101 protein-coding genes, 2 tRNA genes, 2 pseudogenes and 1 other annotated feature (2 of these 106 running past the window's edge) are annotated in these 114318 nt (G+C 64.1%); of the genes and pseudogenes, 49 read left to right on the top strand and 56 right to left on the bottom strand.

Features of this window, described 5'->3' with window-relative positions; genetic code table 11:
• A protein-coding gene (locus VHN57_RS04690) for a rhamnogalacturonan lyase (protein WP_459115394.1) crosses the window boundary here: on the bottom strand, positions 1-1297 show its 5' portion. The gene continues 617 nt to the left of window position 1, outside the view; the window shows 1297 of its 1914 coding nt (coding positions 1-1297); the start codon lies at positions 1295-1297; its stop codon lies off the left edge, out of view.
• Positions 1298-1497: 200 nt separating this feature from the next.
• On the opposite strand from VHN57_RS04690, the gene VHN57_RS04695 reads away from it, so the two are divergent.
• Both VHN57_RS04695 and VHN57_RS04700 read left to right on the top strand, forming a co-directional pair.
• Positions 1498-4578: a TonB-dependent receptor gene (locus VHN57_RS04695; RefSeq protein WP_278987225.1), complete on the top strand. Its 3081-nt coding sequence runs from the start codon at positions 1498-1500 to the stop codon at positions 4576-4578.
• 495 nt (positions 4579-5073) lie between these two features.
• Positions 5074-5493 carry a hypothetical protein gene (locus tag VHN57_RS04700; protein ID WP_423282927.1) on the top strand — a complete coding sequence of 140 codons (420 nt, stop codon included), beginning with the start codon at positions 5074-5076 and terminating at the stop codon, positions 5491-5493.
• Positions 5494-5712: 219 nt separating this feature from the next.
• Here VHN57_RS04700 and VHN57_RS04705 read toward each other — a convergent pair.
• A protein-coding gene (locus tag VHN57_RS04705) for an IS3 family transposase (protein WP_423282422.1) occupies positions 5713-6941 on the bottom strand; the annotation gives its coding sequence in 2 pieces (ribosomal slippage) (positions 5713-6653 and positions 6653-6941; 1230 coding nt in all).
• Positions 6544-6660 (bottom strand) — a sequence feature (AL1L pseudoknot). It overlaps the preceding gene by 117 nt.
• An 82-nt stretch (positions 6942-7023) precedes the next feature.
• Here VHN57_RS04705 and VHN57_RS04710 point away from each other — a divergent pair.
• Positions 7024-7848, top strand: coding sequence for an IS5 family transposase (locus VHN57_RS04710; protein WP_125990377.1), 825 nt, complete (start codon positions 7024-7026; stop codon positions 7846-7848).
• The gene (locus tag VHN57_RS04715; protein WP_423282929.1) at positions 7814-8620 is read left to right on the top strand and encodes a hypothetical protein; all 807 of its coding nucleotides are present in this window, start codon (positions 7814-7816) and stop codon (positions 8618-8620) included. The genes VHN57_RS04710 and VHN57_RS04715 overlap by 35 nt, the downstream gene beginning before the upstream one ends.
• Here VHN57_RS04715 and VHN57_RS04720 read toward each other — a convergent pair.
• The 3 genes from VHN57_RS04720 to folK form a co-directional block, all read right to left on the bottom strand.
• Positions 8617-9729, bottom strand: coding sequence for a DNA cytosine methyltransferase (locus VHN57_RS04720; RefSeq protein WP_423282931.1), 1113 nt, complete (start codon positions 9727-9729; stop codon positions 8617-8619). The genes VHN57_RS04715 and VHN57_RS04720 overlap by 4 nt on opposite strands.
• A gap of 221 nt (positions 9730-9950) precedes the next feature.
• A tRNA-Lys gene (locus VHN57_RS04725) sits at positions 9951-10026 on the bottom strand.
• A 41-nt stretch (positions 10027-10067) separates the two neighbouring features.
• Positions 10068-10577 (bottom strand): 2-amino-4-hydroxy-6-hydroxymethyldihydropteridine diphosphokinase, encoded by a 510-nt coding sequence (folK, locus tag VHN57_RS04730; RefSeq protein WP_278988096.1) that lies wholly within the window; start codon positions 10575-10577, stop codon positions 10068-10070.
• A gap of 23 nt (positions 10578-10600) precedes the next feature.
• Here folK and VHN57_RS04735 point away from each other — a divergent pair, with 23 nt between their 5' ends.
• Positions 10601-11266: a uracil-DNA glycosylase gene (locus tag VHN57_RS04735; protein ID WP_278988099.1), complete on the top strand. Its 666-nt coding sequence runs from the start codon at positions 10601-10603 to the stop codon at positions 11264-11266.
• Here the strand turns inward: VHN57_RS04735 and VHN57_RS04740 are convergent.
• From VHN57_RS04740 to VHN57_RS04755, 4 genes are all read right to left on the bottom strand, one after another.
• Positions 11263-11589: a YnfA family protein gene (locus tag VHN57_RS04740; RefSeq protein WP_037507824.1), complete on the bottom strand. Its 327-nt coding sequence runs from the start codon at positions 11587-11589 to the stop codon at positions 11263-11265. The two genes, VHN57_RS04735 and VHN57_RS04740, sit on opposite strands and share 4 nt — an antisense overlap.
• Before the next feature lie 31 nt (positions 11590-11620).
• Positions 11621-12469 (bottom strand): N-carbamoylputrescine amidase, encoded by an 849-nt coding sequence (gene aguB, locus VHN57_RS04745; protein ID WP_278988103.1) that lies wholly within the window; start codon positions 12467-12469, stop codon positions 11621-11623.
• A 68-nt stretch (positions 12470-12537) separates the two neighbouring features.
• Complete coding sequence (locus VHN57_RS04750; protein ID WP_278988105.1) at positions 12538-12870, bottom strand: DUF2501 domain-containing protein; 333 nt, start codon at positions 12868-12870, stop codon at positions 12538-12540.
• An 89-nt stretch (positions 12871-12959) separates the two neighbouring features.
• Positions 12960-13952, bottom strand: a complete 993-nt coding sequence (locus tag VHN57_RS04755; RefSeq protein WP_278988107.1) for an agmatine deiminase family protein — start codon at positions 13950-13952, stop codon at positions 12960-12962.
• Between the two features lie 101 nt (positions 13953-14053).
• Between VHN57_RS04755 and VHN57_RS04760 the strand changes: the two genes are divergently transcribed.
• Complete coding sequence (locus VHN57_RS04760; RefSeq protein WP_097382683.1) at positions 14054-14506, top strand: DUF6265 family protein; 453 nt, start codon at positions 14054-14056, stop codon at positions 14504-14506.
• Between the two features lie 170 nt (positions 14507-14676).
• On the opposite strand, the gene VHN57_RS04765 is transcribed toward VHN57_RS04760, so the two are convergent.
• The 4 genes from VHN57_RS04765 to VHN57_RS04780 form a co-directional block, all read right to left on the bottom strand.
• Positions 14677-15057 carry a hypothetical protein gene (locus tag VHN57_RS04765; RefSeq protein ID WP_423282935.1) on the bottom strand — a complete coding sequence of 127 codons (381 nt, stop codon included), beginning with the start codon at positions 15055-15057 and terminating at the stop codon, positions 14677-14679.
• Positions 15058-15118: 61 nt separating this feature from the next.
• Positions 15119-16255 carry a glutathionylspermidine synthase family protein gene (locus VHN57_RS04770; protein ID WP_278985461.1) on the bottom strand — a complete coding sequence of 379 codons (1137 nt, stop codon included), beginning with the start codon at positions 16253-16255 and terminating at the stop codon, positions 15119-15121.
• Entirely contained in the window at positions 16255-16599 is a 345-nt protein-coding gene (locus VHN57_RS04775; protein WP_125986650.1) for a hypothetical protein, read from the bottom strand. Before VHN57_RS04775 ends, VHN57_RS04770 begins: the two co-directional genes overlap by 1 nt.
• 72 nt (positions 16600-16671) lie before the next feature.
• On the bottom strand, positions 16672-18345 hold the full coding sequence (locus VHN57_RS04780) for a M28 family peptidase (protein WP_423282937.1): 1674 nt from the start codon (positions 18343-18345) through the stop codon (positions 16672-16674).
• A 133-nt stretch (positions 18346-18478) separates the two neighbouring features.
• Between VHN57_RS04780 and VHN57_RS04785 the strand changes: the two genes are divergently transcribed.
• On the top strand, positions 18479-20458 hold the full coding sequence (locus VHN57_RS04785) for an alpha/beta hydrolase family protein (RefSeq protein ID WP_278985459.1): 1980 nt from the start codon (positions 18479-18481) through the stop codon (positions 20456-20458).
• Positions 20459-20621: 163 nt separating this feature from the next.
• Here the strand turns inward: VHN57_RS04785 and rpsD are convergent, their stop codons facing one another.
• Positions 20622-21236, bottom strand: coding sequence for a 30S ribosomal protein S4 (gene rpsD, locus VHN57_RS04790; protein WP_004211980.1), 615 nt, complete (start codon positions 21234-21236; stop codon positions 20622-20624).
• A 256-nt stretch (positions 21237-21492) separates the two neighbouring features.
• Here rpsD and VHN57_RS04795 point away from each other — a divergent pair, with 256 nt between their 5' ends.
• On the top strand, positions 21493-21789 hold the full coding sequence (locus VHN57_RS04795) for a chorismate mutase (protein WP_017501829.1): 297 nt from the start codon (positions 21493-21495) through the stop codon (positions 21787-21789).
• Here VHN57_RS04795 and VHN57_RS04800 read toward each other — a convergent pair.
• From VHN57_RS04800 to rpiB, 4 genes are all read right to left on the bottom strand, one after another.
• A complete protein-coding gene (locus VHN57_RS04800) occupies positions 21786-22871 on the bottom strand; it encodes a TrmJ/YjtD family RNA methyltransferase (protein ID WP_278985458.1) in 1086 nt (361 codons plus the stop codon). The two genes, VHN57_RS04795 and VHN57_RS04800, sit on opposite strands and share 4 nt — an antisense overlap.
• 81 nt (positions 22872-22952) lie before the next feature.
• Positions 22953-23414, bottom strand: a complete 462-nt coding sequence (gene nrdR, locus VHN57_RS04805) for a transcriptional regulator NrdR (protein WP_010337343.1) — start codon at positions 23412-23414, stop codon at positions 22953-22955.
• A 6-nt stretch (positions 23415-23420) separates the two neighbouring features.
• Positions 23421-24740 (bottom strand): serine hydroxymethyltransferase, encoded by a 1320-nt coding sequence (gene glyA, locus VHN57_RS04810; protein WP_278985457.1) that lies wholly within the window; start codon positions 24738-24740, stop codon positions 23421-23423.
• An 11-nt stretch (positions 24741-24751) separates the two neighbouring features.
• On the bottom strand, positions 24752-25189 hold the full coding sequence (gene rpiB / locus VHN57_RS04815) for a ribose 5-phosphate isomerase B (RefSeq protein ID WP_004211989.1): 438 nt from the start codon (positions 25187-25189) through the stop codon (positions 24752-24754).
• A gap of 102 nt (positions 25190-25291) precedes the next feature.
• Between rpiB and VHN57_RS04820 the strand changes: the two genes are divergently transcribed.
• Positions 25292-25477 carry a hypothetical protein gene (locus VHN57_RS04820; protein ID WP_270092757.1) on the top strand — a complete coding sequence of 62 codons (186 nt, stop codon included), beginning with the start codon at positions 25292-25294 and terminating at the stop codon, positions 25475-25477.
• A 64-nt stretch (positions 25478-25541) separates the two neighbouring features.
• On the opposite strand, the gene VHN57_RS04825 is transcribed toward VHN57_RS04820, so the two are convergent.
• A complete protein-coding gene (locus VHN57_RS04825) occupies positions 25542-26009 on the bottom strand; it encodes an Hsp20 family protein (protein ID WP_010337347.1) in 468 nt (155 codons plus the stop codon).
• A 617-nt stretch (positions 26010-26626) separates the two neighbouring features.
• On the opposite strand from VHN57_RS04825, the gene VHN57_RS04830 reads away from it, so the two are divergent.
• Entirely contained in the window at positions 26627-27877 is a 1251-nt protein-coding gene (locus tag VHN57_RS04830) for a lipoprotein-releasing ABC transporter permease subunit (protein ID WP_037516701.1), read from the top strand.
• Positions 27870-28556: an ABC transporter ATP-binding protein gene (locus VHN57_RS04835; RefSeq protein WP_278985456.1), complete on the top strand. Its 687-nt coding sequence runs from the start codon at positions 27870-27872 to the stop codon at positions 28554-28556. The genes VHN57_RS04830 and VHN57_RS04835 overlap by 8 nt, the downstream gene beginning before the upstream one ends.
• Here the strand turns inward: VHN57_RS04835 and VHN57_RS04840 are convergent.
• The gene (locus VHN57_RS04840; protein WP_278985455.1) at positions 28545-30350 is read right to left on the bottom strand and encodes a diguanylate cyclase; all 1806 of its coding nucleotides are present in this window, start codon (positions 30348-30350) and stop codon (positions 28545-28547) included. The two genes, VHN57_RS04835 and VHN57_RS04840, sit on opposite strands and share 12 nt — an antisense overlap.
• 64 nt (positions 30351-30414) lie before the next feature.
• Positions 30415-31587 (bottom strand): Yip1 family protein, encoded by a 1173-nt coding sequence (locus VHN57_RS04845; protein ID WP_278985454.1) that lies wholly within the window; start codon positions 31585-31587, stop codon positions 30415-30417.
• A 135-nt stretch (positions 31588-31722) separates the two neighbouring features.
• On the opposite strand from VHN57_RS04845, the gene dnaE reads away from it, so the two are divergent.
• The 5 genes from dnaE (at position 31723) to VHN57_RS04870 (ending at position 37637) form a co-directional block, all read left to right on the top strand.
• The gene (dnaE, locus tag VHN57_RS04850) at positions 31723-35265 is read left to right on the top strand and encodes a DNA polymerase III subunit alpha (RefSeq protein ID WP_423282944.1); all 3543 of its coding nucleotides are present in this window, start codon (positions 31723-31725) and stop codon (positions 35263-35265) included.
• Between the two features lie 33 nt (positions 35266-35298).
• Positions 35299-35709, top strand: a complete 411-nt coding sequence (locus tag VHN57_RS04855) for a ketosteroid isomerase-related protein (RefSeq protein WP_278985453.1) — start codon at positions 35299-35301, stop codon at positions 35707-35709.
• A 42-nt stretch (positions 35710-35751) separates the two neighbouring features.
• A complete protein-coding gene (locus tag VHN57_RS04860) occupies positions 35752-36726 on the top strand; it encodes a carbon-nitrogen hydrolase family protein (protein ID WP_278985452.1) in 975 nt (324 codons plus the stop codon).
• Positions 36723-37313 carry a GNAT family N-acetyltransferase gene (locus tag VHN57_RS04865; RefSeq protein ID WP_278985451.1) on the top strand — a complete coding sequence of 197 codons (591 nt, stop codon included), beginning with the start codon at positions 36723-36725 and terminating at the stop codon, positions 37311-37313. The genes VHN57_RS04860 and VHN57_RS04865 overlap by 4 nt, the downstream gene beginning before the upstream one ends.
• Positions 37314-37391: 78 nt before the next feature.
• The gene (locus tag VHN57_RS04870; RefSeq protein ID WP_010337356.1) at positions 37392-37637 is read left to right on the top strand and encodes a hypothetical protein; all 246 of its coding nucleotides are present in this window, start codon (positions 37392-37394) and stop codon (positions 37635-37637) included.
• A 1-nt stretch (position 37638) separates the two neighbouring features.
• Here the strand turns inward: VHN57_RS04870 and VHN57_RS04875 are convergent, their stop codons facing one another.
• From VHN57_RS04875 to VHN57_RS04930, 12 genes are all read right to left on the bottom strand, one after another.
• Complete coding sequence (locus VHN57_RS04875) at positions 37639-37815, bottom strand: hypothetical protein (protein ID WP_004212003.1); 177 nt, start codon at positions 37813-37815, stop codon at positions 37639-37641.
• Between the two features lies 1 nt (position 37816).
• Positions 37817-39139 carry a chloride channel protein gene (locus VHN57_RS04880; protein WP_278985450.1) on the bottom strand — a complete coding sequence of 441 codons (1323 nt, stop codon included), beginning with the start codon at positions 39137-39139 and terminating at the stop codon, positions 37817-37819.
• Between the two features lie 170 nt (positions 39140-39309).
• Complete coding sequence (locus tag VHN57_RS04885; RefSeq protein WP_278985449.1) at positions 39310-39774, bottom strand: outer membrane beta-barrel protein; 465 nt, start codon at positions 39772-39774, stop codon at positions 39310-39312.
• 88 nt (positions 39775-39862) lie between these two features.
• The gene (locus tag VHN57_RS04890) at positions 39863-41632 is read right to left on the bottom strand and encodes a tetratricopeptide repeat protein (RefSeq protein ID WP_423282948.1); all 1770 of its coding nucleotides are present in this window, start codon (positions 41630-41632) and stop codon (positions 39863-39865) included.
• 79 nt (positions 41633-41711) lie between these two features.
• Complete coding sequence (locus VHN57_RS04895) at positions 41712-42728, bottom strand: adenosine deaminase (protein ID WP_278988507.1); 1017 nt, start codon at positions 42726-42728, stop codon at positions 41712-41714.
• 63 nt (positions 42729-42791) lie between these two features.
• On the bottom strand, positions 42792-43487 hold the full coding sequence (gene trmB, locus VHN57_RS04900) for a tRNA (guanine(46)-N(7))-methyltransferase TrmB (protein WP_423282951.1): 696 nt from the start codon (positions 43485-43487) through the stop codon (positions 42792-42794).
• Positions 43488-43539: 52 nt separating this feature from the next.
• Positions 43540-44625 carry a hypothetical protein gene (locus VHN57_RS04905; RefSeq protein WP_423282953.1) on the bottom strand — a complete coding sequence of 362 codons (1086 nt, stop codon included), beginning with the start codon at positions 44623-44625 and terminating at the stop codon, positions 43540-43542.
• Positions 44626-45104: 479 nt separating this feature from the next.
• Complete coding sequence (locus tag VHN57_RS04910; protein WP_423282955.1) at positions 45105-47306, bottom strand: DUF3141 domain-containing protein; 2202 nt, start codon at positions 47304-47306, stop codon at positions 45105-45107.
• A gap of 201 nt (positions 47307-47507) precedes the next feature.
• Positions 47508-48707 carry a methionine adenosyltransferase gene (gene metK / locus VHN57_RS04915; protein ID WP_278986237.1) on the bottom strand — a complete coding sequence of 400 codons (1200 nt, stop codon included), beginning with the start codon at positions 48705-48707 and terminating at the stop codon, positions 47508-47510.
• A gap of 57 nt (positions 48708-48764) precedes the next feature.
• The gene (gene lnt / locus VHN57_RS04920) at positions 48765-50306 is read right to left on the bottom strand and encodes an apolipoprotein N-acyltransferase (protein ID WP_278986235.1); all 1542 of its coding nucleotides are present in this window, start codon (positions 50304-50306) and stop codon (positions 48765-48767) included.
• Positions 50307-50316: 10 nt separating this feature from the next.
• The gene (locus tag VHN57_RS04925; protein ID WP_004212017.1) at positions 50317-50952 is read right to left on the bottom strand and encodes a YqaA family protein; all 636 of its coding nucleotides are present in this window, start codon (positions 50950-50952) and stop codon (positions 50317-50319) included.
• A gap of 11 nt (positions 50953-50963) precedes the next feature.
• Positions 50964-51485 (bottom strand): GNAT family N-acetyltransferase, encoded by a 522-nt coding sequence (locus tag VHN57_RS04930; RefSeq protein WP_278986234.1) that lies wholly within the window; start codon positions 51483-51485, stop codon positions 50964-50966.
• Positions 51486-51599: 114 nt separating this feature from the next.
• Between VHN57_RS04930 and VHN57_RS04935 the strand changes: the two genes are divergently transcribed.
• The 7 genes from VHN57_RS04935 to VHN57_RS04965 all read left to right on the top strand — a co-directional run bounded on the left by VHN57_RS04935 (position 51600) and on the right by VHN57_RS04965 (position 57667).
• The gene (locus VHN57_RS04935; protein WP_004212020.1) at positions 51600-51842 is read left to right on the top strand and encodes a hypothetical protein; all 243 of its coding nucleotides are present in this window, start codon (positions 51600-51602) and stop codon (positions 51840-51842) included.
• A 117-nt stretch (positions 51843-51959) separates the two neighbouring features.
• The gene (locus VHN57_RS04940) at positions 51960-52736 is read left to right on the top strand and encodes a hypothetical protein (RefSeq protein WP_125987040.1); all 777 of its coding nucleotides are present in this window, start codon (positions 51960-51962) and stop codon (positions 52734-52736) included.
• Positions 52737-52989: 253 nt separating this feature from the next.
• Complete coding sequence (hemB, locus tag VHN57_RS04945) at positions 52990-53985, top strand: porphobilinogen synthase (RefSeq protein ID WP_423282959.1); 996 nt, start codon at positions 52990-52992, stop codon at positions 53983-53985.
• A gap of 7 nt (positions 53986-53992) precedes the next feature.
• Complete coding sequence (locus VHN57_RS04950) at positions 53993-54580, top strand: gamma carbonic anhydrase family protein (protein ID WP_278986231.1); 588 nt, start codon at positions 53993-53995, stop codon at positions 54578-54580.
• 140 nt (positions 54581-54720) lie between these two features.
• On the top strand, positions 54721-56739 hold the full coding sequence (locus tag VHN57_RS04955; RefSeq protein WP_423282961.1) for a pilus assembly protein TadG-related protein: 2019 nt from the start codon (positions 54721-54723) through the stop codon (positions 56737-56739).
• Positions 56736-57251 carry a TadE/TadG family type IV pilus assembly protein gene (locus VHN57_RS04960; RefSeq protein WP_037518960.1) on the top strand — a complete coding sequence of 172 codons (516 nt, stop codon included), beginning with the start codon at positions 56736-56738 and terminating at the stop codon, positions 57249-57251. The genes VHN57_RS04955 and VHN57_RS04960 overlap by 4 nt, the downstream gene beginning before the upstream one ends.
• Positions 57248-57667 carry a TadE/TadG family type IV pilus assembly protein gene (locus VHN57_RS04965; protein WP_423282964.1) on the top strand — a complete coding sequence of 140 codons (420 nt, stop codon included), beginning with the start codon at positions 57248-57250 and terminating at the stop codon, positions 57665-57667. The genes VHN57_RS04960 and VHN57_RS04965 overlap by 4 nt, the downstream gene beginning before the upstream one ends.
• A gap of 27 nt (positions 57668-57694) precedes the next feature.
• Here VHN57_RS04965 and VHN57_RS04970 read toward each other — a convergent pair whose 3' ends face one another.
• The 6 genes from VHN57_RS04970 to VHN57_RS04995 all read right to left on the bottom strand — a co-directional run bounded on the left by VHN57_RS04970 (position 57695) and on the right by VHN57_RS04995 (position 63776).
• Positions 57695-58216, bottom strand: coding sequence for a hypothetical protein (locus VHN57_RS04970; RefSeq protein WP_161733645.1), 522 nt, complete (start codon positions 58214-58216; stop codon positions 57695-57697).
• A 55-nt stretch (positions 58217-58271) separates the two neighbouring features.
• Positions 58272-58889, bottom strand: a complete 618-nt coding sequence (gene eda, locus VHN57_RS04975) for a bifunctional 4-hydroxy-2-oxoglutarate aldolase/2-dehydro-3-deoxy-phosphogluconate aldolase (RefSeq protein WP_270092777.1) — start codon at positions 58887-58889, stop codon at positions 58272-58274.
• Positions 58886-59866 (bottom strand): glucokinase, encoded by a 981-nt coding sequence (glk, locus tag VHN57_RS04980; protein WP_125987052.1) that lies wholly within the window; start codon positions 59864-59866, stop codon positions 58886-58888. The genes eda and glk overlap by 4 nt, the downstream gene beginning before the upstream one ends.
• Positions 59867-59928: 62 nt before the next feature.
• Positions 59929-61761, bottom strand: a complete 1833-nt coding sequence (gene edd, locus VHN57_RS04985) for a phosphogluconate dehydratase (RefSeq protein WP_214866705.1) — start codon at positions 61759-61761, stop codon at positions 59929-59931.
• A complete protein-coding gene (gene zwf / locus VHN57_RS04990; RefSeq protein ID WP_423282967.1) occupies positions 61754-63217 on the bottom strand; it encodes a glucose-6-phosphate dehydrogenase in 1464 nt (487 codons plus the stop codon). The genes edd and zwf overlap by 8 nt, the downstream gene beginning before the upstream one ends.
• Before the next feature lie 148 nt (positions 63218-63365).
• Positions 63366-63776: a MerC domain-containing protein gene (locus VHN57_RS04995; RefSeq protein WP_278987381.1), complete on the bottom strand. Its 411-nt coding sequence runs from the start codon at positions 63774-63776 to the stop codon at positions 63366-63368.
• A gap of 196 nt (positions 63777-63972) precedes the next feature.
• Here VHN57_RS04995 and VHN57_RS05000 point away from each other — a divergent pair, with 196 nt between their 5' ends.
• Entirely contained in the window at positions 63973-65421 is a 1449-nt protein-coding gene (locus tag VHN57_RS05000) for a S41 family peptidase (RefSeq protein ID WP_278987382.1), read from the top strand.
• 35 nt (positions 65422-65456) lie between these two features.
• Here VHN57_RS05000 and VHN57_RS05005 read toward each other — a convergent pair whose 3' ends face one another.
• Positions 65457-65795: a hypothetical protein gene (locus VHN57_RS05005; protein WP_017503721.1), complete on the bottom strand. Its 339-nt coding sequence runs from the start codon at positions 65793-65795 to the stop codon at positions 65457-65459.
• A 116-nt stretch (positions 65796-65911) separates the two neighbouring features.
• Here VHN57_RS05005 and VHN57_RS05010 point away from each other — a divergent pair, with 116 nt between their 5' ends.
• The 3 genes from VHN57_RS05010 to VHN57_RS05020 all read left to right on the top strand — a co-directional run bounded on the left by VHN57_RS05010 (position 65912) and on the right by VHN57_RS05020 (position 66766).
• The gene (locus VHN57_RS05010; protein ID WP_004212039.1) at positions 65912-66220 is read left to right on the top strand and encodes an autorepressor SdpR family transcription factor; all 309 of its coding nucleotides are present in this window, start codon (positions 65912-65914) and stop codon (positions 66218-66220) included.
• On the top strand, positions 66205-66582 hold the full coding sequence (locus VHN57_RS05015; protein ID WP_278987384.1) for an ammonium transporter: 378 nt from the start codon (positions 66205-66207) through the stop codon (positions 66580-66582). Before VHN57_RS05010 ends, VHN57_RS05015 begins: the two co-directional genes overlap by 16 nt.
• 99 nt (positions 66583-66681) lie before the next feature.
• Positions 66682-66766 (top strand) — tRNA-Leu (locus VHN57_RS05020).
• A gap of 11 nt (positions 66767-66777) precedes the next feature.
• On the opposite strand, the gene VHN57_RS05025 is transcribed toward VHN57_RS05020, so the two are convergent.
• From VHN57_RS05025 to VHN57_RS05040, 4 genes are all read right to left on the bottom strand, one after another.
• Positions 66778-67248, bottom strand: coding sequence for a TonB-dependent receptor domain-containing protein (locus VHN57_RS05025; protein ID WP_423285979.1), 471 nt, complete (start codon positions 67246-67248; stop codon positions 66778-66780).
• Positions 67230-67511 carry a hypothetical protein gene (locus tag VHN57_RS05030; protein WP_423282971.1) on the bottom strand — a complete coding sequence of 94 codons (282 nt, stop codon included), beginning with the start codon at positions 67509-67511 and terminating at the stop codon, positions 67230-67232. The genes VHN57_RS05025 and VHN57_RS05030 overlap by 19 nt, the downstream gene beginning before the upstream one ends.
• A gap of 24 nt (positions 67512-67535) precedes the next feature.
• The gene (locus tag VHN57_RS05035) at positions 67536-68726 is read right to left on the bottom strand and encodes a TonB-dependent siderophore receptor (RefSeq protein WP_287430925.1); all 1191 of its coding nucleotides are present in this window, start codon (positions 68724-68726) and stop codon (positions 67536-67538) included.
• Positions 68727-68983: 257 nt separating this feature from the next.
• The gene (locus VHN57_RS05040; protein WP_287430926.1) at positions 68984-69736 is read right to left on the bottom strand and encodes a FecR family protein; all 753 of its coding nucleotides are present in this window, start codon (positions 69734-69736) and stop codon (positions 68984-68986) included.
• A 99-nt stretch (positions 69737-69835) separates the two neighbouring features.
• On the opposite strand from VHN57_RS05040, the gene VHN57_RS05045 reads away from it, so the two are divergent.
• The 3 genes from VHN57_RS05045 (at position 69836) to VHN57_RS05055 (ending at position 72033) form a co-directional block, all read left to right on the top strand.
• Positions 69836-70519, top strand: coding sequence for an IS3 family transposase (locus VHN57_RS05045; RefSeq protein WP_423282973.1), 684 nt, complete (start codon positions 69836-69838; stop codon positions 70517-70519).
• 108 nt (positions 70520-70627) lie between these two features.
• A complete protein-coding gene (locus tag VHN57_RS05050; protein WP_353844029.1) occupies positions 70628-70822 on the top strand; it encodes a hypothetical protein in 195 nt (64 codons plus the stop codon).
• A 17-nt stretch (positions 70823-70839) separates the two neighbouring features.
• Positions 70840-72033 (top strand): aminotransferase class V-fold PLP-dependent enzyme, encoded by a 1194-nt coding sequence (locus VHN57_RS05055; protein ID WP_423282975.1) that lies wholly within the window; start codon positions 70840-70842, stop codon positions 72031-72033.
• A 170-nt stretch (positions 72034-72203) separates the two neighbouring features.
• Here VHN57_RS05055 and VHN57_RS05060 read toward each other — a convergent pair whose 3' ends face one another.
• Positions 72204-74945 carry an ATP-binding protein gene (locus tag VHN57_RS05060; protein WP_278986498.1) on the bottom strand — a complete coding sequence of 914 codons (2742 nt, stop codon included), beginning with the start codon at positions 74943-74945 and terminating at the stop codon, positions 72204-72206.
• Positions 74946-75052: 107 nt separating this feature from the next.
• A complete protein-coding gene (locus tag VHN57_RS05065) occupies positions 75053-76138 on the bottom strand; it encodes a redoxin family protein (protein ID WP_278986500.1) in 1086 nt (361 codons plus the stop codon).
• A gap of 214 nt (positions 76139-76352) precedes the next feature.
• Here VHN57_RS05065 and VHN57_RS05070 point away from each other — a divergent pair, with 214 nt between their 5' ends.
• The 5 genes from VHN57_RS05070 to VHN57_RS05090 all read left to right on the top strand — a co-directional run bounded on the left by VHN57_RS05070 (position 76353) and on the right by VHN57_RS05090 (position 80577).
• The gene (locus VHN57_RS05070; RefSeq protein ID WP_278986501.1) at positions 76353-77624 is read left to right on the top strand and encodes an epoxide hydrolase family protein; all 1272 of its coding nucleotides are present in this window, start codon (positions 76353-76355) and stop codon (positions 77622-77624) included.
• Positions 77625-77650: 26 nt separating this feature from the next.
• The gene (locus VHN57_RS05075; protein WP_278986502.1) at positions 77651-78064 is read left to right on the top strand and encodes an organic hydroperoxide resistance protein; all 414 of its coding nucleotides are present in this window, start codon (positions 77651-77653) and stop codon (positions 78062-78064) included.
• Positions 78065-78089: 25 nt separating this feature from the next.
• Positions 78090-78860, top strand: a complete 771-nt coding sequence (locus VHN57_RS05080; RefSeq protein ID WP_278986505.1) for an alpha/beta fold hydrolase — start codon at positions 78090-78092, stop codon at positions 78858-78860.
• A gap of 136 nt (positions 78861-78996) precedes the next feature.
• Complete coding sequence (locus VHN57_RS05085; RefSeq protein ID WP_278986513.1) at positions 78997-80031, top strand: alpha/beta fold hydrolase; 1035 nt, start codon at positions 78997-78999, stop codon at positions 80029-80031.
• Between the two features lie 12 nt (positions 80032-80043).
• Positions 80044-80577, top strand: coding sequence for a cytochrome P460 family protein (locus VHN57_RS05090; RefSeq protein ID WP_278986506.1), 534 nt, complete (start codon positions 80044-80046; stop codon positions 80575-80577).
• Between the two features lie 14 nt (positions 80578-80591).
• Here the strand turns inward: VHN57_RS05090 and VHN57_RS05095 are convergent, their stop codons facing one another.
• Both VHN57_RS05095 and VHN57_RS05100 read right to left on the bottom strand, forming a co-directional pair.
• Positions 80592-81323, bottom strand: a complete 732-nt coding sequence (locus VHN57_RS05095) for an SDR family NAD(P)-dependent oxidoreductase (RefSeq protein WP_278986507.1) — start codon at positions 81321-81323, stop codon at positions 80592-80594.
• A complete protein-coding gene (locus VHN57_RS05100; RefSeq protein ID WP_278986508.1) occupies positions 81320-82735 on the bottom strand; it encodes an aldehyde dehydrogenase family protein in 1416 nt (471 codons plus the stop codon). The genes VHN57_RS05095 and VHN57_RS05100 overlap by 4 nt, the downstream gene beginning before the upstream one ends.
• Before the next feature lie 100 nt (positions 82736-82835).
• Between VHN57_RS05100 and VHN57_RS05105 the strand changes: the two genes are divergently transcribed.
• Positions 82836-83759: a LysR family transcriptional regulator gene (locus VHN57_RS05105; RefSeq protein ID WP_278986509.1), complete on the top strand. Its 924-nt coding sequence runs from the start codon at positions 82836-82838 to the stop codon at positions 83757-83759.
• Positions 83760-84012: 253 nt separating this feature from the next.
• Here the strand turns inward: VHN57_RS05105 and VHN57_RS05110 are convergent, their stop codons facing one another.
• The 6 genes from VHN57_RS05110 to VHN57_RS05135 form a co-directional block, all read right to left on the bottom strand.
• On the bottom strand, positions 84013-87246 hold the full coding sequence (locus VHN57_RS05110) for a glycoside hydrolase family 2 TIM barrel-domain containing protein (protein WP_423282980.1): 3234 nt from the start codon (positions 87244-87246) through the stop codon (positions 84013-84015).
• Between the two features lie 10 nt (positions 87247-87256).
• The gene (gene kduI, locus VHN57_RS05115; protein WP_278986703.1) at positions 87257-88093 is read right to left on the bottom strand and encodes a 5-dehydro-4-deoxy-D-glucuronate isomerase; all 837 of its coding nucleotides are present in this window, start codon (positions 88091-88093) and stop codon (positions 87257-87259) included.
• A 20-nt stretch (positions 88094-88113) separates the two neighbouring features.
• Positions 88114-89253 (bottom strand): glycoside hydrolase family 88/105 protein, encoded by a 1140-nt coding sequence (locus tag VHN57_RS05120; RefSeq protein ID WP_278986702.1) that lies wholly within the window; start codon positions 89251-89253, stop codon positions 88114-88116.
• Complete coding sequence (locus tag VHN57_RS05125) at positions 89250-90560, bottom strand: MFS transporter (protein WP_423282983.1); 1311 nt, start codon at positions 90558-90560, stop codon at positions 89250-89252. Before VHN57_RS05125 ends, VHN57_RS05120 begins: the two co-directional genes overlap by 4 nt.
• 62 nt (positions 90561-90622) lie before the next feature.
• Positions 90623-93484: a TonB-dependent receptor gene (locus VHN57_RS05130; RefSeq protein WP_423282985.1), complete on the bottom strand. Its 2862-nt coding sequence runs from the start codon at positions 93482-93484 to the stop codon at positions 90623-90625.
• A gap of 92 nt (positions 93485-93576) precedes the next feature.
• Complete coding sequence (locus VHN57_RS05135) at positions 93577-94290, bottom strand: FadR/GntR family transcriptional regulator (protein WP_037520836.1); 714 nt, start codon at positions 94288-94290, stop codon at positions 93577-93579.
• Between the two features lie 123 nt (positions 94291-94413).
• Here VHN57_RS05135 and VHN57_RS05140 point away from each other — a divergent pair, with 123 nt between their 5' ends.
• The 3 genes and pseudogenes from VHN57_RS05140 to VHN57_RS05150 all read left to right on the top strand — a co-directional run bounded on the left by VHN57_RS05140 (position 94414) and on the right by VHN57_RS05150 (position 97508).
• Positions 94414-95388 (top strand): DUF4861 family protein, encoded by a 975-nt coding sequence (locus VHN57_RS05140; RefSeq protein WP_278986696.1) that lies wholly within the window; start codon positions 94414-94416, stop codon positions 95386-95388.
• Between the two features lie 2 nt (positions 95389-95390).
• A complete protein-coding gene (locus tag VHN57_RS05145) occupies positions 95391-96668 on the top strand; it encodes a DUF2264 domain-containing protein (protein ID WP_423282988.1) in 1278 nt (425 codons plus the stop codon).
• 72 nt (positions 96669-96740) lie between these two features.
• Positions 96741-97508 (top strand): annotated as a pseudogene (locus tag VHN57_RS05150) (IS5 family transposase).
• Here the strand turns inward: VHN57_RS05150 and VHN57_RS05155 are convergent.
• A pseudogene (locus VHN57_RS05155) lies at positions 97505-98678 on the bottom strand (IS3 family transposase). The pseudogenes VHN57_RS05150 and VHN57_RS05155 overlap by 4 nt on opposite strands.
• Positions 98679-99171: 493 nt before the next feature.
• On the opposite strand from VHN57_RS05155, the gene VHN57_RS05160 reads away from it, so the two are divergent.
• The 9 genes from VHN57_RS05160 to VHN57_RS05200 all read left to right on the top strand — a co-directional run bounded on the left by VHN57_RS05160 (position 99172) and on the right by VHN57_RS05200 (position 110584).
• Positions 99172-101376, top strand: a complete 2205-nt coding sequence (locus VHN57_RS05160) for a TonB-dependent siderophore receptor (protein ID WP_278987415.1) — start codon at positions 99172-99174, stop codon at positions 101374-101376.
• Positions 101373-102215: an alpha/beta hydrolase gene (locus tag VHN57_RS05165; protein ID WP_051886650.1), complete on the top strand. Its 843-nt coding sequence runs from the start codon at positions 101373-101375 to the stop codon at positions 102213-102215. The genes VHN57_RS05160 and VHN57_RS05165 overlap by 4 nt, the downstream gene beginning before the upstream one ends.
• Positions 102212-102487 carry a hypothetical protein gene (locus VHN57_RS05170; RefSeq protein ID WP_037518153.1) on the top strand — a complete coding sequence of 92 codons (276 nt, stop codon included), beginning with the start codon at positions 102212-102214 and terminating at the stop codon, positions 102485-102487. Before VHN57_RS05165 ends, VHN57_RS05170 begins: the two co-directional genes overlap by 4 nt.
• Positions 102484-102792 (top strand): hypothetical protein, encoded by a 309-nt coding sequence (locus VHN57_RS05175; RefSeq protein ID WP_278987419.1) that lies wholly within the window; start codon positions 102484-102486, stop codon positions 102790-102792. The genes VHN57_RS05170 and VHN57_RS05175 overlap by 4 nt, the downstream gene beginning before the upstream one ends.
• The gene (locus VHN57_RS05180; RefSeq protein ID WP_278987420.1) at positions 102789-104372 is read left to right on the top strand and encodes a PepSY-associated TM helix domain-containing protein; all 1584 of its coding nucleotides are present in this window, start codon (positions 102789-102791) and stop codon (positions 104370-104372) included. Before VHN57_RS05175 ends, VHN57_RS05180 begins: the two co-directional genes overlap by 4 nt.
• A gap of 850 nt (positions 104373-105222) precedes the next feature.
• Positions 105223-106053, top strand: a complete 831-nt coding sequence (locus VHN57_RS05185) for a 23S rRNA (adenine(2030)-N(6))-methyltransferase RlmJ (protein ID WP_004207625.1) — start codon at positions 105223-105225, stop codon at positions 106051-106053.
• Positions 106054-106368: 315 nt separating this feature from the next.
• Complete coding sequence (locus VHN57_RS05190; RefSeq protein ID WP_423282992.1) at positions 106369-107460, top strand: glycoside hydrolase family 68 protein; 1092 nt, start codon at positions 106369-106371, stop codon at positions 107458-107460.
• The gene (locus tag VHN57_RS05195; RefSeq protein WP_423282994.1) at positions 107457-108371 is read left to right on the top strand and encodes an ROK family protein; all 915 of its coding nucleotides are present in this window, start codon (positions 107457-107459) and stop codon (positions 108369-108371) included. Before VHN57_RS05190 ends, VHN57_RS05195 begins: the two co-directional genes overlap by 4 nt.
• 5 nt (positions 108372-108376) lie before the next feature.
• On the top strand, positions 108377-110584 hold the full coding sequence (locus VHN57_RS05200; protein WP_423282996.1) for an alpha-galactosidase: 2208 nt from the start codon (positions 108377-108379) through the stop codon (positions 110582-110584).
• A gap of 4 nt (positions 110585-110588) precedes the next feature.
• Here VHN57_RS05200 and VHN57_RS05205 read toward each other — a convergent pair whose 3' ends face one another.
• Positions 110589-112133, bottom strand: a complete 1545-nt coding sequence (locus tag VHN57_RS05205) for a putative 2OG-Fe(II) oxygenase (RefSeq protein ID WP_423282998.1) — start codon at positions 112131-112133, stop codon at positions 110589-110591.
• A gap of 189 nt (positions 112134-112322) precedes the next feature.
• Here VHN57_RS05205 and VHN57_RS05210 point away from each other — a divergent pair, with 189 nt between their 5' ends.
• Positions 112323-114318, top strand: the 5' portion of a protein-coding gene (locus VHN57_RS05210; protein WP_278987548.1) for a TonB-dependent receptor domain-containing protein. 515 nt of this gene lie beyond the right edge of the window; only the first 1996 of its 2511 coding nucleotides appear in the window; its start codon is at positions 112323-112325; its stop codon lies beyond the right edge, outside the window.

The raw sequence follows: 114318 nt of genomic DNA on the forward strand, positions 1-114318 counted from the left end.
GGGCGGGGTCAAGATCGCTGACATGCATGGTGTCGCCATGGAAGAGCGGCTGGGTCCACAGCCCCTTGCCATCGTCATCCACCGCCATCGATCCGTAGATCACCTCGTCGCGGCCGTCGCCATCGACATCGGCGATCGAAAGCTGGTGATTGCCGCGTCCGGCATAGTCGCCTTTGCCCGGCTGGCTGCTGTCGAACAGCCAGCGCTGGGTCAACTTGCCGTCGCGCCAGTCCCAGGCGGCGATCGCGGTGCGGGCATAATAGCCGCGGCCAAAGACCATCGAGGGCAGATGTCCGTCGAGATAGGCGACGCCGGCCAGGAACCGGTCGGATCGGTTGGCATAGCCATCGCCCCAGCTTTCGGCCAGCTGCTGCGTCGTGGGATTGCCGCCGGGATAGCGCGGCGGATCATAGGGGGCGGTGGCGAGTGCCTTGCCGGTGAGGCCGTCGAAGACGGTCAGATATTCCGGCCCCTTAACGATGCGGCCCTGCATCGGCGCGACCTTCGTGCCATCGGGCAGTATCTTGGCGCCGGTGCGGTCGCGCTGCGGCACTTCGCCATCATGGCCGCGCCAGTCGGCCCTGGCGTCGCCGATCACCGTGCCGGTGCCGTCGACCGTGCCGTCGGCGGTCTTCATCGCCACTTCGGCGCGGCCGTCGCCGTCGAAGTCGAAGGCCAGGAACTGGGTATAATGGGCGCCGGCGCGGATGTTGCGGCCAAGGTCGATGCGCCACAGCCGTGTGCCATCGAGCCGATAGGCGTCGAGCAGCACCGATCCGCTATAGCCGCCCTGGCTGTTGTCATGGCTGTTGGTCGGATCCCATTTCAGGATGATCTCGTAACGGCCGTCACCGTCCAGATCGGCCGCGCTCGCATCATTGGCGGTGTAGCTGAACGACTCGCCGGCCGGGGTGACGCCGTCGGCGGGGGGCGTGAGGGGGATGGAGAGATAGGATTTGTCCCACATCATGGCGGGAGAGGGGGCGCGTTTGTCGCCGATCGGCTGCACCGCATAGCGGCTGGTCGTGCTGCCCTTCTTGTCGACGAAGGCGGTGGCTTCGCCGACGCGGCTGTCATGGATCGGCTTGCCGTCGCGCAACAGGCGGAAGCGGATGGTGGCGGGATCATCGGCCAGTAGACGCCATGTAATGAGCATGCCGCCGCCCTGCGCTGGTAGCGCTACCGCGCCGCGATCAAGCCGTTCGGCCGCTATTCGGGCGGTGGGGCCAGTTGCCAATGCCATGGTCGAAGTCGCCAGCCCGAGCGTCATGGTAAAGGCCCGAATAGTGGTGCGCATTTGCATCAAGCTCCCCTCCGGATCACTACTGATCCAAATATTAGAATTGCATCCCACATATAGGTTCAGTAACTCTCCGTCTAGAAACTGATTCGACGACCGTGGGGAAACGGAGTCGGTCATGGGGTGTTCTGGGAGAGAGGGGATCGGCTATGCGCGAGCATACCACTGAAAGTGCACGCAATTTTTCAAACATCGCAATGGTTCGCCGGACGCTGAAGGGCGCTTCCGCCCTCGCCATGGCCGGCGTCATGCTGGTGTCGGCTTCGGCCATTGCTCAGACAAATGACGAAGGCGAAAAGAAGCAGGGCGCCGCTTCGGCCGCCGATATCGTTGTCGTCGGTACCCGCGCCTCGCTCCAGTCGGCGATCAACCGTAAGAAGATCGCCAACACCGTCGTCGACTCGATCGTCGCCGACGATATCGCCAGCTTCCCCGACAAGAATATCGGTGACTCGCTCGCCCGCATCACCGGCGTCCAGCTGAGCCGCGACTTTGGCGAGGGCACGCAGATCTCGATCCGCGGCGTCGAGCCCGACCTCAACCGCGTCGAGATCAACGGCGTCAGCCAGGTCAGCGCTACCGGCACCCGCGCCGGCGACTTCCGTGAAATCGCGGCCGAACTGGTCAAGTCGATCGACGTCTACAAGGGCTATGCCGTCGACCTGACCGAAGGCGGCATTGGCGGCACCGTGCGCGTCGAAACGCGCAAGCCGCTGGAGCTGAAGGATCCGCTCTTTTCGCTGACGGCGGCGGGGCAGAATCAGGAACTGACCGAAACCTGGAAGCCGCGCCTGACCTTCTTTGCCGGCGCGCCCAAATTCCTGATCGATGGCCTGGGTATCCTGGTCAACGCCACCTATAGCGACGTCGACACGCGCCAGGATTATATCAGCAATACCAACTGGTCGCGCCTCGCTGATTTCGATCATTCTACCGAAAAGACGGTCGCCGATCCGCTCTATGCCAATTACAACACATATGAGAGCTGCGCCGGCGTCGGCGGCACCTCGACGGCCAACGCGACCGCACGCCGACTGGCCTGCGAAACCCAGTTCTTCGACTGGGCGCCGACCGTGCCGCGCTATCGCCAGTGGGTCCGCAACGACAAGCGCATTTCGGGCGATGTGACGCTGCAGTATCAGGTTGCTCCCAGTTTCCGGGCCTATGCCAATGCGCAGATCAACCTGCGCAACCAGCGTCTGCAGGACACCAATTATTCGATCGACCTGGGTCGTATCGAGCGCTTCAATCTCGATCCCGCTCTGGCGGCTGGCACCAATGGCGGTACGTCGCGCCCGCGCGTGCAACTGGGCACGTCGACGGTGAATGAAAATCATGTCGTCACCAGCCTGACCACGGCGGTCAATGCGGTGAATGTCGGCACGGCTGCTGCTCCCAACTGGAATGGCGCGGCCAATATCGTGGGCGTCCAGCGCCGCGACTTCAGCTATGACCAGAACAGCAAATATTTCTCGGGTGGCTTCACCTGGGACGTGGGCAGCCGGCTGAAGATCGACGCGATGGGGTCGCATGCGACCGCGCATACCGAGCAGGAAACCAACCTGATCTCGATCGGCACCAGCGTTGCTGGCATCAGCATCGACCGCAGCAATGATCAGGGGGTGCCGGTCTTCACCTTCCCGTCAAGCTTCGATCCGGCGGATCCCAACGTCTATACCGATTATTCGCGTGTGGGCGCCAATGGCCAGCCGCTGCCCGTTTATGGGCCGGCGCTGCAATATCGTCCGGGCCAGCTGAACAACACCGAAGACCAGCTGAAGTTCGATGCGGATTGGGAAATCGACCATCCGATCGTCAGCAAGATCGAGTTCGGTGGCCAGTGGCGCCGGCAAAAGTTCCTCAACTATGCTGGCGGCGGCTCGCGCCTGCTCGATCCTACGACGATGACCTATCAGTCGAGCGCCAACGTGTCCTACACGACCAATATCGTCGAGAACCCGACGCAGACCCGCAACGGCAATACCTGGTACATGACCCCCGGCCAATATCAGGCGATGGTGAGCGCGCTGGGTGGCGTTACCGGCGGCGCACCGCTCTTTTCGGGCCTGAAGGGCGCGCCTTCGGGCATTCCGAGCGCGATCGCCTTCCCGAATTTCGATGCCAGCGTGCTGTCGCAATTCTATGACCTGTCGGGCTTCGACCAGGATCTGGTGCTGGAGGCCAATGGCCTGCCGCAGATTCCGAGCGCGCGCATCGACGAGAAAATCTATGCCGGCTATGTCATGGCCGATATTGATACCGAGATCTTCGGTATGCGCCTTACCGGCAATGCCGGCCTGCGCTGGACCCATACCAAGGATACCGGCGTCGGTACGAACATCAGCCGTGTGACGCGGGTCAATGCGACCGGCGGCACCGAGACGGTGACGATTGCTGCGCAGGAAGCCCTGATTTCCAACAGCTACACGGATTTCCTGCCGGCGTTCAACGCGAACCTGGAACTGACCCGCGACCTGTTCCTGCGCGCCAACTGGGCCAAGAACCTGGCCCGTCCCAAGCCGGCCGACCTGGTGCCGAACATCAACTGTCTGGATGACCAGACCCTCATCGGGACCGATGATGTCTGCACCGCCGGCAACCCGGACCTGAAGCCCTATCGCGCTGACCAGTGGGAAGCCAACCTGGCCTGGTATCCCAATGCCGACACGATGCTGAGCCTTGGCTATTACAAGAAATATGAGTCGAGCTTCGTCATTCCCAACGTGACGCGCAGCGGTGTCGACCTGTTCCATGACGGCACCAGCTATACCGTGCGTCAGCCGGTCAACGGCTATGGCGCGCTGCTCGACGGTATCGAGGCGAGCGCCCAGACCGCCTTCACCTTCCTGCCCAAGCCGTTCGACGGGTTCGGTGCCAGCGGCAACTTCACCTATGCCCGCGCCATCCGCACCAATCTGACCAACAGCGCGACCGGTGCGGAGCTGAAGGAATATCCCGGCCTTTCCAAATATACTTACAATGCCAGCTTCTTCTACGACAAGGACTGGCTGAACTTCCGGGTGAGCTACAATTATCGGTCCAAGTGGCTGGATACGGTGATCAGCGCGACCAATGGCAACAACCCGCTCTATCGCAAGGGCGAAGGCTATCTGGACGGCAAGATCACGCTGCGCTTCCCGGAATATCATTTCAGCGTCTTCCTGGAGGGGCAGAACCTCAACAAGGAATATTCCAAGGTCTATATCAACAAGGATATGCCGGTGGATCTCTATTATCCTGGCCGTCGCTTCTTCGTCGGTATCCAGGGCAAGTTCTGATCCCATTCCCTTGGGGAAGGGCAAAGACGCGGTTCCGGGCATGTTCCGGGGCCGCGTTTTCTTTTGCGGGTGGGCGCGACGGGGCAGGTCGGGTCATGGGAAGGTGACGCGCCCGCCTTTCGAAAACCGCGGTGTGCGCCCCGGATATTGGCAGCGGGCGCGTCGCCCGCTCGATATCATCCGGGCGCGTCCTGTCCTGTCGTTTGTCGGCACGACAGTTGTGCGCCGTGCGCAGAAATGGCGTGGATGCGCGCGCTTGATCGGCAAGGATGCACAGGGATCGGTTGCTGTCGCGATGTTGGGGGGCAGCTGGGTTCGAGCCAGCGACCTACTGATTGAAAGCCCCGCTACATCGCGCCATTCGAGGTCAATTATGGTCATCGGGCGGCTCGCGGGCACGTAAAACCGCGACATTCAGTCATTCGGCGTCAGTCGACGGCAGTGAAGGATAGTGGCCGTTCGGTGCTCGGCGCTGTGCTTGAAATGGAATGTCGCTTGGTCATACGCAATCTCACTGAAGCCCGCATCAGGGACCTGCTTTTCGCCTCTGGCATCCACCGGGACGAGCAGCTCAAAGACCTGATGGTCATATGCCACAAGACAATGCGCTCCTATGCCGTTCAGGGCGACGTGCGTCACGTCAGGACGGTGCGGGTCAAGATCGACCGCTGCGACCGGATCGGGTCGCGCGAAGCTCGTAACCGGGCGAAGGCGTTGATGTCGCAGATACGATCCGGCGTGGACCCGACGGAGGGGGCGGCCGAGACTGGCATAACGCTGGCGCGGGCTCTGAAGACCTATCTGCGCGGCATCCAGGCGGGCCGCGGCAACCCATCTATCGCCATCGTCGGCAGATTAGCAGCTGTTCTCGGTTGCCACCCGAGCGCACTGCTGAATGAAGGCACAGTGGGCTAAGTGGCGGTCTGTCGCAATCAAACTCCGACGTTAGCCTGAAGAGAAGCCCTGGAATACGCCCGTGCGGACCTTGACCGACAGGCTCTGGCTCACAATAGTTTCCTGAACTCAATAATGTGGAAAATTCATGCCAGACGAGAATGCAAAACGGCAAGATATTGAGCAGGCAGTCAATGCCCTTGAACCGCACCGGGATTGCCGAAGGCCATTTCATTTAAATTAGGCTGCCAGTGGGACGTCGTCCAGCATGGCATAATATCGCTGCTCGGCTTCGACCGGTGGGATGTTTCCGATGGGCTCCAAGAGCCGCCGATTATTGAACCAGTCCACCCATTCCAGCGTAGCGTACTCAACGGCCTCAAACGACCGCCAAGGCCCTCGACGGTGGATCACCTCGGCTTTGTAGAGACCGTTGATGGTTTCGGCCAAAGCATTGTCGTAGCTGTCTCCAACGCTTCCAACTGACGGCTCGATGCCAGCTTCGGCGAGACGCTCGGTATATTTGATGGACACGTACTGCGATCCGCGGTCGCTGTGATGAACCAGGCCGCCTCGGTGAACAGGCCGCCGATCGTGGATAGCCTGCTCCAGCGCATCCAGCACGAAGCCGGCGTGCGCGGTTCTGCTGACGCGCCAGCCCACGATGTAGCGGGCGTAGACGTCGATAACGAAGGCGACATAGACGAACCCCGCCCAGGTCGCGACATAGGTGAAATCCGAGACCCAGAGCATGTTCGGTGCCGGAGCATGAAACTGGCGATTGACCTGATCCAGCGGGCATGGTGCTGCCTTATCGGCAATCGTGGTGCGCACCGGCTTGCCCCGGATCACCCCTTGCAAGCCAAGATCTCGCATGAGCCGTTGCACGGTGCAGCGAGCAACATCGAAACCCTCGCGCTTCATCTGCCGCCACACCTTGCGCACGCCGTAAACGCCGAAATTCTCCGCAAACACGCGCAAAACCTCGGGCCTCAGAGCCTCGTCTCGTCGAATGCGTGCGGACTGCAGTGCGGGGTCGCGTCGTTTGGCGACGCGCTCATGATAGGTGGATGGGGCGATCGGCAGAACCCGGCAGATCGGCTCGACCCCATAGGCATCGCGATGTTCATCGATAAAGGCGATCATCGTTTGAACGGGCGGTCGAGCTCCGCCTGAGCAAAATATGCCGACGCCTTGCGAAGGATCTCGTTAGCTTGCCGCAGTTCGCGGACCTCACGCTCAAGCGCCTTGAGCTTCTCGGCTGTCTCCGTCGGCACCCCGCCGCGCTTGCCGCTGTCCACCTCGGACTTCTTCACCCATTCCAGCAGCGTGTGCCCGGAACACCCGATCTTCTCGGCCACCGATGTGATCGCCGCCCAGCGGGAAGGATAATCACCTTCATGATCCAGAACCATGCGGATCGCCCGCTCGCGAACCTCGGGTGCAAACTTGTTCGTCGTCTTGCTCATCGTAGACCCTTCCTCTCAGAGGCTGTTTGGGAAATCGGCGGCAGGGGTTGTCATAGGCGTATCTGCGTGATTCAGGCTCTGGATGTGGACGCAGCAGAGCCGGGGGCGGATGGCCCAGATTGCGAAGAAGACGAAGCGTTATCCCAGTGACCTGACCGATGAGGAATGGGATCGCCTTGCGCCGTTGATGCCCAAGCCGGGTCGTCGAGGCCGTCCCCGCGAGGTGGATTTCCGCGAAGTGATCAACGCGGTCCGCTATCTGGTGCGATCGGGGTGTGGTTGGCGGATGCTGCCGATCCATTTTGGCGCCTGGCAGACGGTCTATGGCTGGTTTCGGGAGCTGGCACGCAGGTTCCTGTTCCAGACGATCCACGACATCGAATTGATGTTGGACCGAGAACGTGAGGGGCGAGAAGCCAGCCCCAGTGCGGCGGTCATCGACAGCCAGTCGGTCAAGGCGCCTTCCGCAGAAAAGCGCGGTTTTGACGCAGGCAAGAAGATCGTCGGTCGCAAGCGGCATATCGCAGTCGACACCGATGGACGCTTGCTGATGGTCAACCTCACTACCGCCGATATCTCCGATAGTGCAGGCGCTCAGGCGATCCTCGATGGCATCCGCAAGCGCTGGCCGTGGGTGAAGCATCTCTTTGCCGATGGCGCCTATGATCGCCTCAAGCTCATGGACAAGGCCAGCTACCTCGACTTTGTCGTGGAGGTCATCCGTCGAAGCGATCGCCAGCAGGGCTTCAAGGTGCTTCCGCGCCGCTGGGTCGTCGAACGCACCTTCGGATGGATGACCCGATGGCGCCGTCTGGTCCGCGACTACGAAAAGCGCATCGACGTCTCACAGGCGATGATCCTCGTCGCCATGGGTGGAAACCTACTACGCCGAAACGCTCATCCCTGATTTTCCAAACGGACTCTCAGGAGTTAGGGCCTCCGGCAATCCCGGTGCGGTTCACCTTCGATCACTTTCCCCCATCCAAGTTGAAGTCCTTACGGACATCATCGCCAAATTTGCGGAAGAGCAAATTAGCGAGCACATCCGTAATGATTTTCTCGATGAAGAAGCATTCGAATATTTTTCTACTCGTCTTGCCGCGCACCATGCATCAAGCGGAGTGGCGCTGAAAAAGGAGAACTTCGAACACATACTCGAACAATCCTTTAAACGCACCGGCCATGATGCGAAACGAACGGACAGCATGGTCCACCGAGGCGCTGACCTTGAAGTCGATGCTCGCTTTTTCTCGCTTAAAACTGAAGCCGCCAAGGGCTTAAATCCCAAGTCGATCACGATTTCAAAGTTAATGGAGGCGCGGTGGATCAGAGACCTGAACGGTCCTGAGGATGCTCCCGAACAGGTGCAAGAACGCATTCTCTCGCATCTCCAAGAATATGAGCGAATTTTCATGCTTCGGAGCTACGGCAACGAGGAACGGGTCCGTTATGATCTTCGGGAAATCCCAAAAGATGTCTTGGCCGCGGTGGCAAATCTGGAGGCAAAAGATTTTGGGAAGATTACAAAAGCCGGTGGCACTAGCGCAGAGGTCAGATTGAACGGCCGAAAAGCGTTCAGGCTTGTCCTTGACGGCAGTGTCGAGAAAATCACAATCTCAGGACTGGATACGGAACTATGCCCGCTGCACGCGTGGTGGGAGCTAGGCCGCCCCGGTTAGACAGATAGAGACAACTGGCCGCTAGCCTGCGAAGTCGCCTCCAATTCCCCATCGATGTCCGCAAGGATTGCGCGAGCTATCTGGGCCGCCACCACCGGCGGCACAGCATCTCCGATTTGTCGGTACTTGAACGACAAGCTTCCCTTGAACTGGTAATCGGCAGGGAAGCCTTGGATTAGAGCCATCTCCCTCACTGTAAGGAGCCTGTCCTGCTCGGGATGAGAGTAGCGGCCGTTGCCGGGGTGGCTGCACTCGCGGGTCACCGTCGGCGCCTGCCGGTCCCATGCAAGCCTACCGTAAATGTCGGGGAATGACCCAGGCTTTTTCGAGTTCATGCTCGGAATGCGCAAATGAGCCAGTTTCTCTGGAATGTCGGTCCAACTCCCCCCATCCTTCGGGATGGCCTGCATCCGCGCCATGGACCCATCCGTCATACGAGGAGACACATGCATCGGGTCGTCAGGGTGCTGCTCTCCCGCCTGAACGGCAGGCAGGTGGCCGATTGCGTCCCTTACAGTCGCGAACGATTGCCGTTCCGGAACGTGCCACTCGAAGCGACCGCCCAATTTTGCAACGATCAGGGAGCGAATACGACTCTGAGGAAGGCCCAGATGTTTGAGATCGTGCACCTCGGCAAAGACGTCGTACCCAAGTTCTGTCAACCGACGATGAAGGCCCTGATAGTGGTGTTTGTGTCGTCCGCGAAGCAATTCCTTGACGTTCTCGACCACCACATATTTCGGCTTCCACGCCTCCGCATAGACCGCCGTGCGCTCGACAAGGTGGTTGCGGGAATCATCGCGGGCATGGTTGCGCGATTGCTTCTGGCTGAAGCCAGTACAGGGCGCACAGGAAATGAGCAGGTCAACATCGTTCGGCTTAAACCCAAAGTGGGCGGCGACGTCTTCAGGAGAAATAACCGCAAGGTCAGCAGAGAGGGGCCGGAGCCCTAGGTTCGCCTCGTAGGTATCGTTGCAGGCAGTCGCGCCGACTGGATGGCTGGGCTTAGCTACCTCAAGGTCCACGGCACCGATCGGCGTGAAGCGCCCCGTGCGGGCAAATCCAGTGGATATTCCGCCACCGCACGAAAACAGATCAACGAACTTCAATTCCCTACCTCACAAACGGCGGTAAGCTTCCACCATCTATACCGAAGGCGAACAATTCGGGAACGATGAAAGCGCCGTTGATGGAAAATTATCACAACAGACACGAATGATGCAGCCCGTTGCTCCGACTTTTTCGGTGCCTATTGGGTAACTCAGATGGAAGATGTCGCGCGCTGCGGCGGCATAAGTGCCATCAAGATGATGTTTTATAAGGGTTAAAATGGTGAGTCCAGCTGGGTTCGAACCAGCGACCTACTGATTAAAAGTCAGTTGCTCTACCGACTGAGCTATGGACCCCCTGTCGAGACCGCTCGCACTAGTGGCGCGCGGGCGGCTGGTCAACCTCTTGTGGCACGATGATAGGATGCTTTTCGCAAAAGCGCATGGAGATGCCGCACGCTCTGCCCGGAAGGCGGGCATTTCCAGTCGGGCGCGATGGCGCTGAGCGGGCGCAGGACGAAGTCGCGCTGGGCAAAGGCGGGGTGGGGGATCAGAAGATCACGGCTGCGCCAGCGTCCGCCCGACCAGAGGATGATGTCGATGTCGAGCCGGCGCGCGCCCCAGCGCTGGAAACGGCGGCGGCCAAGCCCGGTCTCGATGCCCTGCAGCGCGGCCAGCAGGACGGGCGGGGGCAGGGCGCTGTCGACCAGCAGCGCGGCATTGGCGAAGCGGCGGCGCGAGGGGCCGAGGGGCGGCGTCTCGATCGTCGGGGACAGGGCAATGACATCGCCGAGCGCGCCGATCTGGCGCACGGCTTCGGCTAGCAGGCGCGGCGGCGTCAGCTGGGCCGAGAGCGGCCGGTTCGACCCGATCGAGAGCGCATAAAGGTGGCGGCTTGTGTCCGGCATGGTGCAGCGCCTATCTGAGCGCCATGATCCTGCAAAGCCCCCTATCAAGAGAACCGCCCCGCGACTGTCCGCTCTGCCCGCGCCTGGTCGCGCTGCGTGCGGAATGCCGGGCGGAACATCCCGATTGGTGGAACGCGCCGGTGCCCGCCTTTGGCGACCCGATGGCGCGGATCGGCATCATCGGCCTGGCGCCGGGCAAGCAGGGGGCAAACCGCACGGGTCGGCCCTTCACCGGCGATGTCGCGGGCGAGCTGTTTTTCGCGACGCTCAAGAAGTTCGGCCTGGCGCAAGGCAATTATGAGGCGCGGGTCGATGACGGGCTGGAACTGCGCGACGCGATCATCATCAATTCGGTCCGCTGCCTGCCGCCGCAGAACAAGCCGGTGCCGGCCGAAGTCCATGCCTGTCGCCCCTTCCTGGCCGACGGCGTGGCGCAACTGCCGCGCGCGCGGACCTTCGTCGCGCTGGGCGAGATTGCCCATCAGTCGGCGGTGAAGGTGCTTGGTGGCAAGTTGCCCAAGGCGCGCTTTGCCCATGGGGCGGAGCATCGCATGCCCGACGGGCGGATGCTGATCGATAGCTATCATTGTTCGCGCTACAATCAGAATACCAACCGGCTGACGGCGGAGATGTTCGAGGCGGTGTTCGCGCGGGCGGTGGAACTGGCGGGGCTGACGTCCGCCAATTAGGCGCGGTGCGGGCCGAACAGGATGACGCCGGCGCCGACCAGGCTGAGCGCCACGCCGGCCATGTCCCAGCGGTCCGGCCGCACGCCCTCCACCAGCCAGAGCCAGAGCAGCGCCGAGCTGATATAGACGCCGCCATAGGCCGCATAGGCGCGGCCAGCCGCCGCCGCGTCGACCAGGGTCAGCAGCCAGGCGAAGAGCAGCAGCGAGCCCGTGCCGGGGATCAGCCACAGCATCGACTTGTCCATCCGCAGCCACGCCCAGAAGGCGAAGCAGCCGGCGATCTCTGCCAGGGCGGCGGCGATATAGACCAGGATCGACTGCATCAGTCGATCCGGCTCGGGCTATAATGTGGCATCAGATATCCTGCGCGATGCGGCCGTAGAGTTCGGGGCGGCGATCGCGGAAGAAGCCCATGCCGGCGCGATGGATCTTTGCCTTGGCAAGGTCCAGCGTGGCGACCAGTGCGCCATTGTCCCTGGCGTCGGACTCCGCGAGGAAATCGCCCCATTCGTCGCTGATGAAGCTGTGGCCGTAGAATTTCTGGCCATCTTCCTCGCCGATGCGGTTGGCGGCGATCACCGGCATGCAGTTGCTGACCGCATGACCGATCATCGCGCGGCGCCACATCCGGCTGGTGTCCAGCTCCGCATCATAGGGTTCGGAGCCGATCGCGGTCGGGTAGAACAGCATTTCGGCGCCCATCAGCGCCATGCAGCGCGCGGTTTCGGGATACCATTGGTCCCAGCAGATGCCGACGCCCACGGTGCCATATTTTGTCGGCCACACCTTGAAGCCGGTATTGCCGGGGCGGAAATAATATTTTTCCTCATAGCCCGGACCGTCGGGGATGTGGCTCTTGCGATAGACGCCCATGATCTCGCCCTCATCATCGATCATGGCGAGCGAGTTGTAATAATGATGGCCGTCCCGCTCGAAATAGCTGGTCGGGATATAGACGCCCAGATCCTTGGCCAGCTTGCGCATTTCCTGCACGGCGGGGTGCTGGTCGGTCGGCTGGGCGCGGTCGAACAGGGCTTCGTCCTCGACCCTGCAGAAATAATGGCCCTCGAACAGTTCGGGCGGCAGGATGATCTTCGCGCCGCGGGCGGCGGCCTTGGTCACATGATCGGCGACCATGGCGATATTGTCGGCCATGTCGTCCGAAAAGGCGAGCTGCAGGGCGGCGACGGTCACGCGGGTCATTCATCACTCCATGATGGGTTCGCCGCGCGATATAGGGGCTATGGCGCCGCCGCGCTACCGGGAAGCGCCTATAGCAGGGAGGCCGATTGCTTGAGCACCATGGAGCACATCTTGCCCTTGGCATCGCCCTTCAGGCTGTCGAGCGAAATGTCCTTCTTGCCGGCGTGGATGATGCCGGTCTCGCCGGACTTGAAGGCGCCCGAGCCCTTTACGCCCGGTTTCTTGTGCAGCTTGTCCAGCACGGCATTGGCGCTGGTCGCATCAACGAGCCGGTTCTTGACGCAATAGCCCAGCACGCCGGCGGCATTGTCGGCGCCCATGCCGATGATGCTGGGCAATTGGGCGGTGCCGGCGCTTGCGGCCAGCAGGATCAGTGTAGTGGCAAGGGTAGGACGAAACATGGGGCAATGCTCCTGAAGCCGGGCGATGCTGTGTCGCCCGGCCCGGAAATTGCGCCCGCATGCGCATCCCCGCAACGGGGGACTAACCCTTAGACCAGCGAGGGCATCTGCTGGCTGCAGCAATGGAAGCTGCCGCCGCCCGACAGGATCGCGTCGCTGCGCAGGCCGATGATATGGCGCCCCGGAAAGAAGGGGGCGAAGGCGTCGAGCGCCGCCTGATCATTGGGCTGGCCATAGATAGGGACGATGACGGCGGCATTGCCGACATAGAAATTCATGTAGCTGGCCGGGATCGCCTCGCCATCCACCAGCACCAGGCCGGGCGAGGGGATGTCGACCACGTCGACGCCATGCGCCTTGGCGCGGGCGCGGGCGTCGGCATAGATGGCGGTGTTGGGATCGTCCGGGGTGGTCGCGATCGGCAGCGCCAGCTTGCCCGGCGCGACGAAGCGGGCGAGATTGTCGACATGGCCGTCGGTATGGTCGTTGAGCAGGCCATCGCCCAGCCACAGCATGTCGGACAGGCCCAGCGCGCCGGCCAGCAGCGTCTCGATCTTGCCGCGGTCGAGGTCCGGGTTGCGGTTGGGGTTGAGCAGGCATTGTTCGGTCGTCACGAACAGGCCGGTGCCGTCGGTGTCGATCGCGCCGCCCTCGAACACCCAATTCTGGGTGGAGGTCGCCATGCCGGTGGTTGCGGCCAGGCGCGCGCCGATATCCTCGTCACCGGGCATCTGATATTTGCCGCCCCAGCCGTTGAAGCCGAAATCGACCAGTGCGCGCTCCCCGGTCACGCCGTTCAGCACGGCGATCGGCGCGGTGTCGCGCAGCCATACGTCGCCCAGATTGTGGACGGCGATGGTGACGCCCGGCGCGACCAGCGCACGCGCAGCGTCGGCATCCGCCTCATTGGCGACGACCAGACGCACCTCCTCGCCCTTGCCATCGGCGTGGAGCGCACTGGCGAAATCGGCGATCTGGCGACGCGCGCCGTCAAAGGCGCCGGGCCATTCGTCCGGGTTGGTCGGAAAGCCGATCCAGGTCCAGTCGTGCGGCGCCCATTCGGCAGGCATGCGAAAAGTCATAGATTTGTCCTTGCCCGGCGCGCTGGCCGGTCCGAGATAGCGGGAGAGATGTTGCGCGCTCCATAGCGCAGGGTCGCGGGTCTGGACAGAGGGTGTAGCGGGTGAAGAAGAGCGTATCGATCATGCTGGCGGCGCTGATGCTGGGCGGGGCACCGCTGGCGCAGGCGGCGGACCTGCCCGAATGGCTGACCGGCGAATGGCAGCAGGAACGGGGCGACCGTTGGACCGAGGAACTCTGGTCGCTGCCGCGCGGCGGGGTGATGATCGGCATGGGCCGCAGCGGGCGGGGCGAAAGCCTGCAAAGCTGGGAGGTGATGCGGATCGTGCGCGCGGCGGACGGAACGCTGACGCTGCATGCGGCGCCGGAGGGCGGCAAGGAGACGATCTTCCCCGTGCTGGAGCAGGGTGTGCGCGACATCAGCTTCGCCAATCCCGACCATGATTACCCCCAGCGCATCCGCTACTGGCGCGAAGGCCGGTTGCTGATGGCCGAAACCGCGATGATGGACGGCAGTAACGCCCAGAACTGGACCTATGCCCCGGCGGGGCAGTGAGAGGGGGCGATCATTTGTGGGCTGTTCCCCCTCCCGCAGGCGGGAGGGGGTTAGGGGGTGGGCTGGACGTCGGACAAGCCCACCCCGCTGCGACTAATGCGCTGCGCGCATAAGTCTCGCTCCCCCTCCCGTTTACGGGAGGGGAATGGCGGGAAACCACCCATTAAGCCCTAAGGCCGTTTTCCGCCCGGCTGGCTGCGCTGGGCCTCGGTCAGGCTCTGCAGGGCGCGGCCTTGCATGTCTATTTCGCGCTGCTCTGAGTAGCTCAGGCCATCGCGGGCGCTGCGATCGGCCTGGGCGTCGGCGCGGTCGGCCTCTCGCCGCAGCGCGCGCGCCTGTTTCCTGCTGAGCGTGCCGCTCTTGCGTCCGTCGCGTATGTCCTGACGCGCGCGATCCAGTTCATAGTCGCCGGATGGCCGAGGCTCGACCCGGACATTGACCGGGCCGGGCGGTGCGGTCGGCTCTGTCTTGGGCGCGATTTGCGCGGGCAGCGCGGCGGGCAGAGCGAGGGCGGTCAGAAACAGGCTGGGCAGGGCAAGGGGGATGCGCATGGCGTTGCTCCTACAAGGACGGGGCAAGGTCGGTTCCCGGCGCTGAACCCGCGCTGAACCTTCAGCCGATGATGTGCGGCACGAACCGCGCAGCGTTGCCGGTGATCGGTCCATCCTCGCGAATGCCCATGCCGGCCGGGTCTCCATCCACCACCCAGCTGCCCAGCACCGGCCGCCGGTCGCCCGCACCGGGCAGGGTATAGAGCCGCTGGTAGATGAAGCCTTCCTCGCCATAGTCGCCGCCGCTCTGCGCGACCGTCTCGCCATCTTGGACGAGGCGGATATTGGCGCCCTCGCGCGACAGCAGCGGTTTCACCACATGGTCGCCGGTCATGGCCAGGCGGCTGGTCTCCAGCAAATTGGGGTGGCCGGGGAACAGATCCCACAGGATCGGCAATATTGCCTTGTTGCTCCAGATCATCTTCCAGATCGGCTCGATCCACAGGGTGGAGGACAGGCTTTCCACCACTTCCCGACCAAAAGGTTCGTGGACGATCCATTCCCAGGGATAGAGGTGGAAGAGGGCATCGATCGGCCGATTGTCGAGATCGACGAAGCGGCGGCGCTGATGGTCCCATCCCAGTTGCTGGGTCTGGATCAACTGGGTGTCGATCCCCGCTTCGCGCGCCGTGTCGGCCATATAGGCGACTGTCACGGCATCCTCGCCCATATTGCCGTCGACATAGGTGAGGTGCAGCATCGACGTGCCACGCGGCGGGGCGATGGCGCGCCAGCGGTCGACCAGCCGCTCGTGCAGGCTGTTAAACTGGTCGGCGGCGGGAAAGAGGGCCTCCTTCCAGTCCCACTGGATCACCGATGCTTCCAGCAGGCTGGTCGGCGTGTCGCAGTTGAATTCGAACAATTTGGGCGGACCGGCGCCGTCATAGCCGAGGTCAAAGCGGCCATAGTTGAGCGCGGCCGGCTCTCCGTCCCACGCCTCGCGGATCGCCTGATGACAGAAATCGGGAATGCCGAAGCTGCCGAGCAGATTCTGATCCAGCACATGCTGGCCGGCGGCGAGGAACAGGCGATAGAGTTCGGCGGTAGCCTGCTCGATCTCCGCGATCTCGTCCGGGCTGAAGCGATAGCAGGCGCTTTCATCCCAATAGGGCTGGGCATCGGCGCCATGCCAGACCAGGCCCAGATGCTCGACGCGGGCCTGCCAGTGCGGGCGCGGCGTGCAGGCGATCCGTTCCATCAGCTGTGGCCGCTGCGCCCCGACAGGCCAAGGCCGCCGCGCGTCACATTGGCCGAGGATGCCGGGCTGTAGCTATGGCCATAGGAGGGGGCGATCGACCCGCCACCGACCCGTTCGCCCACGCGCGCGACCGCGCTGCCCCGGCCCAGATAATACCAGCCATGGCCGCCGCCGCTGCCGCCCCAGCTGCAATTGCGGTCCTCGACCCGGCGCCCCTGCGCATCGCGGCACACACGCACGTCGCGGTCGGCCGTGTCAGGACTGCGCGAGCAGCCGGTGGCGAGCAGGGCCGCCGCCATGGCCGATGTGATCGGCAACATGCGCCTGTCGAATTTCTGGGTCATGATCCCCCTTATAGCCCCGAAGATGAAAGGCCGGCGACAGCGTCCCCATGCTGTCGCCGGCCTTGACGATGCTTATTTGCCCGCGCGGTCCTTGTCGCGGATGGCGCGGAATTCGTCGCCATCGACCCAGTTGGGCCAGTCGGTCGTATTCGCGAGCGCGCGGCCGACATCATAATAGAGCTTCAGGTCGGCGGCGACGCCGGTCCAGTCCCAATTGGGATCATATTCGTCCTTGGGGCCGTGATAGCGATGCTCGGTATAATCCTCCGCCGCGGCCATGCCGGCGGCGGTGCCGCCCTTCACCAGATCCTCGCCGCCCTCGAAATAGAGCATCGGCAGGCCATGCTTGGCGAAGCTGAAATGGTCGGAACGGTAATAATAGCCCTTTTCCGGGGTCGGTTCGAGCGTGGCGACGCGGCCCTGCGCGCCCAGTGCCCGGTCGAGATAGGCGTCGAGCTGCGACTTGCCCTTGCCGATGACGACGACATTCTTGGCGAGGCCCGCGACGCTCAAGGCATCCATGTTGACGCCGCCGACGGTCTTGCTGAACGGGAAGACCGGGTTGTCGCCATAATAGGCCGAACCCAGCAGGCCCGATTCCTCACCGGTGACGGCCAGGAACACCTGGCTGCGGTCGGACGGGCCGGCCTTCACATTGGCCTGGGCCAGGGCGACCAGCGCAGCGGTGCCGGTGGCATTGTCGACCGCGCCGTTGCAGATATCGTCGCCGTCGGGCGCCGCCTGGCAGTGGCCCAGATGGTCCCAATGGGCGCTGTAGAGCACATATTCGTCGGGGCGGGTCTTGCCGGGCAGCAGGGCGACGACATTCTTCGACGCATGCTTGCGCAGGTCATTGTCGAACGAGACATTGGCCTTGATCGCCCCCAGCGGCACGGCCGTGAAGCCCTTCTGCTTGGCGGCGGCCATCTGCTGGTCGAGGTTGAGGCCGGCGTCGGCGAACAGTGCGGCGGCCTTGTCCTTCTGGATCCAGCCGATCGCGGCCGACTGGCCGGCATTGCCGCCCGGATTGTCGGCGACATGCTGCGACCCGGTCCAGCTCGACTGGACGACGTTCCAGCCATAGGCGGCCGGCTCGGTGTCGTGGATGATGATCGCGGCGGCGGCGCCCTGGCGCGCGGCTTCCTCGAACTTGTAGGTCCAGCGGCCATAATAGGTCATGGCGCGGCCATTGAACGGACCGGTGAGGCCCGGCGTCTGATAATCCGGGTCATTGACCAGGATCAGCACCGTCTTGCCCTTCACGTCCAGGCCGGCATAGTCGTTCCAGCCCTTTTCCGGGGCGTTGATGCCATAGCCAACGAACACGACCGGGCTGTCCTTCACCTCGATCCGGGGCTGGGTGGTGCGATAGGTGCCGATCACCATTTCCGGACCATAGGCGGCGGTGACCGGGGCCTTGCCGCCGGTGAAGCTCAAGGGCGAGACATTCTTGGCGGTGATCTCCACCAGCGGCACGTCCTGGAACCAGCTGCCCTTGTTGCCGGGTTTGAGGCCCAGCTTCTCGAACTCGGCGGTCAGCAGCGCCAGCGTCTTTTCCTCGCCCACGGTGCCGGGCGCGCGGCCCTCGTAAGCGTCGGACGAAAGCTCCTTCACCAGCCGCTTCATCGTGTCGATCGAGGGGGCGGCGTCGCTCTTGGCGGCCGGGGCGGCCAGCGCGACGGCGGGTGTCAGGGCGGGAGCGGAAAGGGCGAGAACGGCGGCGATCGCCGCAACGGAGCTGCGCATGGAAGGAACCCTTGTCTTTATGGAATGCGCCTGATGCCACTGCGATGGGCCGAGGGCAAGAAATGCCGATTGTCACAATTGATGCACTTGGTTAGCAATCGGGCTGGGGAATTGGGGGGAGCGTTTTTCCAGAATGAATTATGTTGCAAGCACGGTGCGCCTGGGCGCGCTGATGGGTTTCTGTTCGCTGTCGGCCATCGCCCATGCCGAGCCGGATGCGCTGGCCAAGGCCTTTGGTGCGCGGGAAACGGTGATTTCTGCCAGCCTGTCGCCGGACGGGCAGAAGATTGCGCTGGTCACGGCTGGCGCAGGGCGAACGACCCGCACCTATGTGCTCAATGCGCAGGAAGGTGCGGAACCCAAGGTGGTCGCCGGCGCGAGCGGGAAGCCGGAATATCTGTATCGCTGCAACTGGGCTTCGAACGATCGGCTGGCCTGTACCATCGGCGGAGAAAGCCGGGTCGGCGACGATGTCTATGGCTTTAGCAGCATCTTCGCGGTCGACGCCGCCGGCGGCAATATTCGCTCGCTCAGCAAGCGGCATGGTGAAAATGCCCTGGGCTTCGACCTGCGTGGCGGCGAGATCATCGACCTGACGGCGGGCGAGGAAGGATCGGTGTTGATGACCCGATCCTATGTCCCCGAAGCAAAGGTTGGCAGCCTGATCGATCAGAAGCTGCAGGGGCTTGGCGTCGATCGTGTCGATACCCGCACCGGTGGAACCAAGCGCATCGAACAGCCTCAGCCGTTGGCCTTTGATTATATATCGGACGGTCGTGGCACCGTTCGGGTCATTGGCCTCCAGGAGAATAAGGGGTCGGGTTATGCCAAGGGCACATTCCGTTATCTCTATCGTTCCAAGGGCAAGAATGATTGGAGTAGCCTGAGTGTTTATGACATGCGCGATCGCACCGGTTTTGTCCCCTTCGCCGTCGATGCGGACAAGGATATTGCCTATGGCCTGGAGCAGGTTGATGGTCGGCAGGCGCTCGTCAGCATCGCGCTCAACCCAAGCCTCGAGAAAAAGGTCGTATACGCCCATCCGAACGTCGACGTTACCAGTCTGGTGCAGGTCGGCCGCGATCGCCACGTGGTCGGGGCGGGGTTCAGTGAGGATCATGGCGAGGTCGTCTATTTCGACGAGCAGGTGAAGGCTCTGGTGGCGTCGCTCGGCAAGGCGCTGGGCGGCAAGGCGGTCTATATTGGCGACATGAGCCAGGATCGGCAGCGCGTTCTGGTCTGGGCCGGCAGCGATACCGATCCCGGCCAATATTATCTGTTCGATCGCACCGCCAAGAAATTGTCGCCGGTGATGCCCGATCGCCCGGAACTGGCAGGGCAGACCCTGGCACAGATGAAGTCGATTTCCTACAAGGCGTCGGACGGCACGGTCATCCCCGCCTATCTGACCCTGCCGCCGGGCAAGGATAGCGCGAAAGGGCTGCCGGCGATCGTGATGCCCCATGGCGGGCCAGAATCGCGCGATGAATGGGGCTTTGACTGGCTCTCGCAATATTATGCCGCGCGTGGCTTTGCCGTGATCCAGCCGCAGTTTCGTGGGTCGGCCGGTTTCGGCGAGCAATGGCTGATGCAAAACGGCTATCGTTCCTGGCGGACGGCGATCGGCGATATCGTCGATGCGGGGCGCTGGCTGGTGGCGGAGGGGATCGCCGATCCCGCGAAGCTGGCCATCGCAGGCTGGTCTTATGGCGGCTATGCGGCCCTGCAGGCGCAGGCGGTCGATCCCAAATTGTTCAAGGCGGTGGTAGCGATCGCGCCGGTGACCGACTTTGCCGATCGTATCCGGCGGTCGCAATATAACGCCGATTATCTGTTGCAGCAGCAGCGCATGGGCACCGGCAGCGATGCAGCGGACGCATCGCCGATCAACCATGCCGCTGAATTCCGTGCGCCGGTATTGATGTTCCACGGGACCGACGATGGCAATGTCGACATCAGCCAGGCGCGTGCGATGCAGTCCAAGCTGGAAGGTGCGGGCAAGCGCAGCCGGCTGGTCGTCTATGACGGGCTGACCCACGGGCTGAACGACAGCGATGCGCGGGCGGACATGCTTCAGCAGAGTGCAGACTTCCTGTTGCAGGCGGGGAAATAGGAAAAGGAAAGGGGAGGCTTCGGGCCTCCCTTTTTTTGTCCTGCGTCCAGGCGAGGCGAGGGCCAGGAAAAAGGCCAAAGAAAAAGGCCAAAGAAAAAGGCCAAAAGAAAAGGGCGGTCCCTTGCGGGGCCGCCCTTCTCCAAATTCTGTCCGGAAGGACCGATTAGCGCGAATAGAATTCGACGACCAGATTCGGTTCCATCTTCACCGGGTAGGGCACTTCGTCCAGCGTCGGAACGCGGACATAGGTGACCTTGGTGGCGCCGTCGGGGGCGACATAGTCGGGGATGTCACGCTCGGGCAGGCTCTGCGCTTCCAGAACCAGCGCCATTTCCTGCGCCTTCTTGCCCAGGGTGATCTCGTCGCCCGGCTTCACCAGACGCGAGGCGATGTTGCACTTCACGCCGTTCACATAGATGTGGCCGTGCGAAACGATCTGACGAGCCGAGAAGATGGTCGGCGCGAACTTGGCGCGGTACACGACGGCGTCCAGGCGGCGCTCCAGCAGACCGATCAGGTTCTGGCCGGTGTCGCCCTTCATGCGGCTGGCTTCGAAATAGTTCTTCTTGAACTGCTTCTCGGTGATGTCGCCGTAATAGCCCTTCAGCTTCTGCTTGGCGCGCAGCTGGATGCCGTAGTCCGACATCTTGCCCTTGCGGCGCTGGCCGTGCTGACCGGGGCCATATTCGCGCTTGTTGACCGGGCTCTTCGGGCGACCCCAGATGTTCTCGCCCATGCGACGGTCGAGCTTGTACTTGGCGCTAGAGCGCTTCGACATACCTAATTCCTTACAACTGCATACTACGTTATCCGCCCTCCGGATCCGATGAACCGAGGTCCGCAGCAAGCGGAGGACGAAGGCTTCCCGGTCATCGCCTGTTTCCATGTTTCAGGGACAGGGCCGCCGCTTCACCGGGATGCGGGGCCAATCGCGAAGGCGCGCCTATGGAGAAGGTCGGATATTATGTCAAGCCCAGACATCTGTCGCCACTGGGGCCTCGACAGCCGGCGGAGCGCGGCCTAATCCGGCGGCCATGAAGCCCGAAGACTATACCAGCATGACCGAGGTGCGCGCCGGTGTCGACGCCCTCGACCGCCAGCTCGTCGCCCTGCTTGACCAGCGTTTTGCCCATATGCGCGCCGCCGCCCGGATCAAGCCGGATCGTGGCGCCGTCCGCGACGAGGCGCGCAAGCGTCAGGTGATCGACAATGCCCGCGCGGAGGCCGAGCGGCTGGGCGCGCCCGGCGACGTGATCGCGGAGCTGTGGGAGCAGCTGGTCGAAGCCTCGATCGCCTATGAAATGGCCGAGTATGACCGCACGCGGGGTTAACGCTCGCGCGGTCGGTTGAGGTGTGACAGCACGCCGCGGAGCGTGCGCACCTCCAGATGGTTCCAGCCCGGCTTGGTAAGCAGGTTGCGCAGCGTCAGCTTGGTCGCTGGCGCGCGGTCGGGCGGGAAGAAATAGCCGACCTTCTCCAGCAGCGTGTTGAGCTGCAGGATCATGCCTTCCAGCTCCTCCTGCGGTGCGGGCTCGCCCAGCTCGGTCACGGTCGGCTGGGCCAGATTGGCCTGCTTGGACCATTCATAGGCGCACAGGATCACTGCCTGGGCGAGGTTCAGGGATCCGAATTCCGGGTTGATCGGCACGGTCAGAATCTTGCGGGCGAGCGCGACATCCTCGGTCTCCAGCCCCGAGCGTTCCGGGCCGAATACATAGGCGCAGCGGCCCTGTGCGGCATGGATTTCCTGCGCCGCCTCCTCGGGCGTGACCACCGGCTTGGTGACGCCGCGCTTGCGCACGGTGGTGGCATAGACATGGGCGCAGTCGGCAACCGCGTCGGCCAGCGTCTCATAGACCTGCGCCTTGTCCAGGATGAAGTCCGCGCCCGCCGCCGCAGGACCGGCATCGGGATTGGGCCAGCCGTCGCGCGGGGAGACAAGCCGCATCTCGGTCAGCCCGAAATTCAGCATCGCCCGCGCCGCCTTGCCGATATTCTCGCCCAATTGCGGGCGGACCAGGACGATGACGGGGGGGAGGGGGGAGGTGTCTATATTCATGGAACCAATTTTCTCGTCTGCCTCCACTTCCGTTCGCCCTGAGCGAAGTCGAAGGGCGTCACTGAGCGAAGGCGAAGTGGGTGAGACGGAAGCCGCCTTGAGCTTCTGCCAGTCTTCCGCGATCAAGGCCTCCTTCTTCTTGCGCGACCAGCCCTTGATCTGCAACTCGCTGGCCAGCGCCTCGGCGCGGGTCGGGAATTCGGCGGACCACATCCGTTCGACCGGCAGCCGTTCCGATGTGTAGCCCTTGATGATGCCCGATTGATGGGCGGCGAAGCGGGCGTCGAGATCGTCGGTGTGGCCCGTATAATAGGAGCCGTCGGCGCATCGCAGTATATAGCAATAGAACGCCATGCCGTCTCCTCGCCCTCGCTTCGCTCGGTTGGGGCCTTCGACTTCGCTCAGGCCGAACGGAAGATTATAGCGCCTTCCGTCTCATTCACTCCCGACCTCCTTCACCGTGCTGGCGAAATCCTCGAAGTCGCGGGCGTCGGTGAAGTCCTTGTAGACGCTGGCGAAGCGGATATAGGCGACGCTGTCGAGGCGTTTCAGACCCTCCATCACCATCTCGCCGATCGATCGCGCCGGGATCTCGCTCTCGCCGCTGGTTTCCAGCTGGCGCTGGATGCCCGAAATCAGCTTCTCGATCCGGCTCGGGTCGATCGGCCGCTTGCGGCAGGCGATGCCGATGGAGCGGGCCAGCTTGTCGCGCTCGAACGCTTCCTTGCGGCCTTCGCTCTTCACCACCCAGATGTCGCGCAACTGGATGCGCTCGAAGGTGGTGAAGCGCGCGCCGCAGGCTTCGCACTGCCGGCGACGGCGAATGGCATTGCCATCCTCCGTCGGCCGGCTGTCCTTCACCTGGCTGTCCTCATGGGCGCAGAAAGGGCAGCGCAAGCGGGCTTACCCCTGATAGATGGGGAAGCGGGCGCAGAGCGCGGCGACACGCTCGCGGACGCTGGCTTCGACGGCGGCATCGCCGGCTTCGCCATTGTCGCGCAGGCCTTCCAGAACGTCGGCGATCATGTCACCGATATCCTCGAACTCGGCGACGCCGAAGCCGCGGGTGGTGCCGGCCGGCGAACCGACGCGGATGCCGCTGGTCTTGGTCGGCGGCAACGGGTCGCCCGGCACGCCATTCTTGTTGCAGGTGATGAAGCTGCGTTCCAGCGCCTCGTCCGCATCCTTGCCCGAAATGCCATAGGGGCGCAGGTCGATGAGGGCGAGGTGGGTGTCGGTGCCGCCCGAGACCACGGCCAGGCCGCGCTGCTCCAGCTTGCCGGCCAGTGCCTTCGCGTTGGTGACGATCGCCTGGGCATAGGTCTTGAATTCGGGCTGCAGCGCTTCGCCGAAAGCGACCGCCTTGGCGGCGATGACGTGCATCAGCGGGCCACCCTGAAGGCCGGGGAAGATCGCCGAATTGATCTTCTTCGCGATCGCTTCGTCATCGGTCATGATCATGCCGCCACGCGGACCACGCAGCGTCTTGTGCGTGGTGGTGGTCACGACATGGGCATGGCCGAAGGGCGAGGGGTGGGCGCCACCGGCGACCAGGCCGGCGAAATGGGCCATGTCGACCATGAACAGCGCGCCGACCTTGTCCGCGATCGCGCGGAAGCGGGCGAAGTCGATCTGGCGCGGATAGGCGCTGCCGCCGGCGATGATCAGCTTGGGCTGGCATTCGATCGCCTGGCGCTCGACATCGTCATAGTCGATCAGATGGGTGTCTTCGCGCACGCCATATTGCACGGCGTTGAACCACTTGCCCGACATGCTGGGCTTGGAACCGTGGGTCAGGTGACCACCAGCGTCGAGCGACAGGCCCATGATGGTTTCGCCGGGCTTCACCAGCGCCAGCATGACGCCGCCATTGGCCTGCGCGCCCGAATGGGGCTGGACGTTGGCGAACTGGCAGCCGAACAGTTCCTTCGCGCGGTCGATGGCAAGTTGTTCCACCACGTCCGAAGGGGCGCAGCCCTGATAATAGCGCTTGCCCGGATAGCCTTCGGCATATTTGTTGGTGAAGACGCTGCCCTGCGCTTCGAGCACGGCCTGCGACACGATATTTTCCGACGCGATCAGCTCGATCTGGGTCTGCTCGCGCTTCAGTTCCTGGGCAACGCCGGCGAACACGGCCGGATCGGCAGCGGCTAGGCCTGCGGTGAAATAGCCTTCCGAACGAATGTCGGACAGGTTGGGCTGGGTGAGGGTTTCGGTGCTCATCTCAAGTCCTTTCAGAGCGCGGGCTGGGACAGTTTCTCGACGCGGCCGGCATGGCGGCCACCGCCGAACTCGGTGGTGAGGAAGGCGGTGACGCAGGCCTTGGCCATGTCGACGCCGGTCAGGCGCGCACCCATGGCCAGGACGTTGGCGTCATTATGCTCGCGCGACAACGCGGCCGACAGCGGTTCGCCTACCAGGGCGCAGCGGCAGGCCGGGTTGCGATTGACGGCGATCGAGATGCCGATGCCCGAACCGCAGAGCGCGATGCCGCGTTCCGCTTCGCCCGATGCGACGGCGGTCGCGAGCTTGTAACCAAAATCGGGATAATCGACGCGGTCGGCGGTGGCCGGGCCGAGGTCGGCGACCTCATGGCCCTCGTCGCGCAACCATAGCGCAAGTTCGGCCTTCAGGTCGACGGCGGCATGATCGGAAGCGATGGCGATTTTCATGGGTGCGTTCCCCTGCGGCTTGGGGTGATTCGTTTCTGCGCGCCTCATAGGGGCATGGGCCGCCAATTGCCACAGTCCAGCTAGGCGCCTATGGACTGGCCCATGGCGGGCATGATCCTTTCGATATTGATGCTGGCGGGTATCCTGCTGACCGGCGGGGGAATTTACGCGATCGTGAAGCGGGGCGACCGCAAGCGCGGGGTGTTGATGATCGTCGCGGGGCTGGTGATGTTCGGCAATGTCACGATTAGCGCCATCCCGATGCCGCCACCGCAACAGGCGCGCTGAACGGCGGGCAGCAAGAAGGGCGCAACCTTGCGGTCGCGCCCTGTGCTTGTTTCGGATGGCCGGATCAGGCGGCGTCGCGATCCTTGTTGATGTCGACCAGATGGCCGCCATTCACGGCGATCTTCTTGGGCTTCATCGCTTCGGGCACTTCGCGCACCAGTTCGATCACCAGCAGGCCGTCGGCCAGGTCCGCCTTTTCGACGCGGACGAAATCCGCCAGTTCGAAGCGGCGTTCGAAGCTGCGATTGGCGATGCCGACATGCAGGAACTTGGAACGGTCGGCATTGGTCTCGTCCTTGCGGCCGATCACCTGGAGCAGGTTCTGCTGGGCGGTGATGTCGATTTCCTCGGGACGGAAGCCGGCGACGGCCAGGGTCACGCGATAGCGGTCCTCGGCCAGGCGTTCGATGTTGAATGGCGGGTAATTGTCGCCCTGCGCCAGACGGGCATTATTCTCGATCAGGTCGAACAGACGATCGAAGCCGACGGTCGAGCGGCGATAGGGGGTAAGGTCGAAACCACGCATGCTCATAATCTCCAACAGAGCAAAATGATCCTGCCGGACCCGGTCTTCGGCGTCCGGCCTATGCTTGCGCCCGGCCCCATGTGGCGGCCGGACGGGATTGATATGGTTGGCTCTTTGCGTTGTTCAAGAGGGGGCAGGGCGAAGCATCGCGCCGCCTGTCCTACAGCGCCCGCAGGCGATAGACTGGCGAGAAGAGGGCATGGAAAATGGACGGAAGCGTAACAAAATTTCCGTCTTGAATCCGAAAATGCCAAGATGTGCGGGAAATGTGCGAAGTTAAGCGGGAAGGGGGCCCAAGAGTCGCTGAACAAAAAAGTGCCCGGACCGCTTTCGCAATCCGGGCACTTAATGGACGATTGCTCGTCTCCCCCTTGGCCTGCCTCTACCGACTTCTCAGCCCCCTAAGCTTGAAGTGGGAAGCAGTATCCCTGAACCACGGCCTTTTGCCTGTGCCTCGGGAGCCTTGCTATGACTGGCGCAGCCTGCTGTCACGGGCAAAATCCGGCCTCTGTGATTTTCTGTATCGGCCTGTGTCCCGCGTGCAACAATTCCGCAATCCTTGCCGTTAAGGCTCAGCCTGCTAGACCGGCCGCATCACTACCAGAAGGGCCATTCGCGCCACCATGATTCTATCCCGCTACGAACGCATGATCGCCAAGCGCTATTTGCTGCCGGGCAAGGGGGAAGGCTTCATCTTCCTCGTCGCCGGCATCAGCCTGGCCGCGGTCATGCTCGGAGTCGCCGCGCTCATCATCGTCATGAGCGTCATGAACGGGTTCCGCGCGGAGCTGTTCGACAAGATTGTCGGCCTCAACGGCCATGCCGTGGTGCAGGGCTATGGCGGGCGCCTGCCCGACTGGCGCGATGTGCTGAAGGAAGCGAAGGCGACGCCGGGCGTCACCAGCGCGACCCCGCTGATCGAGCAGCCCCTACTTGGCCTTTATCAGGGGCGGGTCGAGGGCGTGCTGGTGCGTGGCATGACCGTGCCCGACATTCGCAGCAACACGACGCTCAAGGGCAAGATCGTCGCCGGTGACCTCAATGCGCTGACCGCCAATAGCGAGAAGGTCGGCATTGGTGTCCGCCTGGCGGAAAATCTGGGCATCCAGGTTGGCGACCATATCAGCATCATGAACCCGGCTGGCCGCGCGACCCCGTTCGGCACGATGCCGCGCCAGATATCCTATCAGGTCGCCGCCATCTTCGAGGTCGGCGTCTATGATTATGACAAGGCCTTTGTGGTCATGCCGATCGAGGATGCGCAGACGCTGCTGCTGCTGGGCGATGTCGTCAGCATGATCGAGGTCGAGACGGTCAATGCCGACAAGGTTGGCCAGATATTGGAACCGCTGGCGGCCAAGGTCGCGGGCCGCGCCGTGGTGCAGGACTGGCGCCAGATGAATGCCAGCCTGTTCGAGGCGCTGGCGGTCGAGCGGGTGGCGATGTTCGTCGTGCTGTCGATCATCGTGCTGGTCGCGGTGTTCAACATCCTGTCTTCGCTGATCATGCTGGTGCGCGCCAAGACCCGCGACATCGCGATCCTGCGGACCATGGGGGCGAGCCGAAGCGGGCTGGTGAAGATCTTCATGACCGTCGGCGTGACCATCGGCACGCTGGGCATGGTCGCCGGCATGGCGCTGGGCTTCACCTTCCTCTTCTTCCGCCAGAGCGTGGTGAATGTGATCCAGTTCGTTACCGGGCAGAATCTGTGGGATCCCTCGATCCGCTTCCTGACCGAATTGCCCTCCAAGCCCGATCCGGTCGAGATTGTGATCATCTGTCTGATGGCGCTGGTCTTCAGCTTCCTCGCCACCCTCTATCCGGCCTTCAAGGCTGCCAATACCGATCCGGTCCAGGTGCTGCGCTATGAATGATGTCCTCAAGGTCAGCGGCCTGTCCCGCAGCTTCACCCAGGGCGGGGTCACCATCGACGTGCTGCGCGGCGTCGACCTGACGGTCGGGCCGGGCGAGATCGTCGCGCTGCTCGGCCCCTCGGGCTCGGGCAAGTCGACGCTGTTGCAGGCGGTCGGCCTGCTGGAAGGCGGGTTCGACGGATCGATCCGCATCGCCGGCGAGGAAGCGGCCAAGCTCGACAATGACGGGCGCACCCGCCTGCGCCGCGATGCGCTGGGCTTCGTCTATCAGTTCCACCACCTGTTGCCCGATTTCAACGCGACCGAAAATGTCGTGCTGCCGCAGGTGATCAAGGACGCGACCATGGAGGCGGCGCGGACCCGCGCGGAATCGCTGCTGACGGCGCTGGGGCTGGGCCATCGGCTCGATCATCGGCCGAGCCAGTTGTCGGGGGGCGAGCAGCAGCGCGTCGCGGTCGCCCGCGCGCTGGCCAATCGCCCGGCGCTGGTGCTGGCGGACGAGCCGACCGGCAATCTGGACGAGCGCACTGCCGACGTGGTGCTGGCCGAATTCCTGCGCCTGGTGCGCGGCGAAGGATCGGCGGCTCTGGTCGCCACCCATAATGAGCGGCTGGCGGAAAAGATGGATCGGGTGGTCCGCCTGCACGAAGGGCGGCTGGAAGAGGCGTCAGCCCGGTAACAGCCCCTCGCGCGCGGTCGCGACCATGATCTGGTCGCGGCCCTCGCCCTTGGCACGCAGCAGCGCGGCATCGGCGGTGGTGACCAGTCGGGTGGCGGCGCCATGGTCGGGCCAGGCGGCCAGGCCAAAGGAGGCGGTGATCGGCCCCAGTTCCTGCCCGCGATGTTCGACCCGCAGGTCGCGGATGCGCTGCTGGATCTGGGCGGATCGGGCGAGCGCCTGTTCCAGAGTGAAGCCGGGCATCAGCAGCACGAATTCCTCGCCGCCCAGGCGGAAGGCAAAGCCCTGTTCGCGCAGTGAGTCGCCCAGCACCGCGCCGACCGCGCGCAGCACTGCGTCGCCGGCATCATGGCCATAGCTGTCGTTGAACCGCTTGAAATGGTCGATGTCGACCATCAGGCAGGCGAGCGGGGCATGATTGTGTTCCGCCTCGTCCACCAGCGCCTCGAACATGGCGTCGAAATGGCGGCGGTTGGGCAGGCCGGTCAGTGCGTCGGCCATCGCCATTTCACGCAGCGCGTCGCGCAGGCGCAAATTGGCGAGGGCCAGGCCGATATTCTCCGCCAGCATCTCCAGATATTTTTCCGCCCGATCGAGATGTTCGGCATCCATCTCGCGGGTCTGCTCGAAATAGAGCAGGCCGATGCTTTCCCCCTGTGCCGCCAGCGGGATGCAGATGGTCGGGACGGCGGTTTCGCCTTCCAGATGCTCGCAGGCAATGTCGACCATGCCGCCGCGCGGTTTGTGGACCTGGCCGCGTCGCAGTGCCCAGCAGGCCGAGGCCGGGAAATCGTTGCGCGACTGTTTGGGATCGAGCCAGTCGCAGGCCTGCAGCATCATATTGCGGCGAATGTCGTGGATATAGAGGCGGCCGGGGAAGTCGGGCGTGATTTCCGGGGTGAAGCGGCGCACCACCTCGACCAGATCGGCGGTGCTGTCGCAGCCCTGCAGGCGCTGGGTCATGCGCGACAGCAGGTCGCGCATGGTGCGATCGACATCGCGCTCCTGCTCCAGCCGTTGCCGCTCCAGGCCATTTTCACGGAAAATACGGATCGCCTGCGCCATGTCGCCAATCTCGTCCACCTGCGGGAAGTCGGGCGGGATCGCGGCAAAATCCTGCGCGGCAAGGCGGGTGACGACATCGCTCAGGCGCACGACCGGATGCAGGATGCGCTGCTTCAGCACGAAATAGAGGACGCACAGGAACAGCAGGGCGGTGACGCCCAGCATGATTTCCGACATGGTCCGCCACTGGCGCGCGGTATCGGTCGCGCCCTGCACCGCCGTGTCGGTGCGATGGTCCAGCATATATTGGAAGCGGCCGACCTGTGCCGCCACCCGGTCCAGTTCGCGGCCATATTCGTCGCCGAAGAGGATGGTGCGGGCGGTCTTGTCGTCGCCCGCCTGCGCCGCCTTGATCGCGACATCCTGCTCGTCGGACAGGGCGTCGGCCCACTGGATCGCCTGGCGCAGCGCGTTCAGCTCATTTTCGTTGGCGCCGGCATCCTTGAGATGCCGGATGCGATCCTCGACGGAACGCAGCGCTTCCTTCTCGCGGCGATAGACGACCAGATGGCTGGGATCGCCGGAAATCACAAAGCCGCGCGCCTGTTCGGTCAGGCGATAGACATCCTCCTCCAGGGTGGAGGTCAACTGGTCGAAACTGGCGCGCTGGGCGACCGCGGCGCGCTCGCGCTGTTCCGCGCCGGACGCGAACAGCATCGTCGTGCCCGACGCCAAAGTGAGCAAAACGGTGGCCCCATAGGCCCAGTTGGTGATCGTGGATAAACGCATGGTGGCGCCTAACCTAGGCCCGATAGCTTGGCAATTCGTTACGCGGGCGACCTCATGACATTGCCTATTTTGCGGCGAGCGCGCTCAGTCGGTCGAGATCGAGCGCGTTTACCGCGGCCTTGAGCTCCCCGATATCGGCGACGGTGCCCTCCGCCTCGACCATGAAGCGGTCGGCCAGCGTGGTGGCATATTTGCCGTGACGGCTGTCCTTGTCCCATTCCTCGGTGACGATGCGGCCGTCGATCGTCTGGGTGCGCTCATAGCCGCTGGCGGTCTGGCGGTTCGACTGGACGTTGAGCGCCGCGCCGATCCCGGCAAAGGCGCCGGCCACCGCGATGTCGTTCACCTCCAGCTCGATCTCGTCGTCGCCGGCACGATAGCGGGCGGAGGCATGGGCACCAGCGGACATGCCGCTGCTCTCAATCTCGGTGCGGGTGAAGCGGCCGATCTTCTCGGGCAGCAGCGCCTGCAGCACATCGGGCGCGATCGCGGCGGAGCGGCCATTCTTGGTCGCTTCCTCCATCCGCTTGGCGGCCTGTTCCATCTGCTTGGTGGCGGCGTCCATCTTGTCGACGTCGATCTTGCCGATGCCCGGCACCATGATGTCGGCGCTGATATCGTCCGGGCCGGCATGGCCACCCAGCAGGCCGCTGAACGGCATGGCGAGCAGGCTGGCGAGGATGAAGAGCAGCGCGCCCGCGACCATGGTGACGATGGTGTAGGGGAGCGCCTTCTGCTCTGGCACCTTCATCAGGCGCGGCAGGCCGAGATAGAGGAGGTAGAGGCTGTAAAGTCCGAGCAGGCCGAGCATGCCAAGGCCCGGCAGCAGCGAGAAGATGCCGGCCAGCCAGCCGGCGGTCGCCGAATAGGCGGAAATCTTGAACGCCTTCAGCTTGTCGCGCTGGCCGCCGAAGCTGGGGGCGAGGAAATTGATGATGATCGCCAGCACGGCGAGGCCGATCAGCGACAGGACATAATGGGCGATCGCCATGCCGATCGCGCCGATCAGCGGCGGGCGCCAGGTGATGCCGAACAGGCCATGGCCAAAGACCTGTCCGCCGATCAGGGTTGCGAGCGGCGGGATTGCCGCCAGGATCATGGCATAGCCGGTATAGATGCTGCCGATGCTGGCCGGTTCGGCCTCGATCACCGGCCATTCGTCCCTGGGGCGCAGGATGATCGCCTTGGCCCGATCGGCGATGCCGGGCGGGGTGGAAACCGGGTTGCTGTCCGACATGACCGTTCTCCCTGTTCTTTGGGCGCGATAGGATCAGCAAGCGCAGTCCTTGGCAAGCGACAAGTGGTGATCTTGTCCACAGCTTTTCGCCGGCCGGGACTGGCGCGCGCGCGCTGCCGTCGTTAGATTGCCGCGATGTCTCATTCCGCCTTCGTACCGCTGCGCATCTTTTCGTCCTTCACCATGCTCGAAGGGGCGATCGACCCCAAGAAGATCGCCAAGCAGGCCAAGGCCCTGGGTTTTCCGGCGGCGGCGATCACCGATCGCAACGGCCTTTATGGTTCGATGGCCTTTTCTGATGGCTGCAAGGGCGAGGGCGTGCAGCCGATCGTCGGCGCCATGCTGGGCGTGGTGCGGCCGGGCCGGCCATCCAACGCGCCGGCGGTGCATGACTGGATCGCCCTCTATGCGCAGGATGCGGGCGGCTACGACAATATCTGCGCGCTGGTGTCGATGGCGCATCTCGACCGGCCGCTGGAGGAAGTGCCCCATGTCACGCTCGACATGCTGGAAGGGCGGACCGATGGCGTGATCGCGCTGACCGCCGGCGGCGAGGGGGCGATCGCGCGCCTGTTCGCCGAGGATCAGCCCGACGCCGCGCTCGCCTATGCCGACCGGTTGCAGGCGCTGTTCCCCGATCGCCTCTATGTCGAGATTTGCCGCCGGCTGGACCCGGTCGAGGGCAAGGCGGAGCCGCAGCTGCTCGACCTGGCCTATGATCGCAACCTGCCGCTGGTCGCGACCAACCCGACCTGCTTTGCCGAGCCGGAATTTCACGCGGCGCATGACGTGATGCTGTGCATTGCCGATGGCGCCTATGTCGAGACGCCCGATCGCCGCACCAGTTCGCCCGACGCCTGGATGAAGCCGGCGGCGGAGATGAAGCGGCTGTTCGAGGATCTGCCCGAGGCGCTGGCCAACACGCTGGTCGTGGCCCAGCGCTGCGCGGTGATGGCGCCAAAGCGCAAGCCGATCCTGCCCAGCCTTGCCGGCGATATCGAGGGCGAGGGCATCATGCTGCGCGACCAGTCGATCGCGGGACTGGAGGCCCGGCTGGAAAAGGCCGGGATCATCGCGGACGAGGCGCGCCAGCCCTATTTCGAACGGTTGAAGTTCGAAATGGACATCATCATCCAGATGGGCTTCCCCGGCTACTTCCTGATCGTGGCCGACTTCATCAAATGGGCCAAGGATCATGATATTCCGGTGGGGCCGGGCCGTGGTTCGGGTGCCGGATCGCTGGTCGCCTGGGCGCTGACCATCACCGATCTCGATCCGCTGCAACTGGGCCTGCTGTTCGAGCGCTTCCTGAACCCGGAACGCGTCTCCATGCCCGACTTCGATATCGACTTCTGCGAAACGCGGCGCGGCGAGGTGATCCGCTACGTGCAGCAGAAATATGGCAGCGACCATGTCGCCCAGATCATCACCTTCGGTAAGCTCAAGGCCCGCGCCGTGCTGAAGGATACCGGCCGCGTGATGCAGATGAGCTATGGCCAGGTCGACCGCCTTGCCAAGCTGGTGCCCAACCATCCGACCGATCCCTGGACGCTGGAACGATCGCTGAACGGCGTCGCCGAGTTCAAGGCGGAATATGACAATGACAATCAGGTCAAGCGCCTGATCGACTATGCGATGAAGCTGGAGGGCTTCCCGCGCCACAGCTCCACCCACGCGGCCGGCGTGGTGATCGGTGACCGCCCGCTGAGCCAGTTGGTGCCGCTCTATCGCGATCCGCGATCCGACATGCCGGTGACCCAGTTCGACATGAAGTTCGTCGAAGGCGCGGGGCTGGTGAAGTTCGACTTTCTCGGCCTCAAGACGCTGTCGGTGCTGCAAAAGGCGGTGCAACTGCTCAAGGGGCGCGGCGTCACGGTCGATCTCGACACGCTCGCCTGGGATGATGCCAAGGTTTATGAACTGCTCCAGCGCGGCGACACGGTCGGCGTGTTCCAGCTGGAATCCGAAGGCATGCGCAAGACGCTGGCGGCCGTGCGTCCGACCAATTTCGGCGACATCATCGCGCTGGTGTCGCTCTATCGTCCCGGCCCGATGGACAATATCCCGATGTTCGGGCGCCGCAAGAACGGCCAGGAAGAGATTGAATATCCGCACATCCTGCTGAAACCGATCCTCGAAGAAACCTATGGCATCTTCGTCTATCAGGAACAGGTGATGCAGGCCGCGCAGATCCTGGCCGGCTACAGCCTTGGCGACGCCGACCTTCTGCGCCGCGCCATGGGCAAGAAGATCAAGGCGGAAATGGACGCCCAGCGCCTGCGCTTCGTCGAGGGCTGCGCCAAGAGCGACATCAAGCCGGCCAAGGCGAATGAACTGTTCGACTTGATCGACAAATTCGCCGGCTATGGCTTCAACAAGTCGCACGCCGCCGCCTACGCGCTGCTCGCCTATCAGACCGCCTGGCTGAAGGCCCATTATCCGGCGGAATTCTATGCCGGGTCGATGGCCTTCGATATCCATCTGACCGAAAAGCTGACCGTCTTCGTCGACGATATGCGGCGCATGGGCATGACCTGCCTGCCGCCCGACCTCAACCAGAGCGAGGCCGACTTCACCGTCGAGGCGGTGCCGTTCGAGGGCGAGGATCCGCGGCTGGGCTTCGCCGTGCGCTATGCGCTGGGCGGCCTCAAGGGCGTGGGCGAGAAGGCGATGGAGCAGCTGGTTGCCGAGCGCGAAGCCAATGGCCCGTTCAAGCATCTGGACGATCTGGCAGACCGGATCGAACCGCGCCTGCTCAACCGGCGCCAGCTCGAAAGCCTGGCGGCGGCCGGTGCGTTCGACACCATCCATGCCGATCGGGCCGGGGTGCATGCGGCGGCCGAAACCCTGTTGAGCGTCGCGGCAAGCGCGGCGCAGGCACGCGAAAGCGGGCAGGGCGGCCTGTTCGGCGATGTCGAAACGGCGCATGAAGACGTTCGCATCCCGCCGCATCAGGCCTGGACCGTGTCGGACCGGATGGCGCAGGAAAAGGAAGCGTTCGGCTTCTATTTCTCGGCCCATCCGGTCGACCGTTTCCGCCATCTGGCCGATGCGCGCGGCGCGAAAAGCTACGGCGAAATCTGTTCGCAGCCAATGGGCATGCCCAATGCCGAAGGGCGGGTGATGGGCATCATGGCGGCGATGGTCGAGGATGTGCGCTGGCGCGAGACGCGGCGGGGCGCGCGCTATGCCAACGCCACCTTCTCCGACCAGAGCGGCCAGTTTCAGGCGAGCTGTTTCGACGAGGATGCCTGCAAGCAGATCGAGGAACTGGCGCGCGAGGGCGATTGCGCGCTGCTGCATGTCGAGCTGGATCGCCTACCGGGCGAGGAAACGCCGCGCGTCACCGTGCGCCGGATGGAGCCGTTCCGCGAGATTGCCAACGTGTCGCGCATGGAACTGGTGCTGGACATCGAGATGGTCGAGGCCGTGGCCAAGCTGGCCGCGATCCTGTCGGGCAGCAGGGGCGGGCGGTGTGAGGTGTTCGTGCGCGCGCCGATCGGCGATGGCAAGGCGGCCCGTGTCTTCCTGGGCGACGACTTCACGCTGGGCGCCGATCAGGTCGACGCGATCAGTGGCATTGCCGGGCTGACCGTCCATAATCTGGCGCGGATGGAGGCGAAGTCGGACGGCTATCGCACCCGCCATCGCCGATCGGCCATGCGGCTGGTCGGCTGATCCCGCCCGTTTTCCCAGTTCGAGGAGAAATCTGTGTCCGAAGCGACCCTGGCCCTGGTCCATGCTTATTATGACGCCTTCAACCGGCAGGATGCCGAGGGGATGCTGGCGCTGCTGGCCGACGATGTGCGGCACGAGCCGAGCCAGGGCGCGGCCCGCATCGGCAAGTCGGCGTTCGCCGATTTCCTCGCCCATATGAACCTTTGCTATGCCGAGACGGTGATCGATCCGATCGTGCTCGCGAACGCGGAAGGGACGCGGGCGGCGGCCGAGTTCATGCTGGATGGCCGCTATCTGATGACCGACGAAGGCCTGCCGCCGGCCGCCGGCCAGACCTATCATCTGCGGGTTGGCGCCTTCTTCGACATCGTCGAGGGGCTGATCACGCGCATTTCCAACCATTATAATCTGGCCGACTGGATCGCGCAGGTCGAAGGGCGTTAAAAACCGCCGCCTGTCCCGTTGCCGTTCCATCCTGAGGTATCCTTGACCCACATCCGCGTTGCCGCCGCCCAATATCCGATCGAGCAGGTGCAGAGCTTTGCCGCCTGGCAGGAAAAGCTGACCCGCTGGGTGGAGGAAGCCGCTGCGCTGGGCGCGACGCTGGCGATCTTTCCCGAATATGCGGCGATGGAACTGGCCGGGATCGATCCCGAGCGGGCGGCCGACCTGACCGCCTCGCTCGATCTGGTGATGCAGTTTGGCGAGGCCTATGACCGCGTCCATGCCGAGCTGGCGGCGCGGCTCGACATCATGATCCTGGCGGGCAGCCGGCCGGTGCGGACCAGCGACGGGCGGATCGTCAATCGCGCGCGCCTCTTCTGTCCCGACGGCACCACCGGCCATCAGGACAAGATCATGATGACCCGGTTCGAGCGCGAGCGCTGGGGCATCAGCGGCGGCGACAGCATCAACCTCATCCACACGCCGATCGGGCCGATAGGCATCTCCATCTGCTACGACGTCGAATTTCCGATGATAGCGCGGGCACAGGCGGAGGCCGGCGCCAAGCTGATCCTGACGCCATCGGCCACCGACACGATGCAGGGCTATTGGCGGGTGCGGATCGGCGCGCAGGCGCGGGCGATGGAAAATCAATGCTTCGTCGTCCAGTCACCCAGTGTCGGCATGGCGCCCTGGCTGCCCTGCATGGACGAGAATTTCGGTGCCGCCGGTGCCTTCGGCCCGCCCGACGGCACAATGCCCGACGATGGCGTGATCGCGCTGGGGCAGGCGAACGGCCCGGCCTGGGTGGTGGCGGACATCGACCTTGCCATGGTCGACCAGTTGCGTGCGGATGGCACGGTGCTGCCCTTCCGCCACTGGCCCGAACAGCATGTGCCCTTCCACATCATCCAGAATGGCGCGGGATCGGACGTGATCGCGCAGATGGCCAGCGATGCCGCGCGCGACGATGCGCCGGCCGCGCCGCAAATCGAAGATCAGGAGATTGCAGAATGACCGAGCCGTCGATCATCGTCGACCGCGTGACCAGCGATGCGCAGGGACTTGAGGCGCTGGCGACGCTGCGCATCCGCATCTTCCGTGAATGGCCCTATCTTTACGAGGGCGATGCCGCGCATGAGGAGGAATATCTGCGCGCATTTCTGGCCAGCGACAAGGCGACGCTAGTGCGGGCGCGGATCGGCGACGAGCCGGTCGGCATCGCCACCGCATCGCCGCTGGCCGGCCAACCCGACAGCCTGGTCGCGCCGCTGGTGGCAGCTGGCGTCGATGTCGCGCGCAGCTTCTATTTCGGCGAGTCCGTGCTGCTGCCGGGCTATCATGGCCGCGGCATCGGCCACCTCTTCTTCGACGCGCGCGAAGCGGCAGCGCGCGACGCCGGCGCCGAATATGCGATCTTCTGCGGCGTGGTGCGACAAGAGGATGATCCGCGCCGCCCGGCCGACGCCCGCGACCTCGCCCCCTTCTGGCGCAAGCGCGGCTATGCGCCGATCGAGGGCGCGCTGTGCGAGATGAGCTGGAAGGAAATCGGCGGCAGCGAAAAGGTCAGCCACCCGATGCAATTCTGGATGCGGGCGCTGTAAGGGGCGGGGCGGTTCCGGGGGCATGGCGGCGAAAGCTTTCCCTTGATTTCGCGCGCGGTGGGTGGTGATGGGATATCCATGATTATCTCGACCATCCCCTGGGACCAGCCTGCCACCATGATCGACCTGGATGGCAAGGCGCCGCTGATCGCGACGGTGCGCGATTGCGTCATCCATTATGGCCTGTTCAAGCCTTTCGCCAAGGAACAGGCGCGGGTGCTGTTGACCCAGCCGGTACATCGCGAGGGGCAGAAGACCCGGACCTGGTTGCTCAATCCCGATGAAATCCAGCAACTGGCGGACAAGCTGCGCGCCGAGGGCTGAGTTAGCGGCGGCGGCCGGCCTGGAGCAGGGCGTAGAAGGTCACCGCCGAAAAGCCGATCGCGCCGATCAGGCCGATGGCGGCGCCGATCCAGGCGCCGTCCATGCCGGCCAGCAGCTGGCCGGCGAGGAAGCCGATAATCGGCAATATCATCAGGAGCAGGCAGCCGAGTGCCGCCATGTCAGCGGCTTGCTTCGGCGGCCTTGGCCCGCTCCAAGAAGTTGCGGGACAGGCCGTGATAGAGGCGCTCGCGACAGAAGATCTGCGCCGATGCGTCGGCGACCAGCGCGGCGCCCAGCAGCGGCAGCATGAAGCCGCGGCTGCCGGTGGTTTCCGAAATGATGATGACGGCGGTCAATGGCGCGCGCACCACGCCGGTGAAATAGGCGACCATGCCCAGCAGCACGACGGCGCTCGCCGGTTCGCCGGGGAAAATCCAGCGCAGCAGATTGCCGAAGCCGGCGCCGGTGGCGAGCGAGGGGGCGAAGATGCCGCCGGGAATGCCCGAGACGCTGGTGGCGAGGGTGCTGAGGAATTTGGCGGGGGCGAACCAGAGTGGCTGGTCGCCGCCCGCGATCATGGTGCGGGCCGGGGCATAGCTGGTGCCCCAGGTGAGACCGGTGGCCACGCCGATCGCCGCCACCAGCAGGCCGCAGCCGCCGGCGAACAGCACCGGATGGGCGCGCATCCAGTCGGTCATGCGATTGCGCGCGGTGGCGGCGTCGAGCGCCAGCCGGGCGAACAGGCCGCCGGACATGCCGCCCAGCAGCCCGGCCAGCAGCGCGACGGGAACCGCCGACTGCAGCGGCAGATGGGCGGCGACCGCGCCGAAATAGACATAGTCGCCAGCGACGCCGAGGCTGACCATGCCCGAGATGATGACCGCCGTGATGACCAGCAGGGTCATGCGCTGCTCATAGGCGGAGGCCAGTTCCTCGATCGCGAAGGCAATGCCGGCGAGCGGCGTGTTGAAGGCGGCGGCGACGCCCGCCGCGCCGCCCGCGACCATGACGGATGCGCGCAACGGCACGTTCAGCAGGGCGTGGACGCGGGCAAGGATGGCGGCGGAAATCTGGACGGTGGGGCCTTCCCGGCCGACCGAGGCACCGACCAGCAGGCCGGCGATGGTCAGCACGATCTTCAGCAGCGCCATGCGCAGGTCAACCAGGCAGCGGCCGACCTTTTCGGGCAATTGGGTGGCGGCGATCACCTGCGGAATGCCCGATCCGCCGGCAAAGGGCGCAACACTGCGGGTGATCCAGGCGAGGGCGGCAAAGCCGAGCGGGGTCAGCAACAGCGGCAGCCAGCGATTGGCGGTGGCCAGGCGATGGAAAGCCTCGGTCGCTTCGTCCGCAGCCCAGGCGAAGGCGAGCGCGGCAAGGCCGACCAGCACGGCGCCGCCGATCAGGGCGAGGCGGCGGCGGAACAGCAAAGATGTCGGCCCGCTATGGCGCAGCAGCGCGCGGGCGCGGCGGCGGCTCCAGCGCTGGCCGGGGCGGCTCATGACGGACGTCGCGCGCCGGGGCGCGATTGACGCAGGACAGGGAAAGGGTGCGGCGCGGATGCCATGGCGCGAAATATCGATCCCGGTGGGCTGGACGCGCCCTCCCTACCAGCAAAATGGGCGATGGCCAGTATTTTCCGGGCTATTTCCGGTATAAAGTCGGATCGTGATCAGAACATCACGCCCAGACCGACGATGCCCACATTGGCATCCGGTTCCCCATTGCTGATGAACAATCGCTTATATTCGACCTTGAGATAGAGTTTTTCGGTCAGGTTATGCTCCCAGCCCGTGCCAAGGCCGATGGCGTCACCGCATTCGCGACAATCCTTCGACTGCCAGTTCACACCGACAAACAATTTGTTGTCGCGCACCAGTTCGACGCCAAGTCGGCCGCCAATGCCCCAGGCGACCCGCATGTCGTCGACCAGCAACTTCTCGGCGGTCGCCTCGACACCGACGAAGAAACGTTCATCCAGATCCATGTCATAGCCGGCCGCGATACCACTGATCGCGTCGGTGCCTTCGCTGTTCCAGCTGACGCCGCCGGTCAATTCGACATAGGCCTCGTCCGCGCGGGCGGGACTGCTGACTAGGGCTAGGGCGGCGGCGAACAAAGGGGCGAGTTTGTGCATGCAGAACACTCCACGGCCATCGATCAGATATCTTCTGGCTGCATCGTGCAGGATCCTGTCGTCAATCGGGGTTTATGTGGGGTATGGCTTAGAGGCGTTCCATGCTTAGCCATCCGGTGTCGCCCACCCATGCCCTGGCCAATGCCTGGCGCGCGGCAGCCGCCTCCGCTTTGTGCCCTTGTGCTGCTTCGGCACGGGCGAGGCCGTAGAGCGCCCAGCCATTATTGGGAGCCTGGATCAGTGCCTGGCGGAAGGCGGCGCTGGCTTCGTCGGGGCGGCCGGCGAGGAAGAGGGAGGCGCCAAGCGACTGATGCACCGGATAATACCAGTAGGCCGGTTCCTGATAGGGTATCCTGCGCTCCAGCGCGATCGCGGCGCGATAATGATCGGCGGCCTGCGCATAGCGGCGCTGGGCGGTGGCGAGGCGGCCGCGCGCGACCGCTGTGGCGAGCGCGATCAGGTCAGGGGCTGGGACGCCCTGCGCGATCATCGGGGCCAGTGCATCGGAGCGGGCGAGCGCGCTCATCGCTGCGACCTCCGCATCGAAGCCGTGCTGGTCGCGCTGCTGGGCATGGGCCACGGCGCGGGCATAATGGCGCATGGCGATGGCATAGGGCAGGCGCGGATCGGGCGCGGGCAGGGCGAGGATGTCGGCGGGCGCGGCGAATTGTGCCATGGCCAGATAGGGGGCGGCGTCGATTGCCTGGATCCAGGCTATGGCGGCCGAGGTTGCGGGATCGAGGATGGTGCGCAGGCGCCGAGCCTCCCGCATCGCGCTATCCATGTCGCCCGCCATTTGCGCGGAGGCGACGATGAAATGGACATTGTGCGGATAATAGCCGTAGCGCACCAGGCTGTGGTCATCGGTGGCGCGGATGAAGGCTTCGTCGGCGCGGGCGGCGGCGATGTTGACGCGGATCGAGTCGCGATAGCGGCCGACGACCTGATAGATGTGGCTGGGCATATGGACGAGGTGGGCGGCGCTGGGCATGCCATCGGCGGAGAGGCGATCGGCGGCGGCTTCGGCGCGTTTTGCATCGCTCGCTTCGAGCAGGTGGATCATCAGATGCGCCGCCTGGACATGGGCGGGATTGCGCGCCTGCACCGTTTCGACCAGGCGGATCGCGGCGCCCGCGCGCCCAATCGGGGTCTTGCGGTCGGCCTCCCAATAATTCCACGGGCTGGTGTCCATCGCCGCTTCGGCCGCCAGCAGGGCGACATCGTCATCGGCCGGGAAGCGCGCGGCAAGTGCCAGCATCGCATCGGCATAGGCGCCGTCGAGCGCGGCGCGGTCGGCATCGGGATCAGGGGCATAGCGTAGCGCCGCCGCCTCGATCAGGCCGCGCTCCATCGGTGACGCCCGATCGCGCAGCGTCATCGCCCGGTCCATCGCGGCAAGAGCCGCGTCCCGGTCACCGGCATCCATCGGTGCATTGATATTGGGGCCGAGCGCTACCGCCTCGCCCCACCAGCAGAGCGCGCAGGCCGGATCGAGCCGCTGTGCCGCACGGAAGGAGCGGATCGCGCCGGCATGGTTGAAGCCGTACATGAGCAGCAGGCCCTGGCTGAAATAGCGGCGCGCCTGCGGATTGCTGGTGGTCAGCGGAAAGCGCGAATGGGTGAGATCGTCGAACAGCGGGATCGGCGGCGCGTCGGCGATCGGCTGGGCGGCGGCGGCCGCGATCAGCAATTCGCGGGCGAGAGCGGAGCCGACCCGTGGGCCGCTACACAGGCTGCGGGCGAGGCGGACGGGATCGAGCGCGGCAAGCGTCGCGGGCGAGAAGGCAGGTTCGATCGATACGGAGGCGAGCGACAGGCCGATGCCCAGCGCGGTCGCTGCCCTTATCCAGTCAGCCATGCGTCCGGCCCTTCCCCAAAAGCCCGCCATCCTGTGAGACAGGCTATATCATCGGGGAAGGGGTCGGTAAATCAGGGCCTCAATGCGCCTGTTCGAGATAGGCGTCGATCGTCGCCAGATGCGCGTCCTTGGCCTGCTGCGGCAGGAAGGAGCCGATGATGCTGTTGCGCGCGAGCAGAGCGATCTGCTCGCGGGTCAGGTTGCGTGCGGCGGCAACGGCGCGATAATTGTCGTTGAGATAGCCGCCGAAATAGGCCGGATCGTCGGAATTGACCGTGGCGCGCAGGCCCATGTCCAGCATCCGGTCGAGCGGATGGCTGGCGATGTCGTCGATCACGCATAATTTGAGGTTGGAGAGCGGGCAGACGGTCAGCACCATCTGCTCGTCCACCAGACGTTCCACCAGGGCATCCTCCTCCAGCGCGCGATTGCCATGGTCGATCCGGTCGACCTTGAGCAGGTCGAGCGCTTCCCAGACATAGGCGGGCGGGCCTTCCTCGCCGGCGTGGGCGCACAGCTTGAGGCCGGCTTCGGCTGCAGCGGCGAAGACGCGAGCGAATTTCTCGGGCGGGTGGCCGACTTCGGAGGAGTCCAGCCCCACGGCCTTGATCTGCGGCAACCAGGGGGTGGCGGCGCGCAGCGTCTCGAACGCCTCTTCCTCGCTCAGATGGCGCAGGAAGCTGAGGATCAGGTCGCTGGTGATGCCATGGCGTTCTTCCGCGTCCCGCATGGCCGACAGCAGGCCCTCGATCACATCGGCGAAGGGTACGCCGCGCGATGTGTGCGCCTGCGGATCGAACATGATTTCGGCATGGACGATATTGTCCTGCGCCGCGCGATCGAAATAGGCGGCGGCAAGGTCGTGAAAATCCTGCGGCGTGCGCAGCACATTGGTGCCGGCATAATAGATATCCAGGAAATCCTGGAGATTGCCGAAATCATAGGCCTGGCGGATCTCGTCGATCGAGCCGTAGGGCAAGGTCACGTCGTTGCGCCGGGCCAGCGCGAACATCAGTTCGGGCTCCAGCGTCCCTTCGATATGGAGGTGCAACTCTGCCTTGGGCAGTCCGGTGATGAATTGGTCGATGTCGGTCATGGGGCCTCTATACAGGATCAGCCGCCATGGCACAGGAGCAGGCCGCGCGAAACGGCCCGCGCCTCATTTCCGGCGATAGCGGAAATACCAGACCTCATGACCCAGGCCTCGAGCCTTGGCCTCATAGCGGGTTTCGGGCCAGCCGCCCGGACGGGTGAGGAAATCCTCGGGATCGCTCGCCAGCCAGTCGAATTCGGGATGGCCGTTCATGACCATCAGCGCCCAGCGCAGATAGACCGGGTGATCGGTACCGAAGCGGAACTCGCCGCCGGGCTTGAGCTTCTTCGCGATCATGTCGACCGGGCCGGGGTTCATCATCCGCCGCTTGGCGTGGCGGGCCTTGGGCCAGGGATCGGGATGGAGCAGATAGACGAAGCTGAGCGATCCGTCGGGGATGCGGCTGAGAACGTCGAGCGCATCGCCCATGTGCAGCCGGACATTGCCGAGCGCGCCGTCGCGGATATGGCCGAGCGCCTGGACCACGCCGTTCAGGAACGGCTCGCAGCCGATGAAGCCATGGTCGGGCAGCATGTCGGCGCGATAGGCCATATGCTCGCCGCCGCCGAAGCCGATCTCGAAATGGAGCGGGCGGTCATAGCCGAAAAGGTCGGCGGCGGTGACGTCGCCTTCGGCCGGCACCGATACGGCGGGCAGCAGCGTATCGACCAGTTCCTGCTGGCCCTTGCGGAGCTTGGGGCCGGACTGGCGGCCATAAAGGCGGTTGAGGGTGGTCGGGTCGCCCGATTTATGCGCGGTCATGGGGTGGGCCGATAGCGGGGGCGGGCCGAGGGAGCAAGCGGCGTGCGCCCTATCAGTTGGCGACGGCGTCCGGCGACAGGCTTATCTGGCTTTGCTTGCCATAGACGCTGGTGGTCGACAGCGGCTTTTCCGACTGGACGATCTCGATCGCCTGGGCCGGCGGCGGCGCGCTGGCATAGCTGGGATATTGCAGCCATTGGTCAAGCTTGCGGACGGTGATCGTCCAAGGCGCGCCGCTTTCATCCTTGCCGCCGAGCAAGGCGGTCAGCGTGTCTCGGGCGATGACCAGCATGGTGCCCGAGTCGCCGAGCGGTATGGCATAGCTGCCCTCGTTCGCCTCGCCCTGATAGATGGGGAGGCGCCCCTGTATCCGATCGGGGTGGACGCAATAGGCCGGCGCGGCCGGGGCTTCTCCATTCTTCGCCGTCTTTTCCCTGACGCTGCGGTCGATATTGCCCATCATCGCGCTGGCAATGACGGACGCGCCGTCCTTTGTCACCTTGTCCGCAGGCGGGCCGAAGACAAGCGGTTGGGCGCAGGGCTTGAGCGGAACGGCCGTCGCGAGTGGCGGCAGGGCACGGGGCCAGCCGAGCTGCGCGATCATCCGGTCCATCAGGGTGTCGAGCTGGGAAGCGTCATGGATCGGCGAAGTGACGCGCAGCTTTACCACCCATTCTCCCAGCGCGATGACGGCAACGCCGCTGCTACGGCCCACCTGGCTGATGGCGAAGCTCTGGCGCAATCCGGCCGGCACTGAACTGCCCGGAAGGGCAAAGGCCACAGGATCGCCCAGGGCTGCGGGGCGCCCGAACTTGTCATTGGTCGCGATCATGGTGGCCGCGACATCGAACCAGATGGCGGTGGCCGGCATGGCGGCATGATAGACATAGACATTTACATGGGTGCGACTGATCGGATCGTCATAGGCGATCGATGTATCGAGGAGCGCGCCGTTGCTCAGATCCTCGACCGCACTGCGAGCAAAACCGTCAATCTTCGACGGGAAGGCAATACCGGACGGCTTGTGTGTCCAGCTTTTGTCGGTCTTTACGGCGATGGGGCTCGGCTGGGCCTGTGCGGACGGGGCAAGGGGCAGGGCTGTTGCCATCGCAAAGCCGCCAACTATCCGCAACCACATGAATATCTGCCCCCTCCCGCTATGCATGCAGGCAAGGTAGCGGGAAGGGGGCAGAGCACAAGGGCCATGGGATGCCGAACAGGGGAGAGCGGCAGGATGGCCCTTGAAGCTGGCTAGCCGTGGTGCGACCCGAAGGCTGGCCGGGAGGCAAGGCCCGACCGGTCTGTCCAGTTCGTCAGGTCACTTGCACTTGGCGAAGCGACCCTTGGCGTCCTTGCAGGGGCCCTTTTTCGGGGCGGCCTTTGGCGGACATTTGACGAACTTGCCCTTCGCATCCTTGCAGGGAGCTGCCAGTGCAGGAGCGGCACTGCCAACCAGAAAAGCAAGGCTGATGAAGGCGGTAGCAAGAGGACGGGTCATGGCGTTGCCCTGGGTGGAGGGTGCCGGGCTCGACAGGGGTGCGAGCCCGACGCCCTCTCTATGCGCGGTTCCGCGGGCGCAGGCCAATGAACTTTTCGTCATGTTCCGGACAGGATGGCTCAGCCACGGTCGGCATCGGCCGCAGCATTGAACAGGTCGAGCATGGCGCCCAGACGGGCGGCCTCCTCCTGCGTCAGCCCTTCGTCCCGGTCGAACAGGGCGGCAAGCTTTTGCCCGCCGGCGCGGACCGCATCGGGATCGACGCGGGCGAGCAGTTCGGGAATGCCGGCAATCGCGCCATCGGGATCATGGCGCAGCAGCTTGGCCTGCTCGCGCACCAGCGCGCGGAACAGCGGCAGGGTCATGCCCGCGGGCAGCATGTCGATATGCAGCCGGCGCGCCTCCTCGAACCGGCGGGCGTCGGTCTGTTCGCGGGTGCGCAGCACATGGAAGATCGCCCGCAACTGCGCCTCCAGCAGGCCGCCTTCATACAGTTCGGCGCTGAGATGGGCCATTTCCTGCGCAACGAAGGCGCGATGTTCGGGCGTGTCGCCGGGGTGATGGCGGGGCGGGCGGCCATCCTGCGGAGCGACGCCCATGGCGGCCTGAACCAGCGGCGCGCCATAGATCGTATCGAAGCTCAATGCCTGGAGCCTGTCGCGGGCATCCCGATAGGTGTCGAGCGCGCCCACCATCATGTTCGACACCATCGTCTGGCCGGCCAGGAAGCCATTGTCGGGCGCGACCGGGCGCCGATTGTCGCGCACGACCCCGGCCCAGCCCTCGACCAGTTGCGCCATGGGATGGTCGCTCGACCAGCTGTAGGACAGGCGCATCGGGTGCCATTGCGCCAGCCAGTCGGCCAGTTGCGGGCTGGCCATCGCCTGCACCATCGGCTGGGCGAAGCGGCGATAGAGTTCCAGATTGGCTTCCGACGCACGGCGGGCGGCAACGAAGCGCCGTTCGCTGTCGAAATCCTGCTGCACGATTGCCTGGACATCGGCGATGCCACGCCGCTGGATCGCGAGATATTGGCCGTCATCATCGACCGCGCCGGGCAGGGCGCCGTCGGGATCCTGTTGCACCGTCGCCTGATAGAGGCCGGCGGGCAGCACATCGATCAGGTCGATGGCGCTGACAAATTCGCGATGCTCCTTCCGCCCGACGCTGGCCGAGACGAAGATGCCGAGATGGCCGATACTGTCATGGGTGGCATAGATGATCGTCTGGTCATGGCTGACGATCTCCGCATCGTTGCGATAGAGGTCGGTGATCCAGCCCAGAGCCTGCGGTGGCGGCGTGATATTGTCGCCATGCGAGCAGAAGACCAGGATCGGCGAGCGGATGTTGCGCAGATCGATGCGGATGCCGTCCGAGGTCAGTAGCTGGGCGGTGGCGAGGCGATTGCCGATGAAGAGATTGTCGACGATATACTGCATCTCGACATCGTTGAGATAGACATAGCCACCCCAATATTTCTCGAAGCCGAGATAGCGGGGGGCTTCGGTATCGACCTTGGAATAAAGGGTGTAATCCTTTTTCCAGAGCGTGTTGGCAGGATCGAGCTTTTCGAAATTCTGCACCAGCCAGGCGCCGTCGAAGCGGCCGGCGCCCATGTCGCCGGTCATCGCCGTCGCCCAGCTGCCGCCCATCAGGCCGCCGCCATAGCGCATGACATTGTCGCCCGCCCAATAGGAGAGCGGGGCGCCGGCGACGATGATCGGGCCGAACAGGTCGGGCCAGACCGCGGCGGTCATCAATATCTGCCAGCCGGCCTGGCAATTGCCGATCACCACCGGCTTGCCGTCGGCGGAAGTGTGGAGTTCGCCGACATGGGCGACGAAGGCGGCCTCCGCCCGCATCACATCCTCGACGCTCTGCCCCGCGACCGGATTGGGGGTGAAGCCGATGAAATAACAGGGATGGCCTTCGCGCAGGGCGGCGCCGATCTCGCTGTCGGGCTTGAAGCCGCCAATGCCGGGGCCATGGCCGGCGCGCGGATCGACGACGATGACCGGGCGCTTGGCGGGGTCGACCGGCAGGCCCTCTGGCGGGGTGATGCGGACCAGGCCATAATTGACCGGGCGAGGCAGATCGGCGCCGGACAGGATGATCTCGCCGTCGAAATTCAGCACATGGGGCACGCGTTCGGCCAGATGCGCCTTATACTGGTCGCCGCGCTGCCGCTTGACGTCGGCGAACAGGACGGCGCGTTGCAGCGCGTCGACGCCATAGTCGAAGGCCTGACCGAACCAGTCGAGCGGCGGCCAAAGCGGGATGGAAGCGGTGGATGATGTGGGTTCGCTGGTCGTCTTGGGCATGGCTGGCCTTCCGAAACGCGTTCAGACGTCGCGGCGGACCCCCATTCCTGACCGCACTGCATCATAACCCCGAGTCATGACAATGCGATGGAAAATCTTCTTATTTCGACGAACCGGTGACAGTCCGTGACGGACATGCGAAAAGGGCGCGGAAAGCATAGCTCTCCGCGCCCCTTGCTAATTTATGTCAGATGACCGGTCTCAAGCCAGCTTCGCCTTGAGCGCGTCGACCAGGTCGGTCTTTTCCCAGGGGAAATAGTCGCCGTCGGGCGTGCGGCCGAAATGGCCGTAGGCGGCGGTCTTCTGGTAGATCGGCTTGTTGAGGCCGAGATGGGTGCGGATGCCCTTGGGCGTCAGGCGCACCAGGGTCGGCAGCACGGCTTCGATCGCCGAGGCTTCGACGGTGCCGGTGCCGTGCAGATCGACATAGAGCGAGAGCGGCTCGGCGACGCCGATGGCGTAGCTGAGCTGGATCGTGCAGCGACGGGCGAGGCCGGCGGCAACGATGTTCTTCGCGAGGTAGCGGGTGATGTAGGCAGCCGAACGGTCGACCTTGGTCGGATCCTTGCCCGAGAAAGCACCGCCGCCATGGGGCGACGCGCCGCCATAGGTGTCGACGATGATCTTGCGGCCGGTGAGGCCGGCGTCGCCGTCGGGGCCGCCGATTTCGAACAGGCCGGTCGGGTTGACATAGATGGCTTCGTCGCCGGGCAGCCAGCCTTCGGGCAGCACATCGGCCATCACGCCCTTGACGTAAGCGCGCAGTTCCGCGCGGCTGTCGTCATTGTCCATGCCGGCGGCATGCTGGGTCGACACGACCAGCGCGGTGGCGCGGACCGGCTTTTCGTCGATATATTCGAGCGTCACCTGGCTCTTGGCATCGGGTTCCAGGAAGGGAACGACCTTGCCATGACGGTCGGCCGCCATGCGTTCCAGGATCTTGTGCGAATAATAGAGGGTGGCGGGCATGAGGTCGGGGGTTTCGTCCGACGCATAGCCGAACATGATGCCCTGGTCGCCGGCGCCTTCGTCCTTGTTGCCGCTTTCATCGACGCCCTGCGCGATGTGGGCCGACTGGCCGTGCAGATTGTTCTCGAAGCGGAAGGTCTCCCAGTGGAAGCCATCCTGCTCGTAACCGATCCGCTTCACGGTGGCGCGCACGGTCGCTTCGATCTCTTCCTGTGCGCCCGGTGCCCAGGCGCCATTTTCATAGACGCCCTTGCAGCGGATTTCGCCGGCCAGGACGACGAGCTGGGTGGTCGTCAGGGTTTCGCACGCGATGCGGGCTTCGGGGTCCTTGGACAGGAACAGATCGACGATGGCGTCGGAAATCTGGTCCGCGACCTTGTCGGGGTGGCCTTCGGAAACGGATTCCGAGGTGAAGAGGAATTGGTTACGCATGAGACTCCCGTAAGGTGCTTGCGGACGAATAGATATAAAGAAAACTTTATGTGGTTATTAGCTTTTGCCTTTGCGCAAGGCAAGAGCCGTCCCAACCAGCAGGATCAGGAAGGCGAACGGCGCCCAATTGCCGACCCGCGCGAACAGAGTGGCGGGCAGCGGCGGCGGCAGGCGGCTGTCGAGATAGCCGGCGCGATGGCTGGAGAGGGCGTGGAGAATATGGCCGCGCGCATCGACGATGGCGGACACGCCGGTGGGCGTGGCGCGGATGATCGGCAGCCCTTCCTCCAGCGCGCGTAGCCGCGCCTGGGCCAAATGCTGGACCGGACCCCAGCTGCCGAACCAGGCGTCGTTGGACGGGTTGAACAGGAAATCGGGCCGATTGGCGCGATCGACCACCTGGCCCGAGAAGATGATCTCGTAGCAAATCTGCACGCCCATCTTGAGCGCGGGGCGGCCAAGGGTGGCGGGCAGGGTCAGGCTCTGCGGGCCGGGACCGGGCCAGAAATCGACGTCGCCCGGCACCAGCCGCGACAGGCCGATCGGCTGGAGGATGCTGCGCATCGGCAGATATTCGCCATAGGGGACGAGATGCGCCTTGTCATAGCGCGCGGCAAGCTGGGCATCGGGCGTGACCACGAACAGGCTGTTGTTGGCGCCGGCCAGTTCGGTCGTGCCATAAGGCCCCTTGTCCTTGAAATAGACCTTGGTCGCGCCGGTCATCAGCAGGTCGCCCGGCCCCATCAGGTCCGCCAGGCGCCAGCGCCATTCGGGTTCCATGTCGAGATAGGCGGGGATCGCTGCTTCGGGCCAGAAGATCAGGCGCGGGGCCGGACGCGGCTTGCCCGACAGGGTGGCGAGGGTGCGGAAATGCGCCTGTTCCAGCTCGGCCGAATATTTCTCATCCTGGCCGATATTGGGCTGGACCACGCGGATCAGCGGCGCGCCGGCGGGCGTCGTCGGCGCGGGCGAGAATTGGCCCCAGAGCGCGAGGGCGACGAGCGGCACGGCGATGGCGGCGGCAGGGCGATACTGGCGGCGCGCGGCGAGCAGGCAGGCCCCGGCGGCGAGCAGCACCAGCGCGCCCAGGCCATAGGTGCCGATCAGCGTCGCGGCGATCGCGGCGCCGGTCGGCAGCAGGGTGACACCCAGCGGGTTCCAGGCAAAGCCGGTGAAGATGGTGGCGCGCGCATATTCGCTGACGATCCAGCAGGCAGCGAACAGCAGCAGAAAGGCCGGGCCGGTGAAGGCAAAACGGCGCCCGGCCCACCATGCGCCCAAGGTCGCGAGGCCGGGATAGACGGCGAGATAGAGCGAGAGCAGGACCACCGCGCCATAGCCGAACCAGTGCGGCATCGCGTCCTGATAGGTGAAGGCGTGGGCGATCCAGTTGAGGCCCAGGGTGAAATGGCCGACCCCGAAAAGCCAGCCCCGCAGGAAAGCGGCGCGGCGATCGGGTGCGCGCTCGATCAGCAGGATCAGCAGCGCGAAGCAGGCGATGGTGACCGGCCAGAGTTTCAGCGGCTCGAAACCGATCGCCGAGACGAAGCCGGCGAGCAGGGCAGCAAGCCGGGGATGGCGCGCAAGCAGGGCGTTCATTTGCGGCGGATCAGGAGATGGTGGCCATGGTGGCGTTGGAGCAGCGATCGCTCTTTTGCCCGCCGCCCGACAGCATCGATGCCGCGACGAAACCGCCGACCACCAGCACCAGGAACAGCGCCGACAGCGGTGCCAGATATTTCTCGATGAACGCCTTGATCGGGCGACCGAATTTCCAGAACAGGAAGCCGACGATCATGAACTGGAAGGCGCGGGACAGGATGCTGGCCCACAGGAAGGTGAAAAGCGACAGGCCGATGAAGCCAGCGGTGATGGTGATCAGCTTGAACGGGATCGGGGTCGCGCCCTTGATCAGGATGATCTCCGCGCCATAGTCGCGCAGATAGCAGGCCGCGACCGGGAATTTCGCCGACAGGCCAAGGAAATGCAGGATCTGCGCGCCGACCGCCTGATAGAGGAAATGGCCGATGCCATAGCCGAGCAGGCCACCCAGCACCGAAGCGATGGTGCAGATGAGGCCATAGCGGATCGCCTTTTCCGGCCGCGCCAGGCACATCAGACCCAGCAGCGGATGCGGCGGGATCGGAAAGAAGCTGGATTCCATGAAACTGAAGGCAAACAGCCAACGTTCGGCGTGCGGGTGAGCGGCCTTGGCCAGCATCCACTGATAGAGCTTGGTGAGCATCGCGAGCGGGCCTAGCTCAGTTGCACGGGAGCCGCCAGCGCTTTTGCCAGGACGACCATTTCGAGCGGCGGATCGAGCGGGATGGGGAAGGGGCGCTTCTCGTCGGTCAGCATATAGCCACGCCGCTGATAATAGGCGATCAGCTCGGGGCGCCGGTCGATCACCGTCATTTCGATCGTCGTCGCGCCGAAATCGCGCGCAGCCTGATCCTCCGCCGCAGCGATCATGCGGCGGCCAAGACCGGTGGCCTGAAGCTGCGGATCGATGCAGAGCAGGCCGAGATAGGCGACGCCCTCCTCGCGCTTCGTGATCTGGACGCAGCCGATCGGCATGCCCTTGTCGTCGATCGCGACCAGCAGCCGGTCGGTCGGGCTGGCGAGGATCTCCTGCAATTCTTCGATATCGGTGCGGGCTCCGGTCAGCAGGTCGGACTCGAAGGTCCAGCCGGCCCGCGCCTCGTCGCCGCGATAGGCGCGCTCGATCACGCGGTGGAGCAGGGGCAGGTCGGCGGGGGCGGCAAGGCAGATATCCATGGTCCCGCCTTTAGCGGGGCGGCGATGGCTGCAAAAGCCCTGAAGAATGGATGCGGCGATGCTTGATCGGGACGCTGCGGCCGCGATAGGATCGGCGTCAAAGAGGAGAGTGACATGCAGGACATGGGCGAGGGCAGTTGCCCCTTCAGCTTCAACATGGACCCGGCCAGCTTCAAGGTCGGCGATTCGGTCAGCTATCGGGTGACCGGCAGTCTGGAGGGCTTTCCCTTTGCCGGGGTGCTGCTGGAAGTGCATGACGACCATGTCGTGCTGACCTCCGATGTCGACGACAAGGCCAGCCGGATGCGGGCCACGCGCGAGAGCCGGCCGGTGGTGCGCGAAGAGGATGTCTGCTGACGGACAGGGCGTCGGCCGGCCAATCCCACCATATTACCGATTTGTCAGCTGCCACGGCGTTGACTGTCCGGCGCCGTCTGGGCATGACCCACTTCCTGTTCAGACCGGTCGGCACGCTTGATAATTTCGCATATTCCCTGGGACAAGTTGCGGCAGCGGGCCGGCGGCCTGGCATTCGCGCTGGTGCTGAACGCGATCCTGCTGCTGGCGCTGCTGACGATGGCGCCGCATATCGACCCCAAGAAGGTCGAGGATCGCAATCCGGTGAGCTTCGATATCGAGCCGGCCAAGCAGGCGAACAAGGAAAAGTCCAAGGCGCAGAAGGCGGAAAAGCGCGAGCGGGATACCGCTGCGCCCAAGCAGAAGAGCGAGCCGGTGGTGACGCCGCCCCGGCCGGTCGAGACGCCGAGCGTGCAGCCGCCATCGCCTTTCCCCTTCATCACGCTCGACAGTCGCCAGATGGCGGCGGCCGACATCGGCAAGATGGAAAAGAAGACGGCCGGCGTCGGCGACAGCGGCACCGGCAATGCCAAGGCGATTGTCGGGCCGGGCGAGGGGCCGGGCGGCGTGCAATTGTTCGAGGCGGAATGGTATCGCCGGCCGACCCATGCCGAATTGTCCACCTATCTGCCCGCCAATGCGCCGGCGCAGGGCTATGGCCTGGTCGCGTGCAAGACGATCGACCATTATCATGTCGAAAATTGCCAGATGATCAGCGAATATCCGACCGGATCGGGCTTTGGCCGCGCGGTGCGCCTGGCCGCCTGGCAATTCCTGGTGCGCCCGCCCCGCGTCGACGGCAAGCCCCAGGTCGGCGCCTGGGTCCGCATCCGCATCGATTATACCCGAACGGTTATCGGTGGCAGCGCCGGCGCGGACGACGACGGGCGCTGAGGCGGCGTAGGCCGGGTATCTGGCAGAAGCGGACATTCCTCCCCGGCACGGGGAGGTGGCAGCGCGAAGCGCTGACGGAGGGGCAGGTGCCCACCAATGCCGCGCTATTGGGCCTGTGCCCCTCCACCATTTGCTGCGCAAATGGTCCCCCTCCCCATGCCGGGGAGGAATGCCTTGTTTCCACCCCATCGCTCCAAGGGCAGGACAATCGGTCCGGCTTGATCCCCTTCCGGTCGCGGCCTACACCCGCGGCATGACTATTGCCTCCTATCCGGCGCTGCGCATGCGCCGCACCCGTGCCACCGCCTGGAGCCGGGCGATGCATGCCGAAAACCGCCTGTCGCCCAGCGATTTCATCTGGCCCCTTTTCGTGACCGAAGGGGACGGCGTCGAGGAGCCAATCGCGGCGCTGCCCGGCGTGTCGCGCTGGTCGGTCGACCTGATGGTGGCGCGGGCCAAGGAAGCGCGCGACGCCGGCATTCCCTGTCTGGCGCTGTTCCCCAATACCCAGGCCGACCGCCGCAGCGACGATGGCGCCGAGGCGCTGAACCCGGATAACCTGATGTGTCGGGCGATCCGCGCGATCAAGGATGCGGTGCCCGATATCGGCGTGCTGACCGACGTGGCGCTCGATCCCTATACCGCCCATGGCCAGGACGGGCTGCTCGACGAGACCGGCTATGTGATCAATGACGCGACGATCGACATGTTGATCGGCCAGTCGCTCAACCAGGCGGCGGCAGGCGCCGACATCATCGCGCCCAGCGACATGATGGACGGCCGGATCGGCGCGATCCGCGAGGCGCTGGAGGAAACCGGCCACGTCAATGTCCAGATCATGGCCTATGCCGCCAAATATGCCAGCGCCTTCTATGGCCCGTTCCGCGACGCGGTGGGATCGCGCGGGCTGCTGAAGAGCGACAAGAAAAATTATCAGATGGACCCGGCCAATGGCGAGGAGGCGCTGCGCGAGGTCGCGCTGGACCTGGCCGAGGGCGCGGATAGCGTGATGGTGAAGCCGGGTCTGCCCTATCTGGATATTGTCGCGCGGGTGCGGGATCGTTTCTCCGTCCCGGTCTTCGCCTATCAGGTGTCGGGCGAATATGCGATGATCGAACATGGCGCCGCCGCCGGCTCGGGGGACCGCGATGCGCTGATCCTGGAAACGCTGATGGCGTTCAAGCGGGCCGGCTGTTCGGGCGTGCTGACCTATCATGCGCTGCACGCGGCGCGGCTGCTGAACGGTTGAGGCGCAGATGACCGATCATCCCGCCGACTATCCCGATGTTTCGATCATCCCGCTGAACGGCAAGGCGCCGCTGATCCACCCCAGCGCCTTCATCGCGCCGGGATGCCGGATCATCGGCGATGTCGAGATCGGCGCGGATGCCAGCATCTGGTATAATTGCGTGATCCGGGGCGATGTGAACCATATCCGCATCGGCGCGCGCACCAACGTCCAGGACGGCACGGTCGTCCATTGCGACAGCCCCGGCGACGGCCGGCCGGGCTATCCGGCAGAGGGCTATCCCACCATCATCGGCGAGGATGTGCTGATCGGCCATATGGCGATGGTTCATGGCTGCGTGCTGGAGGACCGCGCGTTCGTGGGGCTGGGGGCGATCGTCATGAGCGGCTGCACGGTGGAGAGCGACGCGATGCTGGCGGCCGGCGCGCTGCTCTCGCCCGGCAAGACGGTGCTGCACCGGCAGCTATGGGCCGGACGTCCGGCCAAATATATGCGCGACCTGACCGACGAGGCGATCATCACCATGCGCGAGGGCGTCGACCATTATGTCCATAATGGCAAGGCGCATAAGGGCGCGGTGCGCCACATGGGGTGAGGCGCGGCCTATTTTGGTCGCCGGCGGACAATGATCACCCGACCAATTGTCCGACATTATTTTGCGAAAATTGCGTGAATTAGCAATTAATCAAGTTTTTGCGCGGAATGGCAGTCCCGACATTTCATTCGGGATTATCCATGAAATTCCGTAATTTATTTCTGAGGCATGACGGCAGTGTCAGCGTTGTTGCTGCTCTGTCGCTGATCGGCGTCATCGGCATGGCGGGGCTCGCTGTCGATTTCAATCGCGGCTATGAGCGGCGGATCGCGACCCAGCGCGTGGCGGACATGGCGGCGCTGGCCGCAGCCGTCGCCTACAAGGCGGACGGATCGCAGGCGATATTGCGCCCCACCGCGGTCGACCTGGTCACTGCCCACGGCATCACCGATGCGACGATCGACGTCGCGCTGCTGGCCGACACGCCCGAAGCCGGCGCCAAGGCAGTGCGCGTCGAACTGACGACGCCGCTGCCGCTCAGCCTCAGCCGCATATTGGGCGCTGCGGCGACCATGCCGGTGAAGGTCAGCGCGATGGCGCGCCTGGCCGGCAGCGCGTCGGCTACGCCCTGCATCCTGGGCCTCGCCTCGTCGGGCAATGCGGTCGAGACGCAGGGCGGCGCGACGATCAACGCGACCGACTGTTCGGTGGTCGGCGCCGGATCAGTCAACAATGGCGGGTCGGGCATCACGGCCAAGGAAATTGTCTCGGGCGCGGCCGACATCATCAACAATTATGGCACATTGTCGGCCGATCTGCTGCGCTATGCCGGCAGCTTTTCCAATCCCAGCTGGAACGGCAATGTCCCGGCGGCGGACAAGCGGATCAACCAGTCGACCGCAATCAGCGACCCGCTCGCCAATTCGATGGATCTCGCCACCGCGCGGCAATTGCTCGGCACCTTCCGCACGCCGCGGACCATTGCCAATCCGGTGACGCCGGCCTGCGCCGACATATGGACTTTCGGCAATTCGCCCTCGGCCGGTGCAGCCCCCTTCCGTCAGGGCAACAGCGCCAAATTCACCGTGCCTGCCGGCAATTACTGCCTGTCGCGGATCACGATCGACGGCGGCATCACGGTCACCTTCCAGGCCGGCTCCACCATCACCGTCGCCAATGGCGTGTCGATCGGTGGCGGTTCGACTGTCAACTTCGGTGACAATGTCTGGCGGATCAATGGCGGCTTCAACAGTGGATCGAGCGGCGTCACCTTCGGCAATGGCGAAGTGTCGATCGGCGCCGGCACGGTCAGCTTTGCGGGCACCAACCGGATCGGCGCCGGCCCTGTCTCGATCGCCGCCAACATCACGCTGTCGGGCGGTACGTCCCTAGCGGTGGGCGCGGGCAGTCACGGCTTCAAGGGGATCAGCGTCGGCGGCGGCAGCTGGATGACGCTGGGCGATGGCGATCTGGACGTCGCCGGCCAGATCAGGATCGATGGCGATTCCACCCTGATCGCGGGCACCGGCAACTACACCCTGGCCAATGCCGGCGGCGATGCCATCACGCTGAGCGGTAGCGGCCGCTTCTTCATGGGGGACGGGCTGTTCAGCGCCAATGGCAATATCGTGACGGCCGGCGGCAGCCGCCTGGTCTTCGGCAAGACCGCCAATCACCTGATCAACGGTAATCTGTCGATCGCCGGATCGGTGCTGTTCGGCGCCGGGCGCTACACGGTGAGCGGCGGCCTGACCAACGGCACCGGCGGCACCACCTGGCCCTATACCTCGCCGATCACCAACCAGAGTTGGGGCCAGACGCTGGAGGGCGTATCAGTCTCCGGTTATGACATGGCCGGCGTCAATGTCAGCTTCATCCTGGGCGGGACCATCAACCTGGCCGGTGGCGCCAAGACCAAGCTGATCGCCCCCACCAGCACCGTCGAAGGGGCGGCCATCGCCGATATATTGGTCGACAGCCTGACATCGCAGGCAACCAACTGGGGCGCAGGGTCGCAGAATGTCTTTTCCGGGGTCGTCCATCTGCCCAATTCGGCCGTGACCATGTCGGGCGGCAACAACAGCCTGTCGGCGGGCCAATGCTTCACCCTGATCGCCTATCGCGTCACCGCAAGCGGCGGCGCCAATGCCGGCACCGCCTGCAAGTCGATCAGCGATCTGGTCGGCGGCAGCGGCGGCGATGTGGAGCTGGTGGCATGATCGGTGGCTTGCGAAAGCTGCGTCGCTCGGAACGGGGCGTGGCCACCGTCGAGTTCGCGCTGTGGCTGACCCTGTTCTTCACGATCAGCCTGGTCGCGATCGACATTGCCCAGTTCACCATCCAGCGCGGGCGGCTGGCCGAAGCGGTCAGCGGTGCATCGCTGTCGGCCTTCAAGACACGCGACGCGGTGCAGTTCCAGTCTATCCCCGCCTATGTCCAGGCGATGGCGGCGGCGCCGGGGCAAAGCCCGATCAACGTCACCGTCGGCTGCAATGGCGGGACGGGCAATTGCACGAACAGTTCCCGCGTCTGCGCCTGCCTCAGCCAGACGGGCAGCTTCATTCCGACCAACAGTTGCGGCCAGAGCTGTGGCAGCGGCGCGAGCGCGAACAGCCGGTCGGGCTATTATCTCGACATCGTCGCGAGCTACAAGTTCAACCCGCAATTCGTCCCGGCCTCGCTCGCGGAAAAGGCGGTCATCACCCAGAAGACGACGGTGCGCCTGCAATGACCCGATGGCTGAACCCTATCCGATCGAACCAGACGGGCGCGGTCGCGATCGAATTTGCGCTGCTGGCGCCGGTCTTCTTCGCCTGCCTGTTCGGCGTGATCGAACTGGGACGGCTGGCCTGGACCAAACAGGCGCTGCGCGAGGCTGCCTACAGCACGGCGCGCTGCCATTTGGTCAATGACAGCGCGTGCGGCACCACGCAGCAGCAGATCAGCTATGCCGTGGCGTGGGCCAAGGCGAATGGCATCGTCATTGCTGCGGCCAATGTCAGCATTCAGGCCAATGTGGCGTGTCGCGGTGTCGGCCAGGCCAGCATGGTCGAGATCAACAAGCCGTTCAGCTCGCCGATCAGCCAGCTCGTGCCGCTGCCGACGACGGTGTCGGCGAAATCCTGCCTGCCGGGGCTGGCGGGCTGACAGATGGGCTAATGCCCAATGCTCCGGTCAGGGCTGGGGCAGGCGGTTCTTCAGCGCGTCGATGCGGTCATTCTGACTGTCGACCATCGACAGGACGCTGGCGCGTGCCGCGTCGATATCCGCGACGCCGCCCTTTTCCGATCCATCGGCGACCGCGTTGGAGCGTTCGATGAACAGGGTGTCGAGGCTGGCGAGGGCGGAGACGCTGTCGTTGCGCGCGGATTCGGCGGCGCTGATCGCGACCTGCGCCGCGACCCAGGCGTCGCTCGATACCGATGCGCGGCCGGCGCTGTTCACAGCGCGGTCGGCGCTGGCATAGGCCTTGTCGAAATTGGCGCTGCCGCTCTGCGCCTGGCTGGTCAACTGGCCGATCTGGGCCTTGAGCTTGTCGTCGGCCGGCACGGGGAGCGGGGCGGCAGGCGCCTCGGCCATCGGCGCGCTTTCGACCGGGCGCTTGGCGAGCGAGGGATAGCTTTCATGCGCGCCGGCGCAGCCCGACAGGATCAGGGCGATGGTGGGAAGGAAGCGGCGCGTGATCATGATCTGCATCTAGGGCGGGACCGGACGGGGTGCAATGGCCCTCTGTCCGGTCCCGAGCAATAGATTAGCGGGGCAGGGCGGCGGCTTCGCGCGCCAGTGCCTCGATCTTGTCGGGGTCGATCGGCCCCTTGGGCACGACCCAGCTGCCGCCGACGCATTTGATGAAGGGCTGGGCCAGCCATTCCGGTGCGCTCTGGGCGGTGATGCCGCCGGTCGGGCAGAAGCGGGCGGTGTGCAGCGGCGCGGCCAGCGCCTTGAGCGCGGGAAGACCGCCCGAGGTTTCGGCCGGGAAGAATTTGAAGTGGGACAAGCCCATGTCCATGCCGCGCATGATGTCGCCGGCCGTGGCGGTGCCGGGCAGGAACGGGATGTTGGCGGCGATCGCGGCCTTGCCCAGCGGTTCGGTGAGGCCGGGGCTGACGATGAAGCGGGCGCCCGCCTCCATCGCGGCGTCGAGCTGGGCCGGGTTCAGCACCGTGCCGGCGCCGACGACCGCGCCCTCGACCTTCGCCATCTCGCGGATGACGTCGAGCGCGGCGGGGGTGCGCAGCGTGACTTCAAGCGCGGGCAGGCCGCCCTTCACCAGCGCCTGGGCAATGGGGAGCGCATCCTCGACCCGATCGACCACCAGCACCGGGATCACCGGGGCCAGTTCCATCACCTGTTCGACGGTCAAGCTCATGCATTCTTCTCCCTAAAGGCCGCGGCAGCGCCGAACAGGCCGATTTCTTCATGGATCGCACAGCGGATCGGCACGGTCGCCATCAGGCTCTCAAACCGGCCCTTGGCCTTGAAGCGGGTGTGGAAGCCGCTCTGTTCGAGAAAATCCTTCATCCGCTGGGTGAGGCCGCCGGCCAGTACCACCGCATGGGGGCCATGCGCCAGTGCCAGATCGCCCGCGACCGAGCCATAGCAGAGGCAGAAGCGGTCGAGCGCGCGGCGGGCGAACTCGTCGCTGCCGTCAAGCGCGGCCTGCCACAGTTCGGGGTCTTCCATCAGCATGACCCGGTCGTGACCGATGGTGGCGAGCGCCTTGTAGATATAGTTGAGGCCCGGACCCGACACGATCCGCTCGGTCGAGACGCGCAGGAACTTGTCGCGCAGATAGTCGAGGATTTTCACCTCGATCTGGTCGAGCGGGGCGAAGTCGAGATGGCCGCCCTCGGTCGCAATGACATGGGGATGGCCATCATCATAGGCGATCATCGCGACGCCAAGGCCGGTGCCGGGACCGACCACGGTGACGCCGCCGTCGCGCGGGAAGGGGCGGTCCTCGCCGAACAGCAGGGGCAGATTTTCGTCCGGCAGGCGCGAGACGGCGTGGGCGACCGCCTCGAAATCATTGACCAGGCGCACGGTGCGCAGGCCCAGATCCTCCGCCAGCGTGTCGGCGCGGATCACCCAGTTGCTGTTGGTCAGCTTGATGACTTCGCGGCCGATGGCGGTGGCAAAGGCGATAGAGGCGGCATCGGGCAACGGGGTGTCGCTATCCTTGCTTTCGTCTTCGACGAACGCGCCCCAGCAGGCCTGGAGGCTGGGATAGTCGGCGACCTTGTATTTGCGGACGGTGCCGAGTGTCGGCACGCCCTTGTCGTCCAGCGAGGCGCGGGTGAAGCGCGCATTGGTGCCGCCAATGTCAGCGGCGATGATGTCGGTCATTTGTCTCTCTCTCCGGACATTCGTGCCAGCGCATCCTAGCGCGCCGGCGCGAATGGCTGTGCTTATATCGCGAGTTCGGCGTCCATCGCGGCGAGGATCGGGGAAGCGCCCTGTTCGGCAAGGTCGCTATTATGGCGGAACAGCGCGAACAGTTCGCGGCCGGTGTCATAGGGCGGGGGCGGAGCGGCGGGAATGTCGCGCGCGTCCCAGGTGGCGGCATCGACCAGCGCCTCGACCTGGCCGCTTTCCGCGCAGACGCGGACGAGATCGCCATCGCGCAGCTTGCCGATCGGGCCACCACCCAGCGCCTCGGGCGACAGATGGATGGCGGCAGGCACCTTGCCCGATGCGCCCGACATGCGGCCGTCGGTCAGCAGCGCGACCTTGAAGCCGCGATCCTGCAGCACGCCCAGCGCCGGGGTCAGCTTGTGCAGTTCGGGCATGCCGTTGGCACGCGGGCCCTGGAAGCGGACGACGACGACGACGTCGCGTTCCAGTTCGCCCGCCTTGAAGGCGCGCAGCACATCGTCCTGATCGTGGAAGATCGCAGCCGGCGCCTCGATCGTCCAGCGTTCCTTGTCGACCGCGCTGACCTTCATCACGCAGCGGCCAAGATTGCCCTGGAGCAGCTTCATGCCGCCATCGGCCTGGAACGGGTTGGAGGCCGGGCGCAGCATCGTCTCGTCGCGGCTGGCGGGGACATCCTGCCACACCAGCGCGTCATCCTGCAGCACCGGTTCCTTGCCATAATCGGTCAGATCCTGGCGCGCGACGGTCATGATGTCGCGGTGGAGCAGGCCGGCGTCGAGCAGTTCGCGGATGATGACGGCCATGCCGCCCGCCGCGTGGAAATGGTTCACGTCGCCCGAGCCATTGGGATAGACGCGCGCCAGCAGCGGCACCACGTCCGACAGTTCGGCAAAGTCGGTCCAGTCGATATGGATGCCGGCCGCGCGGGCGATGGCGGGCAGGTGGATCGCGTGGTTGGTCGAACCGCCGGTGGCCATCAGGCCGATGATCGCGTTGACGATCGCCTTTTCATCGATGCAGTGGCCGAGTGGGCGATAGTCATTGCCGTCCCAGCCGATGTCGGCGATGCGATGGGTGGCCGCGCGGGTCAGTTCGCTGCGCAGCTTCGTGCCCGGATTGACGAAGGCGGCGCCGGGCATGTGCAGGCCCATGACTTCCATCATCATCTGGTTGGAGTTGGCGGTGCCGTAGAAGGTGCAGGTGCCCGCGCCGTGATAAGAGGCGCTTTCGCTTTCCAGCAGTTCCTCGCGACCCACCTTGCCCTCGGCATAGAGCTGGCGGATGCGGACCTTTTCCTTGTTGGCGAGGCCCGAGGGCATCGGCCCGGCCGGGATCAGGATGGTCGGCAGATGGCCAAAGCGCAGCGCGCCGATCAGCAGGCCCGGCACGATCTTGTCGCAGATGCCGAGCATCAGATTGCCCTCGAACATCGCATGGCTGAGCGACACGGCGGTCGACAGGGCGATGGTGTCGCGGCTGAAAAGGGAGAGGTCCATGCCGGCCTGGCCCTGGGTCACGCCGTCGCACATGGCGGGCACGCCGCCCGCCACCTGCGCCGTGGCGCCGATCTCGCGCGCGGCGATCTTGATCTGCTCGGGGTAGCGGCCATAGGGCTGATGGGCCGAGAGCATGTCATTATAGGCGGTGATGATACCGATGTTCATCGCCCGGCCGGTGCGGATGACAGCCTTGTCCTCGCCGCTGGCGGCAAAGCCATGGGCGAGATTGCCGCAGGACAGCTGGGCACGGTTGGTGCCCGCGTCGCGGCCGCGCTCGATCAGGTCGAGATATTTGAGGCGCGTCGCCGCACTGCGCTCGGTGATGCGTTCTGTGACCTTGGCGATCACGGGGTGAAGATCAGTCATGCCAGCTGGCTCCGTCGCGTTCGATTAGGGCAATGGCCGAGGACGGCCCCCAGTTCCCGGAGGAATAGGTCGACACCTTCATGTGCGCCTCCTTCCATCCGTCGATGATGGAATCGATCCAGGCCCATTGGGCTTCCACTTCGTCGCGGCGGACGAACAAGGTCTGGTCGCCGGCGAGCAGGTCGAGGATCAGTCGTTCATAGGCGATGCGGCGACGCTGGCCGGCAAAGGCGGCGGTCAGCGACACGTCGAGCGTCACTTCCTCCAGATGGGTTTCGCGCTCCAGCCCAGGCCGCTTCGACATGATCAGCAGGCGGATATATTCCTCCGGCTGCAGGCGGATGATCAGCGTGTTCGGCTCCAGCCCCGATCCGTGCCCGTCACGGCCGAAGATCGAATGGCGAACCGGCTTGAACTGGATCATGATTTCCGACTGGCGCGCGGGCAGCCGCTTGCCGGTGCGCAGGTAGAAGGGCACGCCCTGCCAGCGCCAATTGTCGATATGCGCCTTCAACGCGACGAAGGTTTCGGTGTCGGACGGCTGGCCCAACTCGTCGGCGTAGCCGGCGACGATCTGGCCGCCGACGGCGCCGGGCGTATATTGGCCGCGCACGCTGTGGGTCTTGACCGTTTCCGCGGTCATCGGACGCAGCGAGCGCAGCGCCTTCACCTTCTCGTCGCGCACGGCCGTGGGGTCCATCCGCGCGGGCGGCTCCATCGTCAGGATGGAAAGGATCTGGAGGATATGGTTCTGCACCATGTCGCGCAGCGCGCCGACACCGTCATAATAGGAAACGCGGCCTTCAAGTCCCACCGTTTCGGCGACGGTGATCTGGACATGGTCGATCGCGGTGGCGTTCCACAGCGGTTCGAACATGACATTGCCGAAGCGGAGCGCCAGCAGGTTCTGAACGGTTTCCTTGCCCAGATAATGGTCGACACGGAAAATCTGCTCTTCAGCGAACAGGTGGCCGATGCTGTCGTTCACCACCTTGGAGGAAGCGAGATCCTTGCCGATCGGCTTTTCCATCGCGATCCGCGTCTTGGGCGTCAGCAGGCCGGCATCGGCCAGCCCCTGGGCGGTCGGGCCGAACAGCGAGGGCGGAGTGGAGAGATAGACGGAAATGCCGCGCTCCAGGCGTCCATCGACGCGCTCGGCCAGCTCGGCGAAATGGGCGCCGTTGCTGGAATCGACCGGCTGATAGAGGATCATCGCGCGGAAACGCGCGGCGATGTCGGCATCATAGCGGTCGGCCGGCAGGAACTGCTTGAGCGCCGCGCAGACTTCCTCGCGAAAGGCCTCGTCATCCATTTCGGTGCGGGCCGATGCGATGATCAGGAAGTCGTCGGGCAGCAGGCCGTCCGACAGAAGATTGTAGAGCGATGGGAAAATCATGCGCCGGGCAAGATCGCCGGTGGCACCGAACAACAGGAACGTGGCAGACGGTTCGGTCAAAGGACAGTCCTTCTCCGTTAGTTATCTATGTCTGCACGATGCGGCTCTTATACCGGCCGTGCTTCGTTACGCAAGCAGGCTATAGGCAGGAAAATGATGCTGCAACTGCGAACGACTCGCGGGAAGGCGGGGCGGTCTATGGTGTCGGTCAGCAGGCGGTGCGCAGGCCCCGGCGCCAGTTGAGGATATGCGCCCCGGCCAGCAGGGCGCTGCCGCCGACGGTCCAGATCGCTTCGCTCAATGGGGTGCGGGCCAGCAGCGCGCCCACGGCCATCAGGGACAGGCCGGCCAGGCCGATGCCCAGCGGCAGCGCGGCGCGGTGGCGGCGCCAGCCCTGCAACAGCGCGAACAGGCTGGTCGGCACGGCGATGGCGAGCATCAGCAGGTGGAAGGATTCGCCCGGATCGATCCGCGTGGCGATGGTCGGCAGCAAGGCGAAGAGCAGCGGCAGGCCCAGGCAATGGACGGTGCAGAGCGCGGAGGCGCAGATGGCGAAGCCGTCGAGCCAGGAGTGGGGGCGGCCGGCCGGATTAGGTTCCGGCGCTTCGCAATGGGGCATGATTTTTCCTAAATGATATGATGTTACATTTTCTCCGGCCATATCGATATGGGGGCATGGGAAGTCAAGGGCAGGGGGACGGAAGGCGTTGCCGGGGCGATTGGTTGACGGCGCAGAAAGCGCTTTTGTTTCAACGCTATCTTGCCGTGCTGCGGAGCGCGGCCTATCCCGTCTGCGGTCTTTGGGGGGAATAGTGATGAAGCATGGGGTTGCGCGCCTGGCGTTGCTGGCGGGTGGGCTGGCGATGTTGGCGGCTTGTGGTGGTGGCGGGTCCGACAGCGCAGGCACTGCGCCGCCGACGGCGACGCCCACACCCACGCCGACCGCCACCTGTTCGGTGCGGGAGCGGCAGGATTGGGCGGCGGCGACGCTCAAGGAATGGTATCTTTTCCCTGAAACCCTGCCGTCCGCGCTCAGCCCGGCCGGCTATGCCAGTGTCGACAGCTATATCGACGCGCTGACACAGGGCGCGCGGTCGCAGCGGCGGGATCGCTATTTCACCTATCTCACCTCCATCAAGGCGGAGAATGCCTATTATCAGTCGGGGTCGAGCGCCGGCTTCGGCCTGCGCTTCGCAACCGACAGCGGGGCCACCCGCCTGTTCGTCATCGAATCGTTCGAGAACGGCCCGGCGCTCGCCGCCGGCATCGATCGCGGCGCGGAGATATTGGAGATCGGCACCAGCATCACCAACATGCGCAGCGTGTCGTCGCTGTTCGCATCGGGCGGTGCCGATGCTGTGGCCGATGCGATGGGGCCGGACAGTGCCGGCACGACCCGGCTGCTGCGCATCGCCGACGCGAACAGCACCCGCACCGTATCCGTGACCAAGCGCGACTTCGACCTGATGCCGGTATCGAACCGCTATGGCGCGCGGGTGATCGACGATGGCGGCCGCCGCGTCGGCTATGTCAATCTGCGCACCTTCATCCTGTCGGCCGAGCAGCCGCTGCGCGACGCGTTCGCCGGTTTCAAGGCGCAGGGCGTGACCGACATCATCCTCGACCTGCGCTATAATGGCGGCGGCCTCGTCTCGACCGCCAAGGTGCTGGGCGATCTGCTCGGCGGCAACCGGGCGCGCACCGACATCTTCATGCGCATGACCTATCGCCCGGAAAAGAGCGGCCAGAACCAGACCCATTATTTCGAGCCGCTGGCGCAGTCCGTCGCGCCCACCCGCATCGCCTTCATCGGCAGCGGCGGCACGGCATCGGCCAGCGAAGGTGTCATCAACGCCTTCATCCCCTTTCTGGGGCCGCAGGCCGGGCTGATCGGCGCCAACACCTATGGCAAGCCGGTCGGGCAGATCGCGATCGATCGCGAAGCCTGTGACGACCGGTTGCGCGTGGTGGCCTTCGCCACCCAGAACAGCGCGGGCAATGCCGATTATTATGACGGGCTGGCGACCAGCGTGAAGGCCAGTTGCCAGGCCTGGGACGATATCAGCTATCCGCTGGGCGATCCGCGCGAGGCGGCGACCCGGCAGGCGCTGGACTTCATCGCCGGGCGGAGTTGTACGCCGATCGGCGGCGCGGTGGCGACGCTCAGCCGCAAGGCGGTGACGTCGCCGGTGTCCGCCCCGCGCGAATTGCTGGCGCCGCAGCGGCCCAATCCGGCCCAGCGCGAGGTGCCGGGTCTGTTCTGACCGGTCAATCGATCAGGTGGCAGCGCTGACTGCGATCAGCGCTGCTTCTTGGTGATGGTCGCGGTGAAATCGGGATCTTTGTTCGCCACCCAGTCGACGAACTTGCGGATCGGCGGATGGAGCAGCAGGCCTTCCACGTCCATGCCGTGGCGCTGCAATTCGGAATTGGTGAAATTGGCGATCAGCGTCTGCTGGCAGATGCCGTGCATCGGCACGACGTCGCGGCCGCCCCTGCTCTTGGGAACGGGATGGTGCCACACGATGGTCGTGCCCGTTGGACGCCCGCATAGCCAGCAGGGCGGCGGGGGCGGCGCTTCCGCTTCCTCGCGATGTACATCTTCATAAGGGCCATGTTTGGAATATTTGCGGGCCATGTCTCTGCCTGGATTGAAGGAAACTTTGGCCGCTCCCTATCGCAGCCGGCGCGGCAGCGCCACGGCGATCGTCATGGCCGCTTGACTCATTTTGATATTTAGCTAATTATCTCATCATGAGCCAGGTCTTCCGCGCCTTGTCCGATCCGACCCGTCGCCGGGTGCTGCAATTGCTGCGCCAGGGACCGATGAGCGCGGGTGAACTGAGCGACCAGTTCGATGTCTCCAAACCGACCATGTCGGCGCATTTCGCGGTGCTGAAGGAGGCGGATCTGGTCCATGCGGAAAAGGCCGGCAAGTCGGTCATCTATCATCTCAAGCTGTCGGTGCTGGAAGAGGCGCTGCTGGGCTTTGCCCAGTCGTTCGGCATCGGCGTGGAGGCGCCGGATCAGCATCGGGAGAAGGCAGGATGGACAGGGAATTGAAGGCGGGCCTGCTCTGGGGCGGCGGTATCCTGCTGCTGGCGCTGGCCGCCAGTCAGGGGCGCAAGCTCGACTGGCTGGACAGCGACATGGTCACGCGGCTGGTGATCGGCGCCAACGGGTTGATGATCGCCTGGTATGGCAATCGCATGCCCAAGGCTTTTCTGCCTTACGCCTGTGCGCGACAGGTGGCGCGGGTCGGCGGCTGGTCGATGGCGCTCAGTGGCATCATCTATGTCGGCTTCTGGGCGTTCGCGCCGATACCGGTGGCGGTCGTCGGCGGCTGCGTCGCGGTGGGGGTGGGGATGGCCGTGACGATCGGCTATGGCCTCGCCTTGCGCGCTCGGTTGCGGGCTCGCCGCTAGGCCCTTGTTTCGCCTGCCTGGCGGCTTTGTCGCGGGAGCGATTTTGGGGGCTTTGCAGCCGGTTCATGACCTGCTAGGTGCCCCCTTCCACGATCAGATGCGGGCGTGGTGAAACTGGTAGACGCGCCGGACTCAAAATCCGGTTCCGCAAGGAGTGTCGGTTCGATTCCGACCGCCCGCACCAGACCTGCAGCTTCATAGCAGGTGGCCGTCGGATATGTTACTGCACTGGGTCTGGTCGCTGATCCGGGCGGCGCGGTTTTCCTGATCCATGCGGAACAGCGCGAGCGAGACCTTGAGTGTGTCGTAGAAATAGGCGTCCTTGATGCCGATCTCGTAATTCTTGCCCACGACCGGCGACAGCAACTTGTGATTGACGTCGTAATAATTCTGCGGCTTGAAGATGTCAGTATAGCTTACATAGGCCGAATGATGGCTGTCCATATCATAGATCAGGCCGGCATATTTGGTCAGAAGATGATGGACCTCATAGTGGTTGGATAGGTTCCAGCGCGGCTGCGCATCCGAGTAGTCGTACCAGTCCAGGCGCCCGCCCACGATGAGCTTCAGCCCGTTGGCCAGATTTAGCTGGGTTGTTGGATAGGCGTTGAACTCCTTGATGTCGCTGTCCAGCCACGGCAGGATCGTCAGGTTTGGCTTCGCGATCGCGGACGGATCAAAGTTGTAGAGATCGAAGTTGCCGGCCTGAGGCCGCCCTGATTCGTATTGCCGTCGAACTGGATCCGGCGATGCCCGCCTCCCAGAACGAGTTCATGCTCGCGACCGAACAGCTTGAATGGGCCGCTGGCATAGATGCCGTAACTGCTCTGGTTCTCCTCATGCTCGTTCAGGGCGTTGAGCAGGTCATAGGTGCCAACTGTGACGTTCGAACGGATGTAATGGCCAAGCATGTTCAGCTTCGCCCACACTTTGTAGGCTGACAGGTTGACCTTCTACCCGTTGCCGAACCGATGCTCCAGCGACGCGAACAACGAGGTGCTGTCCTTGTCCCAATATTCCCAGCCGCTCGCATAGGAAGTCGAGCGCGGGAGGTCGAGATGGCTGCCGTCGACCGCGACAGGCATTCCGGTAAAGCCGTTGCCGTCCAGATCATCTTCCTGCCGCATCGCGGAAACGCTCAGCGTCGTGCGCGATCCGAAATCCTTCTCGATGATGTCGTATATCATGTTCCGCTTGCTATGCTCGCGGTCGCGGAAGCTTTCCTCGTCATTATAGGTGCCCACGACCCGTGCCCTGAGCGTACCGTCCTGGTCGAGCGGACCACCAATATCCGCCTCGATTCCATAGCGGTTCCAGTTCCCGACATTGCCCGCGATCGAGAATTGCGGTGTCACCGTGGGCCGTTTGCGGACCAGGTTGATCGCTGCCGCAGGGTTGCCGGATCCGATCGTAAGTCCTGCCGCGCCGCGAACGATCTCCACACGATCGTAGATAGCGATATTCGGATCGACCAGGTCCTGTGACAGTTGCGAACTCGAAAGCGTGACCGGCAACCCGTCGAACATAAGGTTGTCGGCGCTCAGGCCGCGTGCATAGAATCGCTGGCGCTGCGGGCCGCTGGTCCAGTAGAACACGCCCGGAACGTTCTGGATGACGTCCTTGAGAGCCAGCGCGCCCTGGTCTTCAATGGCCTGGCGTGTGACCACGGTGACAGACTGAGGAGTTTCGCGGATCGAGAGCGGCAGCTTGGTCGCGGTCGCCATATTTGTGGTCGTATAGGAGCGGGTTCCTTCGGTCGCTGCCGGATCGCTGGTGATGCTGGGCGCAATACCCGCAGAGGTGCCACCTTCACCTTCAACGCGCACCGGCCCCAGCGTGATCGCGCCTGCCGCCGACTGCGGCACCGGTTCCAGAGTGACGGTTGAACCGACGATGCGAAAACTGAGGCCGGTGCCGGCGAGCAACTGGGTAAGCGCCTGCAATGGCGATATCGTGCCCTTTACGGCGCTGGAGGTCCTGCCGTCGACTAAGGAGGCCTGCGTGCTGACCTGCAAGCCGGACTGCTGTCCAAAGGCGGTCACCGCGGTGGCGAGCGGCTGAGCGGGAATGTCGAAACTGCGGGCCGTTTCCTGCGCCTGTGCCGGAGCGGCTGCACCAACCGTCCCAAGGCTGCTCGTCAGCATCAGCGCGGCCAGCGCAGCGCGGCGCAGCCTCTTGCCCCTCGACCTTGCCCCCCCTGAGCCATCAATCAATCTCCTTCGCATTCCGTCTAAAGGAGGCGTCTTACGCTAATGCGTCGTAACACCCCCTCTTACAGGAACAGACGCAGCCGCTCCTGATTTTTCGGAGCGGAACGTGGAGACAGATGCTTTCGTCGCCAGCAAGTTGGATAGGCCACGGAATATAAAAGAGAATAATTTTCGCTTTGCCGATTCGATGGTCAACGGGACGATAGAAGGATCAACCAGGGCGTCACCGTCGATACGGAGCCGCCATAAGCTTGCGTCAAACCCTTCAGCGCCTCTACCAGATTAGCGGCATTGTAGAGCCCGGTTACGCGCTGCCCGTCGAAGCCATCGCTACGCACGATGATGACGCCTGAATACCACGGACGCAGCGCGTCGATGACTTCGCTGGCGGGCCTGTCATGCACAATGATCTGTCGATTGCGCCATGCCGCCACCTGCTCCACCGGACGGCTATCGCGGCTAACCGTTCCATCGAACCCCACGTGGACAGCCTGACCGGGTAACAGTTGTTCAGAAACCGGAGGGGCGGCATGGGTATAATCTACGCGCACCCGGCCACGCGCCAGTTCAGTCGTAACGCCATTGGCATCGATATAGAAGGGCCGTGCCGCATCACGCCGCACGTCGAACCAGGTTTCGCCTTTGAGCAAACGGACCTGGCGATGATTGGTGGCATAAGTGACGGCAATTGCGCTGTGCGGCGCGAGACGCGCGAGGCTGCCGTCCGCCAGTTCCACGTCTTTCGTTTCGGCTCTGCCGGTCAGGTAGTCAGCCTGCACGTGCACCATAAGTGACGGTACGGTGATGACCGCAAGACAGGCTGCCGCCGCACCGATTATCCATGTGCGCGGTTTCGCAAGCCTGCGCTCCGCAGGTTGGGTAGTGCGCGCACCAGTGCGCTTTCGTCGATAGGCAATCCGCCCTTGCGGCAGGACGGGGCGCACTTCGGCTGCTCTCACCGGAGATGTATAGGCGGGCCGCGCCTGAGTAGCTCCTAGATTTCTGGATGCTGTCTATCCTAATTTTGAGGACAGGAGACGACGATGGGGAAGCCCGATTTCAGCGATGAGTTCAAGCGTGATGCGGTGGCCCAGATCACCGAACGCGGGTATCCGGTAGCGGAGGTTTCTGAGAGGCTCGGCGTCAGTCAGCATTCGCTGTATGCCTGGAAGCGGCAACTGGCGCAGGTGGTGTCTGGCGATGCCAGCAAGGATGCCGAGATTCGTCAGTTGAAGCGCGAACTGGCCTGGGTGACCGACATCACCTACATCCGCCCTCTGGAGGGCTTTGCTTATCTGGCTGTCGTGATCGATCTCTATTCCCGCCGTGTGGTGGGCTGGTCGATGCAGAGCAGGCAGACCACCGATGCGGTGCTGCAAGCGCTGCACATGGCGGTATGGCGGCGCAAGCCGAAGCAATGGGTGCTGATCCATTCGGATCAGGGCTCGCAGTTCACCAGCATGGACTGGGCGGCCTTCATCCGGGCTCACAATCTTGAGCACTCGATGAGCCGCCGTGGCAACTGCCATGACAACGCGGTGGCTGAAAGCTTCTTCTCCTCGCTCAAGCGTGAGCGCATTCGGCGCCGGACTTACAAAACACGCGATGAAGCCCGGCAGGACGTGTTCGATTACATCGAGATGTTCGTCCGCAAGCAGGTCAGGAACGGGATGCTGTCCCCCGCACAGTTCGAACGGCAGCAGATTTTGAAAGCAGAAGGCGTCTAGAAAACTAGGGGCTACTCAGTCGGCATCCAGGGCCGGGCACGCTATTATGGCGCCTGGACCGATGTCAGCGGCAATGCGACCGGCGACCTCTATCAGCGCTTTGGATCGATGGTGCTGTTCGACCTGTCGGCCAGCGTCCAGGTCACGTCCAACATCTCGATCCGGGGCGGGGCGGAGAATATCTTCAACGCCTATCCCGACGAGGCGACCAACCAGGCGGTGCGCGGCCTCATCTACTCGCGCAACGCGCCCTATGACACGGACGGCGGCCAATATTATGTCCGCTTGGGCCTGACCTTCTGATCGGCTAGGCACGGAACATGGAAATCAGCCGCAGGCAGATGATGATCGGGGCGGCCGTCGTGCCGGTTGCAGGGCGGGCCGCCGTCCTGCCGACAGGTTCGGCCCGGCCCGATGACGAAGCATATTGGGCCGGGATCGCGGCCCAATATGATATCACCCCTGACGTCATCCAGCTGGAAAATGGCAATTGGGGGATGATGGCCCGGCCGGTGCTGGACCGCTATGAAACGGCCGTGCGCCGGGTCAATCGCGAGACCAGCTATTATGCCCGGCGCGGCCTGACCCCCGACCTGATCGCCGTGCGCGATCGGGTCGCGGCGAAGATGGGCGTTGCCCCTCAGGAAATCGCCTTCACCCGCAATGCGACGGAGGCGCTGAAGGCGTTGATCGGCGGCTATAACCGGCTGCGGCCGGGTGATGCCGTGCTTCAGGCCGATCTCGATTATGACAGCATGCAGGCCTGTTTTGATACGCTCAAGCGCAGCCGGGGCGTGGACGTGGTGCGGATCGCGCTGCCCGAACCGGCCACGCATCAGGGGCTGATCGACACCTATGAAGCGGCGTTGAAAGTCAATCCGAAGATCCGCCTGATCCTGCTCGCCCATCTCAGCCATCGCACCGGCCTGGTCATTCCGGTGAAGGAAATCGTGGCGATGGCGCGGGCGCGCGGCGTCGACGCGATCGTCGATGCGGCGCATAGCTGGGGCCAGCTGGATTTCCGGCCGGCCGATCTCGACGCGGATTTCATCGGCTTCAACCTGCACAAATGGTGGGGCGCGCCGCTGGGCGTGGGCGTCATCTATATCCGACAGGCCAGGCTCGACCTGATCGATCCGGACAGTGCCAACAGCCCGCCCTTTGCCGCCAGTAGCTATTCACGCGTGCATATCGGCACGGTGGACTTCGCGGCGCGGCTGCGCCATCTGCGCGATCTGTGGGCGGAAGAACTGCGCGACGTGAAGGGGCTGGAGATATTGACGCCGGCCGATCCACGCCTGCACGGCGGCATCACGTCGTTCCGTCTGGCGAGGCGGACGAGCGTGCAAGACAATATGGCGGTCGCCAAACGCCTGCTGGACGAACATCGGATTTTCACGGTGCATCGCGATGGGCCTGCCAGCGGCGCCTGTGTGAGGGGCACGCCTGCCTTGTTCAATAGCGCCGCCGATGATGACGCGTTGGTGAAAGCGATCCGGTCGATCCTGCCTTAATCGTCCTGCGCTACGGCGGATAGAGAGCGCTGAGTGGCTCTCGGATCAGGTCCGGGATGAGGGGGATTGCATAGGCAGCTTTTTGAAAATCGCGATAGTGGAAACGGTGGCTTGAAATGGTCGGCTTCCGACCCCACTGCGCCCCAATCGGACCTGCTCGCCAACAGCCGTTACGAAGAAGCCAGATCCGCGGCGGCCCTCCGTTCCCATGCATCAGCCCCTTGCCGGCGCGCGAGCGTGATGGCGTTATCCAGGGAGGATTTCGCGGTTGCGCTGTCGAGGAGTCCGATTGCGATCCTGGCTTTGATCCGCAACAATTCGGGCATCAGGCATTGTTCGCCATTTGCCTCGCATCGCCGGATGGTGGCGTCGATCACCTTGCCAGCCTCTGTGAAACGCGTGTCGAGCATCATGCCTTGCGCCAGTGCGATGGAAAAAGGCGTCGTCAGCAGATCATAACGGGCAGTGCGCAGCCGGACGAGGCATTGCTCGATGGCGCCCAGTGCGTTGCCGCCTGCTTCTCCGCGCAGGATTGCGAACTCGCCGGCAAATCCGCTGGCTGCGGCGATATAGGGGCCTAGGGCATTGGCTTCGGCACAGTCGGCAAAGGTGGCGAGCGTCTCCTCCGCGGCAGCAAAGTCCCTCATCCAGCTATGGATCGACAGCGACCAGATCAGCGCGATGCAGAGTGTCACGGGATGATTGAGAGTCGCGGCGTCCTCGACGGCCTGGCGCGCCAGCGCCTTGGCCCGTCGTTCGTCACCGGTCAGCCAGAGCGTGCGGGCCAGTGCGATGATGGAGCGATTGCGATGGTCGAAGCCATAGCGCACCGTCTGGCTGCGCAGCGATTGGGGAGCATGGGCCAGGGATATTTCCAGATCGGTGCGCGCCTGTATCTGGTCGCCGGCCAGATGGTGCGAAATGCCTGACAGCGAATAGGCGACGCCGATGGCTTCATCCTCGCCGACCGCCTCGGCCACCTGGATTGCCCGCGCGGCGTGATCCATCGCGGCCTGATATTCGCCGATCCGCTCATGAAAAATGTGCAGTCGGCCAAGAATGCGCAGTTCGCTCCAGTGATCGTCCAGCAGCCGGGCGATTTCCAGCGCGCGGTCGAGCGCCTTGCCGGCTTCCGGCCGATTGCCACGGGTGAACATCAGCGCGATGGCGAGCGCGCCCTGCAATTCCAGCTCGATCGCGGTGCCGCGTTCGCTGTCCATCATTTCGGCCAGCGCCCGGCTGCACCAGTTGCGGCATTCGATCAGATGCGAGAGATTGAGGAAGACCGGCGCACTGGCAGCGGCAAGGCGCACGGCGATGCGCCGATCGCCCTTTTCACCAAAGGCCCAATCGAGCGCGCTGCGGATATTGCCCAGTTGCTGCCGCAAGGGGCGCTGATCCTGAAGGACGTCATCTTCCTGCGCCAGCAGGGCTTCCAGTTCCGCCAGATAATAGGCGGCATGGCGCCGGGCATTGGCATTAACCTCGGCCTGTCCACGGGTAAGCAGATGTTGGCGCCCATGAGCACGGGTCATTTCTAGGAGGCGATAGGTACCCGCGCCACGCATCCGGTTGGGCGCGATCAGCGACTTGGCAACCAGTTGATCGACGGCGGCGGCAATATCGTCCGCGCCCACCAGCGCGTCGGCAACCACCGCCAGCGCGGCGTCGATCGAGAAGGGGCCGACGAAGATGGCCAGCCGCTCCAGCACGATCCGCTCGACATCGGACAGAAGATCATAGCTCCAGTCGAGCGTCGCCTGCAATGTTTGCTGACGCGGCAGGGCGGTGCGTCGCCCCGGCCACATCAGGCTGAAGCGTTCCCCCAGTTGGCGGGCCGTCGCCTCCAGCCCATGGGTCGCGGCGCGCACGGCCGCCAGTTCGATCGGCAAGGCCATGCCGCCCAGCCGCGCGCAGAGATCCCCGATCAGGCGCGCGTCACCCTCATCGACCCGAAACTGGCTGTCGGCCGCGCGCGCCCGTTCCAGGAATAGCTCGATCGCGGGATAGGCGCGCAACTGTGCCAACGTCAGAGCTTCTCTATCGTCGGGATAGCCGAGCGCGTCGAGACGATGGACATGTTCGCCGCGGACGCGCAGCGGCTCACGCGAGGTGGCGAGGATGCGCACTTGCGGCGCAGCGTCGATGATATGTTCGACCAGTTCAGCTGTGGGGGCGATCAGATGCTCGCAATTGTCGAGCAGCAGCAGAAAGGATTGATCGCGCAGATGGCCCAGGATCACCGCCAGCGGATCGTCGCTCTGCACGGTCAGGCCCATGGCGCCGGCGATCATCGGCCGCACCAGGCCAGGATTTTCCAACATGCTGAAATCGACAAAGGCGACGCGATTGGCGAATTGCGGGGCGAGGGCGTGGCCGATCTCGATCGCCAGCGACGTCTTGCCGACCCCGCCAGCGCCGACGATGGTGAAGAGCGGCGTGTCCATGACCCGGTCCTGCAACAGCGCTAGGTCTTCCGTCCGGCCGATAAGGTGCGGCAGGCGCGGCGGGATATTATGCGTCGGTGCGAGCGGGGCAGGGGCGGTCGTCACGGTCTGACCCGTCTCCGGCCCCTGCACCGCGACCGGAGCGACGAAGGCATAGCCGACCCCAACCTGGGTCGCGATATAGCGTGCGCCGTCGGTGCCTTCGCCCAGCAGCTTGCGCAGGCCCGCCATGTGGAAGCGCAGGCTGCCATCCTCGACCACGACATCGGGCCAGACCCGCTTCAACAGGTCGCGTTTGGAAAGGATCTGCCCTGGTTGTTCGGTCAGTACCACCAGCAGGTCGAAGGAGCGGCCGCCAATCTCGACCGGGACACCATCGCGGGTAAGCAGCCGTTCGGCCGGTAGCAGCGCGAAGGGGCCGAAGCTGCGCCGTTCGCCCAGAAGCTGCCTGTCTCCGTCCGCCACGCTCGCACCGTCCCATTTCCGGCGACGCTCGCGCCGCTGTCTGCTGCATTGCCATATCGTTAGCGAAAGGCAACGACCAGTAGGGTGGCGAGTGATGGACCGGGAAATCAGCCGAAGGTGAAGGAATAGGCTCTGGCCCCCGGCCGGGCGAACTGGATGGCGATGGTGCGATCACGAATGGGGCCGTTCTGGCGGACAAGCTGGTAGAGCCGGTCGTCCCGCACTTCGCCCCAGCCCTGCGCATTGGTATCGGCGCCATGGCTGGCACCGGGCGCCGCGCCGTCGATCGTCACGCGGAAACGGATCGGGTGGCCATCAGGTGCGCCGCCCAGGACCAGATGCGCGTCGCGCGCATGGAAGCGATAGCGCAGCGTGCCATTGGGCGCATCCAGGCGGGAAAATTCCGATCCGACGGTCCAGTCGCCGGACAGATCCCACCCGCCCAGCGGCAGATCGGTTGTCGCGTTGTAGCTTGCGGTCGCATCCCGGCGCAGGCCGCCGGGCGACCGGAAGCCGGTTGCCTTGTCATGGCCCAGATAGGCTTCGCCCGATGCCAGATTGCGCCAGTCTGCCGGCGCCTCGATCCCGCTGCCCTGGATTGGCGTCACGGGAATGGCCGCAGGATCGTGACCGGCCTCGGCCAGCAGGCGACGGATCAATTGTTCGGACTCGGCATAATCGCCCTCGCCGACGCGATAGCCGCGCACCTGTCCCTTGGCGTCGATGAAATAGAAGCCGGGCCAGCCCTGATTGCCGAACGCCTGCCAGACGGCATAGTCATTGTCCTGAAGATTGGGATAGCCCACGCCCAACCGGGCGGTGGCCTGACGGACCTTGGCAGGATCATGCTCGAACCGGAATTCGGGCGCATGGACGCCGACCACGACCAGCCCCTTGTCACCATAGCGTTCCTGCCAGGCGCGCAGATAGGGCAGGGCGCGCAGCGAGTTGATGCAGGAATAGGTCCAGAAATTCACCAGCACCACCTTTCCGCGCAGGGAGGCCACGCCACCCGGCACGGGCGTCAGCCAGGGGCCTGCATGATCGAGCACGTCAATGGCCTTTCGAGGGGTGCCGAACGGCGCGGCAAGGGAAGGGGCTGCGCGGATCGCATCGGCGCAGCAGGCGATGGTAGTGGCTCCGGCTGCCAGCAGGGTGGCGGCGATGAAGCGGATCGAACGGGTTCTGGTCATGGCGGGCGGCCTTGTGGTTGCTCTCTTGCCCGCAATGTAGCGCCCGGTCGCGCGGATGCCTGTTAGGCCCTGTGCGGGCGTGTTAGTTAGCGGCGGCGGTGCGAGCGGCAGATCGCATTTGCAACGGCTAACGCCCCATCATCCCAACTAACGGGCGTTCCGCGCACGCTCCTCTATCTCCGGGACCATGACTTCCCGGATCGAGGAAATGAACATGACGGAACCCCATTCGACATCACGCCGCCGGTTCATGGCAGGTGCTGCATTGGCAGGCGCGGCCGGCGCCATGCCGTCCGCGCTGCGTGCCGCGATCGACGACACGGCTGTTCGGCCGTTTCGTGTCGCTATCCCCCAGGCGGACATCGCAACGATGAAGCAGCGCATCGCCGAAACCCGCTGGGCCGATCCCCAGCCGGTCGCTGATGACAGTCAGGGCGTGCGTCGCCAGACGCTGGAACCGCTGATGCGCTACTGGGCGGACGCTTATGACTGGCGCCGGGTCGAGGCGCAGCTCAATGCGCTGCCGATGTTCATGACCCGGATCGACGGGCTCGACATCCAGTTCATCCACATCCGTTCGCGCCATGCCGGCGCCTTACCCATGATCCTGACCCATGGCTGGCCGGGGTCGATCCTGGAATTTCTGAAGGTCATTGGCCCACTGACCGATCCGACCGCGCATGGCGGCACGGCGGACGACGCCTTCCATCTCGTCATTCCTTCGATCCCCGGCTTTGGCTTTTCCGAAAAGCCCCGCGTGCCGGGCTGGGGATCCGACCATATCGGTCGGGCCTGGTCAGTGCTGATGCGGCGGCTGGGTTATGACCGCTATGTCAGCCAGGGCGGCGATTGCGGATCGGTGATCTCGCAGCGCATGGCGTTGCAGCATGTGCCGGGCCTGATCGGCATCCATCTCAACATGCCGGCCGTCGTGCCGGCGGAGATTGCCCATATTCTTGCCGCCGGCGATCCGCCGCCCGCCACCTTGAGCGCGCCGGAACGCCGGGCCTTCGACCAGCTTGCCGCCTTCTACCGCGACAATGCCGCCTATGCCGCGATGATGAACACGCGGCCGCAGACGATCGGCTATGCGCTGGTGGACTCGCCGGTCGGCATGGCGGCGTGGATGTATGAGAAGATCGCGCAATGGACTTATAGCGACGGCCAGCCCGAAAAGCTGCTGGGCCGCGATGCCATCCTCGACGATCTTTCGCTCTACTGGCTGACCGGCACTGGCGCCTCGGCCGCCCGGATCTATTGGGAAGATCATAGCAATAATTTCAACGCGCGTGGCGTCATCGACCTGCCGGTCGCGATCAGCGTCTTCCCCGGCGAGATTTTCCGTGCGCCCAGAAGCTGGGCCGAGCGCTGCTACAGCCGGCTCCATTATTTCAACGAGGTGGCCGATGGCGGCCATTTCGCCGCCTGGGAACAGCCGATGCTGTTCGCACGGGAACTGCGCGCCGCCTTCCGCTCGCTGCGCTGAACCCCATCAGTAATAGGAGACTTGCCATGTCCGACACCAAGACGCTCTACACCGCCCAGGTCCATGTGACCGGTGGACGCGAAGGCCACGCCCGCAGTTCCGATGGTCGCCTTGACCTCCCCCTTTCCACGCCCGGCGGACCGGGGCAGGGGACCAATCCCGAACAATTGTTCGCGGCCGGCTGGTCCGCCTGTTTCGAAGGCGCGATGGCGATCGCTGCGAAGGCAAAGGGTGTGACCCTGCCGGACGATCTGGCGATCGATGCGGCGGTGTCGCTGCGCCATGGCGACGAAGGCTATTCGCTTGCCGCCCGGCTCAATGTCTCGGTGCCCGGCCTCGCGCCCGACATGGCACGGCAGATCATCGAGCAGGCGCACCGCACCTGCCCCTATTCCAAGGCGATCAAGGGCAACATCGATGCCCTGGTCACGCTTGTCTGAAACCCCGAACCTCAGGAGATTTGACATGCGGACTCTCATCATGGGCGCATTGCTGGCGGGGCTTGCCGCAGGCAATGCCCAGGCCCAGCCGGTCAAGCCGACCATCATCCTCGTCCATGGCGCCTTTGCCGACAGTTCCAGCTGGAACGGGGTGATCCCCTTCCTTGAACAGGATGGCTATCGGGTCGTCGCCGCGCCCAATCCGCTGCGCGGCGTGCGGGCCGACGCCGATGTCGTGGCCGATCTGGTTCGCAGCATTGCGGGGCCAGTGATCCTGGTCGGCCATTCCTATGGCGGGTCGGTGATCAGCGAGGCGGCGGCTGGCCACGCCAATGTGAAGGGGCTGGTCTATGTCGCCGCCTTTGCGCCGGACGTCGGCGAAACCGCCGTCGGCCTGACCGGCAAATTCCCCGGCAGCACGCTTGGACCGGCACTGGCGCCGCCGGTCTCGCTCGGTACGGGAGGCAAGGATCTCTATATCCTGCAGGCCCGCTTCCATGACCAGTTCGCCGCCGACGTGCCGCCAGCCGAAGCGCGGCTGATGGCGGCGGGCCAGCGACCGATCGCCGAGGCCGCCCTGTCGGAAGCAGCGACCCAGGCGGCGTGGAAGACCGTGCCGTCCTGGTTCATCTATGGCGACGCCGACCGCAACATCCCGCCCGCCGCCATGGCCTTCATGGCGCAGCGTGCAGCGGCGCGGCAGAGCGTGGTGATCCGCGGCGCATCGCATGTCGTAATGGTGTCGCACGCACCCGAAGTCGCCCGACTGATCGAGAAGGCGGCGACTGCGGACTGACAACGGGGATCATGCCGGCTCACAGCAGATCACAGCGATTAACAGGCGCATCGCCGGCGACGCGCCTATCAGGAAACCGTCGCCGTGAGTGCCGGCCAGTTTGGGGCCGGTTCAGCCCATGGATGGGAGAATGATGATGCGTCAGGATATTGCAGACCCGGCTCGCCGGGATTTCGTTCGCGTCGCCGCCGCCATGGCCGCGACGCTGGTGGCTGGCGGGTCGGCTGGCCGGGCGTTTGCCGCTCCGGTTGCCGGTGCGAACCCGCCTGCGCTGGGACCAATCCGCCAGATCGACGCCGGCGTGCTCAATATCGGCTATGTCGACATGGGGCCGCGCGATGGCGCGCCGATCCTGCTGTTCCATGGCTGGCCATACGACATCCATGCCTTTGCCGAGGTCGCGCCGCTGCTGGTGACGCAGGGGCATCGGGTCATCATCCCGCATCTGCGCGGCCATGGCAGCACCGTCTTCCGCGGCGCCGCCACCCCGCGCAATGCACAGCAGGCGGCGCTGGGCGCGGATGGCATCGCGCTGATGGATGCGCTGGGCATCCGCCAAGCGGTGGTGGCCGGCTTCGACTGGGGCGCGCGCACGGCGGACATCATGGCGGCGCTGTGGCCTGAACGGTGCAAGGCGCTGGTGTCGGTCAGCGGCTATCTGATCGGCAGCCAGGCAGCCAATGCCAAGCCGCTGCCGCCAGCCGCCGAACTGCAATGGTGGTATCAATATTATTTCGCGACGGAGCGCGGCAAGGCCGGCTATGCCGCCAATACCAACGCCTTCAACAAGCAGATCTGGCAATTGGCGTCGCCGCGCTGGGCGTTTGACGATGCGACCTTTGCCCGGTCGGCCGCCTCCTTCGTCAATCCCGATCATGTCGCTATCGTCATCCACAATTATCGCTGGCGGCTGGGCCTGGCCGAAGGCGAGCCGCAATATGATGGACTGGAAGCGAAACTGGCCGCCGGCCCGTCGGTAACGATCCCCGCGATCACGATGGAAGGTGATGCCAACGGCGCGCCGCATCCCGATCCGGCCGCCTATCGCGCGAAGTTCGCGGGCGTTTATGACCATCGGCTGATCGACGGGGGCATCGGCCATAATCTGCCGCAGGAGGCGCCGGCTGCCTTTGCGAAAGCGGTGCTCGACGCCGCACGCATGGCCGGATGAAGGAGCCAAGCGATGAGACGGATCGGCACTTTGGCTCTGGGCATGGCGGCATTGCTGCTGGGCGGATCGGTGGTCTTCGCCGGTCCGGCCCGTGAGACGCAGGCTTCTCCCATTTATGGCGTACAGCTGCCCAAGGGCTATCGTGATTGGAAACTGATCAGCGTGGCGCAGGAAAATGGCAGGAATGACGATATCCGCGCGATCCTTGGCAATGCCATTGCGGTGAAGGCCTTTCGCGATGGCAAGCGGCCTTTTCCCGATGGCGCGGTGATCGTCCGGTTGGCCTGGCGTTATCAGGCCTCACCGCGCAACGATGCGGTGTTTCCCGCCCCGCAATCCTTCGTCGCCGGCGCGCCGACCAATGTGCAGGTCAGCGTCAAGGATGCGAAGCGCTATGCCGCGACCGGCGGTTGGGGCTATGGCCAGTTCGAGGGCGGTCGACCCAATCCCGACCCGGCCGTGGTGCAGAGCTGCTTTGCCTGTCACCAGAAGCTGGAGCGGCTGGAGAAGGGCAAGGATTTCGTCTTCACCGACTATGCGGAATAAGGGGCGGCCTCGTCCTACCAGGGCAGGGGGCCATCCTCATTGAAGAAGCCGCCATTGGGGCCATCGTCCGGCAACGTCGCAAAGGTCATGACCACCCGCGCGCCCTGTTCGACCGTGCGGGTGCCGGCATGGCCGTTGAGGTCGGTGGCGATATGGCCGGGCGTCACGCTGTTGATGCGGATGTGCCGGTGCGCCGCGCTGCGCTGGAAGGCATGGGCATAATGTTGCGTCAGCATCAGGATCGCGGTCTTGGACGAGGCATAGGCCAGGATGGTGTCCGACTGGCCGAACAGGGTGGCGGGATCGCTGGTGAGCGCGAGCGAGGCGCTGGTGCTGGCGACGTTGACGATGCGCGGCGCGTCGGATCGGACCAGCAGCGGCAGCATCTGCCGCGTCACCCGCACCAGGCCGAAGACATTGGTGTCATAGGTTTCGCGCATGTTCGCCGCCGACGTCTCGATCGTCGGCACGCGCCGCAACATGCCGGCATTATTGACCAATATGTCGATGCGGCCATGCTCGGCCTCGATCTGAGCGGCGGCCGCGATCACGCTGGCGTCGCTGGTCACGTCGATGAGGATCGACTGGACGTCGATCCCCTCGGCGCGCAGTTCTGCCGCGGCCTCTGCGCCGCGCCCTGCATCGCGGCTACCAAGCAGCATCGTCATGCCGGCCTGGCCGAGTTGGCGCACCACTTCCTTGCCCAGCCCCTTGTTGGCGCCGGTGACGAACGCGATCCGGTTCATGCCAGCACCGTGCGCGGTTCGAGGAAGGCGTCGAGGCCGAAGCTGCCAAATTCTCGGCCGATTCCCGACTGCTTCAACCCGCCAAAGGGAGCGAGCGGTTCATGCGCGGCGCCGTTGATGACGACCCGGCCGGAATCCAGCTGTCGTGCCACGCGCTTCAGCCGGTCGGGGTCTGTACCCAGCAGATAATTTTGCAGGCCATAATCGCTATCGTTGGCGATCCGGATCGCATCCGCTTCGTCCTGATAGGCGATGATCGACAGCACCGGGCCGAATATCTCCTCGCGCGCGATGCGCATGTGATTGTCGATATCGGTGAACAAGGTTGGCCGGACGAACCAGCCGCGGTTCAGCCCCATGGGCCGTCCTTCGCCACCCGCCAGCAGGGTTGCGCCCTCCGCCTGACCGAGCCGGATATAGGATTGTACCCGGTCCCACTGCTTCTGGCTGACCATCGGGCCGATGCGCGATGCTGGATCGCTGGCCGGACCGACCAGCCATTGTGCCAGCGCGGCGATCAGGCGATCCTGGAACGCAGCCTTCAAGCCCGCAGGGACCAGGATGCGGGTGCCGGCAATGCAGGCCTGGCCGCTGTTGATGAAGCCGCTTGTTAGGGCCTGGATCGCCGCCGCATCGAGATCGGCATCGTCGAGGATGATCTGTGCGCCCTTGCCGCCCAGTTCGAGCGTGACGCGGGCCATCCGCTCGGCGGCAGCATGCAGGATCGCCCGGCCAGTGCCGGTCGATCCGGTGAAACTGATCTTCGCGATGTCGCGATGCGTTGTGAGTGCCGCGCCTGCGACCGCACCTGATCCGTTGACGATGTTGAGCGCGCCGGCCGGCAGGTCGGCCCGGTCGAGCGCCTGCAGCAGGACATGGGTCTGCAGCGCGCTCATCTCGGACGGCTTGATGACGATCGACGTGCCGGCTGCGATCGCGGTGGCCAGTTTGGCGCAGATGAAGCCGAAATTGCTGTTCCATGGCGTGATCGCCGCCGCGACGCCGATCGGGCGCATCTCGATCTCCGCAGAACCGATCCGGCGCTGCCAGGCATAGCTTTCCAGCACATTGGCCATATCGAGGAAAACCGATCCCGCCCGATGCGCGCTATAGTCGATGAAATAGGCCGGAGCGCCATATTCCTGGCCCATTGTGGATGCCATCGCATCGCCATGGGCGGCGACCACGTCGGCCAGGCGCCGCAGCATCGCGATGCGCTCGGGCACTGTGCTATGGGCCATCACGGGAAAGGCCCGCTTCGCCGCCGCCACTGCGGCATCCACATCCGCCGCACTGGACAGGCGGACAATGCCGATCTGCTCTTCCGTAGCCGGATTAAACAAGGGCGCCTGTTCATCGCCTGATACGGGCTGGAACCGGCCGTCGATATAATTTTCGCTGATCATCTGCATGGCGTGAAGCCTCCATTGTGTCTCTGCGCAGCATGTGGACCCGCGCCGCCGATCTGATAAGGAGGACAATATCGTACAGACTGATAAGGAATTTCGCGCAATGATGCCCAGCGTCGCGGAGATGGAGGCGGTGCTGGCGGTCGCCCGCCATGGCGGCTTTCGCGCGGCGGCGCGTGATCTGCGCCTGTCTTCCTCCGCGCTCAGCCATGCGGTGGCCGCACTGGAGGAGAGGCTGGCGGTGCGCTTGTTCAACCGGACGACGCGCAGCGTGGCGCTGACCGCCGCGGGTGAGCAGTTCGTGGCAGGGATCGGACCTGCCCTGCAGGCGATCGCCCAAACCGTGGACGATTTGGGCGCCGATGCCAGCGAACCGTCCGGCACGCTGCGGATCAATACTTCGCCGGGTGCGGCCCGCATGATGCTGCAACCGATCATCCTCGAATATGGTCGCCGCTATCCGCAGGTCATGGTCGAAGTCGTGACCGAAAGCGCGCTGGTCGACATTACCGGCCAGGGCTTCGACGCGGGCGCGCGGCTGGCCTATGCGATCCCGCCCGACATGATTGCCGTGCCGATCTTTCCGCAACTGCGGATGATAGTCGTCGGCGCACCGGCCTATCTGGCTGGGCGTCGTGCCCCGATCGTACCAGCCGATCTGCTGGACCATCGGTGCATCGGCATGCGGCTATCCAGCGGACGCCTCTATCGCTGGGAGTTCGAGCGACATGGAGAGGCGACGCTGATTGACGCGCCGGGCAATCTCATCCTGGACGCGACCGACCTCATCCTGGACGCTGCCGTCGATGGCGCGGGGCTGGCCTATGTCGAGGAGCGCGGCGCGCTGCCCCATATTGCCGCCGGTCGGCTGGTCCCACTGCTCGACGAATGGACGCCGCCCTTTGCCGGCCTGTCCCTCTATTTTGCCGGGCGGCGCCATATTCCGCGCAAGTTGCAGGCACTGATCGACCTGATCCGCGAGGGGCATAAGCGGAGCGAAGATCTGGCCAGCGTCATTCTGCGCTAGAGGGACTACAAGAAGCTATGATCGCCCCAGTGGTCGAAGAGATGGCTTACGTCGGATGCATTTTTTTACCATCTACCTCTCGCACTGCGTGGGAAAAGCGGGCGGTCGGCACGTAGATGATCAAAATTTCTGCCGGAATGACTGGCAAGGGTTGGAACTGTGTTTAAACGAGAAATTATGGCAGTCACCTGCCAAGGCATTGGCATGTAAATGCTAGATCCTGCGACGGTGCGATCCCCATAGCGCACCTTCGCTATTTCGATTCCGTCGCCTGCGCCGGCCTTGCTTTTTCGGGCGTCGTTCCGGCCCCGGTAAAAGGCGTCAGGCGGAAGCTGAAGCGCGTCGGCGCGCTGGTGGTGCGATAGGCGGCCATGGGCTTGCCGAACTCGCTCCACTGGGTGTCGCCGCCCACGCCCCATTGCGCCGCGTCGATCAGCAGCGTGCCTTGGTCGTGCGGCCGGATGTCCGACGATTTCCAGGTGCCCGGCTTGTGCCGGTCGAGATCGGCATAGGGGAAGGCAAGGGCGTTCATCATCATCGGCTGCTTGCCCTGCACGCGCAGGCCTGCATTGCCTCCTGACAGTTCCATCCAGCGGACATCGACCTTGTTGCCGGTCTCCTGCGGCCGGATATAGTCGTGATTCTGGTCCGCCAGCGCGTCGCGCCACAGGCCGATCGGCGCCGATGTCTTGCGATCGACATAGCTTTCATGTGGGCCGCGGCCATACCATTCGACCGTATCGAGATCGGCCGGCAGGCTGAAGGCCAGGCCGATGCGGAAGGGGGGCGGCAGGTCGGGTTTGACGGGGGTGAAGCTGCCGGACACGGTCACCGAACCGTCGTCGGCCATGTGGTAGATACTGGTGAAGCTGGCAGCGCCATCGCCCAGTTGATAGTCGACCTCGACGGCGCGGTTGCCGTCGGTCTGGGGCGTCAGGCGGATCGCGCTGACCTTGCGCTGCTCGCTCATCCCCTTCCAGATTGCGAATTGCTTGTCGGTGCCGATGCCGATGTCATTGTCGGTTACCGCGCGCCAGAAATGCGGCGAGCCACCCTGTGCCAGTATCCGGCCGCCCTTGCTGTAGGAACGGACCAGGCCGCTCGCCCGGTCGATCACCAGCGCTGCGTCACCGGCGTTGAGGCTGATCGCGCCGCCCTTGTCGCTGATAGCAACGGAGCCGCTGGCGGCGGCGGGCAGGGCAGGTGTGTCCTGTTGCAGGGCAAACTGTTCCCACCCGACCAGCGCATTGGCTTCCACGGCGGGGATTGAGCCGGCTTTGGCTCGGGCGCTGATCGTCACGAAATATTCCGACCCGGCCCGGCGCGGCATGGTTGCGATCGGCAGCGTCATTGCAGCCGCCCCATGGGCGGGAACATTGGGCGCGGCGAGCGACCCACGCGCAACCTCCACGCCATCCTCCAGCAGTGCCCAGTCGAAGCTGAAGCCCGACAGGTCGATGAAATCATGCCGGTTGCGGACGGTCAGGCGGCCGCTCGCCGGATCGAAGCCGTCGAACTGGATCGGTGCGTAGACTTTGCGCAGTTCGTAGAGGGCGGGATTGGGAGTGCGGTCGGACTGGAGTAGGCCGTCGCCAAATTCGATGTCGCCACCCGGATTGGGGCCATATTCGCCACCATCGCCCCAATAGCGCCGCCCATCCTTGGTGTAGCGATACATGGACTGGTCGACCCAGTCCCAGATGAAGCCGCCCTGCAACTTGTCGGGATGGGCGTAGATCGCGTCCCAATAATCCTTCAGATTGCCACCCGAATTGCCCATCATATGGGCATATTCGCACTGGATCATCGGCTGCCGGAAATTCCAGTTGGTGGCATAGTCGACCAGCTTGGCGACCGGATCATACATGGGTGCATAGATGTCGGCATAGTCATTGGGGCGGTGATCGCCGATCCCGTCCCATGTGCCCCAGCCCAGATAGCTGATCAGCCGATCGGGATCGCGCGCCTTGGCGGCGGCTGCGGCTGCGGCGAAATTGGGGCCGATCCCTGCTTCATTGCCCAGCGACCAGAAGAGGATCGAGGGATGGTTCTTGTCGCGCTCCACCATGTTGGCGACGCGGCTGACATGGGCATCCTTCCAGGCCGGGTCGAAGCCGATCTGGAATTCGGCGCGCCGGTCACCATGCTTGTTGGCATAGTCCATATAGGCGTGGCTCTCGATATTCGCCTCGTCCATGACATAGAGGCCATAGCGGTCGGCAAGCTCGTAGAGGCGCGGATCATTGGGATAGTGCGATGTACGGATCGCATTAATATTGTTGCGCTTCATCAACTGGATGTCGCGTTCCATCGACTCCAGCGAGATGACGTGGAAGGTTTCGGGATCATGCTCGTGGCGGTTGACGCCGCGAATGGTGATCGGCTTGCCGTTCACCGTGACGACGCCATTCTGCATCGCCACGGTACGGAAGCCGATCCGCGCATAGCTGGACTGGATGATCCGCCCCTGCGCATCATAGAGTTCGACCAGCAGCATGTAGAGATTGGGCGTCTCGGCCGTCCATGGCTTCACCTTGTCGACCAGGCCGGTCAGCGTCACGGCGCGTTCGGCCTGGCCCGCCGCAACGGGCTGGCGGCCTTCGATCACGGTGCGATCGCCGTCCATCAGTACATAGCGGGCATTGGTCGCGGCCCCCGGCGTCACCGCGACATCGACCGCCAGCTTGCCGGCGCCCGTCTTATTGTCGAAGCCGGCATGGGCGAAGAAGTCGCGGATGCGCGTTCTCGGCGCGGCCATCAGGAACACCTCGCGCTCGATGCCCGATACGCGCCAGAAATCCTGATCCTCCAGATAGGAGCCGTCCGACCAGCGGAATATCTGAATGGCGATGCTGTTGCGGCCGGGACGGACGAAGCGGGTGACGTCGAATTCCGACGGCAGCTTGCTGTCTTCGGAATAGCCGACCTTCTCGCCGTTGACCCAGACATAATAAGCCGAGCCCGCCGCCCCGATATGCAGCACGACATCCTGTCCGTTCCAGCCCGTCGGCAGATCGATGTCGCGGCGATAGGAGCCGACCGGATTGGTCGCATGGGGGATTAGCGGCCGGTTGGCGGGGAAGGGGTAGGTGATATTATTGTAGCGGGCCTGGTCATAGCCCTCCGCCTGCCAGTCGGCCGGCACCTTGATCGATTTCCAGCCCGACACGTCGAAATCCGGCTGCTCGAACCCGGCCGGCAATGTGTCGGCATCGGGCGAGAAGGCGAATTTCCATTCCCCGTTCAGCGACAGGAAGCGGTCCGATTGGGTGCGATGGCCGGCCAGCGCGCGGTCCCGGCTCTCGAACGGAAAGGCGGTGGCGCGGGCGGGCAGCTTGCCGATTGCGAAGATTGCCGGATTTTCCCAGTCGGGCCGGGTGGGATCGACCTGTACGGGCTGCACCTGCGGCGGGCCACCCTGCGCCAACGCGCCGCCCGCCAGCGCCACTGTGCTGACCGCCGCCAGGGTCCAGATCCGTCCGTGCATTCCCATCCCCTTATTTCAACTGGCAGATATCGAGGACGTCCATGTCCTCATAATCGAGATTTTCACCGGCCATGGCCCAGATGAAGCTGTAGTTGCGGGTGCCCGCGCCCATATGCACCGACCAGGGCGGCGAGATCACGACGTCCTCATTCTCCATCACGATGTGCCGCAATGCGTCCGGCTGGCCCATATAGTGGAAGATTCTATCTTCCTCTTCCAGATCGAAATAGAGATAGATTTCCGATCGCCGCTCATGGACATGGGGCGGCATCGTATTCCAGACGCTACCGGGCTCCAGCCGGGTGAGGCCCAGGCACAGCGACGCGCTCTGGCACAGATGGGGCAGGATCAACTGATAGATGGTTCGCTCGTTGGACGTTTCCAGGCTGCCCCGCTGCATCGGGTTGCTATCCGCCTGCGACAATTTGCGTAGCGGAAAGGCAGCATGAGCCGGGACGCTGAGCAGATAGAAACGCGCGCCTTCACCGCTGAAGCTGACCGCCTGTGACCCCATGGGAATATAGAGCGCCTCATAGCGAGCGAGCCTGTGGTCGATGCCATCGACGCGGACCGTGCCGTCGCCCTTGCCGATATTGACGACGCTCATCTCGCGCCGTTCCAGCAGCGGATGGCCGGCCGCACTTTCCGGTTCGCTCTGGCATGGCAGGTCCAGCGTCCCGACGCCCGGCACCGCGCCGCCGATGATGAACCGTTCGCCATGGGAGTAGGTGAGGGTGATTTCCCCCGCGCGGAACAGGCCGGATACCAGATGCCGGTCGCGCAGATCCTCATTGCTGGCGCCGTCCATCATCGCGGGATGGGTGGCGTAATAGGTTTTTTCGAACATGCCGCTGGTCCTCCCGCGCGTCAGCGTTGCGCGTCGAGCGCGGCCACCGCGGTCGCCGCCATCAGGAAGGCGCCGACGCCATAATATTGGGTGTCGCTGGCGGCTACCTTGTCGGGCCGGTCGCCAACCTGCTGGACCCAGCCCAGTCGGCCGTCGGGTTGGATCGCCTTTTGCAGCGCGGCCCAGCCCTTGCGCACCACCGGTTCATATTCGGCGCGGGGCAGCAGCCCGGCCTTGATCCCCCAGGCGAGGCCATAGGTGTAGAAGGCGGTGCCGCTGGTTTCGGGCGGCGCATTTTCCGGCGCCAGCAGCGAGGGTGCCCAATAGCCGTCCGGCTTCTGCAGCGTCTTGATCTTCGCCGCCATCTCCTTGAACAGCGCTTCCATCCGGCTGCGGTCGGGGCTGCCTTGCGCCAGCAGCGGGAGGACGCGGGCGATGCCGCCGAATACCCAGCCATTGCCCCGGCTCCAGAACTGCTTGCGCCCCTTGTCGTCGCGTCGCTCGAAGAAGCGGCTGTCGCGATAATAGAGATGCTCGGCGGGGTCGAACAGGAAGTCGGTGGTTGCCCAGAATTCCTTCATCGCAAAACGTATATAGCGATCATCGCCGGTCTGGCGCGACAGTTCGACAAAGGCGGGCGGTGCCATGAACAGGGCGTCGCACCAGCACCAGCGCTTGAGGCATTCGGTCGCACCATAGCCCTGTGGCGGAATGGCGAAGGCAAGGGTGGTGACCGCCGGTTTGTTGACCACCGTGTCGAATGCGGCGCGGGTCGGCGCCAGAGCATCCTTGCCGGCGCCATGGGCTGCGGCCCAGAGATAGGCCTGGGCGATCGCCTGATCGTCGGCGAAATAGAGATTGTCGCCGGGTTTCCAGCCATTGCGCTGGCCCATCGCCATGATCGCCTCCTTGATCCGGGGCGGCGCGCCGGCGTCGGCGAGGGCGGTCATGCCAACCCAGAACACCGCCTGTTCCCAACCGCGCGTCTTGCGCGTCTCGTCGGTGGCGCTGGGGATGTGCGACAAATCGTCGAGCCGCGCCAATTGCCAGTCGGCCAGCTTCACGGCCGCCTCGATCGGTGTGCGGGCGGGCTGGGCGGCATGGGCCGGCGCGGCGATGGCGCAGGCCAGCATGATCGGCGCGAAGGAGCGGAAGGTCATGATGCAAGCTCTCCAGTAGGCAAGAGACGGGGACTGATGATGTGGAGCAGCGCCAGCGCCACCAGATAGGCGCTGCCGGCGACGGCGAAGATCAGGGCATAGCTGCCGGTCATGTCCAGCACATAACCGACGAACTGGGCGATCAGCATGCCGCCGATCGCGCCGGCCGTGCCGCCGATGCCAACCACCGATCCCACGGCGGCGCGCGGGAACAGGTCGGACGGCAAAGTCAGGATATTGGCGGAAAAGGCCTGATGCCCGGCGGTCGCAAGGCCGATCAGCAGCACCGCCGCCCAGAGATTGTCGATTGACTGGACGGTCACCACCGGCAGCACCGCCAGCGCGCACGCCAGCAACGTTGCCTTGCGCGCGGCATTCACGCTCCAGCCGCGCGCGATCAGCCGCGACGATGCCCAGCCGCCCAGCACGCTGCCCGCGTCCGACATTAGATAGATGACGACCAGCGGCGGGCCGAAGCTCTTGAGGTCGAGGCCGTAACGCTTGCCGAGGAAATCGGGCAGCCAGAAGAGGAACATCCACCAGATCGGATCGATGCAGAATTTGGGCAGCGCATAGGCCCAGGTCTGCCGGATGGTGAACAGGCGCGACCAAGGGATGGGCGCGCTGGCGCGCACCGGATCGCTGCGGATGTAGGCGAGTTCACCGGGGGATACGCGCGCATGATCCTCTGGCCGGCGATAGATGAACAGCCAGGCCGCCACCCAGACCAGGCTGGCGAGGCCGGTGACGATGAAGGCGGCGCGCCAGCCATAGGCGATGGTGATGGCGGGCACGATCAGCGGCGTGGCGATCGCGCCGACATTGGCGCCGGCGTTGAACAGGCCGATCGCCAGCGCGCGCTCCTTCTGGGGAAACCATTCGGTCACGACCTTCAGGCCGGCCGGGAAATTGCCCGCCTCGCCAATGCCCAGGGCAAAGCGGACGGCGATGAACTGGGCGATGCCGCTGACCAGGCCATGGGCTGCATGGGCGAGCGTCCAGAAGGTGAAGGCAGCGGCATAGCCGATCCGCGCGCCGACCCGGTCCATGAAGCGGCCCATCGCCAGGAAACCCAGCGCATAGGCACACTGGAACCAGAAGACGATATTGGCATAGTCGCTCTCGCGCCAGCCCAATTCCGCCTGCAGCACGGGCTTGAGCACGCCGATCATCTGCCGGTCGACATAGTTGATCGCGGTCGCCGCGAACAGCAGCCCGCAGATCAGCCAGCGATAGCGGCTGGCCCGATGACTGGCGCTGGCAACGGCATCATCGACGATATCCGGGGCGGGATGCGGCATGGTCATGATCGTCTCGCGAAAAGATGGGCACCGGGACGTGCAGTCCCCGGTGCCCAAGGGGGGAGGGGTCAGAATTTGCCGCGGATGCCGAGCGAAATGGTGGTGCCGTTGAAGAAGCTGTTGTCGCGCCGCGACTGGCCATTGCCCTTCGGTCCGTCCGGATCCTGATAATAGATGTAGACATTCTCGTTGGTGATGTTCAGCGCATCAACGCGCACCTCCAGCGCATCGCTGAACCGGTAGCTGATCGTCCCGTCGAGGAAGCCCTGCGGCGCGGTATAGGGTATCTGGTCGTTGCCGGTATTTTGCGAGGTGATGCCGGTCTTGGCGCGGTAATTATAGGAACCGCGGATCGCGAATGGGCCCTTTTCGTAGAAGAGCGTCGCGCTGTAGCTATATTCCGGCACGAAGGAGATCGGCACGCGCGTCCCTTCGGTGGTGACGAAATCATCGCCCTTCTGGTCGATCAGTGTCAGGCTGCCGGTAAAGCCAAGCCCGTCGAACGGCTTGGGCAGGAAGGTGAAATTCTGCTGATAGGCAAATTCCAGCCCCTTCAGCTTCAACTGGCCCTGGTTGACATATTGGGTCCGGCGGATCAGGAAATCGTCCGGTATGGTGCCGCCGGGGAAGCCCAGCGAGGTCGTGTTGAACGCGCTAGACGGCAGGCCGAGCGAGCCGAAGGTGACAAAGTCCTGCACCGCGGTTGCGCGATCGGTAATGTCCTTCTTGAAGGCACCGACGCTCAGCAGTGCGCCGGGGGCGAAATACCATTCGACGCCGGCGTCATATTGGGTCGCGACCTGGGGCCGCAAATTGGGATTGCCGACCGTGACGTCGGGATTGAAGACATTGGGCACGATGGTGCCGCCGGCAATGGCGGTCAGCGCCGCACGGGTGATCGTCTTGCCGGCTGACGCACGCAGCAGCAGATTGGGCGTCAGGTCATAGGCCAGGCTGGCCGATGGCAGCCAATTTTCATAGCCGCCCTCGCGCCGCTGTGGCAGGAAGACGCCGGCGCCCGCGCTTTGATAATTGTTGATGATGGTGCGAGTGTCGGAATAGCGCAGGCCGGCATAGCCGCGCAGTTCCTTGCCGAACAGCGGCAGGGCGAAATTGCTCTCGAAGAAGGCCGTCTTGACGATTTCCTTCGCGTTGAAGGCCGCGTTGAGATTGACGTTGGCTGCCTCGTTCGCCGCGTTGGCATCGAGATAGTCCATCACGAAGGAGCGCGGGAAGCTCGCAAATTGGGACGGATAGCCCGCATTGCCGCCGTCGCGGATCGCGCCATATTGGATATAGGGATCCATGTAGGAAAAGACGTCGAGGCCGACCAGCTTGCCGGCCGCGATGCTACTGCCGTCCTGGGTCGAGATGCGCTTGCCCGTGTTCACATAGCTGCCGCCGATCTTGAGCGCGAACCGCCGTTCGCCATCGTCCAGCAGCGACCAGTCGAGCACGGCGCGTGCCTTCTTCTGCTTGTCGATCTCGCGGTTGAGCGAGAAGCCCAGCGTCGGCGTGGTGTAGTTTGACGGATCGGTGAAATCGACCGGCGAACTGATGGTCGGATAGGTGACATTGCCGGTCGGGTCGAAGGTGCTGGTCACGCCATAGATGTTGCTGACGATCCGGTTGGCGGTGTAGCGGGCGTTGCTCTCGCTCAGATTGGCCTGGGCCGACAATTTCAGATTGTCGGTGAAGTCATAGACGCCCCGGATGATGCCATATTTGAAGCGGGTGCGGGCATTGCGGAAGAAATTCTCGTTGATGAAGCTGCTGTTCCCGAACGTGCCGTAGAGATTATTATATTCGTCGATCTTCACGTCGAGCGGGATCAGGCCGGAATTGGTGCCGGTGCCCGGCGCGCTGGTCGACCCCGGCACGGTGCGGGAGTTGCGCACTGCGACGCCGAAGGTGAACTCGTCCGCCTGATCCTTGAGCTGCGAGAAGATGCCGTCGGCGCTCAGTTCCAGCCGATCCGACTTATATTGCAGCGACCCGACCAGGCCCAGCCGCTCGCGCTCATTGTTCGAGGTGAAGACGCGGTAGAAGCGCGGCATATAGGCGTTGGCCACCTGGTCGCGGGTGAGCGACCCATAATTGGCCAGAGGATTGTCGAGGTCGAGCTGGAACTGGAACGGGCCGCCGGTCGTGGTCGGGCCGGCATAGGCACGCGAACCGATAACCGAACTGTTATAGCCGCCGGTCGACTGGAAGCCGGACCGTTCATTGACATTCTTGGCATAGGCCGCGCCCAGCAGCACACCGAAATCGCCCCAGGTGTCGCTCAGCAGCAGCGATCCGCGCGGCTGCCACTTCTTCGACTGGGTGTTGTAGTTGGCCTGGGCGGTATAGCGGATGACCCGGTCCTTGCTGTCGAAGGGGCGGGGCGTCTGCAGGTCGACATTGCCGCCGATGCCACCTTCTTCCAGATTGGCGAGCGGGGTCTTGTAGACATCGACCCGGCCGAACAGTTCGGATGGGAAGACGTCATAATTGAAGTCGCGGGTCGAACTGCCGACATTCTGTGACGATGTCGTGCGCACCGGCGCGCCGTTGATGGTGGTGACGGTGAATTCCGATCCCAGGCCGCGGATGCTGATGCGCTGGCCCTCGTTCGACGCGCCGTCGCGGCTGAGGAACACGCCAGGAATGCGTTGCAGGGAATCCGCGACATTGGCCTCCGGGAATTTGCCGATGTCCTCGGCAACGATGGAGTCGCGCACGCCCACGGCTTCGCGCTTCAGTTCGATCCCCTTTTGCAGGCTGCCGCGAAAGCCGGTGACGACGATGTCGGCGGTGGTGACTTCGCCCTGTGCTGCATCGGCCTGGGGTGTCGGCTGGGGTTCTGCCTGGGCCAGTGCGGGGGCCGAGGCCGCAATCATGGCCAGCATGCTCACCGACATGGCGACGCACGGAAACGCCTTGTTCATATCCATCCTCCCTCATCACGACTCTGATCGTGTTGATCAGGTTATCATACAACTTTGAGGAGGATGTCAATTGTCAGACTTTAGTCATGCAATCATTCGTCCCGGCTGATCAGGTCGTTGAGTTCGGAATGGCGCAAAAGGCTTTCCTGCATGTGATGGCGGGCGGCATGGCGCGCCTTTTCGATGTCCATGCGGACGATGGCGTCAAGCACGGCGTCATGCTCGTCGCTGACCTTGTGGGTGTAGGCGTCGTGCGATCTTTCCGGCTGATATTTGAGGTAAAGGCTACTTGGCGGCACCAGGCGGACGCCCAGAAATTCGACGAAGCGGGCGTAATAATCATTCCGGGTCGCGCGGGCGATCGCCATGTGGAACTGGCTGTCGGCTGTGGCAGCGACGGCCGGATCCTCAGCCTCGCGGATGCGGCGTAGCGCGTCGCGCATCGCCGAAATATCTTCGTTGGTGCGGCGGGCGGCCGCAAGGCCGGCCATTTCGGTCTCGATCGCCAGGCGCATTTCCAGCAATTTGATCACGTCCGATAGCTCGGACAATTCATCCTTGGTGACCTGAAATGCACGGTAGCGCGCGGCATCCGACACGAACACGCCCGACCCCTGGCGGGCGACGGCAAAGCCCTGCGCCTCCAGCCGTGCGACCGCTTCGCGAACCACGGTGCGGCTGACATTTTCCTGTTCGGCAATGTCCTTTTGCGCGGGCAGGCGCGATCCGGGCGGGATGCGGCCGGACAATATATCCTCTTCCAGTTTGGTGTAGAGCATGTCGGCGAGTGAGGCGGCTTTGGCCATGATGTCGTTCCAGTGAATATTCTTTTTCGAGCCTGCCAGCCTGCGGCAATGTGAGCAAGGGCTTGGCAAGTCTGATTCGATGATTTATCAGCTTATCATACAAATAATCGAGAGGGGCCTGTGGTGAATCGTCTCCAGTCAACAGCATCGTCACGCCGCATTCGGGCGCCGTATCTGTCGAGCGGATTGCTGGCGATCGGTCTTTGCGTTGGCACGGCCCTGGCGCAGGGCGATGGGGCGGGCGATCGTCTGCCGGTCGCGAAGCGCCTGCCACCACCGCCCAGCCAGGCGGCGGCGGCCGTCGCACTGGTTGCATCCTATCGCTACGACGACCTGCTGTGGGAAAATGACAAGACCGCCCATCGCATCTATGGCCATGCGCTGGAGGCGGCCGAGCCGCCATCGGGATCGGGAATCGACAGCTGGGGCAAGAATGTCGCCTGGCCCTTCGCCGATCGCCAGCTACGCAGCGGCGACCAGCATGGCTATCATGGCGAAGGGCTGGATTTCTACAATGTCGGCACCACGCGCGGCGCGGGTGGGCTTGGCATCTGGCAGGACAACAAGCTGTGGACCTCGCGCAACTATGTCCGTGCCCATATCCTGAAATCGGGCGGACAGGTCGCCGACTTCAGCGTCGATTATGCGCCCTGGCCAGTCGATGTCGATCGCAAGGTTTGGGAAATGAGGCGTTTCACCCTGCCGCTCGGCACCCATTTCACCCGGCTGGTCTCGACCATAGGATCGGACAAGGCGACGCCGCTGACCGTGGGCATCGGCATCGGCAAGCGCACCACGGGGCAGGGGGCGGGCGACCTGACCGTCGATCGTGCCCGCGGGCTGATCAGCTGGTGGGGCCCGGAAGATGGCGCGCATGGCCGCATGGCGCTGGCGCTCCGGGTCGATCCGGCGCAGATCGCCGATATCCGCGCGGATGCCGACAATCAGCTCATATTGCTGACGGTCAAGCCGGGCCAGCCCTTCGTCTATTATTCCGGTAGTGCCTGGAACAAGGGGGAGGGTGGCTTTTCCACCCGTGCCGCCTGGGATGCCTATGTCGCCGGCCAGTCCCTCGACTTCACCCCGCCCAAGGATTGATCATGACCAGCCATATCGACCGTCGCGCGATCCTGACCGGCATGGCGACCGGCACTGCCGCTTTCGCCGCCATGCCCTCGCTTTCCAACGCCGGGGAGGCCGCGCCGGTCGCCGCCGATGCGGACGACCGCAGCTATGCCCTGGCGCTGCTCGAACGCATGGCCAGCCCCGTGCTGTCGCGCATGGCCAGGGGGCAGTTGCAGGCGCAGTGGAAGCCCGAACTCAGCCCGACCTGGGATGGCCGCAATCCCAAGGTCGCCTTTCTGGAAGCCTTTGGCCGGCTGATCGACGGCATCGCGCCCTGGCTTGCGCTGCCCGATACCGATGGCGCGGAAGGGCGACTGCGCGCCCGGCTGCGCGATCAGGCGCTGGCGAGCTATATACATAGCGTCGATCCCAAGAGTCCCGACTATCTGCTCTGGCAGGCGGAGGGGCAGCCGCTGGTCGATTCCGCCTATTTCACCAGCGCCCTGCTGCGCGCGCCGCAGACATTGTGGGAGCCGCTCGACCGGACGACCAAGGACCGGATCATCAAGGAGATACAGGGGCTGCGCCGGGTCGCGCCGCCCTATACCAACTGGCTGCTGTTTGCGGCGATGAACGAGGTGTTCCTGCTGTCGGTCGGGGCGCAATGGGATCCGATCCGGATCGACCTGGCGCTGCGCAAATTCAGCGAATGGTATGTCGGCGACGGCTGGTATGCCGACGGCGAGCATTTCCATTTCGACATGTATAACAGCTATGTCATCCACCCGATGCTGACCCAGATTTGGGATGTCCTGGTCCGCTGCAACGCGCGCTTCAACGCTCTGGATCCCAAGGAGCGGCTCGCCATCCAGATCCAGCGGATGCAGCGGTTCGGTGAGGCGCTGGAGCGGATGATCGGGCCGGACGGCGCCTTCCCGCCGGTCGGCCGTTCGCTCACCTACCGCACCGCCGTTCACCAGCCGCTCGCCTATCTTGCCTGGCGCAAGCTGCTCCATGCCAAGCTGCCCGAGGGCCAGGTGCGCGCGGCGACCATGGCGACACAGCGCCGTATCTTCGCCGATCCCAGCAATTTCGATGCCGATGGCTTCCTGACCATCGGCTTCGCCCGGCATCAGCCGAGCCTGGGTGACGTCTATTCCAACGCCGGCAGCATGTATATCACTTCGGAAAGCCTGCTGGCGCTCGGCCTGCCCGCCTCCGACAGCTACTGGACTGCGCCGGCCCAGCCCTGGACCATGCGCAAGGCCTATGCCGGGCAGGATTTCCCGAAGGACTATTATATCGCGAACTAAGAACAGGACATATTCAATTTCTTGCCGAGCAGGTGATTGGTTGATTCAAAGGCGGCGTCAGGAGGTGTCGCCATGAGTGATCTGATCTGGTTGTCGGAGGCCCAGATGCGCCGGATCGGGCCATATTTCCCGCTGTCACACGGGGTTCCACGGGGCGATAACCGACGGATCATCAGCGGTATCATTTTTGTCATCAGGAACTGCCTGTGGTGGCGTGATGCGCCCACTGACTATGGTCCGCCCAAAATGATCTACAGCCGCTTCATCCGGTGGAGCCGACTTGGCGTGTTCAACAGGATCTTCGCAGCACTCTTGGCCCAGGGTAGCAAACCCGACCAGTTGGTGATCGATGCGACGCATCTGAAGGTTACCGGACCGCCGCCAGCCTGAAAAAAAAGGGGGCGTTCTCCGACGTATCGGACGCACTGAGGGCGGCCTGAACTCGAAGCTCCATGCCGTGCGCGACGGCAAGGGCAGGCCGCTGATCAAGCTGCTGAGCGAGGGCCAGATGAGCGACTACAAGGGGGCCGCCCTGATGCTCGACGCTTTACCTCACGTCAAAGCCCTGCTCGGCGATCGAGGCTATGATGCCGATTGATTTCGCACTGCGCTCGCCGAACGCAACATCGCGACCTGCATCCCGTCAAAGTGGAACCGGAAGACCCGATCCCACAAGATGCTGTGTTATATCGCCAGCGCCACAGGATCGAGAATATGTTCAGTAGGCTCAAGGACTGGCGGCGCATCCATGCCCGTTACGATCGATGCGCTCACACATCCATGTCCGCCATTTGCATCGCTGTGATCTGCCCCGAGCGAGTGGGCCGGTTGGCTTGTTAGTGGATTAAGCCCATCGCCGCCATATCCGGACGGAGGTGGAGCGAAGCGGAACCGGAGGCCGGATATGGCGGTGTCGCCGTTTCCTGGGCCGGTGGCTGGTATCCCAGGCTGCTATGGGGGCGGACGGTGTTGTAATGCCGCCGCCAGGCTTCGATCAGTACATTGGCCTCCGCGAGGCTGTAGAAAATCTCGCCGTTGAGCAGTTCGTCGCGAAGCGACCCATTGAAGCTTTCGTTGTAGCCATTTTCCCATGGTGATCCCAGGGTGATGTAAAGCGTCTTCACACCGATCTGACCCAGCCATTTCTGAACGGCTGTCGCGATAAATTCGCTGCCATTATCGGACCGTATATGCGCTGGCGGGCCGCGCGAGATGAACAGTTCCGCCAAGGCCGTCAGAACATCTTCATGTTTGAGCTGTCGTGCAATGATGAGCGCCAGGCACTCCCTGCTGGCCTCGTCGATAATCGTCAGGATCCGGAACTTGCGGCCGTCATGCGTACGCCCCTCTACGAAGTCGTAGGCCCACACATGCCCGGATATTCAGGTCGCAGGCGGATGCATGATCCGTCGTTGAGCCATAGACGTCCGCGCTTTGGCTGGCGCTGCGGCACTTTGAGCTCTTCGCGCCGCCATATCCGCTCGACCCGCTTATGGTTCACCGTCCACCCCGCATGGCGCAGCAACGCCGTGACCCGGCGGTAGCCGTAACGACCATACTGCGTCGCCAAGGCGATGATGTCCTCCGTCAGCGCCTGTTCGTCATCCGCCCCGCGCGGCACTTTACGCTGTGTCGATCGATGCTGCCCCAGAACCCGGCATATCCGTCGCTCGGATACCCGGACTGGCAGATCCCGGCGTATATGATCGATGCAGCGCCGCCGCGCGGGGCTCAGAAGTTTCCCCGTGCCGCCTCCTGCAATACCAGCTTGTCCAGTGTCAGGTCGGAGATCGCGCGGCGCAGCCGCTGGTTCTCCTTCTCCAGTTCCTTCATCCGCAGCGCCTGATCGGTCTTCAGGCCGCCATATTCCTTGCGCCAGCGATAATAAGTCTGCTCGCTGACCGCGATCCGGCGGCAGGCTTCAGCCGTGCTCGCTCCCTGCGCCAGCACAATCTCAACTTCACGCAGCTTACCGATAATCTCTTCCGGCTTGTGCTTCTTGCTCGGCATTCAATGTCCCTTTCGTGGTCCAGACTATCATAGTCTCTGGGCCACTCAGCGGGGGGGGGGGGGGGGCAGATCAGCTGCAACCGTCATCTTCTGGATCAATCAATGAGTCCTGATCTTAAGCATTTCCGGTAGTTCGGATACGGGGGTGAGTGTTAGTCGTGCTCCCCTTCTCACTGCCGGTATTCGGGGGCGGGAGCAAATATTGGGTCGCCGGTTCGTGGGAGTCGAAATAAAGCACCGCGAGATCGTTTCTGTGGACGGCGGCTGAAAATGCGTGACGGAAAAAAACCGCAAACGGCGGATACTCGATCCAGAGCTGTAAAGAGATAGGTCCGCTCCCCGGTGATGGGAAGACTGACTGGATGGCGGTAAAGGGGCGGTTGTTCACGCGCGATCAAGCGCTTTGCAACATCCTGCAAAGAAGCTGAAACATCTCCAAGGTTGCTAAAGCGATCGATTCGCATTAGCTGGCCCCCGAATTTAGGGGATCATCATGCGCAGAATTTCCATCGCCACCGCCCTCATTCTGGCGGGTACGTCCACCATCGCCCATGCACAGGCGGCGCCCGCGGAGGCGAACCGCGACGACATCATCATCGTCACCGCGACCGGTCAGTCGTCGGCCATTTCGACGACCAAGAGCGCCACGCCGATCATCGAGTCGCCGCAGTCGATCTCGATCATCAGCCGCGAGGAGATCAATCTGCGCGCCTCTCCGACGATCGCCGATGCGCTGGCCTATACGGCGGGCGTGCAGTCAGAAAGCTGGGGCGTGGACAGCCGCGTCGACGAAGTGTCGGTGCGCGGCTTTGGCGCAGGCGGCTTTTCGTCCAACAATAATTTCGTCGACGGCCTGCGCCTGCCTTCGGGTGGACAATGGACGCGGCCGGGCTTCGACTCCTATGCGCTGGAACAGATCGAAGTGCTCAAGGGGCCTTCGGGCGCGCTTTACGGCCAGACCGCGCCGGGTGGCCTGGTCAATATCGTCACCAAGCGGCCGACCGACGAATTCCAGGCCAATGTCATGCTCCAGGCGATCGGCACGACCGATCTCAACAACTGGAACTATCAGGCTTCTGCCGATGTCAGCGGGCCGATTACTTCGACCCTGTCGGGCCGGATCGTCGGCCTGTCGCGCTATGGCGATACCCAGGTCAAGGATGTGTCGATCGGCCGCCGCTATATCTCGCCCAGCCTGACCTGGAAGCCGGACGATGCCACGACCTGGACGATCCTGGGCCAATATCAGCAGGATAAGGGCGGTTCGACCTTCCAGTTCCTGCCGGCGCTGGGTGCGCTCTATCCCAGCAACGGCAAATATATCGCCAATGACGACAATCTGGGCGAGCCGGACTGGAACACCTTTGACCGCAACCAGTATCTGATCGGTTCCTTCTTCGAGCATAAGTTCAACGACGCGATCACGATCCGCAACAACAGCCGCTATACCCATCTCGACACGCTCTATCGCGTCGTCGTTCTGTCGGGGAACACGCTGACGACCTGCCCGTCGAGCATAGCGGGCTGCATTCCCGGCCAGACGATCAGCCGGCGCGCGGTGCAGGGCAAGGGCGAGAGCGACGGCCTGGCCACCGACACCCAGTTGGAGGCCAAATTCACCACCGGTCCGGTGGAGCACACACTGCTGGGCGGGGTCGACTATTTCCACACGGAGTGGGAGCATTATCGCGACCTCGTCAGTTCGTCGCTGGTGCTGCCCATCCTCGATATCTTCGATCCGGTGTCGCGTGGCTCGGCCGGCTATGCCAGCAACATGTCGCCGCAAGTCTATACCGAAACGGTCAGCAAGCAGGCGGGCGTCTATCTCCAGGACCAGATCAAGCTGGGCAAGCTGCGCCTGACCGTGGGCGGCCGGCAGGACTGGGCGAAGGACAATACCTACAACCCCATCACCGGTAATCGCTACATCACCAAGAGCGACGCCTTCACCTGGCGCGCCGGCGCCGTCTACATGTTTGACAATGGCCTGGCGCCCTATGCCAGCTATTCCGAAAGCTTCCAGCCGCAGGTCAGCGACCCGAGCACCAGCCTGACCGGCGAGCCGTTCAAGCCGACGACCGGCCAGCAATATGAAGCGGGCATCCGCTACCAGCATGGCGACAATATCTATGTGACGCTGGGCGCCTATCAGATCACTCAGCAGAACATGACGACGCCCGATCCGACTGGTACCCTGTGCGGCACCTCAACCTGTCTGGTGCAGACCGGCGAAGGCCGGGTGCGCGGCCTGGAGTTCGAGAGCAAGGCGACCCTGCCCTGGGGCATGGCGGTGATCGCGACCGCGACCCGCATGGACAGCGAGGTCACCAAGTCGAATACGGTGGGACAGGTTGGCAATGAACTGCCGCAGGTGCCCGAATGGATGGCGTCGCTGTTCCTCAACCAGACGATCGAAGGCGGTTCGCTCGCCGGCCTCGGCTTCGGTGGCGGCGTGCGCTATACCGGCAAGAGCTATGGCGACACAGCCAATTCGCTCCGCATTCCCGACTATACATTGTTCGACCTGTTCATCCGCTATGATCTGGGCAAGGCGTCGGGTGCGCTGGAGGGCATGACCTTCTCGATCAACGGCCGCAACATCGCCGACAAGCGCTATGTCGCGACCTGCAGCGCGGTTTCTGCCTGCTATTATGGCCAGGGCCGCAGCCTCACCGCCCGCCTGCAGTTCAACTGGTGAGGCGGCTGTCGGCCCTTGCGGCGCTCGGCCTGCTGACGATGGCGCCGGGCGTGGCGTCATCGCCTGCGGTGACGGCGCCATGGCAGCTGGAACGATCCGACGTGCTGACCATCAGGTCGCCCGATGGCCATGCCTATCGGGTGCTGGTCGCCTGGCCGGAGGGCGAACCACCCGCCGGCGGCTGGCCGCTGCTGTGGATGCTGGATGGCGAGGATAATTTTCCGATCGCCGCGACCACTGCCCGTCGGTTGGCACGCGCCGGCGCGCGCTCGGGTATCGGGCCGGGGTTGATCGTCGCGATCGATTCCGGGCCGCTGGCCCGGCGGGTGTTCGATTATACGCCGGCAGCGCCGGACTATGCCATTCCCGCCGGGGCGCCGGCCAGTGGCCTGCCAACCGGCGGCGCCGACATTTTCCTGCGCTTCATCGAGCAGCAGGTCCGGCCCCAGATCGTGGCGCGCTGGAAGATCGACGCCAGCCGGCAGACGCTGATGGGCCACAGTTTCGGCGGGCTGCTGGCGCTGCACGCGCTGGCCAAGGGCGCGCCCTTCAGCCGTTATGTCGCGGTCAGTCCATCCTTCTGGTTCGGCAATGGCCTGGTCGCGCGGGAGGTCGAAGCCATGGCGCCTGCGCCGGGCAAGAGGCTGCTGGCGGCGAGTGGCGACAGCGAGGGCGGCCCGACCAAAGGCGACAGCGAAGGTGACAGGGTCGCGGCCCTTTTCACGACCCATGGGGTCGAGGCGCAGTTCCGGCTGCTGCCGGGGCACAGTCATGGATCGACGATGATGGCGATGATGACGGACGGCATCGCCACGGCATTTGGAACGGAATCGAAATGATCATTGCAATCCTTGGCGGGCTGCTCACCTGTCTGGCCGCGATGCTGCTTTATCTGGCGGCGCCGCACCAGCAGATGGGGCGGCTGCCCTGTCCGCCGCGCCTTGCCGGGTGGGGCGGCGTGGCGTTGCTGATCGCCGGCACCGGCCTGTTGCTTCGCTGGGCCGGGGTGGCGACGGCGATCTTCATCGTCCTGACGCTGGTGATGACGATCTGGTCGGTAGTGCCCGTCACCATCGCCTGGCGCCGCGGCGCGCCGGAGGGCAAACGATGAGCAGGATCGGATCGCGCCGGCCGCTGTCCAGTCGCGACTGGTTCGGCAAGGTATCGGCTGCCTTCATCCTGGGCTTCACGCTGGCGCTCGGCTGCGCCGGCCTGTTTCGCGAACTGATGGATGTGGGGGAAGGCTATTTCTCCACCAAGGGGCAGTTCGCCATGTGGCTGATGTCGCCGGTCTGGGCGCTGAGCTTGAGCTTCTGCTTCTTCTTCCGTTCGGGCCTGCGCGCCTGGCTGTGGCTTGTCGCCGCCAATCTGCTGGTCTGGGTGCCGGTGCTGCTGATGGGAGGCCTGCGGCCGTGAAACTGCCGACCGACGTCGTGAAGATGTACAAGGAAGTGCATGGCTGGGTCGGCATCATTTCCGGCCTGTGCCTGTTCATCGCCTTCTATGCCGGGGCACTGACCATGTTCGAGTTGCCCTTGCAGCGCTGGGCCTCGCCCCCGCCGACGCTGGCGCCGGCCCCTTCGCTGGAACGGACGCCGGAACTGGTCGCCAAGGTTCTGGCCACCCATCCGCAGGCGGCAAAGGGCTATGACATCAACCTCGTCATCGATGCTGCCCATCCGGCCCGAATGACATGGATGGTGCGTGGCGAAGCGGACGAGCATGGCGGCGGCCAGCGTTATTATGCTTCGCTGGCGCCGGATGGCGCACTGCAGGTCGAAAGCCAGGGGCCGTCCGAGGTCGCGCAGTTGATCGATGTGCTGCACCAGCAGGTCGGCCTGCCCTTCGACCATGAGATTTCCATGCCGATCATGGGCGCGATCGCGCTGCTCTACACCATCGCTCTGGTGTCGGGGCTGGTCGTGCTGCTGCCCAGCCTCGTCAGCGACCTGTTCGCGCTGCGCATCGGCAGGAATGTGAAGCGCATGTGGCTCGATGTCCACAATGTGCTGGGCCTGTTCAGCCTGCCCTTCCACATCATCATGGCGCTGACCGCAGTCGTCTTCGCCTTCCACGACCAATTTTACGGTGCGCAGGGGCTGGCCTTTGGCGGCGGCGCGGAGCGGGCGCGGCCAAGCCTGTCGGCCCCGGCCGAGGGACCGCCGCCCGCCACGCTGACGCCGGCGCAGATCGTCGCCCGCGTGCGCGAGCAGGCGCCCGGCTTCACGCCAGAGACATTAGTCTATGGTCAGGGACGTGGCGGCCTGCCGGCGCTGCGGGTGCAGGGCAGCGATGCCCGCTACGGCCTGCGCGCGCCGACCTATGGCATGGCCGGGATCGATCCGCAGACCGGTGCGATCACCGGCACCGACTATATGCCCGGCATGCAGGATGGCTGGTCGGCGACGATCACCAGCTTCTTTGCCCTGCATTTCGGCAATTTTGGCGGGAATACGATCCGCTGGGCCTATTTCCTGCTGGGGCTGGCCGGTGCCTTCCTCTTCTATACCGGCAATCTCCTCTGGGTGGAATCGCGCCGCAAGAAGGAGCGCAAGGCGGGCGCGGTCGAACAGACGCGGGCGACACGCATCCTGGGCGCGCTGACTGTGGGCGTGCCGATGGGCAGCATCGCCGGCATTTCGGTGACGCTGGCGGCGGCCAAACTGCTGGGCAGCCATGCCAGCTATGGCATGCACAGCGTCATCTATTATGCCCTCTTCCTGATCGCGGCCGGCTGGGCGCTGGCGCGCGGAGCGGCGCGATCGGGCGTGGAATTGGCGATCCTGGGCGCGGTGGCGATGTTGTGCATCCCGGCCGCAAGCCTGATCGCGGGGACCGGCTGGTATGATGCGCCTGCACTGATGCTGGTGGATCTCACGGCAGTGCTGCTGGCAGTGCTGCTGTTCCTGTCATCACGGGTCGCGGCCCGTCGTGCGGCGGCCGGTCCGCGCGACAGCGTCTGGTCGACGATCAGGCCGGTTGCCGACCCTGGTTGATGCCCACTTCAATCGCGCCCTTCAAATTGATCACAGTGCAATCGGCCATTATTTCAGATGTCGCAGTGGCGATAAGCTTGATGATCGGTGGCATATCGCTGGTCAGTGGACGGGCGAGGCGCTGCCGTCTCGGAAGCGCGTAATTTCGGTGTTCGCTATTACGGGGATTATCTGATGAAGCCGCAGTCTGTCATTCGTTTAACCATGTAAGTTCTTCTGTGCCAACGCCGTTGGAGATTGAGGACTGTCCGTATTCTTTTCGCAGATTAAATGTGGCGGAAGTTTGTTCAGCTTGCCTAAGTTGCGAGCGGATTGAGTCAGTCGACCGGAACGCGCTTGTCGTTGCCGCGCAAATCCAGGACCCTCCTTACACCAAGAATGTTGCCCTACGTGTGCTGCCCGGCAGAACCCGCCCCGATTAGGCACGAGCGCTATGGCCTGTGGAACTTGGTCTACATGTGGTTCCGGCGCTGGGCCTCGCGTCGCCAAAATACAGCGAAATATCAATAGTGCTCAGGCATGATCATAAACGGCGATGTGCAATCTGATATCGCCTTTTATGACCGAAAGGGACAAGTATGGCGAGGCAGATGCTCCGGCTTCCGACGGGGCAAAATCGATTTTGAGTGACAGATCTGGGTGGTTTTCGCTTCCGTTGATGATCGCCAACGGCGGCTTGGCGCCTTGCGTCGGAGTGCTTTGGAGGTTCTGCCAGACTCTATGCGGGCTCCGATTGGTTGTTTTGTCTGGCGCTCGATTGCCGCGCCCAACAATAGCGGCGCTGCCATAGTGTCGCTTTGCAGAAGGCCCTGCAACTCGTAAAGGCAGATCGTCAGGATTTTGAATCACTATGAATTATCGCCATTCCTTCCATGCGGGCAACAGCGCCGATGTCGTCAAGCACAGCCTGCTGATTGCCTTGGTGCGGGCCTTGCAGCACAAGCCGGGCCCGCTCACGCTGATCGACACCCATTCCGGCTGCGGTCTGTACGATCTTGGCGGCGACGATGCCCAACGCACCGGCGAGGCAACGCAGGGCGTGCTGCGGGCCTTTGCCGACCCGACCCCCTTGCTGGACGACTATCGCGCCGCCGTGCAGGCGGTGAATGTGGGTGACGAACCGCGCCTTTATCCCGGCTCGCCGCAATTTCTGGCGCAGCTTTTGCGCCCGCAGGATGTCTTGATCCTCAATGAAAAACACCCGGAAGACGCCTACACCCTGCGGGGTGTGATGCGCGGCACAAGCGCGGCCGTGCATGAACGCGACGCCTATGAGCTTTGGCTGGCCATGGTGCCGCCCCGCACCGCGCGTGGCGTAGTGGTGGTCGACCCGCCCTACGAGCAAACGGACGAGCGCGCACGCATCACTGCGACCCTCGCCGCCGCGCAGCGCAAATGGGCGCATGGCGTGACCGTTATCTGGTTTCCGCTGAAAGACCATGCCACGCATTGGCGGTGGAAGGAGCAGTTACGCAAGCTCGGCATCCCCAAGCTGCTGTGCGTGGAGCATTGGCTGTACGATAGCGAGCAACCCGGCATCTATAATGGCGCAGGCCTCTTCATCGTTAATCCGCCCTATGCTTTCACGCAGGCACTGCCGCCCTTGTTGGAGGCATTGCGCGCGGCGTTGGCGCCCGAAGGGCATAGGGGCGAGATCATATCCGGCTGGTTGGCCGATTGATATAAGGCGCATCCAACCCTTCATTCGGGGCAGATGCCAGCGTCCGGCTTTGGCGCAGGCGGATGGCCGATGGTTCGGGAAATGGCATCGCCGCTCAACTGGGGGCAATTGAAAGTTTAGCGTCGAGAGGCCAGCAGTTCTTCGATGCTACCCGCTTGATTGGCGCTTGCAAACGTTTGCATAAAACTTTATCGCCTTCGATGAAGCACGGCCGGACGGGCGTATCCGCGCGAATGGGCCTGCTTCTATCTTGGGGAGGATGTCGTTGGGACTGCACGCTTGACGGCGTCCTCCTCCCATGAAGAGGGCGCTGATGTGACGATATCCTGGACGGCTGCGCATGTTGCTGCAATTCCCTCGTCGCCGATCATCATTGCCCCAATCGCCGACAAGGATTTTGCCCCGGTCGCCTTCAACCTGGGCATCTGGGATGCGTGGCCGATCCAGCGCCGGGATGGCGCACCCTTTGCCAATGCTGCGGGGGGCGAGCTTTGGATGGCGCTCGGGGCGCCGCGATTTGATGATCCGGACGCGCGCCATGGTCATGCACGCATTCATCTGCTTCGCCACGAGGATGGCGGTTGGTCCGATCTTGGGCCTGCCATGCCAGATGGCTTTTCGCCGGGCAGCCGGGAATGGTCTGGATCGGCCATCGTCGACGATGCCACCGGCGATGTGATCCTCTATTTCACGGCCGCCGGGCGGCGCGGCGACAATGGACTGACCTTTGAGCAGCGCATGTTCAGCGCACGGGCCAGTCTTGGCGATGACGATCGCCTGGCGGACTGGCGCGACCTGTGCGAAGTGATCCCACCTATGCCGGATTGGTATATGCCCACCACGGGCGGCGGCGCCATCGGCACGATCAAGGCCTATCGCGATCCCGCCTATTTTCGCGACCCTGCAGATGGTCGCCATCATCTGTTTTTCGCCGGCTCGCTGGCGGGAACGGCATCGGCTTTCAACGGAGTAATCGGGGTTGCCACCGCCCCGGCCGATCGCCCGGACGACTGGACCGTCCAGCCGCCGCTGATCGTCGCCGACGACATTAATAATGAGCTGGAACGACCGCATGTGGTGTTCCATCAGGGGCGTTATTATCTGTTCTGGTCGACCCAGGCCCATGTGTTCAATCCAAAAGGGCCAATAGGGCCGACGGGCCTCTACGGCATGGTCGCAGATATGTTGAGCGGCCCCTGGCACCCGATCAACGGCAGTGGCCTGGTCTTCGCCAACCCGCATGAAGTGCCTGCGCAAAGCTATAGCTGGATGGTGCTGCCTGATCTGCGGGTCACCAGCTTTGTCGATAATTGGGGAGGGGGAGGACGCAAGCGGCGGTTCGGTGGCGCCTTTGCACCCTTCGTTCAGTTGTGGCTCGATGGCGATGCTGCTGGAGTGGCGGCATGACGCCCCCATTGGTCGCGGGTGTCGAGCTGGGCGGGACCAAGGTTTTCGTCCTGCGCGCACGCGGAACCGAGATTGTCGAGCGACAATTGGTGCCGACGACGACACCGGATGCGACTCTGGGCGCGGCACGGGAAACCCTGACCCGCTGGCACGCGGAAGAGGCCTTTGCCGCTTTGGGCATCGCCTCCTTTGGTCCTTTGCGGCTCGACAGCAATGCTGGGGATTTCGGCCGGATGCTGCCAACGCCCAAGCCTGGCTGGAGCGATACGGACATTTTTGGTGCGCTGGCCGGCGCGCTGCCCTGTCCGGCAGCGATCGATACCGATGTGAATGCGGCGGCGCTGGCTGAAGCGCGCTGGGGTGCGGGGGCGCTGGGACAGGAACCGTCCGATTGCCTCTGCTACCTCACCGTAGGAACGGGGCTGGGCGGCGGCTTCGCCCTGAATGGCAAAACGCTGCATGGCGCGATGCATCCGGAACTGGGGCATATCGCCATTCGCCGGGCGAAGGGGGATGATTTCCCTGGCGCCTGTACCTTTCATGGCGACTGTATCGAAGGGCTGGTGTCCGGCCCGGCCCTGGCAAGGCGCTTCGGCCAGCCGGGTGACCAGATCGATGCGGAGGATCCCCGCTGGGATCATGTCGCCCATGACCTTGCCCAGCTCGTGTCCACGATCCTGCTCATGACGGCAGCGCGGCAGGTGTTGATTGGCGGGGGCGTCGGCATGGGCCGCGCCGATCTGCTCGATCGCGTTCGGGCCAAGATTGTCGCGCAACTGGCTGGCTATCTGCCGTTTGTAACTCCGGACACTATCGCGGCCATCGTGCGCACCCCCGCGCTGGGCGATCAGGCAGGGCCGCTCGGCGCGGTCGCGCTGGCACTTGATGCCCTGGCGGAAAGGCAAGGATGATGAATATGCGATCCCTTCGGTCATTGTGCCTGGCGGCTACCGTCTTCACGGCTCTTGCCTGTCCTGGCGTCCTTTGGGCAAAGGTCAGCGCCACAGCGGATGGTCGGGTGATGCGGCTCGATGGCGGCGGCGTGACCTATGCCATGGGTGTGGATGAGCAGGGCTATATCCAGCCGCTCTATTGGGGGCAGGCGCTGGATGAGAAGGCGCCGCTCATAGCCCGGCATCCCACCGAATTGTCGGGTTTCGACCCAGCCGGATCGATCACGGCGCAGGAATATGCCGGGCAGGGGGAGGGGCTGGTCAGCGAACCGGGCATCAAGGCGGTGTTCGCCGACGGCAATCGCGACCTGGTCCTTAAATATCGCGGCCACAAGATTTCGGGTGAAACGCTGACGGTGGAACTGGCCGATATCCGCCGGCCGCTCACGGTGACATTGCATTATGTGATTGATCCGGCGACAGGCGTGATCGCCCGATCGGCCAGCGTTCGCAATGGCGACAGCAAGCCGGTGCGCATCGACCAGATTGCGGCGGCGACCTACACGCTGCCGGTCGGCAACGGCTATCGTCTCCGCTATCTGACGGGGCGCCATGCGTCGGAATGGTCGCAGGTAGAAACGCCGGTGACGCCAGCCCTAACCGTGCTGGAAAGTCGCCGAGGATCGACCGGCCATGGCAATCAGCCCTGGTTTGCGCTGGTCAAGGACGGCAAGGGCAGCGAGACGGATGGTCCTGTCTGGTATGGGGCGCTGGCCTGGTCCGGTTCCTTCCGCCTGTCGGTGGGCCTCGACAATCTCAGCCGGGTGCGGATCAGCGGCGGTTATAATCCCTATGATTTCAGCTGGGCGCTGAAGCCGGGCGAGAGCCTGGACACACCGATTTTCTACGCGGGCTATAGCAGCAAGGGGATGGGTGATGCTTCGCGCCGTTTCCACGCATTCCAGCGCGCCGCCATCATTCCCGGTGGTGCCAAGGCGAAGATCCGGCCGGTTCTCTACAATAGCTGGGAAGCGACGACCTTCAACGTGACTGAGGCTGGACAGATGGCACTGGCCGAGAAGGCGGCGAAGATCGGCGTCGAGCGCTTCGTCGTCGATGACGGCTGGTTCGGCGCGCGCGACGACGACAAGGCGGGGCTGGGCGACTGGACCGTCAATCCGCGCAAATTCCCTAATGGCCTGAAGCCCCTGATCGACCGGGTGAAGGTGCTGGGCATGGATTTCGGCCTCTGGGTCGAACCGGAGATGGTGAACGTCAATTCCGACCTCTACCGCGCCCATCCCGACTGGGTGCTGAACTTCCCGGATCGGCCGCGCACGGAGGGCCGCAACCAGTTGGTCCTGAACCTTGCCAGGACCGATGTGCGCGATCATCTGCTGGCGGTTCTAGACCGGCTGGTGAGCCAGAACGACATCGCCTTCCTCAAATGGGACTATAACCGCAACTGGACCGAGGCCGGCTGGCCGGGCGTGTTGCCACAGGATCAGCAGCGGGTGCAGGTCCAATATGTCCGCAACCTCTATTACATCCTGTCCGAACTGCGGCGGCGGCATCCGGGGCTGGAAATCGAAGGCTGTTCGGGTGGCGGCGGACGCATCGACCTGGGCATTATGGGCCTGACCGACCAGAGCTGGACGTCGGACAATACCGATCCCTATGATCGGCTGATCATTCAGGACGGCTTTACCCAGGCCTATGCGCCGTCGATCATGATGGCCTGGGTGACGGACAGCCCCAATTGGGCGAACGGGCGGGAAACCAGTCTCGACTATCGCTTCCTGTCCGCCATGCAGGGCAGCCTTGGGATCGGCGCCAATCTGGATCATTGGCAGGAGGCGGATTTTGCCACGGCCAGGACATGGATCGCCGCCTACAAGTCCATTCGGGATATCGTGCAGCGCGGCGATCTCTACCGCATCGCGCCGCCTCGGCCGGATGCGGCAAGCTCTGCGACCTTCCATGTCTCCCCGGACAAGCGCCGGGCCGTGCTGTTCCAGATGCTGCACAGTTCATCCTTCCGCGACAATGTGGAGGCGCTCCATCCTGAGGGTCTCGATCCGCTGCGCAGCTACCGGGTGCGGATGCTGAACGGATCGGCCTTGCCTGATGATGTGCCGGCGGAGGCGAGCGGCGCCTACTGGATGGAACAGGGGCTGCGCGTAAAGCTGAAGGGCGATTATAAGGGCGCGGCCTATCTGTTCGAAAGCTGAGCGCTCAGCGGCGCGGTGGGCGGATGTCGAAGGCGATCGACAACCGCTCGCCATCCGCGAACGGCACGGTGCCGTGCCACAGGGTGGACGGAAAGAGGATCAGCCGCCCGACCTTTGGTTCGATCTCGCAATAGGGTGGCAGGTCCAGCCCCAGTTCCGGCGGCGGCATCCCGAAACGCAGCCAGCCCGAAGGCTCTTTCCCCATTGCGGCTGGGTCGGGCAAGGCGACATGCAGCGCCGAACTGATCCAGCCGACCGGATGGGTGTGGGCGACATGAAAGCCCTGGGCATGGAGGCGCACGGACCAGCTACCTGCAAATTTCACCTCGCCGCGTGGCGTTCCTAGCAGCGGATGGCCCGGCTCGGCGGCAGGCAAGCGATCGATATAGTCACGCACGTTTGCCTCGATCGCCGCGCGGGTGCGCTGAATGATCGGCTCATGTCGGAACAGCAGCGGCCGGTCGGTCTGGGTGCCGCCGCGCACCGACTGGTCCGGATAGGGGGAGGTGGCGGTGTGCAGCGTGCGGAGAAGGTCCGCCAGATCGGACAAGTCCTGCGTATCTAAACCGATGTCGGCCGCATGGATGAACTGCTCTGGCCGGTCGAGCCAGGCCGCCCGGTCGTCCCCCAGCAACCGCCAGCCGATCGACAGATAGGGCCAGAATAGCGGAGCGGATGGTGAGCCAAGCTGTGCAAACGCGATTGGCACCGCCCGCTCCGGCGCGCCGCAGCGCAATGCATGACGGACGCGGGCAAGGGCTAGGCCAGGATCGGGGCGGTCGGCCAGCCCGTCGAACAGGTCGGGCCTGTCCGCCGCTGCGCCCGATTCTGCTTCCAGACAGAGGCGCGCCACCTCCAGCGCGCCGGCATCGCCGCAGGCGCGGTTAGCATCGTGCAGCACGGCGCGGGCATCATCCCATGATTTCGCCTTGGCCAACCAGTGGAAGCGAGCCAGATGAAGCGCCAGATTATGCGGCTCGGTGCGCAGCGCCTCGGCAAAGCCCTCATCCGCGCGCGCACCTGTACCAGCCAGACGCCGCAATGTTGCGCGATAGGTCTGGCCCTCGATCCAGTCGGGATGGTCGTCGAGCGCAGCCGTCATCAGGGCCAGTGCCGCATCGCTGTCGCCTTCCGCTGCAAGCGCGCCGGCATGGCCACGAACCAGCGCCATGTCTCCAGGCGCGAGCGCGCAGGCGACAGCGAATTGCGCGGCGGCGCTCCGCCCGGTTTCATAGCGCAGCTGGGCGAACAGCGCCTGCGACGGCGGATCATCCTTCGCCAGAGCAGCCGCGCGCTCGGCGGCGATTAGCGCAGGCTCGTGCGTCTGGATTTCGCGCAGAACCAATGCTTTGAGCCAGAGGAGGCGGGGATGGTCTGGCCAAGCTATGCCGACCTGTTCCAATCGCGAGGGGATCTGGTCGCCAGCCCCGGCGCGCAAGGCGTCCAAAATGGCCGACTCGATCGATCGCAGCCAAGCGGCGGCATCTCGAGAAGACGGCGATGCCGGCTGGTTCGCGACCAGATCGACGAGGCTGTTATCGTCTTTCATCCTCAACCTGCTTGCTCTTGTTTCTGGGCCGCAGCCGCCGCTTATCTGATCGCAATATAGCCATAAACGCCACGTTGACGAGATGAAATGCAAACGTTTGCTGTAATATGTTGCAAAGGTTTGCAGTGGTGATTATGCAAGCCTTCAACCGACCGCGAAGCGATGCGCGGCGGCCCTAAGGAGGGGATGATGAAGACCAGCTTTCAGCCAAGCCGCATTTCCACGCTCGCGCTGGCCATGGCCTGCCTCGGCGGGCCTGCCCTGGCGCAGGATGCCGCACCTGCGGAAGCGCGGGCCGCGGCCGCCGGTAATGCCGAACCCGTCAATGGCGAGGATATTGTCGTGACCGCCGCAGCCGGCGACAAGTCGCGGTTCCGATCGTCCATTTCGGTGTCGCAGGTCAGCCAGGAGGCGATCCAGAATTTCACGCCGCGCTCCGAAGCCGAAGTGCTGCGCTCCATCCCCGGCCTCCAGCCCTCCGACACGGCGGGACCGGGCGGCAACGCCAATATCGGCGTGCGCGGCATCCCGGTGTCGACCGGCGGCTCGGAATATGTCGCGCTGCAGGAGGACGGCCTACCCGTTACCCTGTTCGGCGACATCCAGTTCGGCAACAACGATTATTGGCTGCGCTTCGACCAGAATGTCGAGCGCGTGGAGGCTGTGCGCGGCGGCTCCGCCTCCACCTTCGCGAGCCAGGCGCCCGGCGCCGTCGTCAACTATATCAGCAAGACCGGCGAGAAGGAGGGTGGCTCGATCGGCTTGTCCAAGGGCGTCGGCTTCCGCGAGACGCGCGTCGATTTCGACTATGGCGGCCCGATCAGCGACACGCTGCGCTTCCATGTCGGTGGCTATGCCCGCGAAGGCGGCGGCCCGACCAATGAGGATTTCAACATCCTGCGCGGCTATCAGGTCAAGGCCAATCTGACCAAGGATCTGGGCGACGGCCGGGGCTATATCCGCTTCAATTTCAAGCGGCTGGACGAACAGGCGCCGACCAACACCACCATGCCGTCGTTGGTGACGATCGATGGTAACAAAATCACTAATTTCAAGCCATTGCCGGGCTTCGATGCGCGTGACGGATCTACCTATTCCATCTACCAGCGCAGCTTCCAATATGTCGACACCAACGGCGTGCTCAAAAATGCCGATGTGGAGGGCATCCACCCCCGCGTCACCTCCGTCGGGGCGCAATTCCATTATGAGCTGAACGATGCGCTGACCGTCGACAATAATTTCCGCTACACCGACATGAGCGGCAATTTCACCACCCAGTTCCTGAATGTCGCGACGACCGCCAGCGTGCTGGGATCGACCGTCAACGGGCAGACGGTGGGGGCGATCCGCTATGCGGCGGGGCCGAACAAGGGGCAGGCCTATACCGGCACCTATCTGAACAATAATCCGAACATCAACACGGTGATGAAGGATATGGGCAGCATCGCCAATAATCTGGCGCTGACCGGCAGGTTCGATGTCGGTGCGGGCAAGATCACGGTGCAGGCGGGCTGGTTCCACATGAGCCAGAACATCGTTCAGGACTGGCATGTAAACCGCCAATATAGCGCGCTGGAAGGCGAAAATGCCGCGCCGCTCAATCTCTATTCCACCACCGGTTCGCAGATAACCGCAGCGGGCCAGGCGGGCTTCAACGACAATTGGGGCAGTTGCTGCGCCCGCAGTGTAGACCTCAAATATACCGATGATGCGCCTTTCCTGTCGGCCAATTATTCGGGCGGCGGCTTTGACCTCGACGCCAGCGTGCGCTTCGATCGGGTGCGCGGCGAAGGCACGGCGCAGGCGGGCGTCGTTGGCCCCGATTATATCGTCAGCGATGAAGTGGGCAGCGCGACCATCCCGTCCATGGTGCCGGGCGGCGCGATCGAGCGGATCAATTACCGGCGCAGCTATACCAGCTGGTCGTTCGGTGCGCTCTATGCCTTCGACAGCAGCACCAGCATCTTTGCCCGTGCCAGCCGGGGCGGGCGCTTCAACGCCGACCGGCGCACGCTGGGCGGGAATTTCAATGCCGACGGGTCGCTCAACAGCCAGGGTGCCAGCACGGCCATCAACTTCCTCAACCAGCAGGAAGTGGGCGTGAAGCATCGTGGCTTCGTCGGTGGGTCGGGCAATTATTCGGTGGAAGTCACCGGATTTCGCTCGACCCTCACCGAAAATAATT

The organism is Sphingobium salicis subsp. salicis, assembly GCF_049472635.1.
GTDB classification, from domain to species: domain Bacteria; phylum Pseudomonadota; class Alphaproteobacteria; order Sphingomonadales; family Sphingomonadaceae; genus Sphingobium; species Sphingobium yanoikuyae_A.

What these genes read in the sequence shown, in the direction of transcription:
- glk (WP_125987052.1), bottom strand. Translation starts at nt 59,866, where the DNA reads ATGACCGACATCATCGCCGCTGACATTGGCGGCACCAATGCGCGCTTC.
- VHN57_RS04845 (WP_278985454.1), bottom strand. Translation starts at nt 31,587, where the DNA reads ATGTCGGACAGCAACCCGGTTTCCACCCCGCCCGGCATCGCCGATCGG.
- VHN57_RS05110 (WP_423282980.1), bottom strand. Translation starts at nt 87,246, where the DNA reads ATGCACGGACGGATCTGGACCCTGGCGGCGGTCAGCACAGTGGCGCTG.
- VHN57_RS05085 (WP_278986513.1), top strand. Translation starts at nt 78,997, where the DNA reads ATGCGTCAGGATATTGCAGACCCGGCTCGCCGGGATTTCGTTCGCGTC.
- folK (WP_278988096.1), bottom strand. Translation starts at nt 10,577, where the DNA reads ATGCCGGACACAAGCCGCCACCTTTATGCGCTCTCGATCGGGTCGAAC.
- rpiB (WP_004211989.1), bottom strand. Translation starts at nt 25,189, where the DNA reads ATGAAAATCGCCATCGCTTCCGATCATGCCGCCGTCGACCTGAAGGCC.
- VHN57_RS04710 (WP_125990377.1), top strand. Translation starts at nt 7,024, where the DNA reads ATGTGGACGCAGCAGAGCCGGGGGCGGATGGCCCAGATTGCGAAGAAG.
- VHN57_RS05015 (WP_278987384.1), top strand. Translation starts at nt 66,205, where the DNA reads ATGGACAGGGAATTGAAGGCGGGCCTGCTCTGGGGCGGCGGTATCCTG.
- VHN57_RS04835 (WP_278985456.1), top strand. Translation starts at nt 27,870, where the DNA reads ATGAATGATGTCCTCAAGGTCAGCGGCCTGTCCCGCAGCTTCACCCAG.
- VHN57_RS05010 (WP_004212039.1), top strand. Translation starts at nt 65,912, where the DNA reads ATGAGCCAGGTCTTCCGCGCCTTGTCCGATCCGACCCGTCGCCGGGTG.
- VHN57_RS05185 (WP_004207625.1), top strand. Translation starts at nt 105,223, where the DNA reads ATGAATTATCGCCATTCCTTCCATGCGGGCAACAGCGCCGATGTCGTC.
- VHN57_RS05095 (WP_278986507.1), bottom strand. Translation starts at nt 81,323, where the DNA reads ATGAACCGGATCGCGTTCGTCACCGGCGCCAACAAGGGGCTGGGCAAG.
- VHN57_RS04695 (WP_278987225.1), top strand. Translation starts at nt 1,498, where the DNA reads ATGGTTCGCCGGACGCTGAAGGGCGCTTCCGCCCTCGCCATGGCCGGC.
- VHN57_RS04925 (WP_004212017.1), bottom strand. Translation starts at nt 50,952, where the DNA reads ATGCTCACCAAGCTCTATCAGTGGATGCTGGCCAAGGCCGCTCACCCG.
- VHN57_RS04890 (WP_423282948.1), bottom strand. Translation starts at nt 41,632, where the DNA reads ATGGCTGACTGGATAAGGGCAGCGACCGCGCTGGGCATCGGCCTGTCG.
- VHN57_RS04965 (WP_423282964.1), top strand. Translation starts at nt 57,248, where the DNA reads ATGACCCGATGGCTGAACCCTATCCGATCGAACCAGACGGGCGCGGTC.
- VHN57_RS04995 (WP_278987381.1), bottom strand. Translation starts at nt 63,776, where the DNA reads ATGCCCCATTGCGAAGCGCCGGAACCTAATCCGGCCGGCCGCCCCCAC.
- VHN57_RS05070 (WP_278986501.1), top strand. Translation starts at nt 76,353, where the DNA reads ATGACGGAACCCCATTCGACATCACGCCGCCGGTTCATGGCAGGTGCT.
- VHN57_RS05205 (WP_423282998.1), bottom strand. Translation starts at nt 112,133, where the DNA reads ATGAAAGACGATAACAGCCTCGTCGATCTGGTCGCGAACCAGCCGGCA.
- VHN57_RS05195 (WP_423282994.1), top strand. Translation starts at nt 107,457, where the DNA reads ATGACGCCCCCATTGGTCGCGGGTGTCGAGCTGGGCGGGACCAAGGTT.
- VHN57_RS05000 (WP_278987382.1), top strand. Translation starts at nt 63,973, where the DNA reads ATGAAGCATGGGGTTGCGCGCCTGGCGTTGCTGGCGGGTGGGCTGGCG.
- VHN57_RS05080 (WP_278986505.1), top strand. Translation starts at nt 78,090, where the DNA reads ATGCGGACTCTCATCATGGGCGCATTGCTGGCGGGGCTTGCCGCAGGC.
- dnaE (WP_423282944.1), top strand. Translation starts at nt 31,723, where the DNA reads ATGTCTCATTCCGCCTTCGTACCGCTGCGCATCTTTTCGTCCTTCACC.
- glyA (WP_278985457.1), bottom strand. Translation starts at nt 24,740, where the DNA reads ATGAGCACCGAAACCCTCACCCAGCCCAACCTGTCCGACATTCGTTCG.
- VHN57_RS04885 (WP_278985449.1), bottom strand. Translation starts at nt 39,774, where the DNA reads ATGCACAAACTCGCCCCTTTGTTCGCCGCCGCCCTAGCCCTAGTCAGC.
- VHN57_RS05050 (WP_353844029.1), top strand. Translation starts at nt 70,628, where the DNA reads ATGGTGCTGTTCGACCTGTCGGCCAGCGTCCAGGTCACGTCCAACATC.
- VHN57_RS05105 (WP_278986509.1), top strand. Translation starts at nt 82,836, where the DNA reads ATGATGCCCAGCGTCGCGGAGATGGAGGCGGTGCTGGCGGTCGCCCGC.
- VHN57_RS05045 (WP_423282973.1), top strand. Translation starts at nt 69,836, where the DNA reads ATGGGGAAGCCCGATTTCAGCGATGAGTTCAAGCGTGATGCGGTGGCC.
- VHN57_RS05065 (WP_278986500.1), bottom strand. Translation starts at nt 76,138, where the DNA reads ATGACCAGAACCCGTTCGATCCGCTTCATCGCCGCCACCCTGCTGGCA.
- VHN57_RS04875 (WP_004212003.1), bottom strand. Translation starts at nt 37,815, where the DNA reads ATGGCGGCACTCGGCTGCCTGCTCCTGATGATATTGCCGATTATCGGC.
- VHN57_RS04905 (WP_423282953.1), bottom strand. Translation starts at nt 44,625, where the DNA reads ATGTGGTTGCGGATAGTTGGCGGCTTTGCGATGGCAACAGCCCTGCCC.
- VHN57_RS05005 (WP_017503721.1), bottom strand. Translation starts at nt 65,795, where the DNA reads ATGGCCCGCAAATATTCCAAACATGGCCCTTATGAAGATGTACATCGC.
- VHN57_RS05160 (WP_278987415.1), top strand. Translation starts at nt 99,172, where the DNA reads ATGCGCAGAATTTCCATCGCCACCGCCCTCATTCTGGCGGGTACGTCC.
- VHN57_RS05075 (WP_278986502.1), top strand. Translation starts at nt 77,651, where the DNA reads ATGTCCGACACCAAGACGCTCTACACCGCCCAGGTCCATGTGACCGGT.
- VHN57_RS05055 (WP_423282975.1), top strand. Translation starts at nt 70,840, where the DNA reads ATGGAAATCAGCCGCAGGCAGATGATGATCGGGGCGGCCGTCGTGCCG.
- VHN57_RS04955 (WP_423282961.1), top strand. Translation starts at nt 54,721, where the DNA reads ATGAAATTCCGTAATTTATTTCTGAGGCATGACGGCAGTGTCAGCGTT.
- VHN57_RS04740 (WP_037507824.1), bottom strand. Translation starts at nt 11,589, where the DNA reads ATGCAGTCGATCCTGGTCTATATCGCCGCCGCCCTGGCAGAGATCGCC.
- VHN57_RS04935 (WP_004212020.1), top strand. Translation starts at nt 51,600, where the DNA reads ATGCAGGACATGGGCGAGGGCAGTTGCCCCTTCAGCTTCAACATGGAC.
- VHN57_RS04800 (WP_278985458.1), bottom strand. Translation starts at nt 22,871, where the DNA reads ATGGCGTTCTATTGCTATATACTGCGATGCGCCGACGGCTCCTATTAT.
- kduI (WP_278986703.1), bottom strand. Translation starts at nt 88,093, where the DNA reads ATGTTCGAAAAAACCTATTACGCCACCCATCCCGCGATGATGGACGGC.
- VHN57_RS04970 (WP_161733645.1), bottom strand. Translation starts at nt 58,216, where the DNA reads ATGCAGATCATGATCACGCGCCGCTTCCTTCCCACCATCGCCCTGATC.
- VHN57_RS05100 (WP_278986508.1), bottom strand. Translation starts at nt 82,735, where the DNA reads ATGCAGATGATCAGCGAAAATTATATCGACGGCCGGTTCCAGCCCGTA.
- VHN57_RS04880 (WP_278985450.1), bottom strand. Translation starts at nt 39,139, where the DNA reads ATGAGCCGCCCCGGCCAGCGCTGGAGCCGCCGCCGCGCCCGCGCGCTG.
- VHN57_RS04770 (WP_278985461.1), bottom strand. Translation starts at nt 16,255, where the DNA reads ATGGAACGGATCGCCTGCACGCCGCGCCCGCACTGGCAGGCCCGCGTC.
- VHN57_RS04950 (WP_278986231.1), top strand. Translation starts at nt 53,993, where the DNA reads ATGACCGATCATCCCGCCGACTATCCCGATGTTTCGATCATCCCGCTG.
- edd (WP_214866705.1), bottom strand. Translation starts at nt 61,761, where the DNA reads ATGACTGATCTTCACCCCGTGATCGCCAAGGTCACAGAACGCATCACC.
- VHN57_RS04750 (WP_278988105.1), bottom strand. Translation starts at nt 12,870, where the DNA reads ATGTTTCGTCCTACCCTTGCCACTACACTGATCCTGCTGGCCGCAAGC.
- VHN57_RS04765 (WP_423282935.1), bottom strand. Translation starts at nt 15,057, where the DNA reads ATGCGCATCCCCCTTGCCCTGCCCAGCCTGTTTCTGACCGCCCTCGCT.
- hemB (WP_423282959.1), top strand. Translation starts at nt 52,990, where the DNA reads ATGACTATTGCCTCCTATCCGGCGCTGCGCATGCGCCGCACCCGTGCC.
- VHN57_RS05090 (WP_278986506.1), top strand. Translation starts at nt 80,044, where the DNA reads ATGAGACGGATCGGCACTTTGGCTCTGGGCATGGCGGCATTGCTGCTG.
- VHN57_RS04775 (WP_125986650.1), bottom strand. Translation starts at nt 16,599, where the DNA reads ATGACCCAGAAATTCGACAGGCGCATGTTGCCGATCACATCGGCCATG.
- VHN57_RS05035 (WP_287430925.1), bottom strand. Translation starts at nt 68,726, where the DNA reads ATGCTGACGAGCAGCCTTGGGACGGTTGGTGCAGCCGCTCCGGCACAG.
- VHN57_RS04895 (WP_278988507.1), bottom strand. Translation starts at nt 42,728, where the DNA reads ATGACCGACATCGACCAATTCATCACCGGACTGCCCAAGGCAGAGTTG.
- VHN57_RS04785 (WP_278985459.1), top strand. Translation starts at nt 18,479, where the DNA reads ATGAATTATGTTGCAAGCACGGTGCGCCTGGGCGCGCTGATGGGTTTC.
- VHN57_RS05175 (WP_278987419.1), top strand. Translation starts at nt 102,484, where the DNA reads ATGAGCAGGATCGGATCGCGCCGGCCGCTGTCCAGTCGCGACTGGTTC.
- aguB (WP_278988103.1), bottom strand. Translation starts at nt 12,469, where the DNA reads ATGACCCGCGTGACCGTCGCCGCCCTGCAGCTCGCCTTTTCGGACGAC.
- VHN57_RS05120 (WP_278986702.1), bottom strand. Translation starts at nt 89,253, where the DNA reads ATGACCTTCCGCTCCTTCGCGCCGATCATGCTGGCCTGCGCCATCGCC.
- eda (WP_270092777.1), bottom strand. Translation starts at nt 58,889, where the DNA reads ATGAGCTTGACCGTCGAACAGGTGATGGAACTGGCCCCGGTGATCCCG.
- VHN57_RS04960 (WP_037518960.1), top strand. Translation starts at nt 56,736, where the DNA reads ATGATCGGTGGCTTGCGAAAGCTGCGTCGCTCGGAACGGGGCGTGGCC.
- lnt (WP_278986235.1), bottom strand. Translation starts at nt 50,306, where the DNA reads ATGAACGCCCTGCTTGCGCGCCATCCCCGGCTTGCTGCCCTGCTCGCC.
- VHN57_RS04930 (WP_278986234.1), bottom strand. Translation starts at nt 51,485, where the DNA reads ATGGATATCTGCCTTGCCGCCCCCGCCGACCTGCCCCTGCTCCACCGC.
- trmB (WP_423282951.1), bottom strand. Translation starts at nt 43,487, where the DNA reads ATGACCGCGCATAAATCGGGCGACCCGACCACCCTCAACCGCCTTTAT.
- VHN57_RS05135 (WP_037520836.1), bottom strand. Translation starts at nt 94,290, where the DNA reads ATGGCCAAAGCCGCCTCACTCGCCGACATGCTCTACACCAAACTGGAA.
- VHN57_RS04840 (WP_278985455.1), bottom strand. Translation starts at nt 30,350, where the DNA reads ATGCGTTTATCCACGATCACCAACTGGGCCTATGGGGCCACCGTTTTG.
- VHN57_RS04780 (WP_423282937.1), bottom strand. Translation starts at nt 18,345, where the DNA reads ATGCGCAGCTCCGTTGCGGCGATCGCCGCCGTTCTCGCCCTTTCCGCT.
- VHN57_RS04870 (WP_010337356.1), top strand. Translation starts at nt 37,392, where the DNA reads ATGATTATCTCGACCATCCCCTGGGACCAGCCTGCCACCATGATCGAC.
- VHN57_RS04755 (WP_278988107.1), bottom strand. Translation starts at nt 13,952, where the DNA reads ATGACTTTTCGCATGCCTGCCGAATGGGCGCCGCACGACTGGACCTGG.
- metK (WP_278986237.1), bottom strand. Translation starts at nt 48,707, where the DNA reads ATGCGTAACCAATTCCTCTTCACCTCGGAATCCGTTTCCGAAGGCCAC.
- VHN57_RS05125 (WP_423282983.1), bottom strand. Translation starts at nt 90,560, where the DNA reads ATGACCATGCCGCATCCCGCCCCGGATATCGTCGATGATGCCGTTGCC.
- VHN57_RS04795 (WP_017501829.1), top strand. Translation starts at nt 21,493, where the DNA reads ATGAAGCCCGAAGACTATACCAGCATGACCGAGGTGCGCGCCGGTGTC.
- rpsD (WP_004211980.1), bottom strand. Translation starts at nt 21,236, where the DNA reads ATGTCGAAGCGCTCTAGCGCCAAGTACAAGCTCGACCGTCGCATGGGC.
- VHN57_RS04825 (WP_010337347.1), bottom strand. Translation starts at nt 26,009, where the DNA reads ATGAGCATGCGTGGTTTCGACCTTACCCCCTATCGCCGCTCGACCGTC.
- VHN57_RS04830 (WP_037516701.1), top strand. Translation starts at nt 26,627, where the DNA reads ATGATTCTATCCCGCTACGAACGCATGATCGCCAAGCGCTATTTGCTG.
- VHN57_RS05200 (WP_423282996.1), top strand. Translation starts at nt 108,377, where the DNA reads ATGCGATCCCTTCGGTCATTGTGCCTGGCGGCTACCGTCTTCACGGCT.
- VHN57_RS04735 (WP_278988099.1), top strand. Translation starts at nt 10,601, where the DNA reads ATGATCCTGCAAAGCCCCCTATCAAGAGAACCGCCCCGCGACTGTCCG.
- VHN57_RS04910 (WP_423282955.1), bottom strand. Translation starts at nt 47,306, where the DNA reads ATGCCCAAGACGACCAGCGAACCCACATCATCCACCGCTTCCATCCCG.
- VHN57_RS05145 (WP_423282988.1), top strand. Translation starts at nt 95,391, where the DNA reads ATGACCAGCCATATCGACCGTCGCGCGATCCTGACCGGCATGGCGACC.
- VHN57_RS04820 (WP_270092757.1), top strand. Translation starts at nt 25,292, where the DNA reads ATGGCGGGCATGATCCTTTCGATATTGATGCTGGCGGGTATCCTGCTG.
- VHN57_RS05170 (WP_037518153.1), top strand. Translation starts at nt 102,212, where the DNA reads ATGATCATTGCAATCCTTGGCGGGCTGCTCACCTGTCTGGCCGCGATG.
- VHN57_RS05130 (WP_423282985.1), bottom strand. Translation starts at nt 93,484, where the DNA reads ATGAACAAGGCGTTTCCGTGCGTCGCCATGTCGGTGAGCATGCTGGCC.
- VHN57_RS04865 (WP_278985451.1), top strand. Translation starts at nt 36,723, where the DNA reads ATGACCGAGCCGTCGATCATCGTCGACCGCGTGACCAGCGATGCGCAG.